The 110,083-nt window shown below is 66.5% G+C and carries 116 protein-coding genes and 8 pseudogenes (2 of these 124 only partly in view); 65 read left to right on the top strand and 59 right to left on the bottom strand.

What is annotated here, in order from left to right; all coding sequences use genetic code 11:
* The 4 genes in view from A5753_RS19915 to A5753_RS19905 are tightly spaced (at most 58 nt apart) and all read left to right on the top strand, a layout consistent with a single transcriptional unit that may run on beyond the window.
* Window positions 1–913, top strand: the 3' portion of a protein-coding gene (locus A5753_RS19915) for a zinc-dependent alcohol dehydrogenase (protein ID WP_067132102.1). 323 nt of this gene lie to the left of the window's left edge; 913 of the gene's 1,236 nt are visible here — the last part of the coding sequence; the start codon falls outside the window, past its left edge; its stop codon occupies window positions 911–913.
* Window positions 888–1,136 carry a DUF6480 family protein gene (locus tag A5753_RS24065; protein WP_082971401.1) on the top strand — a complete coding sequence of 83 codons (249 nt, stop codon included), beginning with the start codon at window positions 888–890 and terminating at the stop codon, window positions 1,134–1,136. The genes A5753_RS19915 and A5753_RS24065 overlap by 26 nt, the downstream gene beginning before the upstream one ends.
* 58 nt (window positions 1,137–1,194) lie before the next feature.
* On the top strand, window positions 1,195–1,410 hold the full coding sequence (locus A5753_RS19910; protein ID WP_067132099.1) for a DUF3072 domain-containing protein: 216 nt from the start codon (window positions 1,195–1,197) through the stop codon (window positions 1,408–1,410).
* Window positions 1,407–1,658: a hypothetical protein gene (locus tag A5753_RS19905; protein WP_082971400.1), complete on the top strand. Its 252-nt coding sequence runs from the start codon at window positions 1,407–1,409 to the stop codon at window positions 1,656–1,658. The genes A5753_RS19910 and A5753_RS19905 overlap by 4 nt, the downstream gene beginning before the upstream one ends.
* A gap of 33 nt (window positions 1,659–1,691) precedes the next feature.
* Here A5753_RS19905 and A5753_RS19900 read toward each other — a convergent pair whose 3' ends face one another.
* Window positions 1,692–2,534: an MOSC domain-containing protein gene (locus A5753_RS19900; RefSeq protein ID WP_067132096.1), complete on the bottom strand. Its 843-nt coding sequence runs from the start codon at window positions 2,532–2,534 to the stop codon at window positions 1,692–1,694.
* A gap of 70 nt (window positions 2,535–2,604) precedes the next feature.
* On the bottom strand, window positions 2,605–3,996 hold the full coding sequence (locus A5753_RS19895) for a PPE domain-containing protein (RefSeq protein ID WP_067132093.1): 1,392 nt from the start codon (window positions 3,994–3,996) through the stop codon (window positions 2,605–2,607).
* A 465-nt stretch (window positions 3,997–4,461) separates the two neighbouring features.
* Between A5753_RS19895 and A5753_RS19890 the strand changes: the two genes are divergently transcribed.
* Entirely contained in the window at window positions 4,462–5,652 is a 1,191-nt protein-coding gene (locus A5753_RS19890; RefSeq protein ID WP_067132090.1) for a glycosyltransferase, read from the top strand.
* A 69-nt stretch (window positions 5,653–5,721) separates the two neighbouring features.
* On the top strand, window positions 5,722–6,777 hold the full coding sequence (locus tag A5753_RS19885; RefSeq protein WP_067132087.1) for a bifunctional 2-polyprenyl-6-hydroxyphenol methylase/3-demethylubiquinol 3-O-methyltransferase UbiG: 1,056 nt from the start codon (window positions 5,722–5,724) through the stop codon (window positions 6,775–6,777).
* On the opposite strand, the gene A5753_RS19880 is transcribed toward A5753_RS19885, so the two are convergent.
* Together A5753_RS19880 and A5753_RS19875 are read right to left on the bottom strand one after the other, a co-directional pair.
* Window positions 6,774–8,264, bottom strand: a complete 1,491-nt coding sequence (locus A5753_RS19880; protein ID WP_067132084.1) for an FAD-dependent oxidoreductase — start codon at window positions 8,262–8,264, stop codon at window positions 6,774–6,776. The two genes, A5753_RS19885 and A5753_RS19880, sit on opposite strands and share 4 nt — an antisense overlap.
* Before the next feature lie 62 nt (window positions 8,265–8,326).
* The gene (locus A5753_RS19875; RefSeq protein ID WP_067132081.1) at window positions 8,327–9,151 is read right to left on the bottom strand and encodes a hypothetical protein; all 825 of its coding nucleotides are present in this window, start codon (window positions 9,149–9,151) and stop codon (window positions 8,327–8,329) included.
* 156 nt (window positions 9,152–9,307) lie between these two features.
* On the opposite strand from A5753_RS19875, the gene A5753_RS19870 reads away from it, so the two are divergent.
* From A5753_RS19870 to katG, 3 genes are all read left to right on the top strand, one after another.
* The gene (locus A5753_RS19870) at window positions 9,308–10,594 is read left to right on the top strand and encodes an Ig-like domain-containing protein (RefSeq protein ID WP_067132078.1); all 1,287 of its coding nucleotides are present in this window, start codon (window positions 9,308–9,310) and stop codon (window positions 10,592–10,594) included.
* 95 nt (window positions 10,595–10,689) lie between these two features.
* The gene (locus tag A5753_RS19865) at window positions 10,690–11,130 is read left to right on the top strand and encodes a Fur family transcriptional regulator (protein ID WP_156656170.1); all 441 of its coding nucleotides are present in this window, start codon (window positions 10,690–10,692) and stop codon (window positions 11,128–11,130) included.
* A gap of 49 nt (window positions 11,131–11,179) precedes the next feature.
* On the top strand, window positions 11,180–13,420 hold the full coding sequence (katG, locus tag A5753_RS19860; RefSeq protein ID WP_067132072.1) for a catalase/peroxidase HPI: 2,241 nt from the start codon (window positions 11,180–11,182) through the stop codon (window positions 13,418–13,420).
* Window positions 13,421–13,585: 165 nt separating this feature from the next.
* On the opposite strand, the gene A5753_RS19855 is transcribed toward katG, so the two are convergent.
* Entirely contained in the window at window positions 13,586–14,404 is an 819-nt protein-coding gene (locus tag A5753_RS19855; protein ID WP_067132528.1) for a DUF1906 domain-containing protein, read from the bottom strand.
* Between the two features lie 312 nt (window positions 14,405–14,716).
* On the opposite strand from A5753_RS19855, the gene A5753_RS19850 reads away from it, so the two are divergent.
* From A5753_RS19850 to A5753_RS19840, 3 genes are read left to right on the top strand one after another with little or no spacing between them, the layout of a single operon-like run.
* Window positions 14,717–15,967, top strand: a complete 1,251-nt coding sequence (locus A5753_RS19850; RefSeq protein ID WP_067132070.1) for a glycosyltransferase family 4 protein — start codon at window positions 14,717–14,719, stop codon at window positions 15,965–15,967.
* Entirely contained in the window at window positions 15,961–16,719 is a 759-nt protein-coding gene (locus tag A5753_RS19845; RefSeq protein WP_067132067.1) for a class I SAM-dependent methyltransferase, read from the top strand. Before A5753_RS19850 ends, A5753_RS19845 begins: the two co-directional genes overlap by 7 nt.
* Window positions 16,706–17,782: a prenyltransferase gene (locus A5753_RS19840; protein ID WP_067132064.1), complete on the top strand. Its 1,077-nt coding sequence runs from the start codon at window positions 16,706–16,708 to the stop codon at window positions 17,780–17,782. Before A5753_RS19845 ends, A5753_RS19840 begins: the two co-directional genes overlap by 14 nt.
* Before the next feature lie 4 nt (window positions 17,783–17,786).
* On the opposite strand, the gene A5753_RS19835 is transcribed toward A5753_RS19840, so the two are convergent.
* Window positions 17,787–18,449: a class I SAM-dependent methyltransferase gene (locus A5753_RS19835; protein WP_067132061.1), complete on the bottom strand. Its 663-nt coding sequence runs from the start codon at window positions 18,447–18,449 to the stop codon at window positions 17,787–17,789.
* A gap of 177 nt (window positions 18,450–18,626) precedes the next feature.
* Here A5753_RS19835 and A5753_RS19830 point away from each other — a divergent pair, with 177 nt between their 5' ends.
* Window positions 18,627–19,268, top strand: coding sequence for a cutinase family protein (locus A5753_RS19830; protein WP_231990123.1), 642 nt, complete (start codon window positions 18,627–18,629; stop codon window positions 19,266–19,268).
* A gap of 184 nt (window positions 19,269–19,452) precedes the next feature.
* On the top strand, window positions 19,453–20,094 hold the full coding sequence (locus A5753_RS19825) for a carboxymuconolactone decarboxylase family protein (RefSeq protein WP_067132058.1): 642 nt from the start codon (window positions 19,453–19,455) through the stop codon (window positions 20,092–20,094).
* 160 nt (window positions 20,095–20,254) lie between these two features.
* On the opposite strand, the gene A5753_RS24450 is transcribed toward A5753_RS19825, so the two are convergent.
* Window positions 20,255–20,461: a hypothetical protein gene (locus A5753_RS24450; protein WP_156656168.1), complete on the bottom strand. Its 207-nt coding sequence runs from the start codon at window positions 20,459–20,461 to the stop codon at window positions 20,255–20,257.
* 256 nt (window positions 20,462–20,717) lie between these two features.
* Here A5753_RS24450 and A5753_RS19820 point away from each other — a divergent pair, with 256 nt between their 5' ends.
* Entirely contained in the window at window positions 20,718–21,566 is an 849-nt protein-coding gene (locus A5753_RS19820) for a family 16 glycosylhydrolase (protein ID WP_067132055.1), read from the top strand.
* A 23-nt stretch (window positions 21,567–21,589) separates the two neighbouring features.
* On the opposite strand, the gene A5753_RS19815 is transcribed toward A5753_RS19820, so the two are convergent.
* Together A5753_RS19815 and A5753_RS19810 are read right to left on the bottom strand one after the other, a co-directional pair.
* Window positions 21,590–22,432, bottom strand: coding sequence for an SAM-dependent methyltransferase (locus tag A5753_RS19815; RefSeq protein ID WP_067132052.1), 843 nt, complete (start codon window positions 22,430–22,432; stop codon window positions 21,590–21,592).
* A gap of 29 nt (window positions 22,433–22,461) precedes the next feature.
* A complete protein-coding gene (locus tag A5753_RS19810; RefSeq protein WP_067132049.1) occupies window positions 22,462–23,136 on the bottom strand; it encodes a hypothetical protein in 675 nt (224 codons plus the stop codon).
* 175 nt (window positions 23,137–23,311) lie between these two features.
* Between A5753_RS19810 and A5753_RS19805 the strand changes: the two genes are divergently transcribed.
* Window positions 23,312–23,566 (top strand): hypothetical protein, encoded by a 255-nt coding sequence (locus A5753_RS19805; RefSeq protein ID WP_067132046.1) that lies wholly within the window; start codon window positions 23,312–23,314, stop codon window positions 23,564–23,566.
* A gap of 76 nt (window positions 23,567–23,642) precedes the next feature.
* Here A5753_RS19805 and A5753_RS19800 read toward each other — a convergent pair whose 3' ends face one another.
* The 6 genes and pseudogenes from A5753_RS19800 to A5753_RS19775 all read right to left on the bottom strand — a co-directional run bounded on the left by A5753_RS19800 (window position 23,643) and on the right by A5753_RS19775 (window position 28,580).
* Window positions 23,643–25,097 (bottom strand): aldehyde dehydrogenase, encoded by a 1,455-nt coding sequence (locus tag A5753_RS19800; protein ID WP_067132043.1) that lies wholly within the window; start codon window positions 25,095–25,097, stop codon window positions 23,643–23,645.
* A gap of 113 nt (window positions 25,098–25,210) precedes the next feature.
* Window positions 25,211–25,621: a VOC family protein gene (locus A5753_RS19795; RefSeq protein WP_067132040.1), complete on the bottom strand. Its 411-nt coding sequence runs from the start codon at window positions 25,619–25,621 to the stop codon at window positions 25,211–25,213.
* A 4-nt stretch (window positions 25,622–25,625) separates the two neighbouring features.
* A complete protein-coding gene (locus tag A5753_RS19790) occupies window positions 25,626–26,078 on the bottom strand; it encodes a helix-turn-helix transcriptional regulator (RefSeq protein WP_067132038.1) in 453 nt (150 codons plus the stop codon).
* Window positions 26,079–26,151: 73 nt separating this feature from the next.
* Window positions 26,152–26,376, bottom strand: a pseudogene (locus A5753_RS19785) (glycerol acyltransferase); the annotation flags it as partial.
* A 98-nt stretch (window positions 26,377–26,474) separates the two neighbouring features.
* Window positions 26,475–27,377, bottom strand: a complete 903-nt coding sequence (locus A5753_RS19780) for an NAD(P)-dependent oxidoreductase (RefSeq protein WP_067132032.1) — start codon at window positions 27,375–27,377, stop codon at window positions 26,475–26,477.
* 18 nt (window positions 27,378–27,395) lie between these two features.
* The gene (locus tag A5753_RS19775; RefSeq protein WP_067132029.1) at window positions 27,396–28,580 is read right to left on the bottom strand and encodes an acyl-CoA dehydrogenase family protein; all 1,185 of its coding nucleotides are present in this window, start codon (window positions 28,578–28,580) and stop codon (window positions 27,396–27,398) included.
* A 75-nt stretch (window positions 28,581–28,655) separates the two neighbouring features.
* Here A5753_RS19775 and A5753_RS19770 point away from each other — a divergent pair, with 75 nt between their 5' ends.
* Window positions 28,656–29,036 carry an NYN domain-containing protein gene (locus A5753_RS19770; protein ID WP_067132526.1) on the top strand — a complete coding sequence of 127 codons (381 nt, stop codon included), beginning with the start codon at window positions 28,656–28,658 and terminating at the stop codon, window positions 29,034–29,036.
* A gap of 77 nt (window positions 29,037–29,113) precedes the next feature.
* A pseudogene (locus A5753_RS19765) lies at window positions 29,114–29,760 on the top strand (NAD(P)H-dependent flavin oxidoreductase).
* A gap of 23 nt (window positions 29,761–29,783) precedes the next feature.
* On the opposite strand, the gene tpx reads toward A5753_RS19765, so the two are convergent.
* Complete coding sequence (gene tpx, locus A5753_RS19760) at window positions 29,784–30,278, bottom strand: thiol peroxidase (RefSeq protein ID WP_067132026.1); 495 nt, start codon at window positions 30,276–30,278, stop codon at window positions 29,784–29,786.
* 111 nt (window positions 30,279–30,389) lie between these two features.
* On the opposite strand from tpx, the gene A5753_RS19755 reads away from it, so the two are divergent.
* Both A5753_RS19755 and A5753_RS19750 read left to right on the top strand, forming a co-directional pair.
* The gene (locus A5753_RS19755; protein WP_067132525.1) at window positions 30,390–31,340 is read left to right on the top strand and encodes a GlxA family transcriptional regulator; all 951 of its coding nucleotides are present in this window, start codon (window positions 30,390–30,392) and stop codon (window positions 31,338–31,340) included.
* Window positions 31,341–31,358: 18 nt separating this feature from the next.
* Entirely contained in the window at window positions 31,359–32,099 is a 741-nt protein-coding gene (locus tag A5753_RS19750; protein WP_067132023.1) for a DJ-1/PfpI family protein, read from the top strand.
* 67 nt (window positions 32,100–32,166) lie between these two features.
* Here A5753_RS19750 and A5753_RS19745 read toward each other — a convergent pair whose 3' ends face one another.
* Entirely contained in the window at window positions 32,167–32,643 is a 477-nt protein-coding gene (locus tag A5753_RS19745; RefSeq protein WP_067132020.1) for a nuclear transport factor 2 family protein, read from the bottom strand.
* 57 nt (window positions 32,644–32,700) lie between these two features.
* On the opposite strand from A5753_RS19745, the gene A5753_RS19740 reads away from it, so the two are divergent.
* Window positions 32,701–33,471 carry an SDR family oxidoreductase gene (locus tag A5753_RS19740; protein ID WP_067132017.1) on the top strand — a complete coding sequence of 257 codons (771 nt, stop codon included), beginning with the start codon at window positions 32,701–32,703 and terminating at the stop codon, window positions 33,469–33,471.
* A 17-nt stretch (window positions 33,472–33,488) separates the two neighbouring features.
* Here the strand turns inward: A5753_RS19740 and A5753_RS19735 are convergent, their stop codons facing one another.
* Together A5753_RS19735 and A5753_RS19730 are read right to left on the bottom strand one after the other, a co-directional pair.
* On the bottom strand, window positions 33,489–34,160 hold the full coding sequence (locus tag A5753_RS19735) for a hypothetical protein (protein ID WP_067132014.1): 672 nt from the start codon (window positions 34,158–34,160) through the stop codon (window positions 33,489–33,491).
* Between the two features lie 126 nt (window positions 34,161–34,286).
* Window positions 34,287–35,439: pseudogene (locus A5753_RS19730) on the bottom strand (hypothetical protein).
* Window positions 35,440–35,647: 208 nt separating this feature from the next.
* Here A5753_RS19730 and A5753_RS19725 point away from each other — a divergent pair.
* Window positions 35,648–36,115 carry an SRPBCC family protein gene (locus tag A5753_RS19725; protein WP_067132011.1) on the top strand — a complete coding sequence of 156 codons (468 nt, stop codon included), beginning with the start codon at window positions 35,648–35,650 and terminating at the stop codon, window positions 36,113–36,115.
* 242 nt (window positions 36,116–36,357) lie between these two features.
* Here A5753_RS19725 and A5753_RS19720 read toward each other — a convergent pair whose 3' ends face one another.
* The 6 genes from A5753_RS19720 to A5753_RS19695 all read right to left on the bottom strand — a co-directional run bounded on the left by A5753_RS19720 (window position 36,358) and on the right by A5753_RS19695 (window position 42,838).
* Complete coding sequence (locus tag A5753_RS19720; RefSeq protein ID WP_156656167.1) at window positions 36,358–36,546, bottom strand: hypothetical protein; 189 nt, start codon at window positions 36,544–36,546, stop codon at window positions 36,358–36,360.
* A gap of 274 nt (window positions 36,547–36,820) precedes the next feature.
* The gene (locus A5753_RS19715) at window positions 36,821–37,111 is read right to left on the bottom strand and encodes a GlsB/YeaQ/YmgE family stress response membrane protein (RefSeq protein WP_067132006.1); all 291 of its coding nucleotides are present in this window, start codon (window positions 37,109–37,111) and stop codon (window positions 36,821–36,823) included.
* Window positions 37,112–37,217: 106 nt separating this feature from the next.
* The gene (locus A5753_RS19710) at window positions 37,218–38,381 is read right to left on the bottom strand and encodes an LLM class flavin-dependent oxidoreductase (RefSeq protein WP_067132003.1); all 1,164 of its coding nucleotides are present in this window, start codon (window positions 38,379–38,381) and stop codon (window positions 37,218–37,220) included.
* Window positions 38,382–38,547: 166 nt separating this feature from the next.
* Window positions 38,548–38,958, bottom strand: coding sequence for a hypothetical protein (locus A5753_RS24640; RefSeq protein ID WP_067132000.1), 411 nt, complete (start codon window positions 38,956–38,958; stop codon window positions 38,548–38,550).
* 631 nt (window positions 38,959–39,589) lie between these two features.
* The gene (gene aceA, locus A5753_RS19700) at window positions 39,590–41,878 is read right to left on the bottom strand and encodes an isocitrate lyase ICL2 (RefSeq protein ID WP_067131996.1); all 2,289 of its coding nucleotides are present in this window, start codon (window positions 41,876–41,878) and stop codon (window positions 39,590–39,592) included.
* A gap of 246 nt (window positions 41,879–42,124) precedes the next feature.
* The gene (locus A5753_RS19695; protein ID WP_067131993.1) at window positions 42,125–42,838 is read right to left on the bottom strand and encodes an MBL fold metallo-hydrolase; all 714 of its coding nucleotides are present in this window, start codon (window positions 42,836–42,838) and stop codon (window positions 42,125–42,127) included.
* A gap of 91 nt (window positions 42,839–42,929) precedes the next feature.
* On the opposite strand from A5753_RS19695, the gene A5753_RS19690 reads away from it, so the two are divergent.
* From A5753_RS19690 to A5753_RS19670, 5 genes are all read left to right on the top strand, one after another.
* Window positions 42,930–43,256, top strand: coding sequence for a helix-turn-helix transcriptional regulator (locus tag A5753_RS19690; protein WP_067131990.1), 327 nt, complete (start codon window positions 42,930–42,932; stop codon window positions 43,254–43,256).
* Window positions 43,253–43,669 (top strand): SRPBCC domain-containing protein, encoded by a 417-nt coding sequence (locus A5753_RS19685; RefSeq protein ID WP_067131986.1) that lies wholly within the window; start codon window positions 43,253–43,255, stop codon window positions 43,667–43,669. The genes A5753_RS19690 and A5753_RS19685 overlap by 4 nt, the downstream gene beginning before the upstream one ends.
* Window positions 43,670–43,719: 50 nt before the next feature.
* Window positions 43,720–44,166, top strand: coding sequence for an SRPBCC family protein (locus A5753_RS19680; RefSeq protein WP_067132523.1), 447 nt, complete (start codon window positions 43,720–43,722; stop codon window positions 44,164–44,166).
* Between the two features lie 66 nt (window positions 44,167–44,232).
* Window positions 44,233–44,838: a YbhB/YbcL family Raf kinase inhibitor-like protein gene (locus A5753_RS19675; RefSeq protein ID WP_067131982.1), complete on the top strand. Its 606-nt coding sequence runs from the start codon at window positions 44,233–44,235 to the stop codon at window positions 44,836–44,838.
* 17 nt (window positions 44,839–44,855) lie between these two features.
* A complete protein-coding gene (locus A5753_RS19670) occupies window positions 44,856–45,707 on the top strand; it encodes a lipase family protein (protein WP_067131979.1) in 852 nt (283 codons plus the stop codon).
* Between the two features lies 1 nt (window position 45,708).
* Here A5753_RS19670 and A5753_RS24945 read toward each other — a convergent pair.
* Window positions 45,709–46,076, bottom strand: a pseudogene (locus A5753_RS24945) (NAD(P)/FAD-dependent oxidoreductase); the annotation flags it as partial.
* Window positions 46,077–46,082: 6 nt separating this feature from the next.
* Between A5753_RS24945 and A5753_RS19665 the strand changes: the two are divergent.
* The 6 genes and pseudogenes from A5753_RS19665 to A5753_RS19640 all read left to right on the top strand — a co-directional run.
* Window positions 46,083–46,326: pseudogene (locus tag A5753_RS19665) on the top strand (nitronate monooxygenase); the annotation flags it as partial.
* Between the two features lie 267 nt (window positions 46,327–46,593).
* Window positions 46,594–47,076 (top strand): carboxymuconolactone decarboxylase family protein, encoded by a 483-nt coding sequence (locus A5753_RS19660; RefSeq protein WP_067131973.1) that lies wholly within the window; start codon window positions 46,594–46,596, stop codon window positions 47,074–47,076.
* A gap of 21 nt (window positions 47,077–47,097) precedes the next feature.
* Window positions 47,098–47,739: a nitroreductase family protein gene (locus A5753_RS19655; protein ID WP_067131970.1), complete on the top strand. Its 642-nt coding sequence runs from the start codon at window positions 47,098–47,100 to the stop codon at window positions 47,737–47,739.
* Window positions 47,739–48,233, top strand: coding sequence for an SRPBCC family protein (locus A5753_RS19650; RefSeq protein ID WP_067131967.1), 495 nt, complete (start codon window positions 47,739–47,741; stop codon window positions 48,231–48,233). The genes A5753_RS19655 and A5753_RS19650 overlap by 1 nt, the downstream gene beginning before the upstream one ends.
* 68 nt (window positions 48,234–48,301) lie before the next feature.
* Window positions 48,302–48,814, top strand: a pseudogene (locus tag A5753_RS24635) (hypothetical protein); the annotation flags it as partial.
* Window positions 48,815–48,975: 161 nt separating this feature from the next.
* Window positions 48,976–49,932: an FAD-dependent oxidoreductase gene (locus tag A5753_RS19640; protein ID WP_067131964.1), complete on the top strand. Its 957-nt coding sequence runs from the start codon at window positions 48,976–48,978 to the stop codon at window positions 49,930–49,932.
* Window positions 49,933–49,936: 4 nt separating this feature from the next.
* On the opposite strand, the gene A5753_RS19635 is transcribed toward A5753_RS19640, so the two are convergent.
* Together A5753_RS19635 and A5753_RS19630 are read right to left on the bottom strand one after the other, a co-directional pair.
* Window positions 49,937–50,314 carry a phage holin family protein gene (locus A5753_RS19635; RefSeq protein WP_067131961.1) on the bottom strand — a complete coding sequence of 126 codons (378 nt, stop codon included), beginning with the start codon at window positions 50,312–50,314 and terminating at the stop codon, window positions 49,937–49,939.
* A gap of 45 nt (window positions 50,315–50,359) precedes the next feature.
* A complete protein-coding gene (locus A5753_RS19630) occupies window positions 50,360–51,427 on the bottom strand; it encodes an amidohydrolase family protein (RefSeq protein WP_067131958.1) in 1,068 nt (355 codons plus the stop codon).
* Window positions 51,428–51,503: 76 nt separating this feature from the next.
* Here A5753_RS19630 and A5753_RS19625 point away from each other — a divergent pair, with 76 nt between their 5' ends.
* Window positions 51,504–52,766 carry an MFS transporter gene (locus A5753_RS19625; protein ID WP_197694750.1) on the top strand — a complete coding sequence of 421 codons (1,263 nt, stop codon included), beginning with the start codon at window positions 51,504–51,506 and terminating at the stop codon, window positions 52,764–52,766.
* 2 nt (window positions 52,767–52,768) lie between these two features.
* On the opposite strand, the gene A5753_RS19620 is transcribed toward A5753_RS19625, so the two are convergent.
* From A5753_RS19620 to A5753_RS19610, 4 genes and pseudogenes are all read right to left on the bottom strand, one after another.
* Entirely contained in the window at window positions 52,769–54,055 is a 1,287-nt protein-coding gene (locus A5753_RS19620) for a competence/damage-inducible protein A (protein ID WP_067131955.1), read from the bottom strand.
* 22 nt (window positions 54,056–54,077) lie between these two features.
* Window positions 54,078–54,164 carry a hypothetical protein gene (locus A5753_RS24940; RefSeq protein ID WP_231990120.1) on the bottom strand — a complete coding sequence of 29 codons (87 nt, stop codon included), beginning with the start codon at window positions 54,162–54,164 and terminating at the stop codon, window positions 54,078–54,080.
* Window positions 54,165–54,168: 4 nt separating this feature from the next.
* Window positions 54,169–54,474 (bottom strand): annotated as a pseudogene (locus A5753_RS24935) (hypothetical protein); the annotation flags it as partial.
* A gap of 116 nt (window positions 54,475–54,590) precedes the next feature.
* Complete coding sequence (locus A5753_RS19610) at window positions 54,591–54,896, bottom strand: MTH1187 family thiamine-binding protein (protein WP_067131949.1); 306 nt, start codon at window positions 54,894–54,896, stop codon at window positions 54,591–54,593.
* Between the two features lie 51 nt (window positions 54,897–54,947).
* Here A5753_RS19610 and dtd point away from each other — a divergent pair, with 51 nt between their 5' ends.
* Entirely contained in the window at window positions 54,948–55,379 is a 432-nt protein-coding gene (gene dtd / locus A5753_RS19605; RefSeq protein WP_067131946.1) for a D-aminoacyl-tRNA deacylase, read from the top strand.
* Window positions 55,380–55,442: 63 nt separating this feature from the next.
* Window positions 55,443–56,354, top strand: a complete 912-nt coding sequence (locus A5753_RS19600) for a class I SAM-dependent methyltransferase (protein ID WP_067131943.1) — start codon at window positions 55,443–55,445, stop codon at window positions 56,352–56,354.
* 4 nt (window positions 56,355–56,358) lie between these two features.
* Here A5753_RS19600 and A5753_RS19595 read toward each other — a convergent pair whose 3' ends face one another.
* Together A5753_RS19595 and A5753_RS19590 are read right to left on the bottom strand one after the other, a co-directional pair.
* Window positions 56,359–57,384: an alcohol dehydrogenase catalytic domain-containing protein gene (locus A5753_RS19595; protein WP_067131941.1), complete on the bottom strand. Its 1,026-nt coding sequence runs from the start codon at window positions 57,382–57,384 to the stop codon at window positions 56,359–56,361.
* A 10-nt stretch (window positions 57,385–57,394) separates the two neighbouring features.
* Entirely contained in the window at window positions 57,395–59,344 is a 1,950-nt protein-coding gene (locus tag A5753_RS19590) for an NAD(P)/FAD-dependent oxidoreductase (protein ID WP_067131938.1), read from the bottom strand.
* Between the two features lie 213 nt (window positions 59,345–59,557).
* On the opposite strand from A5753_RS19590, the gene A5753_RS19585 reads away from it, so the two are divergent.
* The gene (locus A5753_RS19585; RefSeq protein ID WP_067132514.1) at window positions 59,558–60,022 is read left to right on the top strand and encodes a hypothetical protein; all 465 of its coding nucleotides are present in this window, start codon (window positions 59,558–59,560) and stop codon (window positions 60,020–60,022) included.
* A gap of 112 nt (window positions 60,023–60,134) precedes the next feature.
* Window positions 60,135–61,265, top strand: a complete 1,131-nt coding sequence (locus A5753_RS19580; RefSeq protein ID WP_067131935.1) for a nitronate monooxygenase — start codon at window positions 60,135–60,137, stop codon at window positions 61,263–61,265.
* Window positions 61,266–61,281: 16 nt separating this feature from the next.
* Here A5753_RS19580 and A5753_RS19575 read toward each other — a convergent pair whose 3' ends face one another.
* From A5753_RS19575 to A5753_RS19565, 3 genes are all read right to left on the bottom strand, one after another.
* The gene (locus A5753_RS19575) at window positions 61,282–61,503 is read right to left on the bottom strand and encodes a hypothetical protein (RefSeq protein WP_067131932.1); all 222 of its coding nucleotides are present in this window, start codon (window positions 61,501–61,503) and stop codon (window positions 61,282–61,284) included.
* Between the two features lie 78 nt (window positions 61,504–61,581).
* A complete protein-coding gene (locus A5753_RS19570; protein WP_067131930.1) occupies window positions 61,582–61,872 on the bottom strand; it encodes a hypothetical protein in 291 nt (96 codons plus the stop codon).
* Window positions 61,873–61,884: 12 nt separating this feature from the next.
* Window positions 61,885–62,283: a hypothetical protein gene (locus A5753_RS19565; protein WP_067131927.1), complete on the bottom strand. Its 399-nt coding sequence runs from the start codon at window positions 62,281–62,283 to the stop codon at window positions 61,885–61,887.
* A 246-nt stretch (window positions 62,284–62,529) separates the two neighbouring features.
* On the opposite strand from A5753_RS19565, the gene A5753_RS19560 reads away from it, so the two are divergent.
* From A5753_RS19560 to A5753_RS19550, 3 genes are read left to right on the top strand one after another with little or no spacing between them, the layout of a single operon-like run.
* A complete protein-coding gene (locus A5753_RS19560) occupies window positions 62,530–63,828 on the top strand; it encodes a cytochrome P450 (RefSeq protein ID WP_067131922.1) in 1,299 nt (432 codons plus the stop codon).
* A gap of 12 nt (window positions 63,829–63,840) precedes the next feature.
* On the top strand, window positions 63,841–64,854 hold the full coding sequence (locus A5753_RS19555; protein ID WP_067131918.1) for an alcohol dehydrogenase: 1,014 nt from the start codon (window positions 63,841–63,843) through the stop codon (window positions 64,852–64,854).
* Between the two features lie 12 nt (window positions 64,855–64,866).
* The gene (locus tag A5753_RS19550; protein ID WP_067131915.1) at window positions 64,867–65,427 is read left to right on the top strand and encodes a YceI family protein; all 561 of its coding nucleotides are present in this window, start codon (window positions 64,867–64,869) and stop codon (window positions 65,425–65,427) included.
* 28 nt (window positions 65,428–65,455) lie between these two features.
* Here A5753_RS19550 and A5753_RS19545 read toward each other — a convergent pair whose 3' ends face one another.
* Window positions 65,456–66,598 (bottom strand): hypothetical protein, encoded by a 1,143-nt coding sequence (locus A5753_RS19545; RefSeq protein WP_067131912.1) that lies wholly within the window; start codon window positions 66,596–66,598, stop codon window positions 65,456–65,458.
* Window positions 66,599–67,294: 696 nt separating this feature from the next.
* On the opposite strand from A5753_RS19545, the gene ag85B reads away from it, so the two are divergent.
* The 8 genes from ag85B to A5753_RS19505 all read left to right on the top strand — a co-directional run bounded on the left by ag85B (window position 67,295) and on the right by A5753_RS19505 (window position 73,256).
* Entirely contained in the window at window positions 67,295–68,284 is a 990-nt protein-coding gene (ag85B, locus tag A5753_RS19540) for a diacylglycerol acyltransferase/mycolyltransferase Ag85B (RefSeq protein WP_067131909.1), read from the top strand.
* A 209-nt stretch (window positions 68,285–68,493) separates the two neighbouring features.
* Window positions 68,494–69,003 carry a chorismate mutase gene (locus tag A5753_RS19535; protein WP_231990119.1) on the top strand — a complete coding sequence of 170 codons (510 nt, stop codon included), beginning with the start codon at window positions 68,494–68,496 and terminating at the stop codon, window positions 69,001–69,003.
* 108 nt (window positions 69,004–69,111) lie between these two features.
* Window positions 69,112–69,549 (top strand): resuscitation-promoting factor RpfC, encoded by a 438-nt coding sequence (rpfC, locus tag A5753_RS19530; protein ID WP_067131903.1) that lies wholly within the window; start codon window positions 69,112–69,114, stop codon window positions 69,547–69,549.
* Window positions 69,550–69,584: 35 nt separating this feature from the next.
* Window positions 69,585–70,058, top strand: a complete 474-nt coding sequence (locus A5753_RS19525; protein ID WP_197694754.1) for an SRPBCC family protein — start codon at window positions 69,585–69,587, stop codon at window positions 70,056–70,058.
* 5 nt (window positions 70,059–70,063) lie between these two features.
* Window positions 70,064–70,897: an SDR family oxidoreductase gene (locus A5753_RS19520; RefSeq protein ID WP_067131897.1), complete on the top strand. Its 834-nt coding sequence runs from the start codon at window positions 70,064–70,066 to the stop codon at window positions 70,895–70,897.
* Window positions 70,898–70,909: 12 nt separating this feature from the next.
* Window positions 70,910–71,332, top strand: coding sequence for a lipoprotein LpqH (locus tag A5753_RS19515; protein WP_067131895.1), 423 nt, complete (start codon window positions 70,910–70,912; stop codon window positions 71,330–71,332).
* Between the two features lie 55 nt (window positions 71,333–71,387).
* Window positions 71,388–72,710, top strand: a complete 1,323-nt coding sequence (locus A5753_RS19510; protein WP_067131891.1) for a cytochrome P450 — start codon at window positions 71,388–71,390, stop codon at window positions 72,708–72,710.
* Window positions 72,711–72,812: 102 nt separating this feature from the next.
* Complete coding sequence (locus tag A5753_RS19505) at window positions 72,813–73,256, top strand: limonene-1,2-epoxide hydrolase family protein (protein ID WP_067131888.1); 444 nt, start codon at window positions 72,813–72,815, stop codon at window positions 73,254–73,256.
* A 14-nt stretch (window positions 73,257–73,270) separates the two neighbouring features.
* Here the strand turns inward: A5753_RS19505 and A5753_RS19500 are convergent, their stop codons facing one another.
* From A5753_RS19500 to bfr, 8 genes are all read right to left on the bottom strand, one after another.
* Window positions 73,271–73,705, bottom strand: coding sequence for an SRPBCC family protein (locus tag A5753_RS19500; protein WP_067131885.1), 435 nt, complete (start codon window positions 73,703–73,705; stop codon window positions 73,271–73,273).
* Entirely contained in the window at window positions 73,705–74,538 is an 834-nt protein-coding gene (locus A5753_RS19495; protein ID WP_067131882.1) for a lysophospholipid acyltransferase family protein, read from the bottom strand. Before A5753_RS19495 ends, A5753_RS19500 begins: the two co-directional genes overlap by 1 nt.
* Before the next feature lie 31 nt (window positions 74,539–74,569).
* Complete coding sequence (locus tag A5753_RS19490; RefSeq protein WP_067132511.1) at window positions 74,570–75,679, bottom strand: amidohydrolase family protein; 1,110 nt, start codon at window positions 75,677–75,679, stop codon at window positions 74,570–74,572.
* Window positions 75,680–75,687: 8 nt separating this feature from the next.
* Window positions 75,688–77,040 carry a glutamine synthetase family protein gene (locus tag A5753_RS19485; protein ID WP_067131879.1) on the bottom strand — a complete coding sequence of 451 codons (1,353 nt, stop codon included), beginning with the start codon at window positions 77,038–77,040 and terminating at the stop codon, window positions 75,688–75,690.
* Between the two features lie 59 nt (window positions 77,041–77,099).
* Window positions 77,100–77,984 carry a TIGR03854 family LLM class F420-dependent oxidoreductase gene (locus tag A5753_RS19480; protein WP_067131876.1) on the bottom strand — a complete coding sequence of 295 codons (885 nt, stop codon included), beginning with the start codon at window positions 77,982–77,984 and terminating at the stop codon, window positions 77,100–77,102.
* Between the two features lie 79 nt (window positions 77,985–78,063).
* The gene (locus A5753_RS19475; protein WP_067131873.1) at window positions 78,064–78,558 is read right to left on the bottom strand and encodes a carboxymuconolactone decarboxylase family protein; all 495 of its coding nucleotides are present in this window, start codon (window positions 78,556–78,558) and stop codon (window positions 78,064–78,066) included.
* A 65-nt stretch (window positions 78,559–78,623) separates the two neighbouring features.
* Complete coding sequence (locus A5753_RS19470; RefSeq protein WP_067131870.1) at window positions 78,624–80,696, bottom strand: MDR family MFS transporter; 2,073 nt, start codon at window positions 80,694–80,696, stop codon at window positions 78,624–78,626.
* Window positions 80,697–80,782: 86 nt separating this feature from the next.
* Entirely contained in the window at window positions 80,783–81,262 is a 480-nt protein-coding gene (gene bfr / locus A5753_RS19465) for a bacterioferritin (RefSeq protein ID WP_067131867.1), read from the bottom strand.
* Window positions 81,263–81,598: 336 nt separating this feature from the next.
* Here bfr and A5753_RS24040 point away from each other — a divergent pair, with 336 nt between their 5' ends.
* A complete protein-coding gene (locus A5753_RS24040) occupies window positions 81,599–81,784 on the top strand; it encodes a bacterioferritin-associated ferredoxin (protein WP_067358583.1) in 186 nt (61 codons plus the stop codon).
* An 8-nt stretch (window positions 81,785–81,792) separates the two neighbouring features.
* On the opposite strand, the gene A5753_RS19460 is transcribed toward A5753_RS24040, so the two are convergent.
* The 4 genes from A5753_RS19460 to A5753_RS19445 are packed head-to-tail and all read right to left on the bottom strand — an operon-like array spanning window position 81,793 to window position 84,677.
* On the bottom strand, window positions 81,793–82,542 hold the full coding sequence (locus A5753_RS19460; RefSeq protein WP_067131863.1) for an enoyl-CoA hydratase/isomerase family protein: 750 nt from the start codon (window positions 82,540–82,542) through the stop codon (window positions 81,793–81,795).
* A gap of 18 nt (window positions 82,543–82,560) precedes the next feature.
* Window positions 82,561–83,004: a PPOX class F420-dependent oxidoreductase gene (locus tag A5753_RS19455; protein WP_067131861.1), complete on the bottom strand. Its 444-nt coding sequence runs from the start codon at window positions 83,002–83,004 to the stop codon at window positions 82,561–82,563.
* Between the two features lie 9 nt (window positions 83,005–83,013).
* Window positions 83,014–83,715, bottom strand: coding sequence for an EthD domain-containing protein (locus tag A5753_RS19450; RefSeq protein WP_067131858.1), 702 nt, complete (start codon window positions 83,713–83,715; stop codon window positions 83,014–83,016).
* Window positions 83,716–83,741: 26 nt separating this feature from the next.
* On the bottom strand, window positions 83,742–84,677 hold the full coding sequence (locus A5753_RS19445) for a hydrogen peroxide-inducible genes activator (protein WP_067131855.1): 936 nt from the start codon (window positions 84,675–84,677) through the stop codon (window positions 83,742–83,744).
* 101 nt (window positions 84,678–84,778) lie between these two features.
* On the opposite strand from A5753_RS19445, the gene A5753_RS19440 reads away from it, so the two are divergent.
* Genes A5753_RS19440 through A5753_RS19430 form a run of 3 tightly spaced genes read left to right on the top strand, consistent with a single transcriptional unit; the run spans window position 84,779 to window position 87,280 of the window.
* The gene (locus A5753_RS19440) at window positions 84,779–85,366 is read left to right on the top strand and encodes a peroxiredoxin (protein ID WP_067131852.1); all 588 of its coding nucleotides are present in this window, start codon (window positions 84,779–84,781) and stop codon (window positions 85,364–85,366) included.
* A gap of 38 nt (window positions 85,367–85,404) precedes the next feature.
* Window positions 85,405–85,941 (top strand): alkyl hydroperoxide reductase, encoded by a 537-nt coding sequence (locus tag A5753_RS19435; protein WP_067131849.1) that lies wholly within the window; start codon window positions 85,405–85,407, stop codon window positions 85,939–85,941.
* 10 nt (window positions 85,942–85,951) lie between these two features.
* Window positions 85,952–87,280: an alpha-amylase family protein gene (locus A5753_RS19430; protein ID WP_067131846.1), complete on the top strand. Its 1,329-nt coding sequence runs from the start codon at window positions 85,952–85,954 to the stop codon at window positions 87,278–87,280.
* Window positions 87,281–87,326: 46 nt separating this feature from the next.
* Here the strand turns inward: A5753_RS19430 and A5753_RS19425 are convergent, their stop codons facing one another.
* Window positions 87,327–87,764, bottom strand: a complete 438-nt coding sequence (locus tag A5753_RS19425) for a DUF1810 domain-containing protein (protein WP_067131843.1) — start codon at window positions 87,762–87,764, stop codon at window positions 87,327–87,329.
* Window positions 87,765–87,782: 18 nt separating this feature from the next.
* On the opposite strand from A5753_RS19425, the gene A5753_RS19420 reads away from it, so the two are divergent.
* From A5753_RS19420 to A5753_RS24030, 8 genes and pseudogenes are all read left to right on the top strand, one after another.
* On the top strand, window positions 87,783–89,024 hold the full coding sequence (locus A5753_RS19420; RefSeq protein WP_067131840.1) for an alpha-hydroxy acid oxidase: 1,242 nt from the start codon (window positions 87,783–87,785) through the stop codon (window positions 89,022–89,024).
* A gap of 90 nt (window positions 89,025–89,114) precedes the next feature.
* Window positions 89,115–91,436: an endopeptidase La gene (gene lon, locus A5753_RS19415; protein ID WP_197694749.1), complete on the top strand. Its 2,322-nt coding sequence runs from the start codon at window positions 89,115–89,117 to the stop codon at window positions 91,434–91,436.
* Window positions 91,437–91,652: 216 nt separating this feature from the next.
* The gene (locus A5753_RS24440) at window positions 91,653–92,093 is read left to right on the top strand and encodes a hypothetical protein (protein ID WP_067132509.1); all 441 of its coding nucleotides are present in this window, start codon (window positions 91,653–91,655) and stop codon (window positions 92,091–92,093) included.
* A 70-nt stretch (window positions 92,094–92,163) separates the two neighbouring features.
* Window positions 92,164–92,553 carry a nitroreductase family deazaflavin-dependent oxidoreductase gene (locus A5753_RS19405; protein WP_067131833.1) on the top strand — a complete coding sequence of 130 codons (390 nt, stop codon included), beginning with the start codon at window positions 92,164–92,166 and terminating at the stop codon, window positions 92,551–92,553.
* A 9-nt stretch (window positions 92,554–92,562) separates the two neighbouring features.
* The gene (locus tag A5753_RS19400; protein ID WP_067131830.1) at window positions 92,563–92,895 is read left to right on the top strand and encodes a TfoX/Sxy family protein; all 333 of its coding nucleotides are present in this window, start codon (window positions 92,563–92,565) and stop codon (window positions 92,893–92,895) included.
* Between the two features lie 41 nt (window positions 92,896–92,936).
* Window positions 92,937–93,563, top strand: a complete 627-nt coding sequence (locus tag A5753_RS19395; protein WP_067131827.1) for an endonuclease — start codon at window positions 92,937–92,939, stop codon at window positions 93,561–93,563.
* 7 nt (window positions 93,564–93,570) lie between these two features.
* Window positions 93,571–94,296, top strand: a complete 726-nt coding sequence (locus A5753_RS19390) for a DUF72 domain-containing protein (RefSeq protein WP_067131826.1) — start codon at window positions 93,571–93,573, stop codon at window positions 94,294–94,296.
* Window positions 94,297–94,300: 4 nt separating this feature from the next.
* A pseudogene (locus A5753_RS24030) lies at window positions 94,301–94,623 on the top strand (oxidoreductase C-terminal domain-containing protein); the annotation flags it as partial.
* Here the strand turns inward: A5753_RS24030 and A5753_RS19385 are convergent.
* From A5753_RS19385 to A5753_RS19375, 3 genes are all read right to left on the bottom strand, one after another.
* Window positions 94,616–96,733 (bottom strand): NAD-dependent epimerase/dehydratase family protein, encoded by a 2,118-nt coding sequence (locus A5753_RS19385; protein WP_067131824.1) that lies wholly within the window; start codon window positions 96,731–96,733, stop codon window positions 94,616–94,618. The pseudogene A5753_RS24030 and the gene A5753_RS19385 sit on opposite strands and share 8 nt — an antisense overlap.
* Before the next feature lie 113 nt (window positions 96,734–96,846).
* Complete coding sequence (locus tag A5753_RS19380; protein ID WP_067131821.1) at window positions 96,847–98,331, bottom strand: acetyl-CoA acetyltransferase; 1,485 nt, start codon at window positions 98,329–98,331, stop codon at window positions 96,847–96,849.
* A gap of 54 nt (window positions 98,332–98,385) precedes the next feature.
* Complete coding sequence (locus tag A5753_RS19375) at window positions 98,386–100,788, bottom strand: CoA transferase (RefSeq protein WP_369829341.1); 2,403 nt, start codon at window positions 100,786–100,788, stop codon at window positions 98,386–98,388.
* A gap of 219 nt (window positions 100,789–101,007) precedes the next feature.
* On the opposite strand from A5753_RS19375, the gene A5753_RS19370 reads away from it, so the two are divergent.
* From A5753_RS19370 to A5753_RS19355, 4 genes are all read left to right on the top strand, one after another.
* Window positions 101,008–101,925, top strand: coding sequence for an undecaprenyl-diphosphate phosphatase (locus A5753_RS19370; protein WP_067131815.1), 918 nt, complete (start codon window positions 101,008–101,010; stop codon window positions 101,923–101,925).
* A 129-nt stretch (window positions 101,926–102,054) separates the two neighbouring features.
* Entirely contained in the window at window positions 102,055–102,903 is an 849-nt protein-coding gene (locus A5753_RS19365) for an SDR family oxidoreductase (RefSeq protein ID WP_067131812.1), read from the top strand.
* A 44-nt stretch (window positions 102,904–102,947) separates the two neighbouring features.
* The gene (locus A5753_RS19360) at window positions 102,948–105,350 is read left to right on the top strand and encodes a phosphoketolase (RefSeq protein WP_067131809.1); all 2,403 of its coding nucleotides are present in this window, start codon (window positions 102,948–102,950) and stop codon (window positions 105,348–105,350) included.
* Window positions 105,351–105,380: 30 nt separating this feature from the next.
* Window positions 105,381–106,142 (top strand): CPBP family intramembrane glutamic endopeptidase, encoded by a 762-nt coding sequence (locus A5753_RS19355; RefSeq protein WP_067131805.1) that lies wholly within the window; start codon window positions 105,381–105,383, stop codon window positions 106,140–106,142.
* A gap of 6 nt (window positions 106,143–106,148) precedes the next feature.
* Here A5753_RS19355 and A5753_RS19350 read toward each other — a convergent pair whose 3' ends face one another.
* The 5 genes from A5753_RS19350 to A5753_RS19330 all read right to left on the bottom strand — a co-directional run.
* The gene (locus A5753_RS19350; RefSeq protein WP_067131802.1) at window positions 106,149–107,180 is read right to left on the bottom strand and encodes a zinc-binding alcohol dehydrogenase family protein; all 1,032 of its coding nucleotides are present in this window, start codon (window positions 107,178–107,180) and stop codon (window positions 106,149–106,151) included.
* 47 nt (window positions 107,181–107,227) lie between these two features.
* Complete coding sequence (locus tag A5753_RS19345; RefSeq protein WP_067131799.1) at window positions 107,228–107,527, bottom strand: GlsB/YeaQ/YmgE family stress response membrane protein; 300 nt, start codon at window positions 107,525–107,527, stop codon at window positions 107,228–107,230.
* A gap of 137 nt (window positions 107,528–107,664) precedes the next feature.
* The gene (locus tag A5753_RS19340) at window positions 107,665–108,819 is read right to left on the bottom strand and encodes an alanine and proline-rich secreted protein Apa (RefSeq protein ID WP_067131796.1); all 1,155 of its coding nucleotides are present in this window, start codon (window positions 108,817–108,819) and stop codon (window positions 107,665–107,667) included.
* 120 nt (window positions 108,820–108,939) lie between these two features.
* Window positions 108,940–110,043 carry a sulfate/molybdate ABC transporter ATP-binding protein gene (locus A5753_RS19335; protein ID WP_067131793.1) on the bottom strand — a complete coding sequence of 368 codons (1,104 nt, stop codon included), beginning with the start codon at window positions 110,041–110,043 and terminating at the stop codon, window positions 108,940–108,942.
* Window positions 110,044–110,045: 2 nt separating this feature from the next.
* Window positions 110,046–110,083, bottom strand: partial view of an ABC transporter permease gene (locus A5753_RS19330; RefSeq protein ID WP_067131790.1) — the end only. Its footprint extends 757 nt past the window's final position; the window shows 38 of its 795 coding nt (coding positions 758–795); its start codon lies beyond the right edge, outside the window; the stop codon is at window positions 110,046–110,048.

Here is a 110,083-nt window from a genome sequence, read left to right as displayed (position 1 = left end):
TCCCAACGCCGAATTGCAACAGCCGTTGTTGGGATATCCGTCTGGTGGAATTTACGGTTATACACATCCGTTCGGTGGCTACGCCGGTTCGCACGCCCAATACGTTCGGGTGCCCTTCGCCGACACGAATTGCTTTGTGATTCCGGGCGATATCACCGATGAGCAGGCGCTGTTCTTATCCGACGCGGTGCCCACCGGCTTCATGGGCGCCGATTTCTGTGACATCGCCGGCGGCGATACCGTCGCGGTCTGGGGGGCCGGCGGCGTCGGCTTGATGGCCGCCCGTAGCGCCCTACTGCTGGGCGCCGAACGGGCCATTGTCGTCGACCGCATACCGGAACGGTTGGCGTTGGCGCGCAACGAGTTCGGACTGGAAACGATCGACTACAAGGCGGTCGACAGCGTGCATGAGTCGCTCAGGGAGATGACCGGCGGCCGAGGGCCCGATGCCTGCATCGACGCGGTCGGCATGGAGGGCCACGGCACCGGAGTGCAACAACTCTACGACCGGGCCAAGCAACTGCTGCGAATGGAGACCGATCGCGCTACCGCGCTACGACAGGCGATTCTGGCTTGCCGCAAGGGTGGGGTGGTGTCGGTGCTCGGGGTGTACGGCTTGACCGACAAATTCCCGACTGGCGTACTGACCAATAAGGGTTTGACCCTGAAAACGGCTCAGCAACACGGACAACGCTACATAACCCGGCTTTTCGACTACGTCCAGCAGGGCGATCTCGATCCCGCCAAGTTGATCACCCACGATGTGCCCCTCGAGGACGGAGTGCGGGCCTACGACCTATTCAAGAACAAGAAGGACGACTGCATCCGGGTGGCGATGCGACCCAATGCTTCCGCCCTCGTCCGCGAGGAAAAGGCCGGTGTCAACCATGACCGCGCAACCTCCCAATCCTGATCCGACGCAAACACCAGGCCTGGAACCGGGCGGAGGTGTCGCACCGGGCACCACTCCCCCTGCCGCGCCCCAAACCTCCGGTGTGTCCGAGCCACAACAGCAGAACAACCGGCGGTTCACTCCCGGTTCCGCCCTTACCGTCCTCGCGGTGTGCGTTTTCACCGTCGCATTCATCGCGGTGGCGGTGCTACTGGTGATGAAGATTGCCGGGGTGGGCGGCTGACATGCCGAAACCACCACTTCCTGATTACGTCGGCTCCGTAGCGGGCATAGCCACATGCATGGCCGATGATGCCGCGCAGGCGCCGCAAGAGAATCCGGAAAAGGACCAGTCGCAATGGGTGACGGGCGACGAGCCTATGACCGGCCCGCAGCGCAGCTACCTGAACACGCTGGCGCAAGAAGCGGGCCAGGAAATCCCGGAGCATCTCACGAAAGCCCAGGCCTCCAGGCTGATTGACGAGTTGCAACAACGGACCGGGCGGGGCGCCTCGTGATGATCGGTACCGAGGACGTGCGGGAGTTGCTGGCCAGCCCAGATGCGGACGCGGCGCTGGTGGTGATGGAGGGGCGCGCGGCGGTCGTCACGCCGGCCGATCTGCACTCGGACGAATACCGAGGCGCCCTGCAGGTCGCGACGCGCCAGGAATTGGTGCAGCGGGTCGGACATGCGGAGTTATCCGACCGCGAGTTGGCCGAGCAAGCAGAAGAGCTCGACACGGCGGTCCGCAACATGGGTGGGTGACACGCTGCTGCGATGCGTTTGCGCGGGAAGCGGTCAGGGCCGGATGGTGACTTGGTCACCGACGTTGATGACGCCCGTGTCGACCACCGCGAGGTAAGCGCCCGCGCAGGGCTGTGCGCCGTGACCGCCTGTGTTCAAACGGTTTTCGGCCGCCGGTATGCGAAGCGCCTGCGGAGCCCGCGGCAACGGCCCGTGCTCGAGAGTGGGAACCACGCAGCGCGACGTCGCCGTGAGGACGCGCAGCCGCGCCGCACCGATGACGAGTTCGCCGCCCACCCAATCGTTTTCGGCATACGGCGGATAGTTCGGCGGTGTTCTGATCACCAGATTCGGTCGATACCGCAGTGCCTCCACCCCGATGTGCTCCAGGGTGGCCGTCGTGATTGCATGCAATGGAGCTTCGTCGGTGAACGACTCGCCCGGCGTGGCCGCGGCAATGCGCAGGATGCGACCGTCCACGTCAGCGTCGAGACCGAATTCCAGCAGTTTTTCCGGATCGGGACGGACCAGTGTTGCGCCCTCTGGGCGTTGAGTGACCAACCGAACCCGCCGGCCGGTCAGCCGCGAGATCAGCTCGTCGACGCCGGGATCATCGGCGGCCACATCGGTTCCGTCGGGCATGCTGATGCGCACACCCTGGGCGTCGGCATGGGCGGTACAGGTCAAGAGATTGCGCCATAGCCGGGGATTTTTGGCGCTGGCCACGTGCCCGGTTTCACCGTCGAGGAGCGCGAGCCGCCGGTCGCCCTCGGCGCCGCGCTCGTCGACCAGCAGGCGATCGAGGGTTTCGCCGAGCATCGACTTCACCGGGTAGCGAAGCAACGCCTGCACCCGCATGGGCACGGCGTCCGAGGCCGGGGCGGTCGAGTTGTCCATGCGGCGCCTTCACTGAAGTGGTCCTCCCTAGTGTGCCCGACTGACGCACGCGCGTCGTCGGGTCACCGGATCAGCTTGGCAGCAGGCGCTTTTTCTGCTCCTCGAATTCCTGCTGCGTCAAGATCCCCGCGTCGCGCAGCGACGCGAGCTCGCGCAGCTCGGCGGCGATGCTCGTGATCGGCCCACCCGCGGCAACCTGCGGCGGTGTCGCCGGCTCTTTCGTCGGCTCCTTGGGTGCCTCGCGTGTCGCCTTCTCGATCTCACCGGCCCGGGCCCGCTCGCGCCCCAAGGCGCCACCGGTGCCGGCCATCGCGCGCCCCGCCATGCTCGCCACGGCCATTTCGCCGAACAAACTCCCGGAGCCACTGGGGGCGGCGGCCGCCGCGGCCGCGGCGACTTCGGCGCCCGCCCCGGCGCTGGTGGCCGGCAGCACCAAGGCGGCCGGGCGGATCGCCGGCGCGGCCGCAGTCCACCCCGGCGGCACTGATAAGCCGCCCACGGTGTTCGCCTGACCCAGCCCCGCCGACATCAGCGATCCGAATCCGCCCGCCGGGTTCGTGATCACCGGGAATGGCGAGGGCGGCACCGCGCCAGTGCCCGGCCACGACTGCACACCCGCCCAACCGCTGACGATGTCGTCGGTGTGGAAACCGGTCAGCGCGCCCGCGATATCGAAGGGAAGGGCGATCGCGGCAGAAGGCGAATCGACGCCGAGGCCGGCGACGCTGGCGGGCGCGTCGAGGAAGATCGCGATGAGGTCGCTCTCCAGGCCCAGTAGGTCCGTCACCGACGTCGGATCGGCGGCGGCGGCCGGGTTCACCGCCGCGTTGGTCAACAAGTTCGGCACCGCCGACAACGGTTGCTGGGCCACGGTGTTGCGCGTGCTTCCGGCGGCTGTAGCGGTGGCCTTGGCCACCGATTCGGATTGACCGGCGTCGGAGGTGGTGGTCTGGTCAGGCTGGGTGAACGGCGTCACCCGGGTGGCCGAGGCCGTCGCGCCGGCGTAGCCGATCATGGCCGCGGTGTCCCGCGCCCACATCTCGGCATACTCGGCCTCGGTGGTGGCGATCGCCGGCGTGTTCTGCCCGAGGATGTTGGTTGCGACGAGCGTCGCCAGCAGGGTGCGGTTGGCCGTGACCACCGGCGGCGGCACCGTCTCGGCGAACGCAGTCTCGTACGCGAAGGCGGCGGCCCTGGCCTTGCTGGCGGTTTCTTCAGCCTGGGCGCCGGTCGTCCTCATCCACTCCAAGTAAGGGGCAATCGCTGCGACCATGGACGCCGACGACGGCCCAACCCACGGACCGGAAGTCAAGGCCGTGATCTCACCCTGATACGAGTTCGCCGTCGATTGCAACGCGGCGGCCAATTCGTCCCAGGCCATCGCGGCGGCCAGCATCGGTCCCGACCCCGGACCGGCGTACATCCGCGCGGAGTTGATCTCCGGCGGCAGTGCGAAGTCCATGTCGTTCTCCTCCGATCGCGTTCAGGGCCGCGAGGGCATCGACGGCCCCGATGCGCGTCGTATGGGGATAACCAACCAAGCAGCAAACAAATCGCATTCCCTCCGGTGCCGCCAGTGCCGCGGAAGTAGACAGCCGAATAGGGTCGTCCCCAGTGCTAGCGGACCGGTCTTCACGTTTGCAGGTGCTCCCACGTCAACCAATACAGCGAAATTATTGCCGAGGGTTAACGATAGGTTACCTGCACATGACGACGGAAACCCGCAAGGGTTAGGCGCGTATTGCGCAAATCACCCTCAGCCCGCTCTCAACGCGACCCAGAACGCGTTGCCCACCTCCCCGGTCCGGTTTTTACTCGCCCTAGCACCGGCAAAGGCCCAGTTCAGCGCAGCGACACTAACATCCAGCGGGTCATGCGGCGCGGGTTCTGCTTGGATTTGTGGGATCCCTGCGAATGAGGTCTGCTGATGAAAATCGTGCTGGTCGCCTACGGCGGCCGCGGTGACGTCGAACCCTGCGCCGCGGTCGGCCGCGCGCTGATGAACCGAGGGCACGAGGTGCGCCTGGCGGTCCCGCCCAACATGACCGCCTTCGTCGAGTCGACGGGGCTCACTGCCGTTGGGTACGGGCCCGATACGCAACGTGGGATGACCGCGGCCCAGGAATTGCTCGGCTCGCTCCAATACGGCGGCAGCGGGTTGTCGCAAGTTGTCGAGCGCGTGACGCGGATCTGGATGGACAAGAGCGCGACGTTGACGTCGTTGGCAACGGATGCCGATCTGTTGGTGGCGCACATGAACGACCAGGCGCTGGCCAACAATGTCGCCGAACATCACGCAATCCCACTCGCCGCTTTGCATGTTTTCCCGGCGCGGATCATGCCGTCGAGCGCCCTCTATTCGAGCATCACGAAGGATGCAGAAGCCGTCCAACGTCGTGCGCTTGGCTTGCCCGACACCGAATCGGCGGCGGCACCAGCGAGTGATGATGTGTTGGAAATCCAGACTTACGACGAGCTCTGCCTGCCCGGGCCTGCCGCCGAATGGCTGGAACCCGGTGGCCGGCGACCCTTTGTCGGTTCGTTGACACTGGAGCTGCCGATGGACAGCGACGACGAGGTGCTGTCCTGGATAGCGGACGGGACGCCGCCTGTCTACTTCGGGTTCGGCAGCACGCCCGTCAGCTCTCCCGCCGAGACGGTCGCAGTCATCAGCGCGGCCTGCGGGCAGTTGGGCGAGCGGGCGTTGATTTGCAGCGGCGCCAACGACTTCGCCGACGTCCCGCTGTTCGACCACGTCAAGGTCGTTGAGGCGATGAATTATGCGGCCATCTTCCCGGCCTGCCGGGCCGTGGTCCATCACGGTGGCTCGGGCACCACGGCCGCGGGCATGCGCGCCGGCGTCCCGGCGCTCATTCTGTGGACCGTTTGGGACCAGCCAATGTGGGCGGCTGCCGTCGAACAAATGAAAGTCGGTGCCGGACGCGCCTTTTCCGCCAGCACGTTGGACTCGCTGGTCGCCGATCTGCGCACGGTCCTCACTCCGCAATACGCCACTCGCGCTAAAGAGGTCGCCGCGCAGATGAGCAAACCCGCCGAAAGTGTTGCCCGCGCCGCTGATCTCCTCGAAGAGGCTGCTCACACGGCACGCTCGGTTTGATGAGGCGAGGCGAACCGCCCGTCCGTCGTAACGGTGGTGCAAATTCCGCCGGTCGTGTAGAAGGTTCTGGTGCAGGATCCGCCGAAGAAGTCGTTCGATCCGTCGATGCTGCGCGAAGCGATGATCAGGCGGCTGTATCGCCGCTTGTCGGCCGAGGGCCAGATCAGGGTGCCGGCAGTGCCGGCCCTGATCGACGAGTACGTCCTGTTGTGCGGCAACGTCTGCGCCACCCTGGGCGTCTGGTACACCCCCGAACAGTCCGCACACCTGCGGGCCGCGCTGGAAGTGGAGTTGGCGAAGGCCTTCAGGGCTTCCCATCGTTCCGATGTCCTGATCTCGTATCAGGCTCCCTTCGGGGAGGGCGTGAATTTCCGCGTCCAGGCCGACTGGCGCACTGTCGAAGCCGACTACCAGCAGTGGATGGCCATCCGGCCGCCGCCGCTGTTCGGCACCGAGCCGGACGCGCGCGTGCTGGCCCTGGCCGCCGAGGCGGACGACCCTTCGACCTATCGGGTGCTGGACGTCGGCGCGGGAACCGGGCGTAACGCGCTGGCCCTGGCGCGGCGCGGACATCCGGTCGATGCGGTTGAGCTGACCGCGAAGTTCGCCGAGGTGATGGTTTCCGACGCCGCCGAGGAATCGTTGCGCGTGAACGTCATTCAGAGTGACGTCTTCACCGCGATGGAGGGCGTTCGGGAGGAGTACCAGCTGATGGTGCTCTCGGAGGTGGTGTCGGACTTCCGCACGACCCGCGAGTTGCGCGGCATGTTCGACCTCGCCACCGATTGCCTGGCGCCCGGTGGGCGTTTGGTGTTCAACACCTTCCTGGCCCGCGACGGCTACGTTCCCGACGACGTCGCTGTGCAGCTGAGCCAGCAGTGCAACAGCATGATCTTCACCCGCGACGAGGTAACTGCCGCCGCGGCCGGCCTGCCGCTCGCACCTATCGCTGACGACCCCGCCTACGAGTACGAGAAGGCACGGATACCGTCGGACGCCTGGCCGCCGACGGGCTGGTTCGAAGGTTGGGCCGGCGGGCTCGACGTGTTCGATGTCGAGCGCGACGATTCGCCAATAGAATTGCGCTGGCTCGTGTTTCAGAAACGGGCTGACCCGCAGATCTAGGCGGTCAGATCGCGTGTTGCCGGCCCCTCCAGCAGGGTGCCGTCGGGCGCGAACCGCGACCCGTGCAACGGGCACTCCCACGCGTTATCGGCGTCGTTCCAGTTCACGATTCCGCCCAGGTGCGGGCAGACGGGTGAGACGCGGTGCTCCGTCCCGTCGACGCGGCAGCGGGCCTCCAGACGCCACGGCGGGCCGCTCACCACTCCGCCTTCGCCGTCGACGGGGCTGCGGCGGTGTATGCGTATCGCCGGGGTGATCCAGCCCTTCGTCAGGTTGAAGCCGACCTCGAGGTTGGCCTGCAGGGCCGTCGTCAGGCCCGTCAGCTCATGCGGACTCCAGCTCGCGAACGCGCGGGCCCAGTCCATCCGCCCACCCAGGATGCGACTCGACAGCGCCAACGCCGCGGCGGGTCCGTTGGTCATCCCCCACTTGTTGAAACCCGTTGCGACAAAGATACTTTCGGTGTTCGGCAGGATGGGCCCCACATAGGGCAGATGGTCGATGGGCGTGTAGTCCTGCGCCGACCAGAAATGGGTCTGCACGGCACCCGGGTAGTGCTTGCGGGTCCACGTCGACAACTCGTTGAGCGCCTCGGACGGACTCTTCTCCCGGCCCACGGTGTGGCCGGCCCCGCCCACGATCAACCGCTCCCCGTCCGCGACCGGCGCGTAGCGCACCGAACGCGTCGGCGAGTCGGTGGAGATCATCATCGGCCGGGTGATGTTGCCCGGAACCTTGAATGCCAAGCAGTAGGACCGGCTCGGCTTCACCCGGGCGAAATAACCGCCACGATCCAGGATCGGGATGCCCGTCGCGAGCACCAGCTGGGCGGCCTGAAGTTCGACGTCCTGCTGGGCGGCATCGTTGACGTGCACGCGCACCTTCTTGCCGCGCCAGGAGACCCGCCGCGCCCGCGTGTGCTCGACCAGCCGCCCACCGCGACCGAGCAGCTCGACGGCCAACGAGTCGAGGAATGACATCGGATCGAACTGCGCCTGGTCGGCCAGCCGCACTCCGCCGTGATAGGCGAACGGCACATCTGCATCGTCGTCCCACACCGCCGGCAGGCCGACCGCCTGACACGCCGCGAGTTCGGCTCGCGCCCTCGGGACGCCCCGCACCGACTGGGCGTACGTGTAGGCATCTTCACGCTGCACGGCCACGCCGTTCGCCGCGCAGTGGTCCAGCACCCACTCCTGGCCTTCGCGATTGCCGTCCACGTACGCGCGCGCGAGGTCGCGGCCGTGTCGTGGTAGCACCTTGGAGAGCTGACTGCCCTGCAGCAGGCTGATCTTGGCGGTGGTGTTGCCGGTAGCGCACGACCCCACCGTGCGCGCCTCCAGCACCAGCACGTCCTTGCCCGCCCGGGCCAGCAGGACCGCCGTCATCAGGCCGGTGATGCCGGCGCCGACGACGATGACATCGGCGGACTCCGACCCTTGGTCAAGCTGGCTTGAGGCCCAAGGCTGTTCGGTTCGTTCGGTCATCCATAAAGAAGTCACGGCTTTGCTGATACCCCGGCCCGGCGCGGGGAAACGCTCGGCCGAATTCACGCCCGCTTCAACCGGTTCTTTGCCTCCGTTACAGCTTTGGCGGCGGCTCGGCCGGCTTGCTGGGCCTTGGCGTAGTCCTTTTCGGCACCCTGGAGCTCCTGCTCGCCCGCCCGCAGCGCCTTCGCCGCGGCGTCACGGCGCTGTTGGGCGGCATCCCGTTGCGCTCGTAGCTCGGCCACCAGGTCGTCGGCCTCGGCCTTGGCGCGCTCCGCGGCGGCAAGGGCCGTGCTCAGTTTCTCGCGCCGCCTCTGCTCCGCCCTGTCGCCCGCGGACTGTTTCGCGGGCCGCTTCCGCACCGGCGGGGTGCGGCGCCGCTTCGCCGGTTCGCCGGATGTGTCCACCGATTCCGGCGCCGCGTCGCCGAAAGCGCCGAAGCCCGACCACTGCTCGGGCCGGGTCAGCCTGCCGAGCCGTTCGCTGATCTTCGGGTCGGCGATGGCGGCTTGCAGCGTGCTGGTCAGGTCTTCGCGCACGGTCGCCGACGGTTGCGTCAGGTCGGCCGCCTGTAGCGCCTTACGGGTGAGTTCGTCGATGAGTTTGCGTTGCTCGGCCGACAAATCCCGGATGGTGCCGCCGTCCATCGCCGCGTGCGCGGCGCGCAATCGCTTACCGAGGTCTGCCAGCCGCTGCCGGGTGTCGGCGTGCCGAAGTGCCAGCCGGTTGATGACCCATGCCGCCGTCGTCGGCTTGTTGGTGGCGCAGATTCGTTTGGCGGCTGCGTCATCGCCGCGCTCCTTGGCCGCGGCGGCCAAGCGGGCACGTTCCGCGGTGAACTCCTTCGGCGGCACCTCATAGAGGCTGTCGAGTTCCTCATCGGCCATGTAGCCATGATCTCTCGCCGATTTCGGTAGGCCACGCCGAACCTCCCGTCGGTTTAGAACCCGCACGTCGCGGGATACCTCATCTACGACATTCGACTTCGCCGGGCAGAGAGTTTTGCCGCTGCGAGTGACAGGAAGCAGGGATTCGGCAGCTTGATGATGTCCAAGAACAGCGATCAGCTCATCGGCCGGATCCTCCGGATCAGCCGCCCTCGGCAGCTCCTGCTCGCGTTGTGCGTGATCGTCGCCGCGGCCGGCCTGATATACGTGGTGTCGACCTCGCATTGCCCAGGCGGCGGCTGTAGTCAGCACCGCACGCCCGCGAAAGCCGCTGAGCCGGCCCGGATAACGATCACCCCTGGACCCGACGCGCGTGACGTCGACCCCGTGGCCCCGGTCTCGGTCAAAGCCGAGAACGGGACGCTGACGGGCGTCGACATGGTCAACGAGAGCGGCAAACCGATCGAGGGGGTCATGACCCCCGACAACACGGTGTGGAAGCCCACCGTCCCGCTGGGTTACGGGCGCACCTACACCCTGACGGTCACCAGCAGCGGTGTCAGTGGCGTTGCGGCGAAGCAGGTTTCGTCGTTCTCCACGCTGAAGCCGTCCAACCAGACCAAGGTGTCGTTCACCACCACGTCGGAAGCCGCGTTGCGTGACGGCGGCACCTACGGTGTCGGAACGGTGATCGTGGCGCACTTCGACGAGAAGATCGCCGACCGTGCCACCGCCGAGCGGCAGCTGTCGGTGACCACCGACCCGAAGGTCGAGGGTTCCTGGTATTGGGTCGACGATCAGAACGCGCACTGGCGGCCCGAGCGCTACTACGCGCCGGGTACAAACGTCACCGCCGAGGCGAAGATCTACGGAATAGCCTTGGGCGACGGCTTATTCGGACAAGACGACACCAAGGTGTCGTTCCGTGTCGGCGACGCACACGTATCGATCGCCGACGACGCCACCCACCAGGTCAGCGTCTTCGATAACGGAGCCCTGGTGCGCACGATGCCGACGAGCATGGGGATGGGTGGCACCGAAAAGGTCGGCGGGAGAACCATCTCGCTGTGGACCCCGCCGGGGGTCTACACCGTCCTGGACAAGGGCAACCCCGTCATCATGGACTCCTCGACCTTCGGGCTGCCCAAGAACTCCAGGCTCGGATATCGCGAGACCATCAATTGGGCCACCAAGATCAGCAGCGACGGCATATATCTGCACGAGCTCGACGCAACGGTATGGGCCCAGGGGCACCGCGACACGTCGCACGGCTGCCTGAACCTCAACGCCGACAACGCGAAATGGTTCTTTGATTTTTCGGTACCCGGGGATGTTGTCGAGGTCCGCAACAGCGGCGGGCCTCCCCTGACGTTGGCGCAGAACGGCGACTGGACGATCCGCTGGGACGAGTGGCGCAAAGGCAGCGCCCTGAAGCCCACCTGAGGTTCGGGTGACTCAGCTCATTCGTCACGCACAGTTGTGCCCCACTTCACCATAAAGTCTTGACTCGATCCAGATAAGTGCGGCATATTGGTGGCGTGCCATCGAAGGCCGATTACGCGGATAGATTGCGCATGGCCGACCTGCGGGTGACCCGGCCCCGGGTTGCCGTCCTGGAAGTCGTCGACGCCAACCCGCACGCCGACACCGAGACGATCTTTTCGGCGGTCAGAGTGGGCCTGCCCGATGTCTCGCGCCAAGCCGTCTATGACGTGCTCAACGCGCTGACCACGGTGGGCCTGGTTCGGCGCATCCAGCCCCTGGGCATGGTGGCGCGCTATGAATCGCGTGTCGGCGACAACCATCACCACGTCGTGTGCCGATCCTGCGGGATCATCGCTGACATCGACTGTGCCGTCGGTGACGCTCCCTGCCTCACACCCTCGGACGACGACAACGTTCTCGATGGCTTCGTACTCGACGAGGCCGAAGTCATCTACTGGGGCCTGTGCGCCGAATGCTCGACGGCAGGCTCTTAGATCACAGCCGTGATCGCAGCCCGATTCACCCACCCTCGAAAGGAATGCTGTGTCATCTGATACATCCGCTAGCCGTCCACCCCAACCCGGCGCCGGGACGGCCAGCCAAAGCGAAAGCGAAAACCCAGCAATCCCTTCACCGCAGCCGAAGTCGAATGCTCCACGGACGAACCAGGATTGGTGGCCAAACCAGGTCGACGTGTCGCGCCTGCACCCGCATGCCCCCCAGTCCAACCCGCTCGGCGAGGACTTCGACTACGCCGAGGAGTTCGCCAAACTCGATGTGGACGCGCTCAAGGCCGACATGGTCACCCTGCTGACGACCTCGCAGGACTGGTGGCCCGCCGACTACGGCCACTACGGGGGCTTGTTCATCCGGATGAGCTGGCACGCCGCCGGCACCTACCGCATCTATGATGGCCGCGGTGGCGGCGGCCAGGGCATGCAGCGCTTCGCCCCGCTCAACAGCTGGCCCGACAACGCGAGCCTGGACAAGGCGCGCAGGCTGCTGTGGCCGCTGAAGAAGAAGTACGGCAACAAGATCTCCTGGGCGGACCTGCTGCTCTTCGCCGGAAACACGGCCCTGGAATCAATGGGATTCAAGACGTTCGGCTTCGCCTTCGGCCGCGAAGACGTCTGGGAGCCCGAGGAGATCCTCTTCGGCGAAGAGGAAGAGTGGTTGGGCACCGACAAGCGCTACTCGGGCGAACGCGATCTCGCGCAGCCCTACGGCGCCACCACTATGGGTCTGATCTATGTGAATCCCGAAGGCCCCGAAGGTAAGCCGGATCCGATCGCCGCAGCGATCGACATCCGCGAGACGTTCGGCCGGATGGCGATGAATGACGAAGAGACCGCCGCGCTGATTGTCGGCGGCCACAGCTTCGGCAAGACCCACGGTGCCGGCGACGCCGATCTGGTCGGCCCCGAGCCGGAGGCCGCCCCGATCGAACAGCAGGGGCTGGGTTGGAAGAGCTCCTTTGGAAGCGGCAAAGGCAAGGACGCCATCACCAGCGGCCTGGAGGTCGTCTGGACGCCGACGCCTACCAAGTGGGACAACTCCTTCTTAGAAACGCTGTACGGCTACGAGTGGGAGCTGACCAAGAGCCCCGCCGGCGCCTGGCAGTTCACCGCCAAGGACGGCGCCGGTGCGGGCACCATCCCCGATCCGTTCGGCGGGCCGGGGCGGGCCCCGACGATGCTGGTCACCGACATCTCGCTGCGGGAAAGCCCGATCTACCGCGACATCACGCGGCGCTGGCTGGATCACCCCGAGGAGCTGGCCGACGCCTTCGCCAAGGCGTGGTACAAGCTGCTGCACCGCGACATGGGACCGGTCACCCGCTTCCTGGGGCCCTGGATCCCCGAGCCGCAGCTGTGGCAGGACCCGGTCCCGGCCGTCGACCACAAGCTCATCGACGACAAGGATGTGGAGGCTCTGAAGAGCAAGGTGCTCGCGTCCGGCCTCTCCATCCCCCAGCTGGTCAAGACCGCCTGGTCGGCCGCGGTCAGCTATCGCAACACCGACAAGCGCGGCGGTCCCAACGGCGGGCGGCTTCGCCTCGAGCCGCAGCGGAGCTGGGAGGTCAACGAGCCCTCCGAGCTGGACAAGGTGCTGCCCGTATTGGAGCGGATCCAGCAGGACTTCAACGACTCGGCCTCCGACGGCAAGAAGATCTCGATCGCGGACCTGATCGTGCTGGCCGGTTCCGCGGCGGTCGAGAAGGCGGCCAAGGACGCGGGCTACGAGATCTCGGTGCACTTCGCCCCCGGGCGAACCGACGCGTCTCAGGAGACCACCGACGTGGAAGCCGCCGCGGTGCTCGAACCGCGGGCCGACGGGTTCCGCAACTACGCGCGGCCGGGTGAAAAGGCCCCGCTCGAGCAGCTCCTGCTGGACCGGGCATACCTGCTGGGCGTGACGGGTCCCGAGCTCACGGTGCTCGTCGGTGGACTGCGTGCCCTGGGCGCCAACCACGGCGGAAGCAAACACGGCGTGTTCACCGACCGGCCGGGCGCGTTGACCAACGACTTCTTCGTCAACCTGCTCGACATGAACACCGAGTGGAAGGCGTCGGAGACTGCGGAGAACGTCTACGAAGGGCACGACCGGGCCTCCGGGGCGCTCAAATGGACCGCGACCCCGAATGACCTTGTCTTCGGCTCGAACTCGGTGCTACGCGCATTGGCCGAGGTCTACGCCCAAGACGACGCGCACGGAAAGTTCGTCGAGGACTTCGTCGCGGCGTGGGTGAAGGTCATGAACAACGACCGGTTCGACCTCAAATAACGGTCATCGAGTAGAACGCACCCCGCGAGCCATCCGCTCGCGGGGTGCCGTTCTTCACGCCGCTGCGCCCGTCGTCTCCTGACACATAAACCACGCACACGACACGCCGCGATCGGGCGCACTGGTTTTTATGTCTCGGCGAAGTGGAGGGGCGTCACCTCTGGGTCAGCGGGCGAGGTCCCACTGGCCGAAGTCCGCGGCGAGGACATCGTCGACATCGACATTGATGCCGCCCAGCAGCGGGCCAGGATTCCCCGGGCTGTTGACGACCGTTTGGTAGAGCACCGCCGCGGGTTCGCGATCGCCGTGCGACCAGGACCTCGTCTGCCACGCCCATTGGTGTCCGGCGCTCGTGGACGGGCCGATGACGCCGTCTCGGATCGCCCACCCGCACACCTGGGCATCCCCGTAAATGCCGGTGCGGCCCACGCCCAACACCGAGTTGATTCCCCGAAACCATTGCACCGCAAGCGTATTCCACGTGTTGGCGTCGATGGCGTCGTCGACGCTGAAAAAGATGGGGGCCGAGTTCGGGCCTCCCGCCGCGGAGTGCAACTGCATGGCGCTATGAGCGTCGGCCACGCCGCCGTCATACCCGCGCGTGAGATCCGACGGGTCCGGCCAGCCGGGCTTGCCGTACTGGAAGTTGCTGACGATATGCAGCCCCGCCGCGCGCAGCGCGTCGGCATACTCCTTTGTCAGCGGTTTGGCCTCGAAGTTGGCGCCCGGCCGCGACAGCGATACGTAATTCACCACGCCGTCATAGCCCGCCGACTTGATTTCCTCGGGGGCGATCCTGCGCTCGGCGAAATCGATCAGCTTCATGCCGGCGGCTGACGCCTTGGGGCCGCTAGGGCCCGGGACCAGCGCGCCCAGGCTCAGCAGGGCCGGCGTCAAGGCATAGGTGCCGGCGTATCTGAGGACGTCGCGCCGCGAAGGCGATCGTTGATCGCCGCGTCCAACCCGTCCGGCCGAATCCCGCACCGCGCGATGGTAACAAAAGCCCACGGCGTCTTCCGGCCGATCTTCGCCGGTCAACTCTCTGGCGCCACGCGTTCGGAAGCGACCGGCCGAACACCTAGCGGCCACTGACCAGTGGCATGATCTTTGCGTGTCGGACATCCCGGGGGTCGCCTACGCGCGGGACGGCGGATTTCGGGCTCGTTGCGCTCGATTAGGTGGTCGAACTATAGTCTGGACACATGTCCAATTTGCTGTCACGGAGTTCGGGAGCCCGTTGACCGCGATGTATTCGGCGCCATTCCGCGGTCATTTTCCAGCAAAGAAGAGTTGAGTATGCGAATTGCCCTGCTGTCCTACCGTAGTAAGACCCATTGCGGCGGACAGGGCGTCTACGTGCGCCATCTCAGCCACGGCCTGGTGGAACTCGGTCACGAAGTCGAGGTGTTTTCCGGACAGCCGTATCCCGATCTGCTCGATCCGCGGGTCCGGCTCACCGAGGTGCCCAGCCTTGACTTGTATCGGGAACCGGACCCTTTCCGGGTGCCGCGGCCCAGCGAGATTCGAGACTCCATCGACCTCCTGGAGTTGCTCACCACCTGGACCGCGGGCTTTCCCGAACCGCGGACGTTCACCATGCGGGCGGCGCGGTTACTTGCCCAGCGCACAACGGATTTCGACGTCGTTCACGACAACCAGAGCCTGGGCGCCGGACTGCTCAGCATCGCCGAGGCGGGACTTCCCGTCGTCGCCACCGTGCACCACCCGATCACCCGCGATCGAGTGCTGGACCTGGCCGCCGCGCGATGGTGGCGAAAGCCGTTGGTGCGCCGCTGGTATGGGTTCTTGGACATGCAGCAACAGGTCGCCCGGCACGTCCCCGATTTGTTGACGGTCTCCTCGTCATCGGCGTCGGACATCATCGCCGACTTCGGCGTCGCACCGGAGCAACTTCATGTCGTGCCGCTGGGGGTCAACACCGAGCTGTTCAAACCGGGATCCGGCCCCCGCGAGCCCGGACGAATCATCGCGATCGCCAGCGCCGATACCCCGCTGAAAGGCGTCCGCACCCTGCTGCAGGCGGTCGCCCGCCTGCGCACCGTCCGGGATCTCGAGCTGCGGTTGGTCGCCAAGGTGGAGCCGAATGGCCCGACCCACAAACTCATCGCCGAACTCGGGATCTCCGACATCGTGCACATCACCAGCGGGCTGTCCGATGCCGAGCTGGCCGCCTTGTTCGCGTCCGCGGAGGTCGCCTGCATTCCCTCGCTTTACGAAGGGTTTTCGCTGCCCGCGGTGGAAGCCATGGCCAGCGGCACCCCGATCGTCGCCAGCCGGGTCGGAGCGCTGCCGGAAGTCCTCGGAACGGACGGTGCCTGCGCCGAGCTGGTACCGCCCGCCGACGTGGATGCGCTGACCAGCGCGCTCGGTGAACTGCTCGATTCTCCGGAAAAGCGCCGCAGCCTCGGCAAGGCGGGCCGCACTCGTGCCGTCAACGTCTTCAGCTGGGAAGCCGTGGCCGCTCAGACCGTGCGGGTCTACGAGCGGGCCATCGCACGCAGCGCGCAGAGCGGAGCGTCATGCTGACAGTCGATTTCGACCGGCTTGGGATCGGGCCATCGACCAAGGTCATCGACGTCGGATGCGGAGCCGGCCGGCATGCCTTCGAAGCGTATCGGCGTGGCGCCGACGTCGTCGCATTCGACCACGACGAGGCCGAATTGCGTTCGGTGGACACCATACTGCGGGCGATGGCCGAAACCGGCGAGGCGCCAGCCGCGGCGTCGGCGAAGGTGGTCGTCGGTGACGCGCTGAAGTTGCCCTACGCCGACGAGACGTTTGACTGCGTCATCGCGTCGGAGATCCTGGAGCACATACCCCGGGACGACGCGGCGATCGCCGAGCTGATCAGGGTGCTCAAAGTCGGTGGCACGCTGGCTGTCAGCGTGCCGCGATGGCTGCCCGAGCAGGTGTGCTGGATGCTGTCCGACGAGTATCACAGCAACGAGGGCGGCCACGTGCGCATCTACCGGGCCAGTGAATTGCGCGGCAAGATCTCCGGCGGCGGAATGGAATTGACGCACACTCACCACGCCCATGCGCTGCACTCCCCCTTCTGGTGGCTCAAATGCGCTGTCGGTGTGCAGAACACCGACCACCGTGCGGTCACGACCTACCACAAGCTGCTGGTCTGGGACCTGATGCAGCGGCCGAAGATCACCCAGCTGGCGGAGGCTCTGCTCAATCCGCTGGTGGGCAAGAGCGTAGCTATGTACTTCGTCAAACCGCAGGAGGCGAAAAGCCAGGCGACTGAAGGGTATTCAGTTGCATCGGTTTAAGCCGCCCGCAATTCCGGGGGTTTTGACCCCCGAGCAATGCCGACAGACCGCGCTCTCGATCGCCGCCGCACAGGAACCATCGGGTGCCATCCCCTGGTTCGAGGGCGGGCACACGGATCCGTGGGATCACATCGAGTGCGCGATGGCACTCACTACCGCGGGGCTGCTGGAGCCGGCGCGGGCGGCCTTCGATTGGAGTCGCCACACGCAGCGTCCTGACGGCTCCTGGCCCATCCAGTTTCGCGCGGGCATCATCGAAGACGCCAACAGCGACAGCAACTTCTGCGCGTACATCGGCGCCGGTGTCTGGCACCACGTGCTGGTTACCCGTGATGAGTCGTTCGGGGCCGAGATGTGGCCGGTCGTGCGCAAAGCGATCGACTTCGTTATTGACATGCAAGTCGGCTATGGCGAGATCGGTTGGGCGCGAAGCGAAGCCGGCCTGTTGCCGGAAGCGCTGCTGACGGGGTGCTCGAGCATTTTTCACAGCATCCGGTGCGCGCTTGCCCTGGCCGCCCTGGTCGGGGACCCGCAGCCAGAGTGGGAACTGGCGCTGGGCCGGCTGGGTCACGCCATCGCCGCGCATCCCGACGCGTTCACCGAAAAGGACCGCTACTCGATGGACTGGTACTACCCGATCCTCGGTAGCGTCTTGCGGGGTCCGGCGGCGGCCGCGCGCATCAAGCTGCGCTGGGACGCGTTCGTGGTCGAGGGCCTGGGCATCCGGTGTGTCGGCGATCGTCCGTGGGTGACCGGCGCCGAAACCTGCGAGCTGGTGATGGCGCTGGACGCGATCGGGCACCACGCGGATGCGCACCGGCAGTTCGCCGCGATGCAGCACCTTCGCGAAGACGATGGATCGTATTGGACGGGACTGGTTTTCGCGGACGGCAAGCGCTGGCCCGAGGAGCGCACCACCTGGACGGGCGCGGCGATGATCCTGGCGGCGGACGCCCTGACGAACACGACTGGCGGCGCGGGAATCTTCCGCGGCGACGAACTGCCGTTGGGCCTGCAGACCGACTTCGATTGCGAATGCGTCGGCACCGGCCCGGGCTGGTGACCCGCTAGACCTGTTCCCCCGGCCCGCCGCCGACACGTTCGAGGAGCCGCAGCGATCCGGTCGCTGACACCTCCCGGAATTGTCCGGAATCGAGTGCGCGACAGTAGATGTAATACGGTGGCCGCCCGCCGTCCTTCGGGTCGGGAAACACGTCGTGAATGACCAGTGCCCCACCGGTGTCGACCCACTTCGCCCAGCCGTCGAAGTCCTGGTTCGCGGCCGCCTCGCTGTGGCCGCCATCAATGAACAAGAACTGCAGCGGTGCTCGCCACGCTCGCGCCACCAGGGGTGACTTGCCGACGATGGCGACGACATGGTCGTCCAACCGGGCGGTATCGAGCGCCCGACGAAAGATCGGCAGTGTGTCGAACAAACCCGTGACGTCATCCACCATCGACGCGTCGTGATATTCCCACCCGACCTGGTGCTCCTCGGAACCGTGATGGTGGTCGACCGTGTAGAGCACGCTGCCGGTTTGTTGCGCCGCCGCGCCCAGCAAAAGGGTGGATTTGCCGCAGTAGGTGCCGATCTCGACGCCGATTCCACCGCCGAGGTACCGCAGTGCGGCGTCGTACAGCGCCCGCCCCTCGTCGGCCGGCATGAAACCTTGCACCTGTTCGGCCAGCGCGAACAAACGCTCGGGCGCATTCGCGTCGACGTGGCTCATCAGCTGAACCTATCGTCTCGCTCGACGCCGCCGGCACCGTGGTCGTTGTTCGCGCTGAACGATCACGCGCGGTCTGTATGCCCGGCTGCCCAGCGCGCGGGGCGGGTTCGCTCTACCATCATCTGCGTGCCCGCCTTGCTTATCCGCAACTTTGCTGGTGTTGGCCTCGCCGCGGTCATGGCCGCGGCAGCCCTGATGCTGCCCGCCGCGGTGCTTCCCCCCGGGATACCTTGGCCGGTCCCGTCGGCCGCGGCCGCGAACTGCCCGCCCGTGCAGGTCGTGTTCGCCCGGGGCCGTAACGAAGCACCCGGCCCCGGTGTGCTGGGCAACGCGTTCATCAGCGATGTGCGCAGCAAGGTGAATAGGACCGTCGGTGTGTACGCCGTGCAGTATCCAGCCGATACCGAGGTCGCCCAGGGCGCCAACAACATGAGCCACCACGTCCAGGACATGATCAACAACTGCCCCGACACCCGGCTGGTGCTGGGCGGTTACTCGCTGGGCGCGGCGGTCACCGATGTCGTGCTCGCGGCGCCCGTCGGCGCGTTCGGGTTCGACAGCCCGCTGCCGCCCGGCGCCGATCAGCACATCGCCGCCGTCGCGCTGTTCGGCAACGGAAGCCAATGGGTGGGTCCGATCACCAACTTCAATCCGATCTACAACGACCGGACCATCGAGTTGTGCCACGGCGCGGATCCCGTCTGCAACCCGGCCGACCCGAACACCTGGAAGGAAAACTGGCCACAACACCTCGCGGGCGCCTACATCGACGCCGGCATGGCTAACCAGGCCGCGGACTTCGTCGCCGGCAAGCTCTGACCGACTCGTCGGCGGCGCTTCGCTGCAGCCAACAGGTCAAGGCTGCACGGCTAGCGGGTTCGCCGCGTCGGCCAGTGGGCGGCAGCGCCTTCCCGCGGGATACGGCGGTGCCCAGCGCAGAACCTACGATCGAATGCGATCTGCGTAAATGCCAGGTCCGTGCCGCTAGCCGAGGGGAGGCGCAATGCCGCGTCTGAAGCCGATTCCGCGGGATGAAGTCAGCGACGAATTCACGCTGAAGATGTACGACTCGATGTTCGGCGACCGCGATCCGGTGGCGGAGCCGGGCGCTGTCGGTGGCACTCCCGGCAACTGGTGGACGGTGATGGCGCAGTCCCCCGCCGCCCTGCGCCATGCCGTGCGCGGCTTCCGCCTCTACCGCGAAGAGGTCTCGATCCGGGCCGATCACCGAGAATTGGGCCAGATCCGGGCAGGCTGGGTGGTCGGCAGCCAGTTCGTCTTCTCGCAACACTGCAAGGCGTGCCGATCGGCGGGATTGTCCGAGGAGAAAATCGCGGCCATACCGTCCTGGGAGACCGCCGACTGTTTCGATCACGCCGAGCGGTTGTTGCTGGCGTACGCGGATTGCCTTGCGGGCCAACATGGTCGGGTGCCCGAGCAGTTGTTCACTCAGTTACGGGAAGTCTTCACCGACACCGAGATCTTGGAATTCACTTACACCACCACCATGTACGTAATGCACGCCATCATGTCCCGGGCATTGCGGCTGGAATTCGACGACGTCGACGACCCGATCGTGGAGGTTGACGACCCGCACGGCGACGGTGTCCTAGACATCGGTGCCGCGACGTCGGGGCGCGACTGACATGAGCGAGACGGCGGCCGCTGCGAGAAGCTACAGCTAAACCCCAGGGAGTCTGAATAATTTGACTGGAGAACTGTCCGGCCGATGTTGTCGATTGTTCGCGGGTGGTCTTTCAGCGACGACGGATGTGATTGGGTTCGCTACAAATTTGGCGTGGTATTCAGGCCGATGTATTGCCGCTCGAGCACAGCTTGAAGTTGCGCACCATCGGAACGACTGCGTTACCAGAGCCAGCGGCGCGTTGACGGGCGCGAAATGAAGGATGACGGCGCATTGCGTCATTACGTTCGCGCTCCCGACGCTGAGCCGCGATCCATGCCGGATGGGACTGAAGGAAAATAACCGTGCCTTCTGATTTATTCGCCACGATCGTCAACTCCTCTCAGACCACCCGCAAAAAGCCCAAAACAGTGGTTATTGGATCGTGATTCCAGAATGCCCGCCGTATCCTGAGACCAAACCACCTGCCAAGATGAGAATTCGCCGTGAATTTGCGGCCTCATCCATTGCCACTGCCGTGCTGTCGTCCATGCTGGCCCGACCGCGATCCGAACGATAGCGGCAGCCACCGACAAATTGCCGCTTCAACCTTCTGCACGGTCGGCTGCTAGGGTTCCTTGCTTATGCCGGAGATCGATCGTCGCCGCATGATATTGACAACCGGGATCGGCGTGCTGGCGGCCGCGCTGCCGGCCCAGAAAGCGTGGGCCCACCCGTCCCGACACGATGTGCCCGCCGGGCGGTTACCGCCGCCCGCCGCGCCCAGCGGTCAGTCCGGATCCTACATTTTTGCCGATGAATTCGACGGTCCGGCCGGCTCGGCGCCCGACGCGTCGAAGTGGGCGGTGGCCAAAGCCCGCGAGACGATCAAGGACCCCACCTATTGGGAGCTGCCCGAGCACATCGGGCAATACCGCGACGATCGCCGCAATGTGTTTGTCGACGGCAATTCCAACCTGGTCCTGCGCGCCGCCAAGGATGGTTCCACCTATTTCAGCGGCAAGGTGCAGAGTCTGTGGCGCGGCGGCGTGGGCCACACGTGGGAAACCCGGATAAAGCTGAACTGTCTCACCGCCGGCGCGTGGCCGGCCTACTGGCTGGGCAATGACGATCAAGGCGAGATCGACGTCATGGAGTGGTACGGCAACGGTAGTTGGCCCTCGGCCACCACAGTGCACGCCAAAGCCAACGGCGGTGAGTGGAAGACCCACAACATCGCGGTGGACAGTGGCTGGCACACCTGGCGCTGCCAATGGGATCAGGCCGGCATCCGCTTCTGGAAAGACTATGTCGACGGCGCGGCACCCTACTTCGACGTGCCGGCGAACTCGCTGCCGGATTGGCCGTTCAACGGAGCGGGCTACACGGTGTACCCGGTGTTCAACCTGGCGGTAGCCGGTTCCGGCGGCGGCGATCCCGGGCCGGGCAGCTACCCCGCCGACATGCTCGTGGACTGGATACGCGTCTGGTAGGTGCCCTGCAGGGGCCCGAGCGTCTAGTGGGTCAGCAGGGCGACGGCAGACGCGGGTGTGCCACCCGGACGGCGCAGATCCGATCGCCGCCAGGTGAGCGGGCGCATCCAGATGGGCAGGCGGTGCAGCCGGTTGGCGGCCACCAGCAGTGATTCCGCTTCGGCCGCACGCCACCCCAGGTCTTCGAAGAAGGCCAGCCCGTTCTCCGGTGCGAATTTGAACGGCGCGTTTTCCGAGATTCCGGCGACCTGCTTGTTGATCCGCTTCTTCAGGCCGGGAAAGGCGAAATCCAGCATCCACCAAGCGACCTCGGGTCGCTTGATCGCACCCGAAAGCGCCGCGATGTCGGAGGACTCCAGGTACATCGAGAGCCCCTCGGTCAGCACGAAGGCCTTCGTCGCGCCCTGCAGCGCCTCGTTGAAAAAGGCGTCTCGGGCCTGCGGGTCGGCGAGGTCAACCGCTATGCGAGTCACCCGGCAACGCGGGGTCTGATCAACGAGTACGTGGGTCTTTTCCGCGAGCAACTCCGGTAGGTCGGCCTCGACCCAGGTGAGATCGGACGGAAGGTCTAGGCGGTAGGGCCGGGCATCCAGGCCTGCGGCCAGATTCAGGACGCGGTCACAGCCGTGCGCGAGTGCGTCGGCGATGGCATCGTCGATGAGCTTGGTGCGTGCGACCAGCCAATAACCACTGCGATTCGTCCATGGAACTCCTGCGACGATCGCGCGGCCGTGCGCACCGGCCAGCCGTTCGGCGAGGGGATCGTGGAACAGCGCATCGGGACGGGCCGATTCGGTGGCCCTGTGCAACGCCGTCCACCGGGCCGTGTCGGAAACATGGGTGATCGTGTGCCCGGGATCTGACATACGTGCGTTATAGCAGTATCGCTGCCGTCCTACTGCCCGGCCCTGCCTCCGGCGAACCAGGCTGCGGTCACGGCGCGGACCGCAGGCGGTGGAAAAACGGCGTCGGGAGCGCCGAGGCGACCGACTTTGACCGTCCACACCGGCGATGAGCGGTCGATGCAGGTTCCCGCGCCCTGGCTGGGCAGCCACAGCACGGCTGGGTCGCTCCCGCCGCCGCCGCATCCGTAGACGCCGACGTAGCCGTCGGCGCGTCCGCCCCACGCGCCGCCATTGCGCAGCAGGCAGTGTGTTCCGTCGTCGAGGGCGAGCGCGAACGGGTCCGGGTTGGCAGTTGGGTGTACGGGCGAAAGCTGGCCGTCGAACATCACCCGGTGCATCTGCAGGTCCCACGGATTGTCCATGCACAGAAGAGATCCCGGCGTGGAGGGCCAGCAGGTGCCGGCTCCGGCCGCGCTCGGCGAACAGTAGTAGACGTTGTCGGCAACCGCCGACGGCGACGGTTCCGAGCAGTTGCTGGCCTGCCCGACGTTGCCTGGTCCGGATGCGACCTTGTAGCCGTTCATTGCTTCGCCGCCGGGCCCGACGGCCATCACGGTGATCACCTCGGTGGACGACAGATCGGCGCCCGCGGGGCCGGCCGACGAGGTTGCGATCAGCCCAGTCAGCAGGGCGATCCAGACCAGGGCCATGCGGGGCATGTTCATCGAGGCAACCCTTCTCCAGGCTCCCTGTGCAGCGTAGAGCGCACGCGAGGCCTGCGGCGCGGAATCGGCGGTGCGGTCAGCGGCATCCGATTGGGATCGGTAGCCACCGGGCGGGTCTGTACTTACCGCAACGACGCCACCACCAAGGTGGCGCCCCAGGAAAGGAAGACAGCAAGTGAATATCGTGCCGACCAGCATCCAAGAACACATCAACCGTGTCGATCGCCAACGGAGCCTGTACATCGGCATCAGCACCGGCCTGCTGGCGGTCTGGAGCTTTTACCGGGTGATCTGGATGCTTTATATCGGAATGACTTTCGGCTGGTTTTTCGGCGCGATGGCCTTCCAGTTAGTGCTGTGGGCTGTGATCGGAACCGCCGCCGCCGTGGCCTCCATCGGGTTCCTCACGCGCTATCACAAGGGATCTTGACTAGTCCGACGGCCGTCGGAGAAGTCCCGGACCCTGGTCGGTCCGGGACTTCTCCGTTGTGCGAGCGACAACAGGTCTAGAGCTGGGCCCAGACCGACTTCGTTTTCAGGTAGATCTCGAGGCCCTCTTTGCCGAACTCGTGACCCCAGCCTGACTGCTTGTACCCGCCGAATGGCACATCGTGGTCGAAGACCAGCTGGCAGTTGACCTGGACGCTGCCGGCCTGCAGTCGCCTCATGATCCGGTGGGCCCGGCCGAGGTTCTCCGTCCAGGCGGTCGCGGCCAGCCCGTAGGTCGTGTCGTTGGCAAGCGCCACGGCCTCGTCCTCGTCGTCGAACGGCAGGATGGTGACCACCGGACCGAAGATCTCCTGCTGGTACAGCCGCATGCTGGTGTCGACGTTGGTGAGGACCGTCGGGTGGACGAAGTAGCCTTTGCGGTCCAGTCGGTGGCCGCCGGTGACCACTTCGACGCCGTCCTTCTTGCCCTCGTCGATGAAGCCCATGACCCGGTTCAGCTGCTTTTGGCTGATCAGTGGGCCGCTGACGCAGCCCTCCTCGCTAGGGGCGCCCAACTTGAACGAATTCGCCATCATCGCAATGCCCTCCACGACCCGGTCGTATACACCGCGCTGGGCGAAGATGCGCGACCCGCACACGCAGCCCTGGCCGGAGTGCACGAAGATGCCCAGCGACGCCATCATGATGGCGTTGTCCAGGTTTGCGTCGTCGAAGATCAGCACCGGGGATTTCCCGCCGAGTTCGAGCGTGACCTTCTTCAGGTTGTCAGCCGAGGCCCGCACGATCTCCTTGCCGACCTCGGTTGAGCCGGTGAAGGCGACCTTTTGGACGTCGGGATGCGCGGTGATGGCGGCGCCCGCGGTGTGGCCGTAGCCGGTCAGCAGATTGACCACGCCCTCGGGCACGCCGGCCTCGTGGACGAGTCGGTCCAACAGCAGCGCCGACAGCGGCGTCTCCTCCGCCGGCTTGACGAGCAGGCTGCCACCCGCGGCCAGGGCCGGGGCAAGCTTCGCGCTGGCGTTGAAGATCGGACCGTTCCACGGGAAGATCAGCCCCACCACGCTGTACGGCTCTTTGAGCGTGTAGGCGTGCATGTTGACGTAGTTGTCGGTCGCAATGCCGTCGGTCTTCACGTCGTATGCGACACCGTTGATCTTCGAACACCAGCCGGCGTAGTAACGGAAGAACTCCGAACAGGTCGACATCTGCAACTGGGCCTGCATCAGCGGCATGCCGGTGTTGAGCGAGTCGAGCTGGGCGAACTCCTCGGCGTGCTCGTCGATCAGCTCGCCGATCCGCCATAGGATCTTGGCCCGCTCGCGACCCGGCAGGTCCGACCAGACCCCCGACTCGAAGGTCGCCTTCGCTTTCGCCGCGGCGTCGTTGACCGCCTCTTGGCCGCAGTCGGTGAATTCGGTGATCGTCTCCTCGGTCGCGGGATCGATGACCGAGATGACGTCACCCGTTCCGGGGCGCTTGCGAATGTCGTCCAATACCGCCTGCACCGTCATCTGATCCCCTTCGTATTGCCGGTCGTGGCGCCCCGGCGCCCAAATGCGCTCAGTGCTGAGCACTTGCTTAGCATTGTGCACACCGCTGGTCAAGCATCCGCACGGGGATCCGCTCAGCGCAATTGTTGGATGCGAATGAGGTTTCCCGCGGGATCGCGGACGGCGCAGTCACGAAGCCCGTACGGCTGGTCGGTGGGCTCCTGGATGATGTCGATGTCGCCGGCCTGCAGCCGTTCGAAGGTGCCGTCGAGGTCCTTGGTGGCCAGCAGCAGTGTGGCGTAGCTGCCCTTCGCCATCATCTCGGCGATGGTGCGGCGCTCGTCGTCGGTGATACCCGGGTTGGCGGCGGGTGGGTTCAAGACGATGGACGTGTCAGGTTGGTTCGGCGGACCGACCGTGATCCAGCGCATCGTGCCCTTGCCGACGTCGAGGCGAACCTCGAAGCCGAGCACGTCGCGATAGAAGGCGAGCGACGCTTCGGGGTCCTCGTGGGGAAGGAAGCTCGAGTGAATGGTGATGTTCATGCGGTCAGGCTAGGTGCGGTCCGACGGCGGATGCTTCTCGATTCCTGATCGGTCTCGTCACCTGTCTGGCCACGCATGGCGGCATGCCCGCCAGCGCGCCGGCAGCTTGGCGCCGGTACGTGCTGGGCAGCACACCGACCAGTTCGGTGAATCGGGTGCTGAAGGTGCCCAAGGACGAGCAGCCGACCGCGAAGCACACCTCGGTGACGCTCAGATCGCCGCGGCGCAGCAGCGCCATCGCTCGCTCGATGCGTCGAGTCATCAGATAGGAGTACGGCGATTCGCCGTAGGCGCGCCGGAATTCGCGGCTGAGGTGGCCGGCGGACATGTGCACCCCGCGCGCGAGCGCTTCGACGTCCAACGGCTGCCGGTAGTCCCGGTCGATGCGGTCCCGAACGCGGCGCAACAGGACCAGGGTACGCAGGCGCTGCGCCGCGGCGTCCGGTGTGCTGGTCATCCGTGTGATGCTGCCACGCCGACCGGCCGACCGGTTGAGGGCGCACCGCTCCCGGGCTGTTTCGCCCTCAGGCCAGCGTGGCGCCGAACGCCGCCATCAGATCGGCGGGCAATCCGCGCAGCCGAGCGAAATTTCGGTCGGCCAGTGGCCGTACCCGCGTTCCGATGCCGCGCCGTACCGCGTCCGCAATCAGAAAGACCTCGGAGCCGAGCTGAGTGTGGTTGCCCACCAACAGGAATCGGCCGTCGGGCGGCAGATTCTCCAGGCCGTCGACGTAGGGACGGGACAGGTTCACCACGAGCGCCGACGTGCTGTAGGCGCCGCGGTGGAGGCCGCGGCCCGCCTTATCCGGGGCCGAGGCTGATGGGCTCGCCGATAACGTTGTGCCGCAACCGATTAGACGCCGACCAGCTCCGGATGGTACTTGGCCGCCATCCGACGGATTCCGTCGCGCCAGTCGACCGAGGTGCCACCGATGAGCTCGTGCATCCGGTCGATGGTGGTGGGGTTGCCGCGTAACGCTTGCTCGCTCGGCTCGAAGACCGGCTCGGCGCCGACGAGCGACCCGAGGTAGTCGCACCACTCCTGCAAGCTGACGGTCTGGTCTCCGCACCAGTTGATCGTGGTCGCCGGGACCGACGCGACCTCGAGCAGCTTCGGGATGGTGGCGATGATGTCGTCCTCGTGAATCGGGTCGTAGCGCGCGGGTTCACCGGGTGGGACGGGAATCGGGATGCCGCCCAGCATCATCTCCATGTGGTAGAACGGCCAACCGCCGTTGTCGCCGTAGGGAACATTGAGCCGCGCGATCGTGGTGGGGAGGCCGAGAATGCGAGCCGCCGACCGGGCCACCACTTCCCCGGCGATCTTGGAAATGGAATAGGTGGGAAAGAGTGACTTGTGGTTGTCGCCCAGGGCGGACCGCTCGCTGCGCGGCTCGTCGTCCGGCGGGTCGTACACGGCCGCCGACGAGCAATGCAGGAAGGCCTTCGCGGTGCGACAGTGGGCCATCAGCAGGCCGACCGACTCCGCGTTGGCCGCAAGGTCTTTGTCCCAGCTTCCGCTCTTGGCCACCGCCAGGTTGAGGACATAGTCGAAATCGGTTGGCAGACCGGTGAAGTCGCCGGCCGCGAGATTCACCTTCTCGCAACGGATCCCGGCCTTCTCGAGGCCTACGCGCGCGGCGGCGTCGGTGAAACGGGCGATCCCCCAGACCTCGTTGTCGCCGGCAAGCGCCCGGGCGATGGGGGTGGCGATTTGACCGGTCGGGCCGGTGATCAGGATTTTTGCGCCGCGCATGCGCGCAATGGTAACGGGTTACAGCCCGGGCTGGTCGTCGATGATGCCCAGCCAGATCTGGGCGGCGTCGATGGCGACCTTCTCGCTGATGAAGGCGTGCTGCGTTCCGGTGTAGATGTCGCGGAAGGCGCGCTCCAACCGGCTGCCCTCGCGGATCGAGCTGGTCCCGGCGACCAGATGCGCCCACTCGGCGCAGCCGCGGGCAGTGTCGGTGGCATAGACGGCGGCCACCCGCATGTCGGCGCGCAGCGCCGGTGTCAGGTCCTCCCCCGACTCGACCGCCGCCTCGGCGGTGGTGAATGCGTCGAGCACCAAGAGGCGAGCCGCACGCCACGCCGCGCGGTGATGCGCCAGACCCTTCTGGAAGGTCGGGCGGCTGGCCAGCGACGCCATGTCGCTCATGCGAAACTTCGACGCGGCCAGCTCTTGGACATCGTCGAGCATGCTCTTGGCCACGCCCAGCGCCCACGACGCGTGCCCGGCGGCGGTCACGGGCATCAGTCCCATCCGGGTGGCCGGCGACGTTCCGCGGTAGGGCTGACGCACGAACAGTTCGAACGTGCGGCTCTCGGGAACGAAAACCTCCTGCGCGCTGTAGTCGTAGGAACCGGTTCCCTTCAGCCCTTGCACGAACCAGCCATCGTTGAAACTGATCTCCGCCCGCGGAATCACGGCGACCCGCATTTCGGGGAAACCCTCACTGATCCAGCGCATCTGACCGTCGTGCATCGGCAGGAAACCGGCCGCAACGTATTCCGAGTGACCGATGCCCGAACCGAAGTTCCACGCGCCGGTCACCAGGTAGCCGCCGTCGACGGCGGCGCCTTGTCCGTTGGGGAAGAACTGGCCGCCCATGGTGACCCGGTTGTCGTGCGCGGTGAACACCTCGGCGAAGCCGTCATCGGGCAGGTATGCGGCCGCGGCGAACGACGATGGCAGATTGGCGATCCCCACCCAACCGAATGACCCATCCTGCCAAGCCATTTCGATCCAGGTCTCGATCATCTCGGTGAACGACGGCTCGATGCCACCGGCCGGTACCGGGTTGAACGCCGACATCAGCCCGCCGGCCCACATCGCATCGACGATCGCCGGGGTGAGGGTGCGCATCCGCTCGGATTCGGCGGCTTCGGCGCGCACCAGCTCCCGCATACCGCGGGCCAGCGCGACAACCCGGTCTTCGGTGTCGGCGATCGAGGTCATGAGGGTGACCGTATCAACCACCGATGGCTTTAAGAATGGAATCACCCGTCGCGCCACGTCGTTTACGGTGTGGTGGTGCGGTGGATTGTCGACGGCATGAATGTGATCGGAAGTCGTCCCGATGGCTGGTGGAAAGACCGCAACGGTGCCATGGTCACATTGGTGGAAAGACTGGATCGATGGGCGTCGGGCCAAGGGGAAACGGTGACAGTGGTTTTTGAACGACCGCCGTCGAGCGCCATCACATCATCGGTGGTCGAGGTCGCGCACGCACCCAGGGCGGCCGCGAACTCGGCCGACGACGAGATCGTCCGGCTGGTCGCGGCCGATGCTGCGCCGCACGACATTGCCGTCGTGACATCGGACCGAGCGTTGACCGAGCGGGTGCGAAGTCTCGGTGCGTCCGTCCGCCGGTCGGAAAGCTTCCGCGACTTGATCGATCCGCGGCGCAGATGACCCCTGGCAATTCCAGCGGCGCACCCAACCGGGTCTGCGCGCTTGCACACGTCGACATTCCGATCATCCAGGCGCCGATGACGTACATTGCCGGGGCCCAGCTGGCCGCGGCCGTGTCGAACGCCGGTGCGCTGGGCATCATCGAGACCACCTCGGACCAGGGCCGAGCCGACCTGCGACGGGTGCGCGAGCTGACCGGCGGGGCGGTCGGCGCGAACATCGCGTTGCTGTTCAACCGTGACCTAGCGATGCTGCAATTGCTTGTCGCCATGTCGACCTCCCGATCGTGGCCGCCGGTGGGATCTGCGACGCGCGGTCCATGGCGGCGGCTTTTGTTCTCGGCGCCGAAGCGGTGCAGATGGGCACCCGGCTGCTGGCGTCGGCGGACTCGCCGGTGCACGGCAACCTCAAGCAGGCGGTGGTCGACGCCGACGAGACCGGCACGGTGATGCTCCCCCTCGACGGCACCCGGATGATGCGCGTCATCCGCACGGCCGCCGCCGAGCGGCTCGACACCGCGACGTCTGCCGCAGAGGGCGCCGCGGCACTACAACGCGTGCAGCGGCTCTACTTCGACGGCGACCTGGACGCCAGCGTCGCCAACACCGGTCAGGTGGCCGGGCGCATTCAGGACCTGCCGCCGGCCGCCGACATCATCAAGGAGATGGGGCGAGGCTGCCGCGAGGTGCTGGCAGCCACATCTGAGCGAGTGGGCGAGCCCTAGCTCAAGATGCCGGCTGGCGAAGATCAGCCCGCCGCCGCGAGAGCGGCGTCGTAGTCGGGCTCCTGCGCGATCTCGGGCACCAGTTCGGTGTAGGCGACATTGCCGTCGGCGCCGACCACCACGATGGCCCGGGCGAGTAAGCCCGCCATCGGACCGTCCGTGATGGTGACCCCATAGTCCTCACCGAAGCTGTCGCGGAACGCCGAACCGGTCTTGACGTTCTCGATGCCCTCGGCGCCACAGAAGCGCGCCTGCGCGAACGGCAGGTCCTTCGAGACGTTCACCACGGTCGCCCCGCCGCCCGCGGCGCGCTCGTTGAAGGTGCGCACGCTGGTGGCGCACACCGGTGTATCGATGGACGGAAAGATGTTGAGCACCACAGGCTTACCGCCGAATTGCTCGCTGCTCACCGGCGCCAGATCGCCGCCGACCAGACTGAAGGCCGGGGCTTTGGATCCGACGGCAGGCAGCTCGCCGACAGTGTTGATCGGGTTTCCACGCAACGTTATCTGTGCCATGCGCAACAGTCTGCCAAGGCGCCCGCAGCCGCCACGGGGCAGGTCCCCATGTCCTGATTGGTGGGTTACATGGCGTAGACGACACACCCCTGCGTGCCCAACACTGAATCCATGGCTCGCAAGGTGGTGATCGTCGGGTTTCCCGGCGTGCAGGCGCTCGATGTGGTGGGCCCGTATGACGTGTTCAGCGGCGCGTCGCTGTTGACCGGCGGCGGCTACGAGGTCGTGATGGCTTCGGTCGCTGGGCAGTCGGTGCAGACGGCCACTGGCCTGGCCTTCGTGGCCTCGCCATTACCGGAGCCGGACGACCGGATCGACACGGTCGTGCTGCCCGGTGGCGCCGGTGTCGACGCCGCACGTGCCGACGCCGAGCTGGTCGCCTGGATCAAGACCGTCGCCGCACACGCCCGGCGCATCGTGACGGTATGCACCGGTGCGTTTCTCGCGGCCGAGGCGGGTCTGCTGGACGGGCACCGCGTGACCACCCATTGGGCCTTCGCCGACCGGTTAGCCGACGAATTCCCCGCCATCGACGTCGATGCCGACCCGATCTTCGTGCGGAGCTCGGAGACGGTATGGACCGCCGCGGGCGTAACCGCGGGCATCGACCTCACGCTCGCGCTGGTCGAGGACGACCACGGCACCGAGCTCGCGCAGACGGTCGCGCGCTGGCTCGTGCTGTACCTGCGCCGGCCGGGCGGGCAGACACAGTTCGCGGCGCCAGTCTGGATGCCGCGGGCCAGAAGGGACTCGATCCGCGAGGTGCAGGAGACGATCGAGGCCGAGCCGGGCCGCCCGCACAGCGTCGAGGATCTGGCTCGCCGGGCCGCGATGAGCCCGCGCCACTTCACCCGGGTGTTCACCGCCGAGATCGGTGAGGCGCCCGGCCAATACGTCGAACGCATCCGCACCGAAGCCGCGCGCCGGCAGTTAGAGGAGACCGACGACACGGTCGTCGCGATCGCCGCCCGGTGTGGCTTCGGCACGGCGGAAACCATGCGACGGAATTTCCTTCGCCGCGTGGGCATTTCGCCCGACCAATACCGCAAGGCCTTCGCCTGAGACCGAAAGGACGACACCATGACCCAAATCGCCATCGTGGCCTATCCGGGATTCACCGCGCTGGACATGATCGGCCCGTACGAGGTGCTGCGCAACCTGCCCAGCGCCGAGGTGCGTTTCGTGTGGCACGAAGCCGGGCCGATCACCGCCGACTCCGGTGTGCTGGTCATCGGCGCCACCCACTCGCTCGCCGAAACCCCCTCCCCCGACGTGATACTCGTCCCCGGCGGCCCGTCGACGCCGGTCCACGCCCGTGACGAGGCGCTGCTCGACTGGTTGCGCCGGGCGCACCCGAGTGCGAGCTGGACGACGTCGGTGTGCTCGGGGTCGGTGATTCTGGCGGCCGCCGGCCTGCTCGAGGGCCGGCGCGCGACATCGCACTGGCTGACCGTTCCGGCTCTGAAGGCATTCGGCGCGATTCCCGTGGCCGACGAACGAATCGTGCATCAGGACGACATCGTCACCTGCGCGGGCGTGTCCGCCGGGCTCGACCTCGCGCTGTGGCTGGCCGGACGGATCGGCGGCGAATCCCGCGCGAAGGCGATTCAACTCGCGCTCGAATACGACCCACAGCCGCCGTTCGACTCGGGTCATATGTCGAAGGCGTCCGCGACCACAAAGGCCGCCGCGACGGCGCTGCTCTCCCGCGACAGCGTGAAACCCGCCAACGTGAAGGCCACGACCTTGCTCGCCTGGGAGCAGGCGCTGGGCAAGGTCCGGTCGCGGCGGCGCAGGCGGCCGCTGGAGAGGATGAGGTGAATCGGGAAAGCATTAGCGTCGGTGATAGCGCTTCGCGCGCAAGCACTCTCGCGCCCGACACCAGGCGTCAAGCGCCTGGTTGCAGGATCTCGGTCGTGGCCAGCCGGCCGCCGGCCTGCATCCAGGCCGAAACGACTCCGGGAGCGTCACGGTCGGGGTTGTAGATGTCTTCCTCGCTGGAGAACAGCCCGTTGCCCGCGTAAACCAGCCGGGTCCAGTTCGGGAACCAGAACGGTTCACCTTTCGGGTCGGTCGGGTGGTCCAGCAGGTTCTTGATCATGACGACGACGGCGTCGTTGTCGTCGTCATGGGCGACCCAGTCGTTGGGAAAACGCATGTGCGGGAACGGCGCCATCACCGCGACGATCCAGTCGCGGACCGCTTCGCGCCCGCGAAAGACACCGTAGTGATGCTCGGTGTAGACGACGTCCTCGGTGAACAGATCCGCAAACGGTCGCCAGTCGCCCGAGGCGCTGCACCCTTCGACGACTTTGGTGTAGTTGTCGAAGGCGTTATCGATTTCTGCCCTGCTGAATTTGCCCATAGCGGACACACTAGAACGGGTTTCGGTTTGGGTCGCTCGGATGAATGGGGATCTCGGATGAACGTCTTGGACTTGTTCGACCTGAGTGGCAAGAGGGCGTTGGTCACCGGGGCGTCCAGCGGTATCGGCCGGAAAGTGGCCCAGGCCTACGCACAAGCCGGCGCCGATGTGGCCATCGCGGCCCGGAACGTCGAGGCGCTGCAAGGCGTGGCGGACGAGCTGGCCGCGGACGGCGGCGGCAAGGTGGTGCCGATCCAGTGCGACGTGACCCGACCCGAGCAGGTGAACAGCATGGTGAATCGGGTGGTCGCGGAGCTGGGCGGCATCGACATCGCGGTCTGCAACGCCGGCATCATCACGGTCGTTCCGATGCTGGAGATGTCGCCCGAAGAATTTCAGCGCATCCAGGACACCAACGTGACCGGTGTGTTCCTGACCGCGCAATCGGCGGCCCGGGCGATGGTGGCTCAGGGGCGCGGTGGCGTCATCATCAACACCGCCTCGATGTCGGGCAGCATCATCAACGTCCCGCAGCAGGTCGGCCACTACTGCGCGTCGAAGGCGGCCGTCATCCACCTGACCAAGGCGATGGCAGTCGAGTTGGCGCCGCACAACATTCGGGTCAACAGCGTCAGCCCCGGCTACATCTTGACCGAGCTCGTCGAGCCGTTGACGGAGTATCACCACCAATGGGAGCCGAAGATACCGCTCGGCCGCATCGGCCGCCCCGAAGAGCTCACCGGCCTCTACGTCTATCTGGCCAGCGAGGCTTCCAGCTATATGACCGGTTCGGACGTCGTCATCGACGGCGGATACACCTGCCCCTAGCTCACGCGCTCAGTCGGCTATCGCTCCAGCTCGCCGGAGATCCCGCGCTCGAGGTTCGTCTGTGTCGTCGACGGCAGCACCAGCAGACCGTCGAGTTCGTTGCGGGCCACATCGTATGCGCGCTGGCGTTCATGCGCTGCCGCCGCGGGGTCGGCGGCGACTCTGAACAGGCTCTGCGCCCGCGCAATTCGCTGCTGATCCGCGCGGGAAAAATCGTTGCGGCGTCTGCGGATCGCTTCGGCCTCGGCGGCGTTGAACGCCGTGACGTAATCCTCGACGGCGGCCATGTATTGCGCGGCACCTTCGCGGTCGTCGAGCAGATCCTCGGCCTTCGTGGGGCGCAGGAAGTCGGCCCGCAGCTTGGCTTTGTGGAACGCGATGGTGTTCGCGTCGCGCATGTCAGTCATCAAGGGAAAGTCCAGCAGCTTGGCGACGTCGAGTTCGTATTCGAGCCAGCGCGCATCGGTGCGGGCGTGCTCGTCGAGCACGCGGCGGACCGAGCGCCACTGGGCCGCCTGATTCACACCGGCACCGTCGTGGGCCGTTGGGTCGGGTGGTCGCGTTCGGTTGATGTCCTGCGTTTGCCGATCGGGGTGCCGTCGGCCGAACGCGCGCACGGCGGCGACGATCGCGCCGGTCAGGGGCAGGAGCACGATCAACAGCTCCGCCAACCGGAATAGCAAGCCCACATGGCCAGGATGCCACCTGGAATGGCCGGCATTCGGTCGGGCGCACCCCGAGCGCATCGCGCAACGATGCCTGCCGCCAGGCCAGTTCACGCGGATCGCTGCCAAGCTGAAAGCCGAGCCGGTTCATCATTCGGCTCGCCGATCAGCGGACGCCCAGGGTGCGCCGAGATATTCCGCCCGGCAGGCCGGTCGGGCCAGCTTGCCGCTGGTGGTCCGTGGGATGGCACCGGCCGCCAGCAGGCGCACGTCTGAGACGGTCAGACCGTGCCGCCGCGCGACCGCTGCGCGGATTGACTCGACCGCCGGCTGCGGATCCTGACGGCTGGTGCCCGCGGCGCGTTCGGCGACGACGACGAGCTGGGCGGCATCCGGAGCATCGCCATCCGGCACGGCAAACGCCGTCACGTATCCGCGCCGCACCATTTCGGACGCCTCGGCGGCGGTGGCCTCGATGTGTTGGGGGTAGTGGTTGCGGCCGTCGATCGTCACCAGGTCCGCGATCCGGCCGGTCACGTACAGCTCACCGTCGAGATACACGCCCAAGTCGCCGGTGCGCAACCAGGTGCGGCCCAGAGAGGCACCCTCGGCGTGGCTGCCCTCGGTGAGCCGCGATCGCAGCGGGGCGCCGAACGCCCGCCGCGTATCGTCCGGCAGGCCCCAGTAACCGCGTCCGAGGTTGTTGCCCTGCAACCAGATTTCGCCGACCGCGCCGTCCGGCAACTCGGATCCGCCGGCGGCGTCGACGATGACGGCCCATTCGCTGCGCGCGACTTGTCCGCACGACACCTGCGCGACGGCGTTGGGGGAATCCGCGTCGACGCGCACCGCGTTCCCGCGGCCGGCGCAGGTGCGGGTGGCCGTCCAGGAACGTCTCCACCGCCTCTCGCGCGGGAGTCGTCGTGAGTATGGCCGTGGGTTCGGAATCGCGCAGCGCGGTATCAAGCCGTTCGGCGTGCCCGGGCAGCTCCGGGGCAAATAGCGGGACTGCGATGGTGACCGCAACGCGCTCGCCGCGACCGGCGGCTTGCTGGACGCGCGCCCCAATGGCTTCCAGCCGGACACCAAACCGGCTCCACGTCACCTCCTGGGCATCCCCATCGGCCGAACGGCGGTAATCGAGGTAGCGATACGCCACGGTGTCACCGACGTTCGCGATGTTGCGGTCGATGAGTGATATCAGGTTGACGCCGGGCGGCAGCACGACGCGGCCCCCAGCGTCCAGGCAGTCCTCGATCCGGAGTAGGCCATCTGGGCCGTCCTGCCGGGAATCGCGATCCATTTCTGCAGTCTAGGCAGCCGATCCGATGGCCCCGCTGCCGTGAATCGGCAATCATCAAGAGCGGCGGGCGCATTCGCCGATTCCGGCAGGCTTTCGATCATCGGCGCGGCGGCGACGCTCAACCCGATCCGGCCGACACCCGGCGCGGGCGGTAGCCTACCGGCGAGCGGCGTCCACGGCCGCGCGTTCGCTACCACCAGGAGTTGTCATGCCGGGCCGCAACTATTCGTTCGTAGTCACCCGCACCAGCAGTGCGCCCGCCGCGACGCTGTTCCGGTTGGTGGCCGACGGAGCCAATTGGTCGCGGTGGGCCAAGCCGATCGTGGTGCACTCGAGTTGGGCCCGCGAGGGCGACCCCGCTCCGGGCGGGATCGGGGCCATCCGCAAGGTGGGCATGTGGCCGGTCTACGTGCAGGAGGAGACGGTCGAGTACGAGCAGGATCGTCGCCACGCCTACAAGCTGGTGGGGCCGCCCAGCCCGGCCAAGGATTACTCCGGCGAAGTGGTCCTGACGCCTAACGCGGCGGGCGGAACCGACATCCGCTGGACGGGGTCGTTCACCGAAGGTGTTCGCGGGACGGGCCCGCTGATGCGCGCCGCCATGGGCGGAGCCGTCCGATTCTTCGCAAGCCGCCTGGTGAAGGCGGCCGAGCGCGAATCCGCCGGCGGCCGCTAGCTTTCCGGCAAAGCGCATGACGGCCGCGCAAAGCGGCCGCCACGCTTCGATTCACGATTCACGATTGTTGAACTCGTTCTCGTAGGTTTGTTGCTGCTGCATGTTCTGGTTGAACTGCCGTTTTGTTCTTGGGCTTGCTGCGCGGCGCCGTGCAACCTGAGGCGCGGCTGTCGCCTCGATGTAAAGCCGGACGGCGGCCGCGGACACGCGGAGCCCCAGCCGTGCCTATCGACGCCGGCGATTCAGGCTGGTACCTGGAGGAGAAATTCCCAACCGGAGTGCGCCGCCAGATGTTCACTCGGCGAGGCATTCGCAATGTCTGTGGACGGCAGCGGATTGGGCCGCTGCCGCTCCTGAGCTCGGGCCGCGCGGCGAAGAGCCGCCAGGCGGATGGCCGCGACCGTCTGCAGGTCCTTGTCGGTGTCGCGCATCGCGTGTTGCCTGAGCATGAGGCCGGTCCCTCCAGAGAGCATTGGTCGCCCCGTTTTCCCGCGTGTACCCGCCTGGAGTGGTCCTTAAGCGCTAAACGCGCCGGAATCATCGATCAGACGCGGCGACACCAGGCGTGGCGGCATCACCACGCCTGGTGTCACGGGGTCGACCTTGCCTAGGTCCACCGATACGCCACCGCGCCCGCTGCTGTTGCTTGCGCGCCACGGGGTTGAGCATCGGTGTCTGCAGCACCGATCGCCTTGGCCTCAGTCGTTACCGGCGAAGCAACCCCGCGCGGCGGGTACGGCGGCCCCGCACCGTTTCCCAGATCGCGATGAGGACGATGGCAGCCCCGATTCCAATCAGAAATGGAACCCAGGCGATTCCGCCATTGGCGTTGTGGTAGCCGAACTGGCTAGCCGCCCATGAGCCGATCAAGCCGCCGAGGGCACCGAGCGCAATGGTCATGATCATGCCGATGTCTTGTTTGCCCGGCATGAGGAGACGCGCAATCAAGCCGATGAGCGCACCCACAACGATGGCGAGGATTATTGACCCGATCATCGCTTCAACTCCTGTCGTAACGGCGCCCCGAGTGGGCCCCATCTTCGACTACGGGTTCCCCTGAATTGGCGACTTGTAACGCATACGTGCAACGGGTGAGACTTGGCTACTGGGCCGTTTTTTCGCTCTCGTATTTCTCGGTCATGTGCGCCACGGCGTCTAACTGCGACTGCGCCAACGCCTCCCGAGCCTGACCGGCACGCGCGGCAGCATCCAGCGTGGGCTGCGCCTGCCCCTGAAAATGTGGCATGACTTCGGCGGCGAACAATTCCGCGGACCGTCGAGTTGCGGCGGGGTTAGCCCACTCGTGCCCCATCTGCAGCATGCAGCCAAAACCACCAGACTGATCCCACAACCGCTGCACCTGTTCGCGCGCCCTATCGGGCGTGCCGATGACGCCCGCGCCGTTCTCGTTGATGACGTCGATCATTTCGTCGAGTTGCTCTCCCGGCATCGTCATCTGCGGGAAGGCGGCCACCTTCTGGAAGTACCGGAACCATGGCTCGATGCCGAACTTGACTTCTTCCCGAGCCTGCTTCTCGGTCTCGGCGAGGTGGAACAAACCGACCAGGCTCCAGTCTTTGCGGTCGACCCGCGTGCCGAAGGTCGCGGCGCGCTCCTCGACGATGTCCCAGTGATAGGACAGCGCGTTGAAGCCCTCGACGGTCAGAGTCGCCCCGATGGACAGCAGCCCGATGCCGTGCTTGCCGGCCAGCCGAGCGCCCGTCGGCGAGGCGACGGCGGCGACCGCCAACGGGATGCCGCCGTCCGAGTAGGGCGCGAGTTGCAGCTTGGCATCGAAGAGTTGGTGGGTGGCGGTTTTCGCGCTGACGGTCTCGCCCGCCAGCAATCGCACGACGATGTCGAGGTTGGTTTCCAGCAGCTCTCGGGTGTCGGTCGGGGTGAGTCCGATCATGGACGAGTCACTGGGCAGCGAGCCTGGTCCCACACCGCCGATGATGCGGCCGTGCGTCAGGTGATCCAGCAGCATCAGCCGGTCGGCGACCCAGAGCGGATTGTGATACGACAGCGAGATGACCCCGGTGCCGAAGCGGATGCGCTTTGCGCGTTCGGCGGCGGCGGCTATGAAAATCTCTGGGGAACTGATGATTTCGCTGCCGGCCGAGTGGTGTTCGCCCAACCAGACTTCGTCGAAGCCGAGCGCGTCGAGGTGCTCGACGAACTGTAGATCTCGTTGCAATGCCAGCGTCGGGTTCGTGCCCGAGCGGTGGAACGGGGCGATGAAATATCCGAATCTGAGCTTCGACATTGAAGTCCCCTTGCGTCCGAGTTGCGGAGAACCATAACTCGGATGACAGGTTCGGCCCTAGGCCCAGACAAGGGTTAAGCCGATGGGGCCAGGTAATCCCGGCCCCACCGGCTAGGGAACAAGTCCTTGTGGTTGCCTCTTCAGGTTGGTAAACGCTATTCGGCGATCAGTAGCCGCCGCAGACGTTGCCGATGCATCCGCCCCCGCCGCCCGGTCCACCGCCGCCGCCACCGACGCCGGGAATGCTGCCTCCCCCTCCGCCAGGGCCGCCGCCACCGGTCGGGCCACCGGGAATGCCGCCGCCGCCGCCACCGGGGCCGCCGCCACCGGTCGGGCCACCGGGAATGCTGCCGCCGCCGCCGTTGGGTCCGCCACCGCCGTTCGCACCGCCGGGTTGACCGCCACCACCGCCACCGCCGGGTGCAGTGGAGGGCGCGATGCTGGACGAGGGGGTGGTCGTCGGGGTGGTGGTGGTGCTGCTTGGACCACCTTTATTGCCACCGCCGCAGGCGACCGACATCACGAGCATCGCCGCACCGCCGAACAGTGCGACCGTCGTCCTCGGTCCTGATCTCATCGGATCCCCCAATCTCCACATGCGCCACTTCGCGGCGCCCACTTTTTCTTACCCTGCGGTGCGATTGCGCAAACAGATTGTGGCGCCGAGATTGCGCCAGATAAAGGTGGCCCATCGCGCGGATGCGATGGGCCATCGTGAACGGTGCTCGGCTAGCAGTTCGCTCCGGGAATGCAGCCGGTGAGCGTGGCGACGTGCACGCCGGGCGTGGGTGTGCCGGTCGGCATCGTCGCGACGCCGGACGATGGGTGCATCGCCGGCGTCGATGCGCTGCTTGTCGGGCTAACGCCCGTGCCGCCGAATCCGACCGTCAAACCAACCGCTGCCGCCCCGCCGAACGCGGCTAATGTGTTCCTAATTGTGGTTCCCATCAGGCGCTCCTCTCTGTTCGGGGCGTTTGTTAAATCTAAATACAGATTTGTTACAAGCTAAATCCTACACTTATGCAACTGTGCGTCAGGTAAATTTTTCGCAACGGCGCATGGGGGCGACCGAAGCGGGGCGAGCAGCCGCGTGGTGGGCGTGGCCGGGGTGGGAGCAAGGCGAGGTACCGGTGCACGGCGGCGCCGGTCGATAGGCCGATCAGCGGCCGCCGCATCGGTCGACGGCGCCGCCGCGGCCGAGCCGCTGGCTAATCTTCTTTGGTGATCAGCTTGCGCAGCGCGACCCGGTCGGATTGCAACAATTCGGCGATGCGGGGCCGGTTCACCTCGGCGACGATGATCTCGCCGACCTCCTGATAGACCTCGCTGAAGATGCCGTGCGATTTCATCTTCGCGGTCTGATATTGGTTGTCCTCGGTCGGCGTCACATAGATCACCGCGTCGGCCTTGAAGCGGTGAACCAGCCAAAGGTGGATCAACGTCATCAACCGCTTCTGCCGTAGCTTCTCGGCGAAGGTGTTCTGGTCGCGCACCTGGAGGATGCTGCGGCCGTGCCGGTCCTTGATCGGGTCGACGATGACGTTCGCCAGCTGCTCGTCGTCGTTGCCATAGATGCCGAGTTCGAGCACGTCCGAGCCGGCCCGGCGGGGTCGCAGTTGCACGCGGAGTTTCTCGTCGAGGTTGTAGTTCTCGCTCCACATCGCCAGCCACTCCTCGAGCAGCTTTTTAGGCACCTCGGTCTGCACCAGGTGCTGGTGCTGGGTCGAGCCCTCGCCCATCGCCTTGGTGGTCGCGGTGCGGCCCGAGGAGGCCGTCAGCGCCGCATCGCTGCGCGGCCCGCCGACGAGGGTTTGTGGTGTGCGGTAAGGCGATTCGACCAGGCGCATCTTTCGCTGCAGGCGGGCCAGCGCGAGCATGCCGTCCTGTTGCAGCGAGGTGGCGAACTCCTCGGCGGCGACGCCGTCGATCTGGTGTCCGCCGTAGGTGATGAAGTTGAAGACGAAGCCCATCTTGCCCAGTTCCTCGGGGAACTGTTTCATCTGCTCGTCGGTCATGCCGGTGGTGTCCCAGTTGAACGAGGGCGACAGGTTGTAGGCCAGCATCTGTTCGGGGAATTCCGCGTGGATGGCGTCGGCGAACTGCTTGGCGTCGGCCAGGTCGGCCGTCTTGGTCTCCATCCAGAGGATGTCGGCGAACGGCGCGGCCGCCAACGATTTGGCGATCGCGTACGGGATGCCGCCGCGGATCTGGTAGTAGCCCTCGGGGGTTTTCGACAGCTCGCAGTCCCAACCCGGGTCCACACCCAACTCCTTCGCCTTGGCCTTGGCGGAGTACAGGGACGCACGTGCCGCGAAGGCGCGCCACTCGTCAGCGCTCATGTCGGCCGGCTCGCCCTCGCTTGCGTCGAATTCGAGCACATCGGCCACGGCCTCGCCGTAAGTCATCAACCCGGCATCGTCCTCCCAGGCCGCGACGAACCGCGACTCGACCTGGTCGAACAGGTCGTCGATCGACTGTTGCCCGTTTTCACGCCAGGTGTTGACCGCCTCAGAGATCACGGCTTCGATGCCTTGCCGCTCGAGCCAGGCCCCGGCCTCGGCGTACTCCCCTTCGGGCAGCGCATAGAGGAGGTGACCATTGAGGCCTTCGACACCCAGCTCGTAGAAGCGGCGCACCATCGCCAGGAAGCACGACTTGTACGAAGGGATGTTGAGGTTGGTGGCGCCGAGCAGGAAAGGCTGGTCGCGCTCATCGGCCCGGCTGTCGAGCAGGTTGGCCGCCTCGGCATCGGTCCGGGCGACGATGATGCCCGGCACTTTCATGATGTCGAGCTGGAAGCGCGCGGCGTTGAGCCGTTTGATCTGTTCGTCCGACGGCACCAGCACCTTGCCCCCCTGGTGACCACATTTCTTGGTGCCGGGGCGCTGGTCCTCGATGTGGTAGCCCGGCACGCCGACCTCGACGAACCGGCGGATCAGGTTGCGCACGTGCGGGTCGCCGCCGTGGCCGGTGTCCGCGTCGGCGATGATAAACGGCCGGTAGTCGTACTCCGTGGCGGTCGCCCGCTGCTGCTCGCTCATGTTCATTCGCTGGTACTGCTGGTTGCGGTCGGCGGTCAGCAGCGCGCGCACCAGCACCGCGGCGTCGTCGGGCACCTGACTCAGCGGGTAGCTGGCGAGGTCGGGTCCGGGGTCCTCGGTGGTGGAACCTTTGGCCGACGTCGCCCAGCCGCCGAGGTAGATCCCCTCGATACCCATGCGCTTCATCGCGACGGCCTGGCCGGGCGAGTACGGGCCGAACGTGGTGATGCTCTTCTTCTCGGCGAACAGTTCGCGCAGCCGCTCGTAGAACGCGGCCGCCGCGTTGCGGGCGACTGTGTAGTCGGTGGGGATGGTGCCGCGTTGTTCTGCTACCTGGCGGGCTGTGAAGAGCCGAGTGATGCGGGAAAAGCGCGGGTCGTCGAAGTATTGCTGCGTGGCAGCGACCTCTTCGTCAAACGACGGCCGGACTTGCGTGTCCTTGTCAATGATCGCCATGTCTCACGCTCCTCTTCGCACACGATTCCACTGAACGTGAGTCTATCCCTGACAAGGGCGGTTCAATCAGGGGTCGAAGGACTTGAGCCAAAGCCGTTGGCGCACCCGGTACTTGCGAGAGCTTTTCGGTGGCCGCCCGATGATCGACGTGGAGCGTTCGGTGCTTCACGATGCTCGGTTGCCTCGGCCGGGGGTCGCATGCGGTGCCGATGCCTTGGGAGACAATACTTTTCGATGCGGCATCGATCACGGGGTGGTCGCACGACGGGCCAGCCAGTCCCGCTGGCGACGGACGAACCTCGCGTCGACGGCCTTGCCATGGCCGGGGACGTAGATCGCGTTGGGGCCGCCGACCGCCAGCAGCCGGTCCAAAGTCGCGGGCCAGGCAGCTACATCGGAGTCGGCGTCGATCGCCGGATCGGCGGACTCCTCCACCAAGTCACCGGTGAACACCACGGCTCGCTCACCCTTGTCCGTCCCGGGTACGACCACCACCAGGTCGGACGCGGTGTGACCACGTCCGAGGTGGGCGATCTGCACCGCCTGGCCCCCCAGGTCGACGACGGCGCCGTAACCGCCGCTACTTGGGGGCCGCAGGGCGGCGATCGCCGCGTCCACTTCGGTGGGGTCGGCGCCATGACGCAACGCGTCCGCGCGGACATGATCGGTGGCGCAGGACAGGTGTTCGGCCACCTCGGGCGCGCAGTGCACTTGCGCCCCGGCGAAAAAGGACGAACCCAGCACGTGGTCGAAGTGCTTGTGTGTCAACACAATATGGCTCACCGGGCGCCTGGCGAGCAGCCGGACGTCGGCGTCGATCGCGGCGGCCTCGCGCAGTGTGGTCCCGGAGTCGACGAGCAATGCGCCGGTTTCGCCGCGCACCAGCCCGACCGTCACATCGCAGAACGGGAGCCGGCAGCGGTGCACGTTGCCGGTCAGCCGTTCCCAGGCGAGCTGCACACCAGAAAGGTAGCCGCCCGGGCTTCCGGTCAGCGCGCTTCCTCGGCGACAATACGTCGGAAATAGTTGACGTGTCGGGAATATCCGACATATGTTGCTGAATGTGGCCAGCGTCGATCGCATCTTTCTCGCCCTGGCCAACCCGGTGCGGCGCGAACTGCTGGAGATCCTGTTCGAGCAACCGCTGTCGGCGGGGGAACTCAGCGAACGGTTCGAGCTCAGCCGGCCCGCGGTCGCCGAGCACCTCAAGGTGTTGCGAGACGCGGGTCTGGTGGCTGACCAGCCGCACGGACGTCAGCGCATCTACCGCCTGACCGCGGAGCCATTGGCGGAGCTCGGCGAGTGGCTGCATCCCTTCGAGAGATTCTGGCGCGCCCGGTTGGCCGTGCTCGCCGAGGTAGCGCGGGAGCTGAAATGACCAAAACGTCACGGTTCGCGACGATCCGGGTGGACCAATTCGTGGCGGCGCCACCGGCTACGGTGTGGCGATTCCTGACCGAACCCGCGCTGCTGAAGTTGTGGTGGGCCGACGGCCAGGTGGCCGCGGTGGCGGGCCACCAGTTCATGCTCGACATGCCGGGCTACGGCAAGCAGCCGTGCACGGTGCTCGAGGTCGACCCGCCGCACCTGTTCGCCTACACCTTCACCGCCGCCTGGACGCTGACCTGGCGGCTGGAAGCCGAAGGGGGCGGCACCCGAGTGTTATTGGAACACAGTGGCTTTGACCTCGACGACAATCGCATGGCGAAGGCGTTCGAGCGCATGGGGCCGGGTTGGCGCGACGTCGTCCTCCCACGGCTCGCCGCGCTCGGTGCTCGACCGGCTCCCTGATGCGCCGTGCGACGGGTTTCGGGCCGCACCGCACCGGCTATCTTGCCAGGATGGCTATCACCGATTCCCGCGAAGTCGTCATCGAGGCGACGCCCGACGAAATCCTGGATGTGCTGTTCGACATCGAGTCGTTGCCCGAGTGGTCGTCGGCGCACAAGGAGGTCGAAGTGCTCGAGCGCGACGATCAGAACCATCCGACCCGGTCCAGACAGGTCGTCAAACTCGTCGGTGTCAGCGACGAACAAGAGCTGGCATATACCGTCTACGACGACGGCGTCGGGTGGACCCTGGTCAGCACCAAACAGCAACGCGCCCAAGAGGGTCGGTACAGGTTGACCCCCGACGGGGAATCCACGAAGGTCCACTTTGAGCTGACCGTCGATTTGGTGGTGCCGGTTCCCGGATTCCTGGTCAAGAAGGGTGCCAAGAGCCTGATGGACACCGCTACCGAGGGCCTGCGCAAGCGGGTGCTCGAAGTCGAGAAGCGCCGCAAGTAGCGGCACCCGAATCACGGTGAAATCGGGACCTTCCCGACTGCGGGCGCGCGAGTCAAACTGTTTGTTATGACATCAAGCTGGGCGGACACATTTCACCGGAGCGCAGGGGTAGTAGGTGCGGTGGTGCTGCCAGTGGTGCTGGTCGGCTGTGGCGGCAACAGTGATAGCCACCCGACCTCGTCGGCACCGAAGGTCACGACCCTCGGGCGGACGGCGCCCAACGCGCCCGCGGACGGACCGTTGACGATCAGCAGCCCTGCTTTCGCCGACGGTGCGCCGATTCCGGTGCAGTACACCTGTAAAGGCGACAACATCGCACCGCCGTTGGCGTGGTCGGCACCGTTGGGAGGCGCACTCATTGTCGACGACCCCGATGCCGTCAACGGACTGTACGTGCACTGGGTGGTCACCGGAATCGCCCCTGGCTCCGGCAGCACCGGCGATGGCCAGACTCCGGCCGGGGCGAACGTCCTGCCGAATACGGCCGGTCAGCCCGGGTACAAGGGTCCGTGTCCCCCGGCGGGTACCGGCCCTCATCATTACCGGTTCACCCTCTACCAGCTGCCCAACGACTATCAGCTGCCAGGCGGCTTGGCCGGTGTTCAGGCGGCGCAGACGATCGCCGGCGCGGCGACCGCGCAAGCGCAGCTCACCGGAATCTTCGGTGGCTGAACCGAAGCGGTCCCGCCATGCCGACGCAACCAACCTTAAATGTCACGCAGGCAATACAATTCGCCCAGCTCGTCAACGAGACCTATGCGACGCCGCCCGGTGATCTGACCAATAAGGCGGGTCAGGCGCTGAGCGCCGGCGGCGTCGACTACACCGTGGTCACCACGATCTACGCCAACGATCTGGCGACCGACATGGATCCGAGTCGAGCCGACGACGAAGTATCCATCGGGCTGATCTGCCGGGTGAACAAAACGGGCGACGTCGCGATCGCGATCCGCGGGACGGAAGGATGGCTGGAATGGATTCACGACGCCGACTTCCTCCAGGTGCCGTGCCCGTTCCTGGCCGGCGCCGGCCACACCGAAGACGGTTTCACCGCGATGTACGGGTCACTGAGAACCGGAGCCACGCCAGGTGCGCCAACGGTGGTCAACGCGCTCGCGAAACTTCCGTTCCCGCAACCCGGCTCCGTGACGATCTGTGGGCACAGCCTGGGCGGGGCCCTCGCGACACTGCTCGCCCTTGATCTGGCCGCCAATACGACGTTTCGCAACCCGGCCGTTTACACCTACGGCAGTCCACGCATCGGCGACTCGCTGTTTGCGGCCACCTTCGACCAGGTGGTCAAAAATTCGTGGCGCGTCGCAAACCGCTTGGACATCGTCCCGGCGCTGCCCCCGCCCCTCGACTACGAGCATGTGCTCAATCCGGTCGAGCTCATCCCGGTGCGCCTGGTTCCGTGGCCCCCGAAGACATTGGTCAAATACACGGTGGCATGCGAGCATTCGCTCGCGACCTACCTGTACTTGCTGTCCCTGCAATCCGGTGGCCCCGCGCTCCCCCTCGAAGCCGCCTGCCAACCCTGATTCAGCCGATGTCGCCGAGCGCCGAGTAGGCGGCGTTGTAGCCGGGCGTGAAGGTGATGCCCGGTCCGCCATGGCATCCGGCGCTGGCGAGATAAAGGCCGTCGATCCCGGTGGGCAGATCGAGGAAGCCTTTCGGGCCGGGCCCGGTTGGGGCCCATCAGGTCGGGGTGCAGCGGCCCGTGACAGAAGTCGCCCGAGGGTGCGCCGAACATCGTGTTCATGTGGCAAGGCGCGAAGGTGATGTGACGTATCACGATGGCCTTGAAGTTTGGCGCCGGTCGAGTGATGTTATCGATAACCCGTTGCGCCATCTCATTTTTGAGATGCCCGCGCTGGTCGACGACTGACCTCGACCGGGAAGGCGTAGACGAATGAGTCATCGTCGCGCACGGCGGTGAGGCCGGCGGGCATGGAATGAGCGTGCGGTCGATTTTCACCCTGGTGCCCGAGGTCGTCGATTTCGTGGCCGAACGTTCGCCCGACACGTTGGTGGTGGCCGCCTGGCGGCGTCGGCGACGGTCGTGGTTTGGCGGCTGCGCTGGCGCTGGGTGCCGACGGCGCGGTCGTGGGAACCAGGTTCTGGGCGACGCCGGAAGCGCTGGTGTCACCACGGGCGCGATGTCCGTCCCGCCGCAGACATCATTGCCGGCATGGTCGGCGAAGCGGTCCACATCTTGAATCGGGCGGTCGAGTAACGGGATGATCGGCTGCCCAACGGCCGGCTTTCCGGTTGATCGCGGATCTTCAGCGCCTCGAAGATGTAGCTGCCCGGCGCCCGGTCACCTCGTGTTACGCCACCTTCTTTGTCGGGCCGATGCCTGGCCTCCGGGACCAGGATCTGGTTTGCTCAGCTCAGTACTTCTCTTCACCGGGCAGGAGTTCGCTGATGGCCCGTATCGATGTGCCGGATGGCCCCGGCGGCGAACCCGCCATGATCTGGACCCTACGGCCGCAACTCGGTGACATGGTCGAACGCATGATCCGCGGCGCGTATGAGCAGAGCATCCTGCCAGCCGACGAGCGTGAGCTGGCCAGGATGCGCATCGCGCAGATCAACGATTGCGTAGCGTGCTCGGATTTCCGCGCCCAATCGGTGCTGAATGCCGGCGTCGCACCCGAGCTCTACGACAAAGTCGCCGCGTATGCCACCTACTCCGGATACACACCGCGACAACGACTTTGCATCGAGTACGCCGAACGCTTCGCCACCGACCACGCCTCCCTGAATGACGAGTTCTTTCGACGGCTTCGGCTCGAGTTCTCCGATGAGGAGATCTTGGATCTCACGCTGTGCGTCGCGGTCTTCCTTGGCCTGGGACGCTCGTTGAGCGTGCTGGGCGTCGACCAGTCGTGCGCCATCGACCTCTGATCACGCATCCGGAAGGAACAAATGGACATCGCCACCGTCGACGAACTTTTGAGCACGACGCGGTCGGTTCGCAAACGCCTCGATCTGACCCGCCCGGTGGGTCAAGAGGTGATCCTGGAGTGCATCCAGCTTGCGATGCAAGCGCCCACGGCCAGCAACACCCAGGACTGGCGTTGGCTGGTCATCACCGATGCGGACAAGCGAGCCGCGATCGCCGAGATCTACCGCAGCATCGGCGCGCAATACCTGGCGTACGCGGCCGACAACGCGACCGACGCGCAGACGAAGCGGGTGTACGAGAGCGCGATGAGCCTGACCGAAACGCTGGCCGACGTGCCGGTGCACGTCATTCCCTGCCTCAATCAACGCATCGACACCGCGGAACCCGGCATCGCCGCGGCGGCCTGGGCGTCGATCATCCCGGCCGGCTGGAGCTTTCTGTTGGCGCTGCGCTCTCGCGGCCTGGGATCGGTGTGGACCACGATGCATCTGTTCAAAGAGCAAGAGGTCGCCGAACTGCTCGGCATTCCGCCAACCGTCACACAGGCCGCGCTGTTCCCCGTCGCCTACACGGTCGGCACCGACTTCCGGCCGGCCAAGCGCCCGCCCGCGGAGACCATCACGTTCTGGAACAGTTGGACACCGGCTGATGGAGAAGGTTGATGCAGTCCTACACCGTGCGATTCCATGTCGACGCGCCGCCGAGCCGGGTCTGGCGAGTGTTGCATCCACCGGTATCGCCGAACGCGCCTCGGCCGCGGGTGCTCAAGTGGCCGACCGGCAGCATGAAAATCCTCAACGAGGGCAACGAGGCCGGCGAGGGTCTGGTCCGCACCTGCGTCTTCCCAGTCCCCAAGTATCTGCTGACCCGCGGCAGGGCGCGCTCGTGGGAGACGGTGACCGAGGCCCAGCTGAACAGGCTGTCGCGGTACACCGCGGTCGGTGCCCCGCTGTGGTCACGCGCCGAGGGCTATCACCAGCTGGAAGAGCAGCCCGACGGCACTACGGTGCTGACGTTCCACGAGACCTATCACGCCTACAACCCGGTACTGCGCTTCTTCCTGGAACGCCCCGTCCATGCCAAGATCTCCCGCGACAACCTCGAGACCTACGAGCACGCGCTCAGTTATGCGGGCCGGGTGCGGCGCCTCCCCTAGGCGTTCTTTGCGGCTCGGCGATGTCGCAACGATGAATTAGGTGCTTGACCCCGGTACCCTCGATCTCTATGGGTGGAGTACCTACTGCGGCAAGGTTGCTTGCCGCGAGCCTGATGGCCGCGGGCTGGGCCGCGTCCACTGTGGTTGCCAGCGCCGATCCGGACGACACACAGGGACCGGCACCGGGGCCGGCCTCGGGGTCACCGGCACCGGCCGCTTCGCCGTCACCGGGGGCGCCGCCCGCGCCGGCAGGGCCGAAAACATCCATCGACAAGGACGGTATCTACGCGGTGGGTAGCGAAATCGCGCCGGGAATCTACAGCTCCGGCGGCCCCGCCGGCGATGGCACCTGCTACTGGAAGCGAACCAATCCGGACGGCGGGATCATCGACAACGCCATGTCCAAGAAGCCGCAGGTGGTCCAGATCGATCCGGGCGACAAGGCGTTCAAGACTTCCGGTTGCCAGCCCTGGCAACTGACGCCGGGCGCTGCTTTGCCCGCGACGGCGCCGCCCGCGGGTGTGCAGGGCACGCTCGGCATCCTCAACAGCCTGCTGGGTGGGGGCGCTCAGCGGGCGCCGTCGGCCTCTCCGGCTCCGCAGGCACCGGCCGCGTCTCCGGCCCCGCAGGCGCCGGCCGCTCCGGCGACCCCGGCGGCCCCGCAAGCCGCCCATTCCTGACCCGTCTCAGTAACCGTCGACGCCACCGCGCCGCGGCGGGCCTGTTTCGCTACCGTGGCGCCGTGGGACAAAGGCAGCGGGTTGTCGTCGTCGGCGCCGGCGTCAGCGGATTGACGTCGGCCATCTGTCTGGCCGAGGCCGGCCGGCCGGTGCGGGTATGGGCGGCCACCACGCTGAAGCAGACGACTTCGGCTGTGGCGGGCGCCGTCTGGGCGCCCCCACGACCCGCCGAGCGCGCCGCCGAGACGCTGGGGTGGACCGAGCACTCTCTGCGGGTGTTCACCGATCTCGCCGGGGATCCCGAATCCGGTGTGCAGCTGGCACCCGCGCTGGCCGTCGGTGAGCTGAGTGAGGCAATGTCCTCGGCGGCAACGATGATCCCCGATTTGCGGCCGGCCGATCCGGCCGACATTCCCGCGGGCTTCGATACCGGATTTCGCGCGACCGTGCCGATGATCGACATGCCGCACTACCTCGACTATCTGACTCGGCGGCTCGCGGCGGCCGGCTGCGAGGTCGAGGAGCATCCCGTGCAATCGTTGTCCGAGGCCGCCGACGTTGCTGAAATCGTCGTCAACTGCGCCGGCCTCGCGGCCGGCGCGCTGACCGGTGACGACAGCGTGCGGCCGCTGTTCGGCCAGCATGTGGTGCTCACCAATCCCGGTCTGCGCCAACTGTTTCTGGAACTCAACAGGGGTCCCGAATGGACCTGCTACTTCCCCCATCCCCAACGGGTGGTCTGCGGCGGCATCAGCATTCCCGGCCGCTGGGACACCACGGCCGACCCCGACGTGACCCAACGGATTCTGCAGGGCTGCCGCCGCGTCGAGCCGCGACTCAACGACGCCGAGGTGATCGAGGTCATCACCGGGCTGCGCCCCGACCGTCCGGCGGTGCGGGTGGCAGCCGAGCCGCTGGGGCGGGCGCGGTGCATTCACAATTACGGCCACGGCGGCAACGGCGTCACGTTGTCGTGGGGTTGCGCGCGCGACGTGGTGCGCCTGGTCGACGGGGGCTAGCGCCTCAGCCGCCGGTGCGCCGAATCACCAAGGACAGCAACCAACTAACGATCGACAGCACGATCGCGGCCCAGATCGCGGTCCACCAAAAGTGATCGATGTGCAGCCCCCAGTGCGTGGTGTGTTCGGTGATCCATAGCATCAGCGCATTGATGACGACGTGGAACAGGCCAAGCGTCAGAATGTAGAGCGGGATAGACAAGATCTGGACGATCGGCTTGATGAACGCGTTCACCAGACCGAAGATCACCGCGACGACGAAGATGATGCCAACCCGCTCCAGCTTGGTGTCGCCGCCCACGAAGCTCAGGCCGCGCACGAAAAGGGTGACGATCCACAACGCGAGTCCGGTCAATGCGGCACGCAACAGAAAAGGGCCCATGCCGTCAGATCCTGCCAGCAGGTCGCCCAAAGGGTAAGCGGCAGCTCAGTTCAGGTTGTAGAAGCGCTGCGCGTTCAAGCCACCGATCTTTTCCCGGGAGGCCTCGCTGATGTCGCTTCGCGTTCGCAGGTGCTTGGTGCTTTCCGGCCACTCACCGTCCCAATGTGGGTAGTCGCTGGCGAACATGATGAACTCGTCACCCAGCACGTCGATCACCCCGGGCAGGATCGGTTCCTCCGGCTCGCACGTCACCCAGATGTTGCCCGCGGCCAGATAGTCGTGCGGATCGCGACGCCACCCACGCTCCACCCAGTCGCCGCGCTTCTCGTAGTGCTCGTGCAGCCGATCCATGAAAAACGGCACCCAGCCCGCGCCCGCCTCGAGGAACGCGACCCGCAACTGTGGGTGACGCTCGAAGACGCCGCCGGAAACCATCGCGGTCATCGCCGTCATCTGGTCGAACGGGAAGCTGATGCAGTGCACCTGTATGTAGTTCGTGAAGCGGTCCACCCCGATCTTGGGCAGATGGATGCCGGGAGCGCCGTGCACGCCCAATGGCATGCCGAGTTCGACGGCGGCGGCATAAAAGGGGTCGAGGTCGGGATGGTCGAGGTTGCGGCTCTTGAGCGCCGGCGGCACCAAAGTCGCAATCAGGCCAAGCTCTTTGGCTTCGGCCATCACGTCGATAGCCGCCTGACCGTGCTCGATCGGTGTCACGGCGACGCCGCGTAACCGCCCGCCCGCCGAGGCGCAATAGTCCGCGATCCACTGGTTGTACAGGCGCGAGAATCCCGCGGCGAATTCCGGATCCTCAAGGCTCGGCGCGCAGAGCCCCATGCTCGGATAGAGCACCATCGTGTCGATGTGATCGCGATCCGCGTCGCCTAAAACGCCCTCTGGTGAACGGCAATTGATGTCCGGAGCCTTGCTGATCCCGTGCTCGGGCGGGCAACCCGCGCCCGGGCCCGTGTCCTCGGGGTAGTTGCGGCCTTCGAGGGTCAACCCCGGCCGCCCGTCCGTGCTGAATTTGACGTGTTGCGGCCATCGCTTGATCGCTTCGATTGCCAGCGAGGAATTCTCGGCGACATGCCCGTCCGCGTCGATGATCCGCATGTATCCGGAACTTACTCCCGGAGTCCGCGTGGTGGAACAGGTCGCGCTATCGCGCCGGGTAAGCCACGATGCTGACGTGACCACACAGCGGTTGACCGCCGATCAGCGGAACTCCTTCATCGCGGCGCTACTGGGCTGGACGATGGATGCCTTCGACTACTTCATCGTGGTCCTGGTCTACGCCGACATCGCCAAGACGTTCCACCACAGCAAGGCCGAAGTCGCGTTCGTCACCACGGCCACCCTGATCATGCGACCGGTCGGCGCGCTGCTATTCGGGCTGTGGGCGGACCGCGTCGGCAGGCGGCTGCCGCTGATCGTCGACGTCATGTTCTATTCCGTGGTGGGTTTCCTGTGTGCCTTCGCGCCCAACTTCACCGTCCTGGTCATCCTGCGGCTGCTGTACGGCATCGGGATGGGCGGCGAGTGGGGGCTCGGCGCCGCGCTCGCCATGGAAAAAGTTCCGGTGCAGCGACGCGGCTTCTTCTCCGGACTGCTGCAGGAGGGGTACGCCTTCGGCTACCTGCTGGCGAGCGTCGCCTCGCTGGTGGTCATCGACTGGCTGGGGTTGTCCTGGCGGTGGCTGTTCGGCCTGAGCATAATGCCCGCGCTGATCAGCCTGGTCATCCGCTACCGCGTGGAGGAGTCCGAGGTGTGGGAAGCCGCGCAGGACCAGATGAAGCTCACCAGCACCCGAATCCGTGACGTGCTACGCAACGGCGCGATCATCCGGCGGTTCATCTACCTGGCGTTGCTGATGACTGCCTTCAACTGGATGAGCCATGGCACGCAGGACGTCTACCCCACCTTCCTGGGCGCGCACGCCAACCAAGGCGCCAATCTGTCCAGCACGACGGTCAAGTGGATCGTGGTGGTGTACAACGTCGGTGCCATCATCGGGGGCCTCGTCTTCGGCACGCTGTCGCAGCGGTTCAGCCGCCGCCACACCGTCGTCTTCTGTGCGATCCTGGCGCTGCCGATCGTGCCGCTGTTCGCGTACTCGCAGAGCGCGGCGATGTTGTGCCTGGGCTCGTTTTTGATGCAGCTGTTCGTGCAGGGCGCGTGGGGCGTGATTCCCGCCCACCTCACCGAGATGTCCCCGGACGCCATCCGCGGCCTCTACCCCGGGGTGACCTACCAACTCGGAAACTTGCTGGCGGCATTCAATTTGCCGATCCAGGAACGCCTCGCCGAATCGCACGGCTACCCTTTCGCGCTGGCGGCGACGATCGTACCGGTGCTCATCACGGTCGCGGTGCTGACGCTGATCGGTAAGGACGCCACCGGGGTCCACTTCGGCACAACCGAAAGCGCCTTCGTGGCACGCGAAGTGACGTGATGTTATTCGGTGTTGCCCAGTAGGCGCCGCAACAGGTGCATGGCCACCGTGGTCGAGCGCTCACGGACATCTGAGCGGTTGCCGGGGAGCCGCAGCGTGCGGGTATCGGAGCGGCCGTCGGTTGTCACGCTGAAACAGACTGTGCCGACCGGCTTTTCCTCCGTCCCCCCGCCCGGTCCGGCGATTCCGGTGATCGCAACCGCGGTGTCGGCCCCGAAGCGCTGCAGCGCGCCCGCGGCCATCGCCTCGGCCACCGGCTCGGATACCGCGCCGTGCGCTTCGATCAGCGCCGGGTCGACGCCGAGCAGCTCCGCCTTGGCCTCGTTCGAATACGACACGACACCGCCGGCCACATAGTCCGACGAGCCCGGCCGATCGGTCAACCGCGCCGCCAGCAGACCCGCGGTGCAGGACTCCGCCGTCGCAATACGGTGGCCGGCCAGAAGCTGCGCGACCAGATCGTCGACGCGCGAGCCGTCCTCGGAATACAGCTGATGCCCGTGCCTGTCCCGCAGCAGTTTGACCAGCCGCGCATACGCATCGGCAGCCTCGGGTTCGTAACGGGTGACCATCTCGATCTCCCCACGCCGCAGGCACGTGGTGATCTCGAGTTGCCCGAAGCCGGGCACGGCCTGTTCCGCCTCGCGCAGCGTTTCGGCCAGACCCGACTCCGGTAGCCCGAACATCCGCAGCATCTCCTGCCGGTAAACGGTCCGGCCGGCGATCGCGTCCTGCGCCGCGCGTGTCTCGATGGCCGTATGCCACATGGGCTGCAACTCGCGCGGCGGACCCGGCAACACGATCACCGTCGGATTGCCGGGCACAACGACGCCGGGAGCGGTCCCGACCGGGTCGAGCACCTGCGCTCCGGCCGGCACCATGGCCTGCTTGCGATTAGCGGCCCGCAGCGACTCGAAAGTGCCTGGGTCCAAAGCGGATTGGAATGCGGGGTTACGCGCCATCAGCTTCTTGAGGATGTTAGCGATCTTCTCCTCAACCTCGGCGTCCAACACCAATTCGCGTTCGCAGAACCGGGCCACCACCTCGACGGTCATATCGTCGGCCGTCGGCCCCAGGCCGCCGCTGGTGACGATCAGGTCCACACCCTGGTCGGCAAGGAACCGAAGCTGCGCTTCGATGTCGGCGGGCCGGTCGCCACAGATGGTGATGTGGGCCAGCTCGACGCCCAGCTCTAGAAGGCGATCGGCGATCCAGGGGCCATTTGCATCCTGGACCCGTCCGGTGAGGACCTCGGTTCCGGTGACAACGATGCCTGCGCGTGCGCTCACCGTCCCGAGCCTACTGGCAGTGTCACCCCCGCCGGGCCGCCTCTCTTGCCAGTTGAAGCCGCGATTTCACACCCAAATTGGTGTAAACGTGGGTCAGGTGTGTTTGCACGGTACGGGGCGAGATGAACGTTTTCGTCGCGCAACTGCACCTCCCCGCTGTGCAGCCCAATACGCAGCCGGATCGGGGCCAGTGGTGCGCGCTGCAACGCCAAGGCGCAGGCGACCGCTTCGCTGGCTCGGGCGAAGGCGACCACAAAACTGTCGCCTTCCACTTGTTCGACGGGTCGTGCGCCCTGATGGACTGCGACGACGTCCGCCAGGATGCGATCCAGCCGACTGACCGCAACCGTCATTTCGTCGGGTTGGTTCTCCCACAGCCGCGTGGAGCCTAGTGGCTGCGTGTCCGCGCGTTCGCTCAATGCTAATCAGCATCCGGCCGGTAGGAGCCGCAAAACATCAGCAAATACGCGTAGATCTACGTGGTCGCGGTCCACAGAGCTGCGGCCGCACAGGCGTTTCGATCGGCGCTGCGGGACTAACTCTGGGCGAGGTAACGCTCGACCGAGGCGACCTTTTGTGTCATCGCGTCGCTGGCCCCGGTGCGCCAGTCGGCCTTGATCACCGTACTGACTCGCGGCGCGCGGGCGGCCACGGCCTCGACCGCGCGCTGCACCACGGCCATGACCTCCACCCAGGTGTCGCCTTCGATCACGGTGAACATCGCATCCGTCTTGTTGGGCAGTCCGGAAGCGCGAACCACTCGAACCGCTTCGGCGACAATCTCGCCGACGCCCTCGCCCACCCCCATCGGGGTGACGGAAAACGCGACGAGCACGGACACCCAACGAGCGTACCCAACCTCGACGAGGCCAATCTGGCACCATCGAGGCCCATGCGGGTATTGGTGCAACGGGTCTCTTCGGCAACGGTGTCGGTCGAGGGCGCAGTGGTCGGGGCCATCCGTCCCGATGGCCAGGGCCTTGTGGCGTTGGTCGGCGTCACCCACACCGACGATCGCGAAAAGGCCCGACGGATCGCTGAGAAGCTCTGGCAGCTAAGGATTCTCGCCGACGAGCGCTCCGCGTCCGATGTCAAAGCTCCGGTATTGGTCGTCAGTCAGTTCACGTTGTACGCCGACACCGCCAAGGGCCGCCGGCCGTCCTGGAATGCGGCCGCGCGAGGCGCGGTCGCCGAGCCTCTGGTGGCCGAGTTCGCCGAGGCGCTGCGGCAACTCGGCGCCGAAGTGCAGACCGGTGTGTTCGGTGCGAACATGCAGGTCGAATTGGTGAACGACGGTCCGGTTACGGTGCTTCTGGAGCTCTGAGGCCGGCTCGGCGGGTACCGTGTAAACGTCGGCTTGCGCTCCGAGTCGACGGGAGGGGCAACCATGAACACGACACCCGAATTCGGGTCGCTCCGTTCCGACGACGACAACTGGGACATCGTCAGCAGCGTCGGATATACCGCGCTGCTGGTGGCGGGATGGCGTGCGCTGCATGCGGTGAGCCCGCAGCCGCTGGTGCGCGACGAATACGCGAAAGTCTTCATCGACGCATCGCGTGATCCGTATTTGGCCGGGGTACTTGCCAATCCGGGCACCTCCGACGACGAGATGGCATTTCCCCGCCTGTACGGCGTTCAGACCCGGTTCTTCGACGACTTCTTCGACACCGCCGGTGCGTCTGGCATCCGGCAGGCGGTGATCGTCGCCGCCGGGCTGGACTCGCGGGCGTATCGGCTCTCATGGCCAGATGGCACAAGGGTCTTCGAGGTGGATTTGCCGAAGGTCCTCGAATTCAAGGCCCAGGTCCTCGCCGAACACGGCGCTACCCCCCGGGCCCGCCGGATCGAGGTCGCCGCCGACTTGCGCACCGACTGGTCGCGGCCGCTGGAAGCGGCCGGGTTTGACGTGGAGAGTCCGAGCGCCTGGTCGGTGGAGGGGTTACTGCCCTACCTGACCGACGAGGCGCAACACGCGCTCTTCACCCGGATCAGCGGGCTCAGCGCACCGGGCAGCCGGATCGCCATCGGTGCGCTGGGATCGCGACTCGACCACGACCAACTCCACGCTCTGGAGACGAATCACCCAGGGGTCAATATGTCGGGCAACGTGGACTTTTCGGCGCTGACCTATGAACCCCAGTCGGACCCCGCGGAGTGGCTCACGGCCCATGCGTGGGCCGTCGAACCCGTGCGCAACACCCTCGATCTGCAAGCCGGGTATGGCATGACCCCGCCGGATGTCGATGTGAAGATCGACAGTTTCATGCGGTCGCAATACATCACGGCGACCAGATGACGGACTAGGGCTTCAGCAGAATCTTCACGTCGTCGCCGGATCGCGACTCCGCGGTGGCGTAGCCCTTGGCCGCTTCGTCCAAAGGCAGTGCGGTGGTGAAGATGCCGTCGACATCGAGGCGGCCCGACTGCAGGAGCGGAATCAATTCCGGCCAGGTGCGTTGCACCGGCGCAGTGGTGAATCGCATGGTCGTGCTGCGGATCAGGCAGCCCAATGCGTTGAGCGGGAACGGGTTCATGTCGTGTACACCGACGACCGAGACGGTGCCGCCGGGACGCACCGCGTTGAGCGCCTCGGTCAGGGAGGCGTCGGTGGCGACGGCGTCGATCACCGCGTCCGCGCCCCGTCCATCGGTGGCGGCGAGAATGGCCTCGAGCGCCGGAGCCTTCAGGGGTGTCGCACCCCATTGGGCGGCACGCTCTAGCCGGCCGTCCACCCGGTCGACGGCGAAAACCGTTGCCGCACCTTGGAACAGCGCACTGCGCACGCAGCACAGGCCAACCGCGCCCAAGCCGATCACCGCCACCGTGCCGCCGAATGGAATGTCAGCCCGATGTGCCGCGGCCCAGCCAGTGGCCAGGTTGTCGGTGAGCAGCAGCGCCTGCTCGGTGCTGATGCCCTCGGGCATCTTGCGCAGCTGGAAATCCGCGGCGGGCACCGCGAGCAGGTCGGCCTGCGCACCGCCGAGCACGCCGCCGCCGAAGATCTGAAAGCCGGAGTGGCACATCACCGGATCGCGCGTCGCGCATCCGGCGCACACGCCGCAGCCGGTGACCGACGACACCATGACCTGGTCGCCGACCTTGACGTCGCGCACCTCGGGTCCCGCTTCGAGCACGGTGCCGACGGCCTCATGGCCTAGCGCAATCGGGTCGGGCATCGGGAAGTCGGCCTCGTAGAAGTGCAAGTCGGATCCGCAGATCCCGGCAGCCGTCACCTCGACGATCGCCCCGTCGGGCCCGGGCAGGGCGGGATCGGGGCGGGTGTCGACCCGGATGCTGCGCGGCCCATCGACGACTACAGTGCGCATATTGGCGTGCTCACTTCCTCTGTTGCGCTGAATCTTTCGTTCGCACTACGAACTGAGACCAGTCGGGCTCGCGCACCGCGGACCAGTATTCGTTGAGACGCCATGGGCTCACGGTGTGGATCTCCCCTTCAGCATTTTTGAAATACGAATGCTTGACGGCCGGATGGGACCACACCATTTTCTTTATCTGAGTCTGTGTCCGCCGGTGCCAATCGGTGGCGGCTTCCGATTTCGGTTCGATGGAATGCATGTCGGTCTCGGCCAGGCGGGCCAGGCACTGGTCGACGTAGCGCATCTGCAGCTCGGACTGGAAGATGAGGCTGCCGCCGTGGGCCAGGTGTGTTCCCGGTCCGTAGACAATGAAGAAGTTCGGGAATTCCGGGACGGTGATCCCGAGGTAGGCATACGGCCTGCTCCCCCACATCTCATGCAGGTCGGTGCCGTTTCGTCCGGTGACTTTTAGCGGCCACAGCATATCGGTGTGCCGAAATCCGGTGGCGTACACGATGACATCGACGTGATGAGTCACGCCGTCCACGGTGACGATGCCCTGCGGCGTGATCCTCTGGATGGCCGTGCGCACCAAGTCGACGTTATCGCGCTGCAGCGTTCGCAGCCAGTTGCCGTTGTCCTGCAGCGTCCGTTTGCCACAGGCGGGATAGTCGGGCATCACCTTGGCCAACAGGTCGGCATCGTCGCTGACCTGGCTGCTGATCCATTGCGAGAACATCATGTGCGCGGCGGCATTGATGTCGCTGACGGCGTGATCCTGATCCGCGTAGCTGGGGTCGCCTTCGGCGGCATCCAGACCTTTGTCCGAGCCGGGCCACAGCACCAGGAAGCGGTACCACCGACCATAGAACGGAAGATGGCGCATCGCCCAGCGCACGCCGTCGGCGACCTCGTCGTGATACGTCGGGTTGGGGAACATCCACTGCGCGGTCCGTTGAAACACGGTGAGGTGTTCCACCTTATCGGCGATCGCCGGACCGATTTGGAAACCGCTGGCACCCGCGCCGACAAGCGCGACTCGCTTGCCTTTCAGGTCTACCGAGTGATCCCAGGCCGCCGAGTGAAATGACGGTCCCTGAAAGGTATCCGCTCCGTCGAAACCGGGAATGTTGGGACGGTTCAGTTGGCCCACCGCGGTGATCAGCGCACGTGCCTGCACGATACCCGTCTGGCCGTCCGCGCTGCGGAGCGAAATTCGCCAGGTACCGTCGTCGTCGTTCCATTCGGCCTCGAGAACCTCGGTGCGCCAACGCACGTGCTCAGCCAGGCCGTGTTTGTCGATGACCTTGGTGAAGTAGTCCTGCAGCTCGTATTGCTCGGCGAAGAAGTGTGTCCAGTCATTGTTGGGTTCGAAGCTGTAACAATAGAAATGGTTGGCCACATCCACCCGTGCGCCGGGATAAGTGTTCTCCCACCATGTTCCGCCGGGGCCCGCGTTCTTCTCCACGATGACGAACGGGATGTTGGCCTGCTTGAGGCGGACGCCGGCCAGGATGCCGGATTCGCCACACCCGACCACCAGGACCGGAAGCTCAGCGGCGCGCTCGGGCGGCAACGCGGCGGGGCGCCGCAGGTCGACGCCGTCGAGGTCGAGTTCTTCGATAATCAGCGACAGATAGTCGTCCGGAACGTGTTCGCACGCCGCCCAATCCATCATCTCCCTGATGAGTTCGGGGCTCAGTGGCTGCGGTTCGGGGCAACCGCGGTCGCGATACTCGGCGATCACCGGCAGCGCTTCGCTGCGGGCCCGCGCCTTGTCCTCCTCCGACATGAACCCCTGGACCTCGTTGAGGAAGATGCCCATCTGCTTGAAGTCGCGGATGAACCGGGGGTCGCCGGTGATGTGGACGAGCGAGAGCAACAGCGTGGGAATGCTGACATCCTCTAGAGCGGCCGCGATCTCTGGTGTGGACGTGCTGAAGGGATCGCCCGCGTAGCGGCTGCGCATCAAGCCGATCCTCTCGTTGGTGCCAAGCCAATTACGCTACGCGCAGTTTCGTAATTGGCAGCACTACGCTACCCGGTCGCTCGGCGCCGGATCAAGGACCCGTCCGAGCTTCACCAGCCGCCGGCCGCCTCTTGCGCTGCCGAGAACAATGGGTCCAAGTGGGGACCGCGCTGCGGCGCGGTCCCCGGGATGGATCAGAGGTGGGTGAGTGCCATGGCCTCGTTGCTCATGGCCTGCGGCGGGTTCCTGTTCGCCGTCTTGTGGATGGACTTGATCTTCGACGTCCAAGTTCTCCACCACCGGAACGCCGCGGCCGAACTGCCCGAGGCCGTGCTGGCTTCCATCGCGGCGTACTACCACCGCGCGACCACTACGTCCCGGCCCATGAACCGTTTGATCGCGCTCGTGATGCTCACCCTGCTAGGAGCGCTCGTGGTGCAGGCCGCCCGCGGACACGATCCGGGCTGGCTCTTGGTGGCCTCTGCCCCGCTTGCCGGCATCCCGACCATGTTGGCGTTGACGCACACGGTCCCCGATGCGGTGCGTCTCGGTCATCGCGCGGACAGCCCGTCCGAGCAGACCCGTCTGGCTCGATCGGTCTGCCGGGATCATCTACTGTGCGCCGCCTGCCTGCTCGTCTTCCTCATCCTGTGGGTGGCGAACAGCGCCGCGATCTGACGCCAGTGACGGGTCGTAGTCGTAAGACCCTGGTCAGGACCCGCTGGCCACGTCAGTGCGCTACGTACTAAACTAGAACACGTTCCAATTCGGCGAGCTCCCAGGAGTTGTAATGCACACCCCTATCTGCGACGAACTCGGCATCGAGTTCCCGATTTTCGCCTTCACCCACTGCCGCGACGTGGTCGTGGCGGTCAGCAAGGCCGGGGGGTTCGGCGTGCTCGGAGCGGTCGGCTTCACGCCCGAGCAGCTGGAGATCGAGCTGAAGTGGATCGACGAGAACATCGGCGACCACCCCTATGGCGTCGACATCGTGATCCCGAATAAATACGAAGGCATGGACTCGCACCTGTCCGCGGAGGAGCTGGCCGAGACGCTGCGCAAGATGGTGCCGCAGGAGCACCTCGACTTCGGAAAGAAGATTCTTGCCGACCATGGCGTGCCGGTCGAAGACAGCGACGGCGACACCCTGCAGCTGCTCGGGTGGACCGAGGCCACGGCCACGCCCCAGGTCGAGGTCGCGCTCAAGCACCCCAAGGTCAAGATGATTGCCAACGCGCTCGGTACCCCGCCCGCGGAAATGATCAAGCACATTCACGCGGCCGGACTCAAAGTGGCCGCGCTGTGCGGTTCGCCTTCGCAGGCTCGCAAGCATGCCGACGCGGGTGTCGACATCATCATCGCCCAGGGCGGCGAGGCCGGTGGGCACTGCGGCGAGGTCGGCTCGATCGTGCTGTGGCCCCAGGTCGTCAAGGAGGTCGCCCCGGTTCCGGTGCTGGCCGCAGGCGGCATCGGCAGCGGTGAGCAGATCGCGGCGGCACTGGCGCTCGGCGCGCAAGGCGCCTGGACCGGATCGCAGTGGTTGATGGTCGAGGAGTCCTCGAACACCCCGGTTCAGCAGGAGGCGTACGTCAAGGCCGGCAGCCGCGACACCGTCCGTAGCCGCTCGTTCACGGGCAAGCCGGCCCGCATGCTTCGCAACGACTGGACCGAGGCATGGGAGGCGCCAGACAACCCGAAGCCACTCGGAATGCCGTTGCAGTACATGGTGTCCGGTATGGCCGTGCGCGCCACCAACCGGTACCCCAACGAGTCCGTCGACGTGGCGTTCAACCCGGTTGGTCAGGTGGTCGGGCAGTTCACCAAGGTGGAGAAGACCTCAACTGTCATCGAGCGCTGGGTACAGGAGTACCTGGAAGCCACCAACCGGCTCGACGAGCTGAACGAGGCCGCCTCCGTTTAACGCGAAGGGGTCGCGCCTAGACGTCGTCGACTTCGTCGTGGCCGGTGAACGCTTCCTTTGTCCGGTCCAGCGCGTACGTTCCGATGTCGATCGAGTTCCGGACGATGCCGCTGGCGCCGCCGGCGACGTCACCGCGGAGGATGTCGCTGGCATGTTCGACGATGTCGGATGCTTTCTCGACGGCGTTGGTCGCGATGTCCCTCGCCGCGTCGACTGCATCTTTGGGATTGAAGGCCATCTCGAGTCTCCTTTTGTCACAGAACGGTTGGTACGACTCTAGACGGGGCCAGGCGCCATTTCTCGTCGGCGATGCGTCTCAGTAATGCACCAGCGTGCGCCAGTAATCTTCGGGAATCTCGGCCCCGGAGCGCATTATTCGGGCCAGCCCGACGGCCATCGCGATGCCCAGCAGCCCCAGCCAAAGCCCGGCCACTGCGATGACGATCCACAGTACGGCGGTGACTGCGGGCCAAGGGGAGAAGACGGCCAGCATGGGGGCGAAGAAAAACCCGGTGCCGATGTACCACGCGGACCCGGCGCGATCTGAGGCCAGCACGAAACGCAGCCAGCGGGGCACGACCAGTTCGCCGGGCTCGCGACGGTTCATGGCTGCACCGAATTATCCGCTGGGCGGGAAAAATCCTGCCCCGGTGAACCAGCCGGGCTGCCACCCCTGAGCTCCCAGGCACAGCATGGGAAGTCCGTCCGGCGTCTGCGCCGCGGCTTGCGAGCCGGGGCATTTCGCGCCGGTCTGCTGGACTCCGTAGAGCGGGTACGAGATCACCCAGTACCCTGTGGTCGCCGCCGGGAACTGATTAGGTGGCGGGAAATGACAGGCCTCGGCCTGGCCGCTGGTTCCACGCCCAAAGATGAAGCGCTCGTAGTTGTCGCATGGCGCACCCAGCGAAGCCTGATAGTTCATCCCCGGTACGTCGCCGTCATAGCCTGCGGCCGCGCACGGTGCCAAGCCGATGGTGATGCCCGCTATGGAAGCGGCGCTGAGCAGTTGCCGAATCATGTTCCACCCCGCCTGTCGTCGCCGGTGACCTGCACCAAAGCATATCGGTACGACCGTCGGCCACAAGACCGATTCGGCAGGCGACCGCGATCGCCGGCGTGGACCCACCATTCGTGGCCAACCGCCGGTGAAGAACACGTTCCAATTCGGACGTGGCGATCTTGCCTCAATGCTTCCCAACCAAGCTGCGGCAGTGGTTTCCTTGCACAAGGACGACTAGACCACTTCGTCATCGAGGAGCGGGCAATGCCAACCGTCGAGCCAACCGCCAAGCCGGTCCCCAAGCTGCCTCCCGGCTTCGACTTCACCGACCCGGACATCCACGCCGAGCGACTGCCGGTGGAAGAACTGGCCGAACTGCGCAGGACCGCGCCGATCTGGTGGAACGAACAGCCGAACGGGGTGGGCGGGTTCGATGACGGCGGCTTCTGGGTGGTGTCCAAGCACAAGGACGTCAAAGAGATTTCACGGCGCAGTGACGTCTTCTCCAGCCTGGAGAACACCGCCCTGCCCCGCTACAAAGAGGGCACGGTGCAAGAGCAGCGCGATACCGGCAAGTTCGTGCTGCTCAATATGGACGCCCCGCAGCACACCCATCTGCGCAAGATCATCTCCCGCGGTTTCACCCCTCGCGCCGTGGAACGGTTACGCGACGACCTGAACGAGCGTGCCAAGCGGATCGTCGAAAAAGCGGCCGCCGCGGGTGCGGGCGACTTCGTCGAGCAGGTTTCCTGCGAGCTGCCGTTGCAGGCCATCGCCGGTTTACTGGGAGTGCCGCAGGAAGACCGCATGAAGCTCTTCCACTGGTCGAATGAAATGGTGGGCGACCAGGATCCCGAGTTCGCGCGCAATGATGCGTTGGGCGCCTCGGTCGAATTGATCACCTACGCCATGCAGATGGCCGCCGACCGGGCGAAGAATCCCGGCGAAGACATCGTCACCAAGTTGGTTGAGGCCGACGTCGACGGGCACAAGCTCTCCGACGACGAGTTCGGTTTCTTCGTCATCCTGTTGGCCGTGGCCGGCAACGAGACCACGCGCAACTCCATCACGCAGGGCATGATGGCCTTCACCGACTTCCCCGATCAGTGGGAGCTGTACAAACATCAGCGTCCCGTCACGACGGCCGACGAGATCGTGCGGTGGGCCACCCCGGTCACTTCCTTCCAGCGGACCGCCCTGGCGGACTACGAGCTGTCCGGCGTTCAGATCAAAAAGGGTCAGCGCGTTGTAATGGTCTACCGCTCAGCCAATTTCGATGAGGAAGTGTTCGACGACCCGTTCAGCTTCAACATCCTGCGTGATCCCAACCCCCACGTGGGATTCGGCGGCACCGGCGCGCACTACTGCATCGGGGCCAACCTGGCGCGGATGACCATCGACCTGATGTTCAATGCGATCGCTGATGCCATGCCCGATCTGGAATCGGTCGGCAAGCCCGAACGCCTTCGATCGGGCTGGCTCAACGGAATCAAGCACTGGCAGGTCGACTACCACACCAACGGGGCCGACAAGTGCCCTGTCGCGCATCAGGCCCAGGGGTGACAAGCTAGGGGCATGCCCACTCATCGAGCCGTTCATGTCCCGTCCGCAGGTGCAGCTTTGGAGCTCGTCGACGCCGAAACCACACCACCTGGGCGCGACGAGGTACGCCTGACGGTCGCAGCGTGCGGCATCTGCGGCACCGACGCGCACTTCGTCAACGGCGGATTCCCCGGGCTATCGTGGCCGCTGACTCCCGGACATGAAATCGCCGGCAGAATCGCCGAAATTGGCGACGGTGTACAGGGTTTCGCGGTCGGTGACCGCGTCGCCGTCGGCTGGTTCGGCGGATGCTGCTACCGCTGCAACCAATGCCGTAAGGGCTGGTTCATCCACTGCGAGAACGGCAAGGTGCCGAGTTGGCAGTATCCCGGCGGCTACGCGGAGTCGGCGACGGTGCCGGTGAGCGCGCTGGCCCGGATCCCGGACGAGCTTTCCGACGCCGAAGCCGCCCCGATGGGTTGTGCGGGCGTGACTACCTATAACGCCTTGAGGCACACCAAGGCCCTGCCCGGCGATCGCGTGGCGATTCTCGGTGTCGGTGGACTCGGCCACCTCGGAGTGCAGTTCGCGCGTGCCATGGGCTTCGAGACGATCGCGATCAATCGCGGTACGGGCAAGGCTGACGATGCCCGGAAACTGGGCGCCCATCACTACATCGACTCCACCGCCAACGACCCCGCCGAGGCGCTGAAGGATCTCGGCGGCGCGACGGTTGTTCTGGCCACCGCGGGCAATTCGAAAGCGATGGCCGCCACGGTCGGCGGCATACTCCCCCAGGGTGAACTGGTCACCATCGGGGTCACGCCCGAGCCGCTGCCGATCAGCCCGGTGCAGCTGATCACGCCGGGGGTCAGCATCGTCGGCCATCCCTCCGGGACGGCGAAGGAAGTCGAAGACACAATGCAATTCGCGGTCCTGTCCGGCGTGCGGGCGTGGATCGAGGAACTGCCGTTGGCGCAAGCCGCGGAGGGCTATGCGGCCCTGGAAGAGGGTCGGGCGCACTATCGCACCGTGTTGACCATGTGACACAGTCGGTCCGTGACTTCCGGCAACGACTGCGTGTGGACGATCAGTCCGGCTGACGGTGAATTGCTGCTGCACACTGGTGTCGCCGGCAGGGCGGCGCGCATGGGCCATCGCCTCACCATGGCGATGACAAACTGGCGCGCCACCGTACGCTGGGTCGACTCTCGACCCGGCAGCGCCGAGCTTGCGGTCGAAACCGACTCACTCGAAGTGCTGCGGGGAGACGGCGGTGTCAAGGGCCTGTCTGGGGCCGAGCGGGCGCTGGTGCGGTCCAACGCCCTGAAATCGTTGTCGGCCAGTCGATTTCCGCAGATTCGCTACGTCGCAGAATGCATCGAGAAGACCGAAGGCGGCTACCGTCTGACCGGCGCGCTGCAAATCCGGGGAGCGTCGCGCGACCACGTAATCGAACTGCGCACAGAAGATCTCGGGGACTCGTGGCGAATGTCGGTAGAATCCACCATCCGCCATTCCGATTACGGTATCAAGCCCTACTCGCTGCTGATGGGTTCGGTTCAGGTTGCAGACGAGGTGTCGTTGACCTTCTCCGCGGTTCGCGCCCAAGACAATTGAGCAGCACCGCCCGGTCGGTGGCAGACGATCAGGGCTGCGGGTCGGTCGCGGCCCGCGGGGCCGAATCAACAGCCGCATCGCCGGTGTCGCCGGGTATGTGCTCCAGTACCCGGGTCAAGTAGGGTTGCCTGCTCCCGCCATCCGACTGCGGTCCGCCATCGGCCCCGGGTTGCTCGTCCGGAGCCGGCTCCGAAACCGGTTCTCCGGCAGGCGGCTTGGTCGGCGGAGCCACCTTGGTCTGGGGGGCCGCCGGAAGCGGTGCGACGGCGGGGGCCGCCTCGACGATATGTGGCGGGGGCGAATGCGTAACCTGCCTAGGTGGCGCGGCCGCGCTGGCCGGGCCGACGTGGATCCCCACCGCCAGCGATACGGAGCCGACGAAGGTGATTGCACCGGCCGCCAGCGCGGTCACGGCTCCGGCGTAGGACAACTGCCGTCTCTGAGCGGGCGCTGCAGCGAGTTCGCCGAGGTGCTCCACCAGCTGCTCGTCGGTGAACTCGGTGCTACGGGCCGCGGACAGCGCCGCGCCGCGCGCGATGGTCACCTGGGCCATCGATTGCACGAAAACTGGTACCGGCAAAGTCCTTTCGAGTTGCCAGGACAACCCGTCGACGTCGTCGTCGGCGCCGACCACTACAACGCCCCCCGGCTGCCATCCCTTGCGTTCGAACATGCCGGTCAACCAGCGGGACAGACCGTCGAAGCCGCCGCGCACGTGCTTGGTCGCAATCTGGGCTTCCCCGTCGTTCGTGTCGACCATGACGACGGTCGCCCAGTCACGGTCGAGAACGCAGACCGCCGTCTGCTCATAGCCGATGACGGGCCCGATGGCCTGAGCCAACGTCTCGATGGCCTCCACGAACCGGATCGGCACGACGTTGTCGAATCCCGCGTCAGTCAACGCCTCCAACACGAGCGCCGCCTGAGCGGATGCATCGTCGTTCCAAGTCACTCCGATGACGCGCAGGCGGTGATCGCTCGCGGCCGCCGAGGCGTCGACCCGCAGTACCTCTTCCACTACCTGTTCCGCGATACCGGCGGCGCGCATGCCATGAGCTGCGCGCAGCGCCAGCTCCTGATGATCCAGGATGGTGCCGTCCGCGCCATGTCCTTCAGCGAGGACCCAGCCAACGGTGGATGGCGTCACTGACAGGCCAAGAACCGTGTCCAAATTTATGCCCCAATCGGTCCCGCGTCTCCGACGCCCTCAGCCACACCGACGCGCACCATGAAGCCGCAGGTGCGGTGATTCGAGAGGGCCGGAACAGACCCGGGATAGCGTGGTCTTCATCGGCTTGCTCCGGAAGAGCCTACGCGGTCGGCGCAAGTCCGGCTGCCCCGGTCAGGCATCGCTCAGGAATCGCCAAGACGAACAGGGTGGCGCCGCTCAATCTGCGCCGGTCGCCACTGCCGCGCGGTCGGGCAGTCCTGCCAGGCGCTGATTCGGGCGGTGGTCCCTGGCCCGCGGAGGCCAAAAAAGACTTATCGGCCGAGAAAGAATCGCCGGTGTCGCGGTGCGCTGTCGGCCTGTCAAAGGGTCAAGCGCGCGCCGCGTAGCAATCCGGCGGTAACGCCGGGCGCAGTCCGGAAGCGGGACCATTCAGACTATTGGATCACCTGGTGAATCCCAGGGGTACCGAGCTCATCGGGCCTGACAGCCTGGCGTTTTCTCATCCGACGGGTTGGGTTGTCGCCGCGTGGGTATCCGCGGCCCTGTCGCCGCCCGGCCGTGCCAGGTGGCGAAATTATGAAGTGAATAGCGATGCCAAAACGAGACGCGTTCGCGTCCTAATCGACATTTGCCGGACTCACACGGTAAATTCCTGTGAGACCACGATCACACTGACCACATCGACAAGGGGCAGGTATGACAGTTCTGAGCGAGAAGATCCGGGCCTGGAGGCGCCGGCTTTTGGTCGGCACAGCGGCGGCAGCCACCCTGCCGGGCCTGATCGGTCTTGCCGGCGGTGCACCGACAGCGAATGCGTTTTCGCGGCCGGGGCTGCCCGTCGAATACCTGCAGGTGCCGTCCGCCGGCATGGGCCGCAACATCAAGGTCCAGTTCCAGAGCGGCGGCAACGGTTCTCCCGCGGTGTACCTGCTGGACGGTCTGCGGGCCCAAGACGACTACAACGGCTGGGACATCAACACCCCGGCGTTCGAGTGGTACTACCAGTCGGGCCTGTCGATCGTCATGCCCGTCGGTGGCCAATCCAGCTTCTACAGCGACTGGTACAACCAGGCCTGCGGTAAGGCCGGCTGCCAGACGTACAAGTGGGAAACCTTCCTGACCAGCGAACTGCCGCAGTACCTGCAGTCCAACAAGAGCGTCAAGCCCAATGGCAGCGCCGCGGTCGGCATCTCCATGGCCGGTTCATCGGCGATGATTTTGGCCGCCTACCACCCGGCGCAGTTCATCTACGCCGGCTCGTTGTCGGCCCTGATGGACCCGTCCCAGGGCATGGGACCGAGCCTGATCGGTTTGGCGATGGGCGACGCGGGTGGTTACAAGGCCAACGACATGTGGGGGCCGTCGAGCGACCCGGCGTGGCAGCGGAACGACCCAACCATCCAGATCCCGAAGCTGGTTGGCAACAACACCCGGCTCTGGGTCTACTGCGGTAACGGCACGCCGTCCGAGCTCGGAGGGGCCAACATGCCGGCCGAGTTCCTGGAGAACTTCGTGCGCAGCAGCAACCTGAAGTTCCAGGACGCTTACAACGCTGCCGGCGGCCACAACGCGGTGTGGAACTTCAACGCCAACGGGACGCACAGCTGGGAGTACTGGGGAGCGCAGGTGCACGCGATGAAGCCCGACCTGCAGGGAAGCCTGGGTGCTTCTGGCGGCGGCGGATAATCGCCTGGCATTCTCGGTCACTACTGCGTCTGACGACTCCGTCAGGCGCAGTAGTGCGTTAGGGGTCGATCGCCTTCGGCGGAGCCGTCGGAGCGTCTTGGCCGACGCGGGGCCACGGACGCGCCAGAATCGTCGTCATGCACCGCAGGGTCCCCTCGCCCCGTCTGCCGTTGGTCTCGCGCTGTGGTGTCGTGCTCGGCGGCCTGGCGATGCTCGTGGCGCCGGCCCGGGCTGACTCCACGAGCCCGTTAACCGCTCTGGTCGACGCTGCCGCCCAACGGTTGCAGGTTGCCGAGGCGGTCGCTGCCTACAAATGGAACGAGCATGGCGCCGTCGCGGACCCCGCCCGCGTCCAGCAGGAGTTGACGAAGTTGGGCGACGAGGCCGTCGCCGAACAGGTCGACCGCGACTACGTCATCCGGGTCTTCGGTGACCAGATCAACGCCACCGAGGCCATCGAATACAGTCGGTTCGCGAGTTGGAAGCTGAATCCGGGAGGCGCTCCGGCTGATTCGCCGGACCTGTCGGTGTCGCGATCCACGATCGACGCCCTCAACCAGGTGATGCTGACTCAGATACTTGCCAATTGGGCCCTGCTGCTCTCGCCGGACTGTGTCGCGCAACTCGACGCGGCGAGGGGCAGCGTCGGACAGGGTCGTCGGCTCGATGACCTCTATCGGCGGGCCCTGTCATCAGCGACGCAGTCTTATTGCCAGTAATAGTTTAATTTTTCCTCACCAATTTCTAACGGTCCCATTCTGCCCGTCGATAAGGCGATTTACGCAGATAGAAGGCATATCTCGCGCCATTTTCGAATAGGTAACGCTTTGGCCACACGTGCCGAAATCCTGGGCATGAGAAATCTCGGCAAGCCGCTCGTCAAGGCCATAATGGTCGGCGGGTTCGTTGCAGCGTCGATGACCTCGTCCACGGGTGTGGCGAACGCGGCCCCGACCCCAAACTGGGACGCGATCGCGCAGTGCGAATCCGGTGGCAACTGGCACGCCAACACCGGCAATGGCGAATACGGTGGACTGCAATTCAAACCGGGCACCTGGGCCCAATACGGAGGCGTCGGCAATCCTGCGGCCGCATCCAGGGAACAGCAAATCGCTGTGGCCAACCGGGTTTTCGCCGAGGAGGGCGTGGAGCCCTGGCCGAAGTGCGGCGCCAACTCGGGCCTGCCCATCGGTTGGTATTCCCACCCGGCCCAGGGCATCAAGCAGATCATCAACGGACTGATTCAGGCGGCCGTCCCGCGCTGATGAAACACGACTGCGGTCTATGACCCAGCGCGAGGCTGTGTTTGGATCAGGCCATGGAAGGTTCGGCGACTGTTCACATGGCGGCGCCTGCGGCCAAGATCTGGGATCTCATCGCAGATGTCCGCAACACGGGGAAATTCTCCCCGGAAGTATTCGAAGCCGAGTGGCTTGGTGATTCGGCCGGCCCAGCCCTCGGTGCGAAATTCCGCGGTCACGTCAAGCGCAACGAGTTGGGGCCGGTGTACTGGACGACATGCAAGGTCACCGCTTGTGAACCCGGGCGCGAATTCGGCTTCGCGGTGCTCCTCGGTGACCGGGCGGTCAACAACTGGCATTACCGGTTGGCGCCCAGCGGTAGCGGGACCGACGTCACCGAGTCGTTTCGGCTCAACCCGGCACCATGGCTGGGCGTGTACTGGTTGTTCGGCGGCTTTCTGCGCAAGCGCCGCAACATCCGCGACATGACCAAGACGCTCAACCGCATCAAAGACGTGGTCGAGGCGGCTTGACGCCCGTGAAATCGGTCTTCATCACCGGCGCGGGCAGTGGCATGGGTCGCGAGGGCGCAAAGCTGTTCCACGCGAAGGGATGGCGTGTCGGCGCCGTTGACCGTAACGATGCCGGTCTGGCAACGCTGAACGAAGAACTCGGTGGCGATCGACTGTGGACCCGCGCCGTGGATGTGACGGACAAGGCGGCCCTCGACGGCGCCCTGGCCGATTTCTGCGCCGGCAACGACGGTGGCGGACTCGACATGATGTGGAACAACGCCGGGATCGGCGAGTCCGGCTGGTTCGAAGACGTGCCGTATGACGCCGCGATGCGCGTCGTCGACATCAACTTCAAAGCGGTACTGACCGGCGCATACGCCTCACTGCCGTACCTGAAGAAGACGCCCGGCAGTCTGATGTTCTCAACGTCATCGTCCTCGGGGACCTATGGCATGCCCCGCCTGGCCGTCTACTCGTCCACCAAGCACGCGGTCAAGGGCCTGACCGAGGCGCTCAGTGTGGAGTGGCAGCGACACGGGGTGCGGGTCGCCGACGTGCTCCCCGGTCTGATCGATACCGCCATCCTCACGACGACGACCAACCACTCCGATGACGGTGGCGCGCCCATGACGGCTGAGCAACTGCGGGCCACCGCACCCAAGAAGGGCATGTTCCGGTTGATGCCGGCATCCAGCGTGGCCGAGGCGGCATGGCGGGCCTATCACAACCACAGGCGGTTGCATTGGTATGTACCGAAGAGCATTCGCTTGATTGACTTGTTCAAGGGTCTGAGTCCAGAATTCGTGCGGCGCAGCATCGTCAAGTCCCTACCGGCGCTGGTGCCGAAGCGGCAGTAAGGAGGTCGGCTGATGCACAATCGTTGGCTCACAGTCGCTTTGGCTTTGGCGGCTGTCGTCGTCAGCGCCGCGGGATGTGGCTCGTCGCAGACGACGCCTCGCCGAGCCGCTCGTCTGACCATCGACGGCGCGACCCACACGACGCGCCCCCCCGCATGCCGGCAAGACCAGATGTACCGGACCATCGACATTCCCGACCACGACGGCGGTGTGGAAGCGGTGGTGCTGCTCAGCGGTTACCGGGCGATGCCGCAGTGGGTGAAGATTCGCAACGTCGACGGCTTCACCGGCAGCTTCTGGCAAGGGGGCGTGGGAGACGCGCACGTTGATCTCGCCAACGACGCATACACCATCACGGGCAGCGCCTATGGCATCAACAGCAGCCACCCCAACAAAGTGGTGACCACCGACTTCAAAATCGTCGCGCAGTGCTGACTCTCGAGGTGGCCGGGGCCTAGGCTCGAAACCATACCTGAACGAGGGAGGGCCAGTGAAGGAGCGAGTGCACTGGTTCGCGATGCACGGCTTCATCCGCGCTGCCGCATCGCTTGTGGCCCGGAGGGGCGACGTCCAGGCCAGACTGATCGCCGATCCGGCCGTCGCTGCCGACCCGGTGCGGTACTACGACGAAGTCCGAGCACAGGGCAAGCTGGTGCAGGGCCGCGTCGCCTATCTGACGGCCGATCACGCACTCGCCCATGAGCTGCTGCGGTCCGAAGATTTCCGGGTGCTGGTCTTCGGATCGAATCTGCCTGCGCCGTTGCGATGGCTGGAGCGGCGCACCCGCGACGATTTCCTGCATCCGCTGCGTGCACCGTCGCTTCTGGCCGTCGAGCCGCCCGACCACACCCGCTACCGCAAGACCGTGTCGGCCGTGTTCACTCCGAGGGCGGTTGCCGCGCTGCGAGATCGCGTGGAGCGGACTGCCGCCGAGCTGTTGGATCGACTGGCCGGCGAGTCGGGCGTGGTCGACATCGTCGGGCGGTACTGTTCGCAACTTCCGGTCTCGATCATCAGCGAGATCCTCGGTGTGCCCGAGTCGGAACGGCCGCGCGTCCTGGAATTCGGTGAACTGGCCGCGCCGAGCCTTGACATCGGATTGCCCTGGCGGCAGTACCGCAGCGTGCAGGAAGGGATCGCCGGCTTCAGCTCCTGGCTCGACGGGCATCTGCGGCAGTTGCGACTGGACCCCAGCGACAATTTGATGAGCCAACTGATTCAGACCGCCGAAAGCGGCTCTGCTGAAACGTATCTCAACGACAAAGAGCTGCAGGCGATCGCCGGACTGGTGCTGGCCGCCGGTTTCGAGACCACGGTGAACCTGCTCGGCAACGGGATTCGCATGCTGTTGGACGCGCCCCAGCACCTCGACACCCTGAGACGGCGTCCCGAGCTGTGGCCCAACGCCGTCGAGGAGATCCTGCGGCTGGAATCACCCGTACAGCTGACAGCACGGATCGCGCTCAACGACGTCGAGATTGCCGGTCGGAGGTTGCAACGGGGCGACCTGGTGCTGGTCTATCTGGCCGCCGCCAACCGCGACCCGGCCGTGTTCGCGGACCCGCATCGCTTCGACATCGAAAGGGAAAACGCCGGAAGGCATCTCGCCTTCTCCGGTGGCCGGCACTTCTGCCTGGGTGCGGCCCTTGCCCGTGCGGAGGGGGAAGTCGGGTTGCGGACCTTTTTCGACCGCTTCCCCGAGGTGCGCGCGGCGGGCGCAGGGAGCAGGCGCGAAACCCGGGTGCTGCGGGGCTGGTCGTCATTGCCGGTGAACCTGGGGCCGGCCCGTTCGATGGCCGCGGTGGACGGTTGACGCGGCATGTCGCGTGAAGCTCGGCCTATGCGTGCGGGTGAGAGCCGACTGTTGACACCGGCGCGGTGACAGAGTTTATTTGCCGCTATGACAGAGGTATCTATGATCGCGGTCGAGGATGTCGTCCGTGGGCTGTGGCAGGCCCTTTCGCACAGAGATTGGGAGGCGATCAAGACCTTCCTGTCCGACGACTGCCTCTATATCGACATGCCCGTCCCCGCCTTGGCGGCCCGTGGTCCGGACGACATCGTCAAACGCCTCAAGATGGGGCTCGAGCAGTTGGCCGGCTACGAGAACCACACCGGCGTGCTGGTGTCCAACGGCTCCGACGTGCTCTATGAGCACTCCGAGACATGGACATTCGCCACGGGTGAACAAGGTGTGCTGCGATTCGTGACGGTCCACAAAGTCGTCGATGGCAAAGTGACTGTCTGGAAAGACTATTGGGACTTCAACAGCTTAGTTGCCTTCGCTCCCCCGAATCACTTCGAGGGCTTGGCTTCTGGCGATGTGAGCTGGGTCTTCGACGCTTCGGCGCTGGTCTGACGACGCCGTTCAGGCTACGACTCGGCCATCTTCCGGAGGCGTTTCAACGTATCCGTGAGAGTGCGTCCCACCTGGCGCACCGCGATCCGGTCGGCGACGTAGCCGAGTATCCCGCCGGGAGCCTGATAGGACAGCCGGAACGTCACCTTTGTGCAGCCGTCGCCTCTGTCGCGCAACCGCATCCGCCCGCGCAGCGTCACCCCGGTGATACCCACCCAGGCGAGGTCGCGGCCGTCGTCGAACTCGACCACCTCGATCAGCCCGCCAACGGGTACGGAACCGATCTTCCAGTGGACGGTGTAGCGCGCACCGACGCCCGGTGGCTTGTCGTTCGACGACTCCCACCGTTCGAGGTTCGTCATGAACGACGGGTAACAGTCGGGGTCGCTGATGATTTTCCACACCGCGGAACGGTCGGCGTTGATGACGCAACGGCGTTCGACGCGCATCAGCCGATCACCGGGAATCGTCGTTCGGCGGCCAGCCGGTCGACGCCGCCCTGCAGGGAGGCCATCACCTTGTCGTGCACCGCTTGATCGTCGCCGTCGACCTCGATCGGGTCTTGCACTTCGATCACGATCTTGGTGGGCAACGGAATGTGACCCGCCAGGTCGCTGATGTTGAGGCCCCACGGCAGTGCGAGCGAGATCGGGATGCTCTTGAGCCGGAGCAACTTGTCGGCCATCAACAGCTTGGCCAGCCATTGCCCGCGATTGAGGAAAAGCGCGCTCTCCTGGCCACCGATGCTGGCGACCGGGACGATCGGCACCCCGGCCTCGCGGGCCAGCTTGACGTAACCCATGCGTCCACCGAAGTCGACCTTGTGGCGTTCCCACGAGGGCCGGAACACCTCGTAGTCACCCCCGGGATAGACCAGCAGTGCTGCGCCGGAATCCAATGCGAGGCGGGCATTTTCGGGATTGGCGGCGACGGTGCCGAATTTGCGCAGTGAGCCGAGCGGCGGCGCGGAGACGACGAGGTCATGGGCCAACTGGTAGAAGGGCCGCTCGACGCCGAAATACGAGCAGAAGGCGAGCGTGAACACGAAGGTGTCGGGTGGCACATTGCCGCCGCTGTGGTTGCCTACCAGCAGCACCGGTCCCTCGGCGGGAATGCGGCCCAGGCCCCGAACGTCCGCCCTGAAATACAGCGACGCCAGCAACCAGGTTCCCGGCAGCTGGTCGCGGATGTAGTCGGGGTCGCGCTGGTCGAGGTCAGCTTTGGGCACCCACGACACCACCTTGTCGCGGGCCCAGCCGAAGACGCCCTTCGCGGTCGCCATGACCGGAGGTGTACCCCGGCGCGACCGGGGGTCAAACGCGGTAGATACGCGCGGCGTTCTCCCGGGCGATGAGATCGACCACCCGGATGGCGTCCGCCTCGCTCCAATCACCACGGTCCACAAATTCCCGTAACACCCGGTCGATACCCCTGCGCCACAAGACGGCACCGAGGAAATGCAGTTCCGCCGGGCCGAAGCCGTCCGACGAGTAGAGAATCTTGGAAAAGGGCGCCATCTCGAGCAGACGCGCGAGGAAGGCCGGCGACCGCGCGCCGAGGTGGTTCACGCTCAACCCACCGTCGAGATAGACGTTGTGGAACGCCTGCGCCAGGTAGCCGGCCTCACGCTCGTAGGGATAACAATGCAGCAGCACAATCGGGACTTCTGCCGCCTGTCGCAGAAAGTCGACCAACAGAAGCGGATTCGCCTTGCGCAGCTCGCAATCGCGGTCGCCGAACCCGACGTGGAATTGCAGCGGCTTGCCCAGCCTAAGCGCCTGGTGCAATCCGAACCGCAGCAAGACCCGATCCTGCAACCGGGTACCGCCGCGCTCGCGCCATCGGCTGGCCGCCTCGGCGACCTCCGTCGTCGACGGTTCACTGAGATCTCCGGCGAATCCGCCACGGTAGGCCAGGATCGACTTGGTGCCGACCGCGCCGGCGGCACGCCGACGCAGAATTTTTTCGAAAGTAGCCGCGTAATCACCCGGCGCTTCCGCCGCCAGCTCGGCTACCTCCTCGAGACGAACGACCTCGTGTGCGTGGTTGCCGGACAGCCCAGCCACGTCGGAAACTCCGGCGACTCCAGCGCTTCCGATCCCGGTGTCCACCAGCCAGTCGCTCACACCGGCGACCGGCAAGAACAGGCGGACCAACTCCTCCTCGCTGAATTGGCTGCGACGCTCCCAATACGTCTGCGGATCGCTGTGTTTGGGCAGCCCCAGGACCGGAGCGCAATGAGCTCGCACCGCAAACCCGAGTTGTGAGTCGAAACCCGAATACCTGATGGGCTCGGTGTCGGCCTCGTTGAGCGCGTTCTCGAATCGCGACCGGTCTCCCGGCGTCAGCCAGCAGCCATGGACATGCTGATCGATCAGCGCCACTTCGCCGATGTGCCGGGTCAACGCGTTGTCGGAGGCCACAGGCGCCGTCACAGACTCCAGGCCATGCGGAACTTGTCCGCCAGCTGCTCGGCCGCCAAGTCACCGTAGCGGTGCTGCTCCATGCGGCGAACCGCGACGACCATGTCGACCACGGGATCGCCCAGGATGCGACGCATCGCCTCCGAACCGTCGAGTGCCGCAATCGCTTCGGCCTGCGAATCGGTCAGGCGCACGATACCGTCACGCTCACGGTCGGAATCGGACAGAACGGCCGGGTCGATGGTGATCTCGGGTGGCAGCGCCAACTGACACTTGATCCCGTCCAGCGCAAGGCCGAGGATGGCGGCCGACGCCAGGTACGGGTTCGCGGATGGGTCGACGATTTTCACCTCGACATTGCCCCCGCGCGGACTTCCCGGTCCGCCGGTGACGAATCGCACTGCAGCCTCTCGATTTTCGGTGCCCCAGCACGCGTAGGCACCGGCCCAATTGCCCGGCCGCATCCGCAAGCCGGAGACGATCGACCCGCACAGCACGCCCTGGGCCTCCGGCAGGCCGCGGACGACCCCCGCGATCGCGCTCTCCCCCGTCGTCGTCATGCCCCGGGATTCGGTGCCGTCGGAGAACAACGGACCTTCGGACATCGACAGCGAAAAATGTTGGTGTGCACCGGATCCGACGCCGTCAGCGAAGGGTGCGGGAGACAGACTGATGCGCAGCCCGTGGCGGCGGGCCGCGCGGCCGATGATGAGCCGCATCAGTATCAGCTGATCGGCGGCGGCGACCGGAGGCTGTGGCGACAGCGAGATCTCGAACTGGTTGGCGCCGTACTCGGGGTGAAACTGTTCGATCGAAATGCCGGCCCCCGTGGCCGACCCGATCACGTCCCGCACGAACGCCTCGTGCTCCAGCACGCCGGCCAGGCCGTACTGCGCCCACAACGTCGACGGCAGCCGGTCGCCGCCCGGGCCGACCAAGAGGAATTCGATCTCGTGGCCGATCGCGGCCTCGACGCCGGCCTGGGTGAGCGCGGCCTCGATCCGCCGCAACGTTCCCCGGCCACAGGCGGGGACCGGTGTGCCGTCCTGTTCGAAAAAAGCGGCGGGCGCCCAGGCCAGGCCGTCACCGACGATGCGCAACGCGGACAAGTCGATTCGAAGACGCTGATCCCCCACCACACCCACCGCGGCGGTGAAGGCGATGCCGGTTTGATCGATGGCGAACGCGTGCCACGACGGGCTGGCCCCCAACCCAGGATCCGCGAATGTGTTCGTTCGCCGGATCGGAACGGTCTTGGCCAGGGTGAGTCCGGCGGGATTCACCACGGTGCCGATGACCGTGTCGACGCCCTCGGCCTCCAGCTGGGCAATGGCCGCGGCGGCCAGCGGTGCGCCGGTCATGCAGCCATTCTCCCAACCTCGAACCGCTCCGGTATGGCAAACGGCTTCAGCGGTGTCGCTCAGTTCTGCCGGGCGACGAGTTCGGCGACGAACCGATCGAGAAAGCCATCCATTGGCGCTTTGCGCACCGGCCGGATGACGAATTTCGTCAATCCCGCCTCGATGTAGGCGTCGAGTTGCCGGTGCAGCTGATCCCATCCGGCGGCGATCAGTTCGGCGGGGTCACGGTCCGGGCGGCGCCGGCGTATCGCGGCGGCCAATTCCGCGGGCAATTCCCCCTCGTCCACGACGGCCAGTGAGATGCCGAAGTGGTCGGGCTCGATGCTGCGCCCGGCTAGCGTGGCCGCGCGCTCGATCGCCTCGCGCCCGGCCCGCGCCTCCGCCGGGGTGAGGAAGCTGCCCAGCCAGCCGTCCCCCAGCGCGCCGATGCGTCGAAACGCAGCCGGCGCCGAACCGCCGACCCAGATGTCCAGCGGCGGTGTCGGTCTCGGGGCGATCGCCACATCGGTGACGCTGAAATACCGGCCGCTGAACGTCGCCGACTCCTCGACCAGCGCTACCCGCAGCAGCCGAAGCGATTCGTCGAATACCGCCGCGCGCTCACCGCCGGGGACGACGAAGACCTCGCGTTCAGCCGGTATGGCCGAGCGGAGGCCGAAGACGGGGAGCACCCGTTTTGGCGCGACCGCCGCCAGGGACGCCAACTGTTTTGCCACCAGCACCGGATGGCGCCCGGGCAGCACGGCCACCGAGGTGCCCACCTTCAACCGGGTCGTCCGCGCGAGCGCATACGCCATGCCGACCACCGGATCGACGGCCGGGGAATACACCAGTTCGGAAAACCACAGCGAGTCCACCCCGCCCGCTTCGAGGTAATCGACGATGGCGGCCAGCTGATCCGGGGCGGTGTCCGCGCCGAGCCCGACGCCAAACCGAATCTTCACCGCTTCACCCTCCGTGCCCGTCGTTGCGTAGACATCGCAACACGGCCGTGGCGGCGTTTGTGCCCGCGAATGTGAATGACTATGCGCGGCTGGGCAAGGTCAGCATGCAGGCCTGGCCGATATCCAGCGTCCGCAGCATTCGCCCCATACCGAGCCACAGCGCACAAGACAGCGCGAGGTCAGCGAGCAGCTCCTCGGAGAAGTGCTCGCTGCACCGGCTCCAAAAGTCTTCGTCATAGTGCAACTTGGTGTGCTCGGTGGCGAAGCGGTGTGCGAACTCCGCGGCCAGGCGCTCCTGTTCGCTGTATCCGGGCCAGGTGCGCCACTCCGTCGCGTGGTAGTACAACTGCTCGTCAACACCGGCGGCCGGGCCGTCGGCGTCGCGGGTGTTGAGGCAGACGACGCATTCGTTGTGATGGGCGATCACCGCGCGCGCCAGTTCGCGGGTCCGGATCGGCAGCCGGTTCTTGGTGTAGACCGCTTGGCTGAACTTGGCGATCGCGCCGCCGAGATCAGGGGACTTCGTGGCCCAGCTGTAGACGTCGTCGTCCGCGAATGTTCCGATTCGGCTCATGGCGTGATGGTACGCCCGCGTCAGGACCCGGGGCGGAGATGTCGGCGAATGGGTATCGGCACCGGTCAGCGAGCGGCCGCCGGAATGGCCATGGTTGGTTGCTCATCGTGCCAATCACGTTGCGCCAGAACACGATGCGCAACGCGTTCCAGCGCTGCCTCCACGGCGCGGCGGTCTGGGCGGCCCGCGAAATCCGGTGACCGGGACAGCTTGTCGACCAACCAGGCCAACAGCAGCGAGTGCACGTAGGCGACTTGTTGTCCGCCGGCCGGCGTGAGCCACAGCTGCTCACCGTCGCGCTGCGCGTAACCCGCGGACACCAAGCGGGCGAAGGTCGGTTCGAGAACCTCGAACGGTACCCGTAGGTAGTCGGCCATATCGGTGACCCGGGCGGTCCCGTACATCTGTGTGTAGCGATTGATCCGCAGGACTCCCCAGAGCCCGGCGACGTCGAGTCGGCAGTCGGGTCGCATCGCGATGCTGCGCAATCGCATGCCGGGAACGCCGCGCATCATCCGCGCGATCGCGTTCTCCAGCATCTGGTCCGGTGTCTCGCTGGTCGGCATCCCGAACGCGTCGCCGAGATCGACTGTGCTGTCGTGGAATTCGCGAAGAGGAACCTGCTTCAGGAACAGCGCCAGCACGAATCCCACGAGCGCGACGGGAACCGCCCAAAGAAACACGTGGGTGAGCGACTCGGCGTAGGCGGCGACGATCGGGGCGGCCGCCTGGCGGGGCAAGCGGTGCAACGCCTCCGGCGATGCCGCGGCCGCGGTCGGCGCACGGCTCGCGACCATCGCCGGGCCGATCCGGCTGTGCAGAAAGTTGGTGAACAGCGAACCGAAGATGGCCGCTCCGAACGAGCTACCGATTGTGCGAAAGAAGGTGACACCGGAGGTCGCGACGCCGAGATCGTCGAAGCTCGAGGTGTTCTGCACGATCAGGACCAGGGTCTGCATGCACATCCCGATCCCGGCGCCGAGGATGACGAGGAACAACGATTGGACCAAAGCGGATGTCGAGGGGTCCATGCGCGACATCAGAAAGAACGCCACCGCCATGACGGCGGTGCCGGCGACGGGGAAGACTTTGTATCTGCCCGTGCGGCCGACGATGACACCACTGCCCATCGAGGTGGTCAGCATCCCGATCACCATGGGCAACGTGCGCAGTCCCGACGTAGTGGCCGAGACACCGTCGACGAACTGCATGTACGTCGGCAGGAACGTCAGGGCGCCCAGCATCGCGAAACCGACCACGAAAGACAACACACAGCAGACGGTGAACACCGAACTCCCGAACAACCGGATCGGCAGGATCGGCTCGGCGGCGCGGCTCTCGACCCAGGCGAAGACGCACAACGCGATCACCGAGCCGACGAACAGGCCGATGATCGTGGGCGATCCCCACGGATAGGTGGTCCCGCCCCAACTGGTAGCCAGCGTCAGGCCGGTCGCGCCCAGGCCGACGAACACGATTCCGGCGTAATCGATGACCGGTTTGGTGCGGTTGGTCAGCGCCGGGATGGCGGCGGCAGCCACGAAGAAGACCACGACCGAGATCGGCACATTGATCCAGAACGCCCACCGCCAGGTGAAGTGGTCGGTGAAGTAGCCGCCGAGCAGCGGACCGATCACGGTGGTGACGCCGAACACCGCTCCCATCGCCCCCTGGTAGCGGCCGCGGTCCCGCAGCGGGATCACCTCGCCGATCAGGGCCATGGCGGTCACCATCAGCCCGCCGCCGCCGACGCCCTGTAGCGCGCGCGACGCGACCAGCATGCCCATCGAGCTCGAGAGCCCGCACAGCACGGATCCGGCGACGAAGAACACGACGGCCGCCTGGAACACCCGCTTGCGGCCGAACAGGTCACCGAACTTGCCGACGAGGGCGGTGATGATGGTCGAGGCGAGGAGGTAGCTGGTGACGACCCACGATTGATGGCCTGCGCCACCGAGATTGGCGACGATGGTCGGCAACGCGGTTGCCACGATCGTCTGGTCCAGTGCGGCCATCAGCATGCCGAGCAAGATCGCCACGAAGATGAAATTGCGTCGCTGCGGGTCGACCGCGACATTGGCGGGTTGCGAACCCGAAGTGTGGCCGGCCGGAGCCGCTGCTGGTGTCGCCCTCGTCATGCCTGCCTTCCCACGGCGATTGATGGTAATGAGTGCCCACGGTCAACCGCTGGCAACCACAACCCCCGTGGGTCGGCGCCCGAGCGTCAGCTGGGTGGCCGCGACACGCACTGCGCCGAGTACAGCTCGACGCCGAGCTTGTCCATCAACTCGAGCTGTGTCTCGAGGTAGTCGATGTGCTTTTCCTCGTCGGCCACGATGTTCTCGAAGAGGTTCGCGGTGGTGGAGTCCTGCTTGTCCCGGCACAGGATGATCGCCGGCTTGAGTCGCTCCATCACCTCGTATTCGATCGCCAGGTCGGCCTCGAACTGCTCGCGCAGCGTCTGGCCGATGCGCAGCGAGAACAGGCGCTGGTAGTTCGGTAACCCGTCGAGCAACAGGATGCGGTCGGTGATCGCCTCGGCATGGCGCATCTCGTCGAACGATTCGGCCCGGGTGTGCTCAGCTAACTCGGTGAACCCCCAGTTGTCCTGCATCTTGGAGTGCAGGAAGTATTGGTTGATCGCGGTGAGCTCGCTGGTCAACTGCTCGTTGAGCAGACGCAAAACATCCGGATCCCCTTGCATTGTCACTCCTATGGTGTGAGCGGCTGTCATGTGTGGCCGCGGCAGGTGCGCTGGGCTGAAGCGCACGAATCGTGGGCGCTAGCAGCACTTTGCCACGGCCGGTTGGAATGTTCCAGCAAGGTTTGGCTGCACTCAGTGCGGTCCCGATCGAAGTAAGCCGCTCCTTGGTTAGGTTAGACTGCACTAACGAACTTAGGTTAGACTCCACTAATAAGCGCCACGCGTATTCGGCCTCGCCGCCATGGTGTCCGATGTCTCGGAACGCCGGTGTCGGGGACGAATCGCAGACGCTCGACCGAACGATGAAGGGGACGCGGACGTGCAGGAGGTGCGCTGATGTATGTGTGCCTCTGTGTTGGGGCAACCAACCAGACCGTGTGTGACGTCGTCGCACAGGGTGCATCGACCTCCAAAGAGATCGCCGCCGCATGCGGGGCCGGCGGCGATTGCGGCCGCTGCAGGCGCACCCTGCGGGCCATCCTCGCGGACTCGGCCAAATTGCGGACGGCTCAATCGGTTTAGCTACCGCGTCAGCGTTTGTTGAAGTCGGCCAGGGCCGCCGCGTTGGCTTGCGCACCCATGAGTTCGGCGAAGTGCGCGTTTTCCCGGGCGGTGGCCGCCACGATCTCTGGGCGTTCCGGTTCCATCATCGTGTGCTTGACCGCCATCAGGCTCGAAATCGGGCGAGAGGCAAGGATTTCGGCGTGCTGACGGGCCTGCGTTAACAGCTCGTCGGGTTCGCAGACGCGCCAGACGAGGCCCATTCGCAACGCCTCGTCGGCGCCGACCCATTCCGACGACATCAACAGCCAGGCCGCGTTCTGCCGGCCCACCAGCTGGGGCAACAGATAAGACGACGCCGCCTCCGGCGCCACGCCCAGGCTGGTGAACGGGCACTTCAGGCGCGCGGTCGACGACATGAACGCCAGATCGGCGTAGCCGAGGATGGTGGCGCCGATCCCGACGCCCACGCCGTTCACCGCGCAGATCAGTGGCTTGGGAAACGCGCTGAGCGCATTGATCATTCCGATAAAGCCATGCTTGCCCGGGGTGAAGCCGGGATCGGCGATCCGAGCCTGCATCTCGGCCAGGTCGGTGCCGGCGCTGAAGCCACGACCGGCGCCGGTGAGCAGCACAACGGCGACTTCGGGGTCCTCGGCGGCGGCGAGCAGCGCCTCGGCGGTGGCGTCATAGAGGGCTTCGTTGAACGCGTTGAGCGCCTCGGGCCGGTTCAGCGTGAGGGTGCGCACCCGCTTGTCGTCATCGATCTGCAGCGTCACGCCAGCAGCCTAACGAGGCTAGCCGTTGCTGTAGACGCGGGTTGGGGCGATCAGCACCACGGCGCGCCGCTCGGAAGCCATCACCCGGTCGTACTCGGCCCAGTTGTCGTGGGTACCGCCCGCGGCGGTGAACACCTCACGGAGCAGCAACCGCAGCCGATCCGCGTCCGTCAGCCAGGGCTGCTCGTCGTCGGGGCCGACCAGTTCGGCGCGGCCCTCGACGGTCGCCCACTGCCATCCGTTGCGGAAAGTCACCGCCAGCCGCGGCCGGGCACGCAGGTTCGCCAGCTTGACCTTCCCGTAGGTGGTGAAGCCGAGCACTTGTTCGCCATTCGAAGGGTGCGCCAGCAGGCCCACGTTGACCAGCGAAGCCTGCACCGTCCCATCGGCGCGAACGGTCGAGATCACCGCTAGACCGCTTTCTGCCTTGGCCAGCGCGACTGCCTCGTCGAGTGTTGTCATGAGCGGTCCTCAATCCCGGAACGGCGTCTCGAATACGTAGCGGCTGGTCGGCACGGTATCGATGTTCTCGTTGGCACCGAATGCGGTTGTGCTGGCGACCATTCGGCCCAATCGGTCCTGTAGGTCGTCGTCATCGACGGCTCCGAAGAACGCCTTGAGGTCGGTGATGGCCTCCGGTGGGAACAACTCCTCGACGATGCCCGCGATTCCCGGTGCATCCGGGGTCAGCGCCCGCACCACCCAATTCTGGGTGTAACCGAACGTCGACTGCGTTTCGATGGCGACCGACGTGTGGTCACGCTGCCAACGGTTCAGCCAGGTCGCCTGATCCATGCCATCGGGCCGGCGCAGCAGCGCGATGTTGGCCAAACCTGGTGTGCGAGTACCGTACTCGACGGCCGGCGCGTTCAGTGGGACCGACTCGGTCACCAGGTAAGCGGCGAGTTGCTCGCATTCCTGGGCGAGGAATTTGAGTGCCGCAGTCGTCTGTTCGCCGTAGCACTGCTGGGCCCACATGCTCACCACCGCGGCCACCGGCGGGTCCAAGGTCGTCAGTGTCATCAGCGAGTGACGCACGGCGCTGTCGCGAACGTTCATCTGCAGCCCGGCGGCGCCCAGTTGTAGCAGGGCGTCGGCGACGTGACCCCGTTGCCGAGCGCACCACGCGTCATCCGGCTCGGGGCGCCTCAGCACTGCGATGACCTTCTCCATACGCAGAACCTACAGTCGGCGCCCGCCTACTTCACCAGCCGTACTTGGTGCTGGCTGCTGATCAATTCGCCGATCAGCACGGCCAGCCGGCGGTAGGACTCGTCGCGCCCGCTCGACGAGCGGAAAACCAGGCCGATCCGCCGGCCCGGGCGGGGCGCGGCGAACTGCGCGAGGCCCAGGCGGCTTCGGGACGCCTCGACCGGAACCGCGCTCTGCGGGATCAGCGTCACGCCCAGGCCGCCGGTCACGCATTGCACGGCGGTCGCCAGCGACGCCGCCCGGGTGTTGGCCAGCTCTGCTCGCACACCCGCCTTATGGCAGACGTCGAGCGCTTGGTCGCGCAGGCAGTGCCCCTCATCCAGCAACAGCAGCGGCAGGTCTGCCAGGGCGGTCGCCGGCACCCGGCGCTTGCCCGCCAGCGGATGGCCCGGAGGTAGGGCGAGTACGAAATCCTCGTCATAGATCGGGATCGCGGTCAGACCACCGCCCGCGGCGGGCAGGGCGATCAGGGCCGCATCCAACGCGCCTTCCCGCAACACCGCCAACAGCCGTTCGGTCTGGTCTTCGGTCACGCGCAGCGTCAGCTCGGGCAGTTGCTCGGCGACGCCGGCCAGCACCGTCGGCAGCACATAGGGCGCCACCGTGGGGATCAGGCCCAGTCGCAGGCCGGCCCGTAGCGGATCCGACGAACCGGCGGCCGCGGCGCTGAACGCGTCCGCCGCTTCGACGACGGCCTGGGCGCGCGACAGCAGCTTCCTGCCTTCCGTTGTCAAGAAGACACGCCGGGTAGAGCGCTCAACCAGCTGGGTGCCCAACCCGGCTTCCAGCGCCGCCAGCGCCTGCGACAGGGTGGACTGACTCAATCCGAGAGTCGTTGCCGCACTGCTGAATTGTTGCTTTTCGGCGACCGCGACGAACGCGCGCAGGCCGGCGATCGTGGGTTGATAACTCTTATCGGTCATGATTATAAGTGTAGTGGGAAATATCACCTTTACTTCAACTAAGGTACGCGGCAGCATGGTCAAGGAAAGCTAATCTTGAATAAATCCAAACAAGGAGCGATATGCCTCTGCTGACCATCGGCGACCAGTTCCCCGCCTACGAGCTCACTGCGTTGATCGCGGGCGATCTGTCCAAGGTCGACGCCAAGCAGCCTGGGGACTACTTCACCACGATCACCAGCGACGACCACGCGGGCAAGTGGCGCGTGGTGTTCTTCTGGCCGAAGGACTTCACCTTCGTGTGCCCCACCGAGATCGCCGCGTTCGGCAAGCTCAACGACGAATTCGAAGACCGCGACGCCCAGGTGCTCGGCGTGTCGATCGACAGTGAGTTCGTGCACTTCAACTGGCGTGCACAGCACGAGGATCTGAAGAAGCTGCCCTTCCCGATGCTCTCGGACATCAAGCGGGAGCTCAGTCTGGGCACCGGTGTGCTCAACGCCGACGGCGTGGCCGACCGGGCGACCTTTCTCGTCGACCCGAACAACGAGATCCAGTTCGTGTCGGTCACCGCGGGCTCCGTGGGCCGCAACGTCGAGGAAGTGCTGCGGGTCCTGGACGCACTGCAGTCCGACGAGCTGTGCGCCTGCAACTGGCGCAAGGGTGACCCGACGCTGGACGCCACCGAGCTGCTCAAGCAGTCGGCCTGATTCTCACCTGATCGCATAAGGTCGGTTTAGGAGGCGAGATGAGCGTAGAAAACCTCAAAGAAGCGCTGCCGGAGTACGCCAAGGATCTCAAGCTCAACCTGGGTTCGATCACCCGCACGACCGAGCTCAACGAGGAGCAGCTGTGGGGCACGCTGCTGGCCAGCGCCGCGGCGACCCGGAACACGCAGGTGCTCACCGAGATTGGGGCCGAGGCGGCCGACATCCTGTCCGCCGAGGCGTACAACGCGGCGCTGGGAGCCGCATCGATCATGGGGATGAACAACGTGTTCTACCGTGGCCGGGGCTTCCTGGACGGCAAGTACGATGACCTGCGCGCGGGGTTGCGGATGAACATCATCGCCAACCCCGGCGTAGAGAAGGCGAACTTCGAGCTGTGGTCCTTCGCGGTGTCGTCGATCAACGGATGCCCGGACTGCGTGGCCGCTCACGAGCACACGCTGCGCGAAGCCGGTATCAGCCGGGAAACCATTCAGGAGGCGTTGAAGGCCGCGGCGATCATTTCCGGTGTGGCACAAGCGATCATCGCCGCCCAGACGCTGGCAGCCGTCGGCTGATCGCGTCGCCGTGACCAGTGCCGTGACCGAACCCGCCTGGGTCCAGCACGTGATCTGGTGGCAGGTCTACCCCCTGGGCTTCGTGGGAGCATTCCCCTCGCCTCAGTCACACGAGCCGCCGCAACCGGAGGAACACCGGTTGCGGCGGCTCGTTGACTGGTTGGACCATGCCATCGAACTCGGGGCATCGGGCATTGCGCTGGGACCCGTCTTCGCCTCGCGCACACACGGTTACGACACCACCGACCACTACCGGATCGATCCTCGACTGGGTGATGACGCCGACTTCGACCACCTGGTCGCCGAGGCGCATCGCCGCGGGCTGCGGGTCCTTCTCGACGGGGTGTTCAATCACGTCGGGCAGGATTTCGCCCGCTATCGGGAGGCGGCCGATGACGACGGGGCCGCACGCTGGTTTCGCGGACGCCCCGGTCGCTTCCACACCTTCGAAGGCCACTCCGGGCTGATCACCCTCAACCACGACAACCCCGAAGTCGCCGACTACACCGTCGACGTCATGGCGCACTGGTTGGGCCGCGGCGCCGACGGTTGGCGTCTCGATGCCGCTTACGCCGTGCCGCACCACTTCTGGGCGTCGACCCTGCCGAGGGTGCGCGAGCGCTACCCGGACGCCTGGTTCGTCGGTGAACTCATCCACGGCGACTACGCCGCCGACGTCCGGGCCGCCGCGTTCGACTCGGCCACGCAATACGAGCTGTGGAAAGCGATCTGGAGCAGCCTGAATGACGGCAACTTCTTCGAACTCGATTGGGCGCTGCAGCGGCACAACGACTTCTTGACCGCCTTCTCGCCGCTGACGTTCATCGGAAACCACGACGTCACCCGCATCGCCAGCCGGCTGGACACGCCTGAACACGTGGCCCACGCGCTGGTGCTGTTGCTGACGATCGGCGGGGTGCCCAGCGTGTACGCCGGCGACGAACTCGGGTTCCAGGGAGTGAAGGAAGAACGGTACGGTGGCGACGACGCGGTACGGCCCGAGTTCGCCTCTCCCCCACTGCAACTGGATGATCTCGGCGTCGAGACCTGGCGGTTGCACCAGTATCTGGTCGGGCTGCGGCGCCGCTACCCCTGGCTGCATGCGGCATCCACCACCGCGCGGCTGCTCAAAAACCGGCAGTACGTGTACGAGACGCGCAACGGCGATGATGCGCTGCTGGTCGTGCTCAATATCGACGACGAGCCGCTGCGCGCCTCACTGCCGGAGCTGGGCACGCCGCGCGCGCAGGTGATCGGCGGGTCGGCGGCCCCGCCGCACGAGATCGTCGACACCGTCGCGGTCGAGGCGCACGGCTGGCGGATCCTTAGCCCGGCCTAGGGACGATCGCGAGCGCGGCGTAGCCGGGCGAAGCGGGTCGCCCCCATCAGGAATTCCTCAGCCGTTCTAGCGTCAGCCGGTCTGGCTGGCCGTCGTAGTACTTGTCGAGCACCTCGATGAAGTCCTGGTTGTCCTCGGTGGCGTGGGCGAACAACGTCATCGACGAGCGCAGTTTGAGGTCATCCGGCGAGCCGAAAATCTGACCGATCGATCGCCCGTGCACCGCGGTGACCAGCCGGGAGCACTCGCGCAACCGTGGCCCAAGCAGCTCATGGCTCAGGTAGGCGCCGGCTTCGTCGAGCGAGGCGATGCCGAACCGGGCCGCCATGGCGCTGCCGCCCAGCCCGCGCAGCTGCGGAAAGACGAACCACATCCAATGACTGCGTTTTCGCCCGGCGCGCAGCTCGTCGATGACATCGCCGTACACCGGCTCCTGCGCGTCCACAAAACGATTGAGATCGAACGGGTCGCCTGCCGATTCCATATGACTACGGTTGCACACATGGCAGTCCGACGACGAGTGCCCAAAGTGCGCGACCTGGCACCGCTGATGCAATTCAAGCGGCCTCAGTTCAACGCGACCCGGCGCCGCCTCGACGCCGCCTACACCATCGAGGATCTGCGAGCCATCGCCAAACGCCGCACCCCCAAGGCGGCGTTCGACTACACCGACGGCGCCGCCGAAGACGAGCTGTCCATCGAACGTGCGCGACAAGCGTTCCGCGACATCGAATTTCATCCGACCATCCTGCGCGACGTCTCCCAAGTCACCGCGGGCTGGGACGTGCTGGGCCAGCCGGTGGTGTTGCCGTTCGCGATCGCGCCCACCGGTTTCACCCGATTGATGCACACCGAGGGCGAGATCGCCGGCGCGCAAGCGGCGGCCCGTGCGGGGATCCCGTTCTCGCTGTCCACGCTGGGCACCTGTGCGATCGAAGATCTCCTCACCGCCGTCCCGCAAGGCCGGAAGTGGTTCCAGCTCTACATGTGGCGCGATCGCGAACGCTCAATGGCGCTGGTGCAGCGCGCCGCCGCCGCGGGATTCGACACCCTGCTGGCGACCGTCGACGTTCCCGTCTCCGGTGTTCGGCTGCGGGATAACCGCAACGGCATGACGATCCCTCCCACGCTGACACTGCGCACCGTGCTCGACGCGGTGCCGCACCCGAAATGGTGGTTCGATCTGCTGACCACCGAGCCGCTGGCCTTCGCCTCGCTGGATCGCTGGCCGGGCACCGTCTCCGAGTACCTGAGCACCATGTTCGACCCCAGTCTCACCTTCGATGACCTGGACTGGATCAAGGCGCAATGGCCCGGCAAGCTGGTCGTGAAAGGCATTCAGACGCTCGAGGACGCGCGCGCCGCCGTCGACCGCGGCGTCGATGGCTTCGTGCTGTCCAATCATGGTGGGCGCCAACTGGACCGGGCCCCCGTGCCCTTTCACCTGCTGCCCGTCGTCGCGCGCGAGCTTGGGCAACACACCGAGATTCTGGTGGACACCGGCATCATGTCGGGCGCCGACATCGTCGCCGCGATCGCGCTGGGGGCCCGCTGCACGCTGATTGGGCGGGCCTACCTGTATGGCCTGATGGCCGGCGGCGAGGCGGGCGTGAGCCGCGCGATCGAGATCCTTGCCAGCGGGATTCTGCGGACGATGGCCCTTCTCGGCGTCACTTGTCTGGAGGAGCTGTCGCCGCACCACGTCACGCAGCTCAAGAGGCTGGTTCCCATTGCGCCTGCGTGAGCGGCCTCACGCTCCCGGCGAAACCTGATTTGGGAACAAACCGGCGCTGGGTCGGGTTAAGCGCATCAGACTCAACTTTTGGAGGATTTGATGGCTGAAGCCAAGTCGATGCCGGTGCTGTTTGTCACTGACACCATCGTGTTGCCCGGAATGGTGGTGCCGATCGCGCTGGACGAGGCCGCCCGGGCCGCGATCGACGCCGCGCAGGCGAGCGACTCCGGGCAGCTGCTGATCGCCCCCCGGCTAGAGGACCGGTATCCGTCGCACGGCGTGATCGCCAAGATTTTGCAGGTCGGCCGCATCGCCGGCGGCGGCATCGCCGCGGTAGTGCGCGGTGAGCGCAGGGCCCAGATAGGGGCGGGAGCGTCCGGACCAGGTGCGGCGCTGTGGGTCGAGGTGACCGAGGTTCCCGAGACCGAGGCGACGGACGAGATCAAGGCGATGACGGCGGAGTACAAGCAGCTGCTGCTGGCCATGCTGCAACGGCGCGAGGCCTGGGAAATCATCGACTACGTCAACAGGTTGACCGACCCGTCGGCGTTGGCCGACACCTCCGGCTATGCGTCCTACCTGACCAATGCGCAGAAGCGGCAGCTGCTGGAGACCGTCGATGTCGCCGAGCGGTTGCGTGTCCTGATCGATTGGACCAGTTCGCATCTGGCCGAAGTCGAGGTCAACGACAAGATCGCCGAGGACGTGCGCGAGGGCATGGAGAAGACGCAGAAGGAGTTCCTGCTGCGTCAGCAGCTGGCGGCCATCCGCAAGGAACTGGGCGAGGGCGAACCCGACGGGTCCGATGATTACCAGGCCCGCGTCGAGGCGGCCGAGCTGCCCGAGAAGGTGCGCGAGGCCGCGCTGCGCGAGGTCGGCAAGCTGGAGCGCTCCAGCGACCAGAGCCCGGAAAGCGGCTGGATTCGCACGTGGCTGGACACCGTGCTGGACCTGCCCTGGAATGTCCGCACCGAGGACTCGACCGACCTCAAGGCCGCACGTGGAGTTCTGGACGCCGACCACCACGGGCTGGACGACGTCAAGGACCGCATCGTCGAGTACCTGGCCGTGCGGGCCCGCCGCGCCGAGCGCGGGCTGCAGGTCGTCGGCGGGCGCGGCTCGGGCGCGGTGATGGTGCTGGCCGGTCCCCCCGGGGTCGGCAAGACGTCGCTGGGCGAGAGCGTGGCCCGGGCGTTGGGCCGCAAGTTCGTCCGCGTCGCCCTGGGCGGCGTGCGCGACGAGGCCGAGATCCGCGGGCACCGCCGCACCTATGTGGGCGCATTGCCGGGCCGGATCGTGCGCGCGATCGGCGAGGCGGGATCGATGAATCCCGTTGTGCTGCTGGACGAAATCGACAAGGTCGGCTCCGACTATCGCGGCGACCCGAGTGCGGCGCTGCTCGAGGTGCTCGACCCCGCGCAGAATCACACCTTCCGCGACCACTACCTCGATCTGGACCTGGACCTGTCCGACGTGGTGTTCCTGGCCACCGCCAACGTCATCGAGAACATTCCGTCGGCGCTGCTGGACCGCATGGAGTTGGTTCAGATCGACGGTTACACGGAAGACGACAAGGTAGCCATCGCCCGCGATTACCTGCTGCCCCGGCAGCGTGAGCGCGCGGCGCTGACAGAAGACGAGGTCGCGGTGACCGAGGCTGCGCTGCGCAAGATCGCCGCCGACTACACCCGCGAGCCGGGGGTGCGGCAGTTCGAGCGGCTGCTGGCCAAGGCGTTGCGCAAGGTGACCACCAAGCTGGCCGAGGATCCGGCTTCGCTGATCATCGACGAGCCGGATCTGCTGGATTACCTGGGCCGCCCGCGGTTCATGCCGGAGTCGGCCGAGCGCACGGCCGTGCCCGGCGTGGCCACCGGCCTGGCCGTGACAGGCCTGGGCGGAGACGTGCTCTACATCGAGGCCGGCGCCACCGACGGCGAGGCCGGTTTGCAGCTGACCGGGCAGCTGGGTGACGTCATGAAGGAGTCGGCGCAGATCGCGCTGTCCTACGTGCGTTCCCACGCCGCCGAACTGGGCGTCGACCCCAGGGCGCTGGACCGGCGCATCCACGTGCACGTGCCCGCGGGCGCGGTGCCCAAGGACGGCCCGTCGGCCGGGGTCACCATGGTGACCGCGCTGGTGTCGATGGCCACCGGACGGCAGGTCCGCTCCGATGTCGGCATGACCGGCGAGGTCACGCTGAACGGCCGGGTGCTGCCCATCGGCGGCGTCAAGCAGAAGCTGCTGGCGGCCCAACGCGCCGGACTATCAACCGTTTTCATCCCGGCGCGCAACGAGCCCGACCTGGACGACGTTCCGGCCGAGGTGCTCGAGGCGCTGGATGTGCGGCCCATGACCGACGTCGCCGAGATCGTGGCGCGGGCGCTGCAACCGGCGGCCGACGCCGCCACGGTGGCCGCCTGAGGAATTGCTAAACGTCTGTCGAATAGGCCTTCGAAGCGGGCGCCCGGCGTTGCCAAGAGGTTTTGGCTTCCTCGGGCCGAGGGTAATCACAAGCGCAGAGGCAAAACCAGCCGAGGGGGTTGACCTCCACCCAACGTCAAAGGACGCGGGTGACGAACAACAAATCATGCCGTGAAGCCGCCGAAGGGCGGTGAGCGGCCGGACAAGGAGTTCATCGTGAGGTTGAACAGAATAGCTGTTAGCGCCGCTATTGCGGGCGCGTTGACGTCGGGCGCGCTCGGCTTTGGTGCCGGGTTCGCGCAGGCCGACCCCAACGGCCCCAACATGCCGGGGCCGGGACCGAACGTCCCGGGGCCAAACGTGCCGGGTCCGAACGTTCCCGACCGGAATGGACCTGGGCAGGGGCCGTGGGTGCCGCAGCCGATCTGTAACGGCGGTCCGGGTGTCAACTGCAACGGTCCGGGCACACCGCTTCCGCCCGGGCAGCAGGGCTTCCCGCCGCCGGGGCACTACAACGACCCGGGCGGCTATGGGTATCCAGCCCGCTGGGCACCGATGGGCCAGCCGGGTGACTACCCAGTCGTGTTCAACCCGGCTGTAAACCAGTGGGGCGTTTTCTTGCCCGACGGTACCTTCGTTCCGGCGCCGCCGGTCTAATCAGCGCGTTCGAGAACAGCCGCCACCAGCATGGTGGCGGCTGTTCTCGGCTACGGCAGAATCGCAGATTATGAGTGACTTTGCGAAGCTCAAACGACAAGTGGTTCACCGCGTTCAACGGCTGTTGGTCAATCCGGTGGGCCGGCAACTGCCGATGACGATGCTCGAGACCACCGGACGCAAGAGCGGGCAGCCGCGTCGTACCGCGGTAGGCGGTCGCGTCGTGGACAACCAGTTCTGGATGGTCTCCGAACACGGCGAGCACTCGGACTATGTCCGCAACATCAAGGCCGATCCCGCTGTTCGGGTGCGGGTCGGCGGACGGTGGCGCAACGGCACCGCGCACCTGCTGCCTGACGATGACGCCGTGCAGCGGCTGGGCAACCTACCGCGAATGAACAGCGCGATGGTGCGGCTGATGGGCAGTGACCTGCTGACCATCCGCGTCGATCTGGACTGAGCTCGCCGCATGGCCTACGACGAGGATCTGGCCAACCGGATTCGCGAACTCCTCGGCCCCGAGCCCGGCGTCGAGGAGAAACGCATGTTCGGCGGTCTGGCGTTTCTGATCAACGGCAACATGTCGGTGGCCGCCAGCGGCCAGGGCGGGCTCTTGGTGCGAGTGCCGCCGGAGGACACCGACAAGCTCGCCGATCGTGTCCATGTGAGCCCGATGGTGATGGCCGGCCGCGAAGCCCGCGGGTGGCTGCGCGTTGACGCCGCCGGTGTGCAAACCACACGCCAGCTTCGCAGTTGGGTAAACCGCGGAGTCGGCTACGCGCGCAGCCTGCCGCCCAAGTAGCGTTCGGTTTGCTCATCCGGAGCGCGGGTACGCGAGTGCCTATGGACAAGCGGGTGCGGCGACTCCTCGACGTTGCGGGCACGACGTACGCGTCGCAGGCGCGGATCACCATGAGGGACAAGCCGATGCCGCTGTTTCAGCTCCTCGTTCTGTGCATGCTGGCCAGCAAGCCGATCGACGCGGGCATCGCCATGGCCGCCGCGCGGGAACTGTTCAGGGCCGGTCTGCGGACACCCGGCGCCGTGCAGGCCGCCGACCGGCGGACCATGATCGAGGCGTTCGGGCGCGCGCATTACGTGCGCTACGACGAGAGCTCTGCGACCCGGCTCGCCGAAATCGCCGAGCGTGTTCGTGACGTCTACTCCGGTGATCTACGCCGGCTGGCCGACCGCAGCCGGTCCGACCCCGCGGCGGCCAAACGAATGCTCAAGGAATTCAAGGGAATCGGCGACACCGGCGCGGACATATACCTGCGCGAAGTTCAGGACGTCTGGACCTGGGTGCGCCCATATTTCGACGCCCGCGCCACCGGCACCGCCAAGCAATTGGGTTTGCCTGCCACACCTGAGCAGCTCGGTTCGCTTGCGCCGCAAGCCAATGCGCCGCTGGCCGCCGCGCTGGTCAGGGTGTCGCTCGACGACGATGTGCGTCGGCGGGTGACCGGCTGAGCGAATCGTGACCATACGCATCGGTACCTCGGGGTGGTCGTATAACCACTGGGTGGACGTGCTGTATCCGACCGGAACGCCGTCGGGCCGCCGGCTCGCCCGCTACATCGAAGTGTTCGACACCGTCGAGCTGAACGCGAGTTTTTACCGGTGGCCCCAGGATTCGACCTTCACGGGCTGGCGCCAGCAGCTGCCGGAGGGCTTCACCATGTCGGTCAAGGCCCACCGCGGATTGACACACTACCGCCGGCTGGCCTCGCCAGAGCCGTGGGTCGAACGGTTCGAACGTTGTTGGCGTCTGCTGGGTGATCGGCACGGCGTGCTGCTCGTGCAATTGCACCCCGAACAGCAGCGCGACGACGCCCGCCTGGATGCGTTCTTGGCGCTGATGCCCGAATCGATCCGCGTCGCCGTCGAATTGCGTCACCCATCGTGGAACGACCCCGCCGTGTTCGAGTTACTGGAACGCCACCGCGCCGCCTATGTGGTGATGAGCGGTCTCGGGCTCGAGTGTATCCCCCGGGCGACCACCGACCTGGTGTACATCCGGATGCACGGGCCGGATCCGAAAGCCAACTACTCCGGCTCGTATTCCGACCGCGACTTACGGCGCTGGGCCGATCGCATCGCCGAGTGGGACGGCGACGGCACCGACGTGTGGATGTATTTCAACAACGACCTGGGTGGGCACGCGGTTCGCAATGCGCTGGCCTTGCGCGAGCTGTTGAGTTGAGCGCGCGATCGCGGTGGCCGGGATGCTCGGCACCCCAGGCGAATACGCGCAGTTGCCGTATTTCTTCACCGACCAATACGCCCTCGGCATGGAATATGTCGGGCACACACCGGAATTCGAGCGGGTCGTGTTCCGGGTGACGTCGTCCGGGCGTGAGTTCGTCGCGTTCTGGCTCGACGGCGACGACCGGCTGCTGGCCGGAATGAACGTTAATGTGAGGGATGTGCTCGACGACGTCAAAGCCCTGGTCCGGTCCCGGGCCCCGGTCCAGGTCGACAAGTTGTGGATCCGCAGTCGTCGGTGGCCGATCTGCCGAGCGTCAGCTGACAGTTTGCTCGGCGTCGGATTGGTCGACGCTGTGTCGCATTGGAGCCCACGTCCCGTCGATGACGTCGGGTGGGCATTGCACCTGCAATCGTTCCCGTTCGGTGCGGCGGCGTTTGATCCGCAGCCGCGCATCGCCGGGCAGCGTGACCAGTTCGTTGCAGGTCAGGTAGTACATGTCCTCGACGTCGTCGATCAGATCCGCCTCGACTAGCAGGAAACCCAAGGCGCGCAACGTCATCCGGAGCTCGTGCGTGAACCGCATAGTGGCGTCGTGGGCAAGCTCCCGAGTGCTGACCGCCAACCGTTCATCCTGTGCCCGAACCAGGGCGGGCCGCGCGGCGGCGGCAGCCGCGGCGATCAGCAACATCGTCGGGTCGTCTGCAAATGTCGCGCTGGCCAGTTCGGCCTCCCCCGGGCCGCGGTGCCCGATCCGCGCGACGGCGGCATCCACGGCGGCCGCGGTGGTCGGCGACAACGCGCGAATGCTCGCCAGGTTGCCCTCCTCCGCCAGCGCACACAACGGCGGGTCGGCGCGGAGCGCGGCCGCCAGCTCGGCGATCTCCGTGGCGACGAGGTCGCTTTCGGTGATCATGCCCACCCCGGGCACACCGCGACGCGTCTGGCTACGCACCGGCGCCGCGGCGCTGACGCCGGCACCGATCAACCACAGCGCGTTGAGGATCCAGCCCTGATGAATGCGGTCGCGCAGTAGCCGCAGGCGAACTTCCAGCGCCGCCTCAGGAAGCAGCGCCAGCTGGGCGGCATCGAGGTGTTCGGCGGTCGCGGCGGCGCTGTAGGCCCGGGTGTCGGCCCGCAGATGGCGCAGCGCAGCCACCGACCGTCCCGCGGCAAGCGCCTTGGCGACCGAGCCGAGCGCCCCGCCCGCCAGGGCGGGCTCACCGAACGGCAGCGGATCCCCGACGTGGGGCTGGCCGACCAGGGCGTCGCGCACGATGGCCTGCTGGTCCCAACCGGGCAGCTGGGCGGCGGCGACCATGTTGACCGACACCCCAACGTAGGGTCGATGGCCGAACACCGCGATGGCCCTGCTGCCCCATTCCTCGTCGACCGCGCCGCCGAGCGCGAGCACCTGACCCAGCACCCGGTTCGCGGCGCGCAGCCCACTCAGCTGCACGTCCAGGGTGATCGGCGTGAGCGGTCCGGGGAGCGCCTCGTTAAGGGCGGAGCCGCTGAAGACCGGAAACCGCGGATCGATGTGGTCGTCGAATTCGCCCTCGACGCCTTCGGGTGCCGCGCTGTGTGCATCGTCAGCCGGCCGCCGGGGCTGTGCCAGCACCTCGACCGGGAGGGCCAGCCGCCCGCCGTGGTTAATGGCGCCCGCGGTGTCGAGTCGGCGGCCGACGAGTCCGCGGGCGGTGTCGGCGACCGCGTCCAGTGCGTGCCAGCCGAACTCGAATGACCAATCCTCTTGTGCCGCTGAGACATTCATTTCTGGCATCGGTTGTGCCCAGCCGCGCACCCCGTGCAGCCGGGACCGCGGGTCGGTCGCCCGCAGCACCCGCCACGCGGTGATCAGATTGACGGTGTCCGGGCTGGCGAGGTCCACGACACCGGTGCGGTCGGTGTTCAATGCCAGCACCAGAAAGCGCATGAGGTCGTCGAGATGCAGGACATGCATGGGCTGAGCCGAGACCTTGGCGCGCATCAGCGTGGCCACGGTACGGCACACCATCCAGTCCAGCTGGCGACCGACCGGTGGTGCGATCCGGACGACAACGGTCGGGCCCCAGCTCGAGGCCACCAGGTCCTCGGCCGGCCGATACAGGTCGAGCCGGCCCGCGGCCTGCGACACGAAAAGCAACCGGGAACCGGCGCGGGCGGCCGCGTCGGTCACCCGCGCCAGGCCGTCCACGTGCGCGCTGCCGGGGACGGAGGGATCGATGGGCGCCAGATGGATCACCGCGTCGGCTTCGTCGGTCAGCTCCCGAACGACTGGGTCGCGCAGCGACGCGCAAACAAATTCGACGTTGCGGTCCAGGCACGGATGAGGAAGCTCAGCAATGCCGGTGACCGTGTGTCCTGCAGCGATCAGCTGTCCAGCGACCAGCCGCCCGAGTGCGCCGGTGGCGTCGGTAACCAGGATGTGCACCTGGGCTCACCTCCCCCAACCCTCAATACTCAACAATAGGCAAGCAGGCATGGGCTACGCGACCGTTAGTCCGGTAACGGTTCGGCCACCTCGCGTGATGAGGCCGGCCGAGGTTATTGCAGCGTCGCGCTGCCGTCCGCGGCGACGGCAACCTTGGCGCCACCGATGTCTTCGCGCACCGATTCCTGCGCCGCGGTGCGATCTGTGATTACGGCCAGTGCGCGCGACCCATCGGGCGTACGTACGGCCAGGAATGCCTTCTCGGGCTGGCCGTCACGGTCGAACGGCGTCGTCCAGGCCTCGACGGTGCCGACGCCTTCCCACTCGACCACCGCGTCCGTTGTCGGTTCCCGATCGACGGCCGGTTGCGTGTCTTCCCAACGGAATTCGGCGGGCGGCTCGGTGCCGTAGACCCCGAAGCTGTGTTTGGTCAGGTAGCCGCCGTTGGCGGTGATCAGGCCCCGCCGGCCCGGATTGGCCACCAGCAACTCTGCCATGGTGGCGATGGAGTGCATCACGTAGTTGCTCCACGGTCCGCCCGCGAACGTCAGCCCGCCGGTGACCGTCAGCGGACGGGCGGGATCGTCGACGCTCAACCCGAGCTCGGACGCCGCCACCTGAACCGCGGAGGGAAAGCAGGAGTACAGGTCGACGTGGTCGATGTCGTCGATTCCCAAGCCGGCAAGTGCCAGCGCCCGCGCACCGGCGATCCGGATCGCCGTCGAGCGGTGCAGCTCGTGGCGCTCGGCGATGGACGGGGTGTCGTGGGCGTCGGTGCCCGCGTGCGGGAATACCCATCGCTCGGCGGGGATCTTCAGCCTCCTCGCCTCCCCGACCGAGGCCAGCACCAGCGCCGCGCCCTGGTCGACCATGTTGTTGGAGTTCATCAGCTTGGGATAGGGCCAACTGATCATCCGGTTCTGTGGGCCCGCCTGGCTGATGTCGTCGGCGCTCGACGGCTTGCGGATCCAGGCGTTCGGATTGTCCACCGCGACGGCGCTGAACCGTGCCCACAGCGCTCCGATGCGCTCGACGTGGTCGTCGATCGCCTCGGCGCTCGCGATCCGAAGCGCCTCCTCGAACATCGGGTAGACGTAGGCGGGCCGATCGAGGGAGATCCTGATCTCGGCGTCACCGGCCATGGGGACGTCGTCACCGCTGACCTCGGCCATCGGGACCGATTGGTCCTGTTCGGTCCACACCAGCTTGGCGCCCTTGGCTCGCAGACCGCGCCTGGTGCGCCAGGTTTCGGCGCCGGCCAGCAGCACCACCTTGGCGCGGCCCCGCTGAATGTCCAGGCAAGCCTGGTTGACCAGTGACTGCGGCACGTTGCCGCCGACCGGGCTGTACAGGGTGGTGAAGTCGGAGGCACCGATTCGCTGGCCGAGTAACAGGCCCGGGTCGCGGTACTGGGCCGACAGGATGTTCACGATCCGGATGGAATCCACTGCCTCGATCACCGCGGCGCCGGCCGCTTTCCGCGCCGCATCCACCATCAGGTCCATCGGCTCGACCGAGCGGGTTGCCGGGTCGATCTCGTCGCGATGGTTGACCTGGCCGTAGCCGATCAACACCGGAGTCCTGGGGTCGACGCTCATGGGAACGAATTTAGCGTGGCTATGGATCTGGCCGCCTTGGCGGTCCTGGAAGCGCTAAGCGGTGTCGGCCGGGATGGACAGGACGCCGTCGTCGATCAGCCGCTGGATATCCGAGAGGTTCATGCCCAGCAGGCTTCGGCAGATCTCGACGGTGTCCTGGCCGGGCAGCGGCGCCGGAGCCTGCCGGGCCGCCGGGATGTGCCGAAACGGCGCCGGGCCCGTCTCGGCCGGCAACGGGCTTTCGATCAGCGGATGCGTCATTGGGCTGTAGACGTTTCGCGCGATCAGCTGGGGGTCCTCGAGTACGTCCGGCGGGCGATTCATCGGCCCGGCCGGGACGCCGGCCGACTGCAGCAGCTCGGCCGCCCGCAGCGGCGTCCGCGTGCGGGTCCAGCCGGAGACCAGCTCCACCAGCTCGGCGCGATGGGCCAGCCGCGCTTCGCCGGTCGCGAAGCGCGGATCGTCGGCCCACCCTGTGTGGTCGAAAACCGATGCGGCCCTGCGCCATTCATCGTCGGACCGGATCGAGATGACGCACCATTCGTCGTCACCCGCGCAGGGGTAGACCGCATGCAGGCTGGTGTCCTCGCGGATCTGAGCGACGCCCGCGGCCAGCGCGGCCTCGGTGACATAGAGCGTGTCGAGTTGGTTGACCACGACTTCGGCCTGTGAGACGTGGACATGGGTCCCTCGGCCGGCCCGGTCGCGGTGGATCAGCGCCGCCAGCGCCCCGATGGCCGTCACCCGCCCCACCACGTGGTCGGGAAAGACGGTCGTCGCGTCGTAGAACGCGTGCCTGTCCGGGCCGGCTTCGTCCTCCGCGCCGTCGGACGTCCAGAGCCGGGTGACCCCGGTGGTGGCGCGGACCAGCGGTCCATAACCCAACCGGGCGCTCCACGGCCCGGTGTCGCCGAACGCGCTGCTTTCGGCAAGCACAATCCGCGGGTTGACGGCGCGCAGCTCATCGTAGGAAAAACCCAGTGCCGTAAGGGTTCCGGGCTTGAAGTTGGCGAACACCGCGTCGGCCTCGGCCACCAGGCGCCCAAAGATCTTCTTGCCCTCGGTGCTGCGCAGGTCCAGTCCCAATCCCCGGTTATTGCGGTGCGTCCAGGCGAACGACTCGCTCATGGCATCGCCGATCCGGGCCTGCCTCAATCCGTCCGGATAATCGACGCTTTCGACTTTGATGACATCGGCGCCCAGGTCGCCGAACAAGCGGCTCAACTCGCCTCCGGCGACGATGATGCCCAGATCGAGAATCCGCAGTCCGGCAAAGGGATAGTCGCCGAGCCGGCCCGATGACGACGGCACCACCGACGGGGTGCCGCGCCAATACGGTTCATCGGATCCGGCGGCCGGCACCGGCGTCCGAAAACCCGCTCGCCGGCCGTCGACGACGAAATATCCGGTCGGCACGCTGGTGCGCACGCCGGGGACGAGTTCGGTGTCGGTGATGGCACCGACCGCCCGGAAGTGTTCGGAGCCCGGGATTCGCGCGGGCGTCAGCACCGCGGCGATCGGCACTCCGTTCGCCTGGCCGGCTGCCACCAGATCCTTCATGGTCTGTCCGGTGAACAACTCCTCGATCAGCCGGCTGATCTGCGGCCAGGCCGCGAACCGCGCGCCGATCGCGTCGTATTTCGGGTCCTGGAACTCCGCCGGCTCCCCCAGCCAGCGCCGCAGGCCACGCCACTGGCGCGGCGCCATCACACACAGCCGGACGTAACCGTCCTGGCAGGGGTAGATCGGGTAGGCGTCCTGATTCTTCGGCCGGCCCCGCCACCGCCCGCTGCGGCGGACACCGGCGGCGGCCTGTCCGTGTGCGCCGAACGCGGGGTCGAGCGCCATGACGACGGCGTCGAACCAGGAGAAGTCGATGTAATCGCCTGTGCCGCAGCGTAATCGGTTGTAGTACGCCGCGAGCGCCGCCCACGCCGCCTGGACGGCGGCGGTCGCCGACGCGATACCGTCCGGCGGCAACACCGGGGTGCCGGTGGTGGGGCCGGACCGCGACAGCGCGCCGCACATCGCGTACAGGACGGGATCGGTGGCACGCCATGACGACCGCGGACCAGTCGCGCCGAAGTCGGTGATCGACAGCACCACCAGATGCGGGTAGCGGGCCGCCAGCTCCTCCCCCGATGTCCCGAACATGGCCCCGCGCTCGTCGGCGCCGGTGTCCACGACGATGTCGGCCTCGGCGGCCAGATCCAGAAAGCGGGCGCAGTCCTCGTCATCGAACGGATCGAGCACCGCGCTGCGCTTGTTGGCGTTGTGCATGGCGAACGGAATGCCGGCTCCACGCAGCGTGGGCAGCACATCCCGGCTCAGGCAACCGCCCGGCGGCTCCACCTTGAGGACGTCGCCGCCCAGGTCGGCGAACAGCCGGGTGACCGCGTCCGCGACACCGCTCGACAGGTCGAGAACGCGCACGGCATCGAGCAACCCGTCGGCCATCTGCACACCGTACCTGCCTGGTCAGGCCGCTGCGCGGCGGCCTTTTGCTTCGTCGAGCGATCTCGGTGACGGCCAAAGTGCCAGCTGGGCAAGCCTATTCGGGGCATGCGTCATCGGCGGTCGCGCAACGCTCAGTCGAAGGTCCGCGCCGGCGCGGCGTCGGCTATCGTCACAGGCCGATCCGCCCGGCCCCACCCGTCGTCTCATGGAGGCTTCCCTATGACCGCGCACCTGAGCTACGTCGAGGCCGTCGTGGTCGGCGCGTTCCAAGGCGTGACCGAGCTGTTCCCGGTCTCCAGCCTGGGACACGCGGTGCTGGTGCCGGCACTGGTCGGCGGGCGATGGGCCCAGGACCTCAGCGTGTCCGCCCCCAAATCGCCCTACCTCGCGTTCATTGTGGGTCTGCATGTGGCCACCGCCGCCGCGCTGCTGGTGTTCTTCTGGCGCGACTGGATGCGCATCCTTACCGGGTTCTGCACGTCGCTGCGGCACCGGCGGATCCAGACGCCTGACGAACGGCTGGCGTGGTTGATCGTGGCCGGCACCATCCCGGTGGGTCTGGCGGGGCTGGCGCTAGAACAGCTGTTCCGCACCACGCTGGGCAAGCCCGTCCCCGCCGCGGCGTTCCTGTTACTCAACGGCATCGCGCTTTACCTCGGCGAAGTGCTTCGCAGGCGCATCGCGCCCACTCCGGATCGAGCCGCGGTGGCCGGCGGGGAACTCGAACACGGCGACGAGGCCTCCGACCGTCGGCTCGCGCAGCTTCCCCTGCCCCGGGGCGTGGTCATCGGTGCGGCGCAAATCCTCGCGCTGCTGCCCGGCATCAGCCGCTCGGGGATCACCATCGTGGCCGGCCTGTGGCGGGGCTTGTCACACGAAGACGCCGCCCGGTTCTCCTTCTTGCTTGCGACACCGATCATTTTGGCCGCGGGCGTGTACAAGATCCCGGAGCTCTTCGGGCCGCTCGGTGCGGGAATCGGTGGCCAGGTGCTGGCCGGCAGCGTCGCCTCGTTCGTCTGTGCCTACCTCGCCGTGCGCTTCCTGACGCGCTATTTCGAGACCCGCACATTGACGCCGTTCGCGATCTACTGCGCCGTAGCGGGCGGGGCGAGCCTGGTCTGGTTCGCCCTGAGCTGAGTCACCGGGCGGGTCGGGCAACAACCCGCGGTCGGTGCAGCCAGCGGGGGTTGTTGCGCCGGGCGACTTCGAGTGCTGTGCTTGGCCAGTCACCTAAGTTGACACCCGTCAAAAATCTGGAGGACCGGCATGGCAGACACGGCTTCGATTGGCCTGAGGGTTCGCGGCAAGGTCGTCGTGATCACCGGGGGCGCCCGGGGAATCGGGCTGGCCACCGCGACCGCGCTGCACAAACTGGGTGCCAAGGTCGCCATCGGCGATGTCGACGAGATGCGGGTGAAGGAGTCCGGCGCCGACCTGGGCCTCGAGGTCTACGGGAAGCTCGACGTCACCGATCCGCATTCGTTCTCCGATTTCCTGGACGAGGTCGAACGCCAGCTCGGCCCGATCGACGTGTTGGTCAACAACGCCGGCATCATGCCGGTCGGCAGGATCGTCGATGAGCCGGACGCGGTTACCCGGCGGATCCTGGACATCAACGTCTACGGCGTGATCCTGGGCAGCAAGCTGGCCGCCCAACGCATGGTCCCGCGCGGCAATGGGCACGTCATCAATGTCGCCTCGCTCGCCGGTGAGCTCTACATCGTCGGCCTGGCCACCTATTGCGCCAGCAAGCATGCGGTGGTCGCGTTCACCGACTCCGCCCGGCTCGAGTACCGGTCGGCGGGGGTCAGGTTCTCCACGGTGTTGCCGACGTTCGTCAACACCGAGCTGGTCGCCGGGACTCCGGGCATGAAGGGGTTCCGCAACGCCGAGCCCACCGAGATCGCCGACGCGATCGTCAATCTGGTGGCGCACCCCAAGCCCAGGGTGCGGGTCACCAAAGCGGCGGGCGCAATGGTGGTGTCCCAGAAGTTCTGGCCGCGCCGAATCGCCGAGGCGCTCAACCGGATGCTCGGCGGCGACCACGTCTTCACCGACGACGTCGACGTCGCCAAGCGCCAGGCGTACGAGGCCCGCGCCCGCGGCGAGGATTGATTGCGCACGAGCATTCTTCACCGAAGGCGCGGACAATCGGCCGAGTGAGCCTAGAAACCCGAACCCCCGCGCCCTCGCAATCTCCGCTCTCCGACGCCGAACTCGCTCTCCTCGACAAGTACTGGCGCGCCGCCAATTATTTGTCCGTCGGCCAGATCTACCTGCTGGACAACCCGCTGCTCCACGAGCCGTTGTCGACCGAGCACGTCAAACCGCGATTGCTGGGGCACTGGGGCACCACGCCCGGGCTCAACCTCATCTATGCGCACCTCAACCGGATCATCCGCAACCGCGACGCCGACGTCATCTACGTGACCGGGCCGGGTCACGGCGGGCCCGGGCTGGTCGCCAACGCCTACCTGGAAGGCACCTACAGCGAGGTGTACACCGGCATCGAGGAGGACGCCGAGGGGCTGCGCAAGCTGTTCCGGCAGTTCTCCTTCCCCGGCGGCATCCCCAGCCACGTGGCGGCCCAGACGCCGGGTTCCATCCACGAGGGCGGTGAGCTGGGCTACGCGCTGGTCCACGCCTACGGCGCCGCTCTGGACAACCCGTATTTGGTGGTGGCCTGCGTCGTCGGTGACGGCGAGGCCGAAACCGGGCCGCTTGCCGCCAGCTGGCATTCCAACAAGTTCCTCAACCCGGTGACCGACGGCGCGGTGCTGCCCATCCTGGCGCTCAACGGCTACAAGATCGCCAACCCGACGGTGCTGGCCCGCATCCCGCACGACGAGCTGGAATCGCTGCTGCGCGGCTACGGCTACCGGCCGATCACGGTCGCCGGCGACGACCCGGCCGACGTACATCAGCAACTGGCCGCCGCCCTCGACGACGCCTTCGACGACATCGCGGCGATCCAGGCCGCGGCCCGCGGCGGCGGTCAGGCCGAGCGACCGGTGTGGCCGATGATCGTGCTGCGCACGCCCAAAGGCTGGACCGGGCCGAAGGTGGTCGACGGCAAGAAGGTTGAAGGCACCTGGCGTTCTCATCAGGTGCCGCTGTCCGAGACGCACGACAATCCCGAGCACCGCTCCCAGCTCGAGGAGTGGCTGCGCAGTTACTCCCCCGATCAGCTTTTCGACGAAAACGGCAGGCTGCGTGACGAATTGCGGGCGCTGGCGCCCACCGGTGATCGCCGGATGAGCGCCAACCCGCACGCCAACGGCGGGTTATTGCTGCACGATCTGGACCTGCCGGACTTTCGCGACTACGCCGTGGCCGTCGAGCGGCCGGCGGCCACCACGCACGAGGCCACCCGGGTACTCGGTGCGTTCCTGCGCGACGTGATCGCCCGCAACCGCGACCGGTTCCGGCTGATGGGGCCCGACGAGACGGCCTCCAATCGGCTCGACGCCGTCTACGGGTCGACGGACAAGGTGTGGCTGTCGGAGGTCGAGCCCGACGACGAGCACCTCGCGCCCGACGGCCGCGTGATGGAGGTGCTCTCCGAGCACCTGTGCCAGGGCTGGCTGGAGGGCTACCTGCTGACCGGGCGGCATGGGTTGTTCAACTGCTACGAAGCGTTCGTGCACATCGTCGACTCGATGCTGAACCAGCACGCGAAATGGCTTGCCACCAGCCGGGAGTTGCCGTGGCGCAGGCCGATCGCGTCGCTCAACTACCTGCTCAGTTCGCACGTGTGGCGCCAGGACCACAACGGCGCATCCCACCAAGACCCGGGCTTCATCGACCTGGTCGCCAACAAGCGACCGGAGCTGACTCGCGTCTACCTACCGCCCGACGGCAACACGCTGCTCTCGGTGGCCGATCACTGTCTGCGCAGCCGCGACTACATCAACGTCATCGTCGCCGGCAAGCAGCCCGCGCTGGCCTACCTCGACATGAACGAAGCGATCGCGCACTGCACGCGCGGCCTGGGCATCTGGCCCTGGGCGAGCACGGCCACCGACGAACCCGACGTGGTGCTGGCCTGCGCCGGCGACATCCCCACCCTCGAGACGCTGGCCGCCGCCGACATCCTGCGCTCCGAGCTGCCCGAGCTCGGCGTCCGCGTGATCAACGTCGTCGATCTGATGCGGCTACAGCCGGATTCAGAGCACCCGCACGGCCTGCCCGACCGCGAGTTCGACGCGCTGTTCACCCGCGACAGGCCGGTCATTTTCGCCTATCACGGCTATCCCTGGTTGATCCATCGGCTCACCTACAGTCGCACCAACCATGCCCACCTGCACGTGCGCGGCTTCAAGGAACGCGGCACCACAACCACGCCCTTCGACATGGTGATGCTCAATGATCTGGACCGTTTCCACCTAGTCATGGACGTCATCGATCGAGTGGACGGGCTGGCCAGTCGCGCCGCCATGTTGCGTCAGCGCATGGTCGACGCCCGCCTCGCGGCGCGGACATACACGCGCGAGCACGGCGAGGACGACCCGCGGATCGCCGGCTGGACCTGGACGGCTGAGCGAGCAGAACGAACGCAGTGAGTGATGGTCGGGCGCCGGTAAACTGGTCGGATGCTTGACGCCACCGGGACAGCCGACATTCAACCCGCGGTGTCCCAGCAGTCGGCGCTGCACCGCTTCCGGATCCACCTCGACATCGCCGTCGTCGTGGTCGTGCTGGTGCTGACCAACCTGATCGCGCACTTCACCACGCCGTGGGCGAGCATCGCGACCGTCCCGGCCGCGGCTGTTGGGCTGGTCATCTTGATGCGCTGGCGGGGCTTGGGCTGGGCGGACCTCGGCCTGGGTCGCGAGCACTGGAGGCCGGGCGTCGGTTACGCGCTGGCCGCCGTGGCGCTCGTGGCATCGGTGATCGCGCTGGGCGTGCTGCTGCCGGCGACCCGGCCCATGTTCATGAACAACCGCTACGCCACGATCTCCGGAGCGATGGTCGCCTCGATGGTCGTCATCCCGCTGCAGACCGTCATTCCCGAGGAGCTGGCCTTTCGCGGTGTCCTGCACGGCGCACTGAATCGGGCCTGGGGCTTTCGCGGCGTCGCGCTGGCGGGTTCCCTGTTGTTCGGGTTGTGGCACGTCGCGACGTCGTTCGGGCTGACCAGCAGCAACGTGGGTTTCAGCCGGCTGTTCGGCGGCGGGCTGGTGGGCATGCTGATCGGCGTGACCGGGGCGGTCCTCGCGACCGGGGCCGCCGGCTTCGTCTTCAGCTGGCTGCGCCGGCGCAGCGGCAGCCTGATCGCGCCCATCGCGTTGCACTGGTCGTTGAACGGGCTCGGCGCGCTGGCGGCCGCGTTGGTTTGGCACCTGTCCACCTGACGCGAATCAGACGAGCAGCACCGCCGCACCGGCGATCCGGCCGGCGCTGAGATCCGCCAGCGCCCGATCCGCCTGTCCAAGCGGATATTCCGGTGTCGTCACCTCAATGTGGTGACTGCCCGCGAAGTCGAGGAAGGCCCGCGCGTCGGCCCGGGTGTTGGACGTGACCGACCGGACTTGGCGTTCCTGGAAAAGGTGACGCTGGTAGTTCAGGGTCGGGATGTCGGACAGGTGGATGCCTGCGATCGCCAGGGTGCCGCCGCGGTCCAGCGCCTCCAGCGCGGGCAGCACCAGATCACCCACCGGAGCGAACAGGATCGCGGCATCCAGCGGCACCGGGGGCGGATCGGCTGCGCCTTGGGCCGATGCCGCACCGAGCTTCAGCGCCAGTTCTTGCGCCCGGGATCCGCGGGTCATCACGTGCACCTCGGCGCCTTGCGCCAGCGCCACCTGGGCGGTGATGTGCGCGCTGCCGCCGAAGCCGTACAGGCCCAGGCGCCCACCGGGCGGCAGCTCGGCGCGCAGCAGCGAACGGTAGCCGATGATGCCCGCACACAACAACGGGGCCAGCTCGCTATCGCTGTAGCCGCTCGGCAGCGGATGCGCGAAAGCTGCCGGGACGGTGGTGAATTCGGCGTAGCCGCCGTCGGCGTCCCAACCGGTGTAGCGGGAGTGAGGGCAGAGGTTCTCGTCACCGCGGCGACAGTATTTGCATACGCCGCAGGTGTGGCGCAGCCAGGCGATGCCCACCCGGTCGCCAATCCGGAATTCGCCATCACCGGCCGCAGAACCCATCTCGATGACTTCACCGACCACTTCATGGCCCGGAGTGACCCGATCGCGGTGGACGGGGAGGTCACCTTCGGTGACGTGCAGGTCGGTGCGGCAGACCCCGCACGCGCGCACGGCCACCAGCAGTTCGGAGGGGCCTGGCCGCGGTATCTCGGCGGCGACTTGCTCCAGCGGGCCGGTGCTCATCGGCCCGGGGCGACGCACGCGCCAGGCGCGCATTGCCGTGGTGGTCGCCGGCGGGGGCATCAATCCATCATGCCGCTAACCACCACGGCCGCAACGGGTTAAGCCGATTACGTCCTGCGCACCATCCCGACAATCCAGAGCAGCAGCAGGGCGCCGAGCAGCGCCGTGAAGAACGTGAAGATGATGCCGCCACCAGCGGTGTTGACGAAGAAGCTGAGGATGAAGCCACCGATCAGGGCGCCCACGATACCGATGATTATGTCCATCACGATGCCGGCGCCGCTGCCCCGGATGATTCTGCTGGCGAGGGCTCCGGCGAGACCGCCGATGATGATGTAACCGATCCAGCCGACGCTGGTCAAAGTGCTTGAGCGGGCAAGAAATTCTGTAGCTGCCATGACGGTCATGAAAGTCTCCTTGCAATCACGGGCAAAGCCCAGCTATTTGCTGGGCCGTCATTTCGGTATACCCAGTTTGGGTTACGAAACGGGTGCCGAATTGGAGACGGTTAACCAGTCGGTTTCGCGACGATCGAGCGGCGCAGTCAGGCCGAGAGGGTCTGCTGAGGAGTCGGTGTGGGGGGCGGGCTGACTTCGGAGGCCGGCGCGCCGCCCGGAACCGGCGCAGGTACCCCCGGAGCCCCGGGCGCTGGTGCCGGTGCTCCCGGAGCCCCGGGCGCTGGCGCAGGTGCCCCCGGAGCCGCGGGCGCTGGTGCCGGTGCTCCCGGAGCCGCGGGCGCTGGTGCCGGCGGGGGCGCTCCTGGCGCCGCCGGTGTTCCCGGGGCCGGTGCTCCTGGCGCGGCGGCGGCGCCTCCTGGGGCCGCAGGGGGTGCCGACGCCTGAATCGACTCGGTGAGCGCCTTGGCCGCCCCCCTGTCCACCGGGTCGTTCGAGGTTCCGAGCCACACCACGAACCAGCGTTGGGCGGTCCCGCCGTTAGCTGAACCGATCACGCCCGTCCAGATCTGGCCGTTCGGCTTGGACGCGTCGCTGAACTTGACTTCGTAGTACGACGCGCTGCCGGTGCTCCCGTTGCTTCCGTTGAGGGGGGTGGTGTCCTGGTTGATCCGGGTGCCCGGGTAGGGCATGAAGAATTCGCCCATGTCCGACCCCAGCCGCACCGCGGCCTTGGCATTGTTGGCTTCCGCACTGGCGTAAAGCTTTTGGTCCAAGCGGCCCATCACGATCCGAGTGTCGTTCGCGACCGGTGGTGGCTGGTCGGGGGCCGGCGGCGGACCGGTGACCTTGCTAAGCAGCGCTGAGCCGTAGTCGAGGTGCGACGCGTCCGACTCCACCCAGCCGGCCGGCAGGACGTAGCTGAATCCGCCGACCGCGTTGGTGATCCGCCCGGCGTTCGGATCAGCAGGCGGTGGCGGCGGCGCATTCGGGTCGACGGGTGGGGGCGGCGCCCCGTTGGGGTTCAGCGGCGGCGGTGGAGCAGCGTTGGGATCACCCGGTGCCGGTTGCGCATTCGGCACCTGGCCGGCCGGTGGCGCCGGCGCGGCCGGCGGAGCGTTGGTAGCCGGCGCCCCCGGCGGGGCCACGGCCGTGCTCGGCGGCACCGGCGTGGGCACCTCGGGATCGGCTTTGGAAGCTGCCGGCAACGCGATGGCGAGTGCGCTGGCACCGGTCACCGTGGTGATCGCCAGCGTCGTCCACAGTCCTTTGCGACGGGTCGAGGTCGGGTCCACCTGTTCCATGGCGACGAACCTACCGTGTTACCGCTGTGACGCAAGGGTGATTGCGGACTAATGCTGCGTGGATTTACCGATGTTGCCAATGTGCAATCCGTCTTTGGCTCGCCGCCATGCACGGCCGCGTCAGCGGGCGGCGGGATGCAGCGACACCTCATGCGCCTTGACCGAGAACCACACTCGATCCCCCGGCACCAATTGCAGCTCCGAGGCGGCGTCGACGGTGATCTCGGCGGCGAGGCCCGGGGCGCCGTCGGGTTGCTGCGCGCCCCGCACCCACACCGCCGGTCCGCGGACATCCAGCTCCGCCACGGTGACCTCAAAAGTGTTGCGGGGACTACCGTGCGGGCGTTCCCGATAGACGGCCACCGCCGTCGGCGGGAACACAGCGATCGCACGCTGCTTCGGCGACAGCGTTGCGGCGCTCGCCGCAGCCGCCGCATACCAGCGGTGGCCGGCGTCCGCGCGCAGCGAGCCGTCACTGGTGACGGTTCCATTCACCAGGTTGATGCCCGCGATGCGGGCCGCGAAATGGCTACGCGGTGTGCTGAGCACCTCGGGCACCGGGCCGATTTCGGCGATCTTGCCGGACTCCAGCACCAGAACGCGATCGGCCAGGGTGAACACGTCCAGCAGGTCGTGGGTGACCAGGACCGCGGCGCAACCAATGCGAGTGATGACGTTGCGCAACACCGCCCGGAGCGCCGCGGCCGCGGCGACGTCGAGGCCCGCCAGCGGCTCGTCGAGCAGCAGCACGTCGGGTTCGGCCGCCAGCGCCCGGGCGATCGCGACTCGCTGGGCCTGTCCGCCGGACAGCTGTCGCGGTTTCCGCTCGGCCAACCGCTGGGCATCCACCTCACGCAGCCAGCGCAGCGCCGTCGCCGTCTGGGCGGCACGCGCCGGGCGTAATGCCGCACGACGGCTGTGCGGTCCGAATGCGACGTTGGCGGCAACGCTCAGGTGCGGGAACAGCAACGCGTCTTGCAGCAGCAGCCCGACTCGGCGGTCGTGGGTCGCCACGTTGACGCCGGCCGCAGTGTCAGTCAGGTCGCGGTTGCCCAGCCGCACCACGCCGTCATCGGGACGAAGCAGCCCCGCGATGACATGCAGCAAGGTCGATTTGCCCGCGCCATTGGGTCCGAGCACGGCGAGCACCTCGCCCGCGGCCACGGAGAATTCCACGTCCACGTGGCGGTCCGCGACGACGGCGCGCAGCTGCAATTCGCTCATGGTTATCCGGTGTCGGATCTGGTCAGCCGGCGACTGCCCA

Origin of the sequence: Mycobacterium sp. 852002-51971_SCH5477799-a (assembly GCF_001667145.1) — a bacterium.
Lineage (GTDB): Bacteria > Actinomycetota > Actinomycetes > Mycobacteriales > Mycobacteriaceae > Mycobacterium.
Note: the sequence above shows the minus strand (reverse complement) of the source record. Positions and strands in the feature narration are given on the sequence as shown.

Bases quoted from the DNA above. Each gene is read 5' to 3' on its own strand.
- A5753_RS24065 (WP_082971401.1), top strand. From the start codon at position 888: ATGACCGCGCAACCTCCCAATCCTGATCCGACGCAAACACCAGGCCTG.
- A5753_RS19910 (WP_067132099.1), top strand. From the start codon at position 1,195: ATGGCCGATGATGCCGCGCAGGCGCCGCAAGAGAATCCGGAAAAGGAC.
- A5753_RS19900 (WP_067132096.1), bottom strand. From the start codon at position 2,534: ATGGACAACTCGACCGCCCCGGCCTCGGACGCCGTGCCCATGCGGGTG.
- A5753_RS19895 (WP_067132093.1), bottom strand. From the start codon at position 3,996: ATGGACTTCGCACTGCCGCCGGAGATCAACTCCGCGCGGATGTACGCC.
- A5753_RS19890 (WP_067132090.1), top strand. From the start codon at position 4,462: ATGAAAATCGTGCTGGTCGCCTACGGCGGCCGCGGTGACGTCGAACCC.
- A5753_RS19880 (WP_067132084.1), bottom strand. From the start codon at position 8,264: ATGACCGAACGAACCGAACAGCCTTGGGCCTCAAGCCAGCTTGACCAA.
- A5753_RS19875 (WP_067132081.1), bottom strand. From the start codon at position 9,151: ATGGCCGATGAGGAACTCGACAGCCTCTATGAGGTGCCGCCGAAGGAG.
- A5753_RS19870 (WP_067132078.1), top strand. From the start codon at position 9,308: ATGATGTCCAAGAACAGCGATCAGCTCATCGGCCGGATCCTCCGGATC.
- A5753_RS19850 (WP_067132070.1), top strand. From the start codon at position 14,717: ATGCGAATTGCCCTGCTGTCCTACCGTAGTAAGACCCATTGCGGCGGA.
- A5753_RS19845 (WP_067132067.1), top strand. From the start codon at position 15,961: ATGCTGACAGTCGATTTCGACCGGCTTGGGATCGGGCCATCGACCAAG.
- A5753_RS19835 (WP_067132061.1), bottom strand. From the start codon at position 18,449: ATGAGCCACGTCGACGCGAATGCGCCCGAGCGTTTGTTCGCGCTGGCC.
- A5753_RS19830 (WP_231990123.1), top strand. From the start codon at position 18,627: ATGGCCGCGGCAGCCCTGATGCTGCCCGCCGCGGTGCTTCCCCCCGGG.
- A5753_RS19825 (WP_067132058.1), top strand. From the start codon at position 19,453: ATGCCGCGTCTGAAGCCGATTCCGCGGGATGAAGTCAGCGACGAATTC.
- A5753_RS19820 (WP_067132055.1), top strand. From the start codon at position 20,718: ATGCCGGAGATCGATCGTCGCCGCATGATATTGACAACCGGGATCGGC.
- A5753_RS19815 (WP_067132052.1), bottom strand. From the start codon at position 22,432: ATGTCAGATCCCGGGCACACGATCACCCATGTTTCCGACACGGCCCGG.
- A5753_RS19810 (WP_067132049.1), bottom strand. From the start codon at position 23,136: ATGAACATGCCCCGCATGGCCCTGGTCTGGATCGCCCTGCTGACTGGG.
- A5753_RS19800 (WP_067132043.1), bottom strand. From the start codon at position 25,097: ATGACGGTGCAGGCGGTATTGGACGACATTCGCAAGCGCCCCGGAACG.
- A5753_RS19795 (WP_067132040.1), bottom strand. From the start codon at position 25,621: ATGAACATCACCATTCACTCGAGCTTCCTTCCCCACGAGGACCCCGAA.
- A5753_RS19790 (WP_067132038.1), bottom strand. From the start codon at position 26,078: ATGACCAGCACACCGGACGCCGCGGCGCAGCGCCTGCGTACCCTGGTC.
- A5753_RS19780 (WP_067132032.1), bottom strand. From the start codon at position 27,377: ATGCGCGGCGCAAAAATCCTGATCACCGGCCCGACCGGTCAAATCGCC.
- A5753_RS19775 (WP_067132029.1), bottom strand. From the start codon at position 28,580: ATGACCTCGATCGCCGACACCGAAGACCGGGTTGTCGCGCTGGCCCGC.
- tpx (WP_067132026.1), bottom strand. From the start codon at position 30,278: ATGGCACAGATAACGTTGCGTGGAAACCCGATCAACACTGTCGGCGAG.
- A5753_RS19755 (WP_067132525.1), top strand. From the start codon at position 30,390: ATGGCTCGCAAGGTGGTGATCGTCGGGTTTCCCGGCGTGCAGGCGCTC.
- A5753_RS19750 (WP_067132023.1), top strand. From the start codon at position 31,359: ATGACCCAAATCGCCATCGTGGCCTATCCGGGATTCACCGCGCTGGAC.
- A5753_RS19745 (WP_067132020.1), bottom strand. From the start codon at position 32,643: ATGGGCAAATTCAGCAGGGCAGAAATCGATAACGCCTTCGACAACTAC.
- A5753_RS19740 (WP_067132017.1), top strand. From the start codon at position 32,701: ATGAACGTCTTGGACTTGTTCGACCTGAGTGGCAAGAGGGCGTTGGTC.
- A5753_RS19725 (WP_067132011.1), top strand. From the start codon at position 35,648: ATGCCGGGCCGCAACTATTCGTTCGTAGTCACCCGCACCAGCAGTGCG.
- A5753_RS19720 (WP_156656167.1), bottom strand. From the start codon at position 36,546: ATGCGCGACACCGACAAGGACCTGCAGACGGTCGCGGCCATCCGCCTG.
- A5753_RS19715 (WP_067132006.1), bottom strand. From the start codon at position 37,111: ATGATCGGGTCAATAATCCTCGCCATCGTTGTGGGTGCGCTCATCGGC.
- A5753_RS19710 (WP_067132003.1), bottom strand. From the start codon at position 38,381: ATGTCGAAGCTCAGATTCGGATATTTCATCGCCCCGTTCCACCGCTCG.
- A5753_RS24640 (WP_067132000.1), bottom strand. From the start codon at position 38,958: ATGAGATCAGGACCGAGGACGACGGTCGCACTGTTCGGCGGTGCGGCG.
- aceA (WP_067131996.1), bottom strand. From the start codon at position 41,878: ATGGCGATCATTGACAAGGACACGCAAGTCCGGCCGTCGTTTGACGAA.
- A5753_RS19690 (WP_067131990.1), top strand. From the start codon at position 42,930: ATGTTGCTGAATGTGGCCAGCGTCGATCGCATCTTTCTCGCCCTGGCC.
- A5753_RS19685 (WP_067131986.1), top strand. From the start codon at position 43,253: ATGACCAAAACGTCACGGTTCGCGACGATCCGGGTGGACCAATTCGTG.
- A5753_RS19680 (WP_067132523.1), top strand. From the start codon at position 43,720: ATGGCTATCACCGATTCCCGCGAAGTCGTCATCGAGGCGACGCCCGAC.
- A5753_RS19675 (WP_067131982.1), top strand. From the start codon at position 44,233: ATGACATCAAGCTGGGCGGACACATTTCACCGGAGCGCAGGGGTAGTA.
- A5753_RS19670 (WP_067131979.1), top strand. From the start codon at position 44,856: ATGCCGACGCAACCAACCTTAAATGTCACGCAGGCAATACAATTCGCC.
- A5753_RS19660 (WP_067131973.1), top strand. From the start codon at position 46,594: ATGGCCCGTATCGATGTGCCGGATGGCCCCGGCGGCGAACCCGCCATG.
- A5753_RS19655 (WP_067131970.1), top strand. From the start codon at position 47,098: ATGGACATCGCCACCGTCGACGAACTTTTGAGCACGACGCGGTCGGTT.
- A5753_RS19650 (WP_067131967.1), top strand. From the start codon at position 47,739: ATGCAGTCCTACACCGTGCGATTCCATGTCGACGCGCCGCCGAGCCGG.
- A5753_RS19635 (WP_067131961.1), bottom strand. From the start codon at position 50,314: ATGGGCCCTTTTCTGTTGCGTGCCGCATTGACCGGACTCGCGTTGTGG.
- A5753_RS19630 (WP_067131958.1), bottom strand. From the start codon at position 51,427: ATGCGGATCATCGACGCGGACGGGCATGTCGCCGAGAATTCCTCGCTG.
- dtd (WP_067131946.1), top strand. From the start codon at position 54,948: ATGCGGGTATTGGTGCAACGGGTCTCTTCGGCAACGGTGTCGGTCGAG.
- A5753_RS19600 (WP_067131943.1), top strand. From the start codon at position 55,443: ATGAACACGACACCCGAATTCGGGTCGCTCCGTTCCGACGACGACAAC.
- A5753_RS19595 (WP_067131941.1), bottom strand. From the start codon at position 57,384: ATGCGCACTGTAGTCGTCGATGGGCCGCGCAGCATCCGGGTCGACACC.
- A5753_RS19590 (WP_067131938.1), bottom strand. From the start codon at position 59,344: ATGCGCAGCCGCTACGCGGGCGATCCCTTCAGCACGTCCACACCAGAG.
- A5753_RS19585 (WP_067132514.1), top strand. From the start codon at position 59,558: ATGGCCTCGTTGCTCATGGCCTGCGGCGGGTTCCTGTTCGCCGTCTTG.
- A5753_RS19580 (WP_067131935.1), top strand. From the start codon at position 60,135: ATGCACACCCCTATCTGCGACGAACTCGGCATCGAGTTCCCGATTTTC.
- A5753_RS19575 (WP_067131932.1), bottom strand. From the start codon at position 61,503: ATGGCCTTCAATCCCAAAGATGCAGTCGACGCGGCGAGGGACATCGCG.
- A5753_RS19570 (WP_067131930.1), bottom strand. From the start codon at position 61,872: ATGAACCGTCGCGAGCCCGGCGAACTGGTCGTGCCCCGCTGGCTGCGT.
- A5753_RS19565 (WP_067131927.1), bottom strand. From the start codon at position 62,283: ATGATTCGGCAACTGCTCAGCGCCGCTTCCATAGCGGGCATCACCATC.
- A5753_RS19560 (WP_067131922.1), top strand. From the start codon at position 62,530: ATGCCAACCGTCGAGCCAACCGCCAAGCCGGTCCCCAAGCTGCCTCCC.
- A5753_RS19555 (WP_067131918.1), top strand. From the start codon at position 63,841: ATGCCCACTCATCGAGCCGTTCATGTCCCGTCCGCAGGTGCAGCTTTG.
- ag85B (WP_067131909.1), top strand. From the start codon at position 67,295: ATGACAGTTCTGAGCGAGAAGATCCGGGCCTGGAGGCGCCGGCTTTTG.
- A5753_RS19535 (WP_231990119.1), top strand. From the start codon at position 68,494: ATGCTCGTGGCGCCGGCCCGGGCTGACTCCACGAGCCCGTTAACCGCT.
- A5753_RS19515 (WP_067131895.1), top strand. From the start codon at position 70,910: ATGCACAATCGTTGGCTCACAGTCGCTTTGGCTTTGGCGGCTGTCGTC.
- A5753_RS19505 (WP_067131888.1), top strand. From the start codon at position 72,813: ATGATCGCGGTCGAGGATGTCGTCCGTGGGCTGTGGCAGGCCCTTTCG.
- A5753_RS19500 (WP_067131885.1), bottom strand. From the start codon at position 73,705: ATGCGCGTCGAACGCCGTTGCGTCATCAACGCCGACCGTTCCGCGGTG.
- A5753_RS19495 (WP_067131882.1), bottom strand. From the start codon at position 74,538: ATGGCGACCGCGAAGGGCGTCTTCGGCTGGGCCCGCGACAAGGTGGTG.
- A5753_RS19485 (WP_067131879.1), bottom strand. From the start codon at position 77,040: ATGACCGGCGCACCGCTGGCCGCCGCGGCCATTGCCCAGCTGGAGGCC.
- A5753_RS19475 (WP_067131873.1), bottom strand. From the start codon at position 78,558: ATGAGCCGAATCGGAACATTCGCGGACGACGACGTCTACAGCTGGGCC.
- A5753_RS19470 (WP_067131870.1), bottom strand. From the start codon at position 80,696: ATGACGAGGGCGACACCAGCAGCGGCTCCGGCCGGCCACACTTCGGGT.
- bfr (WP_067131867.1), bottom strand. From the start codon at position 81,262: ATGCAAGGGGATCCGGATGTTTTGCGTCTGCTCAACGAGCAGTTGACC.
- A5753_RS24040 (WP_067358583.1), top strand. From the start codon at position 81,599: ATGTATGTGTGCCTCTGTGTTGGGGCAACCAACCAGACCGTGTGTGAC.
- A5753_RS19455 (WP_067131861.1), bottom strand. From the start codon at position 83,004: ATGACAACACTCGACGAGGCAGTCGCGCTGGCCAAGGCAGAAAGCGGT.
- A5753_RS19450 (WP_067131858.1), bottom strand. From the start codon at position 83,715: ATGGAGAAGGTCATCGCAGTGCTGAGGCGCCCCGAGCCGGATGACGCG.
- A5753_RS19445 (WP_067131855.1), bottom strand. From the start codon at position 84,677: ATGACCGATAAGAGTTATCAACCCACGATCGCCGGCCTGCGCGCGTTC.
- A5753_RS19440 (WP_067131852.1), top strand. From the start codon at position 84,779: ATGCCTCTGCTGACCATCGGCGACCAGTTCCCCGCCTACGAGCTCACT.
- A5753_RS19435 (WP_067131849.1), top strand. From the start codon at position 85,405: ATGAGCGTAGAAAACCTCAAAGAAGCGCTGCCGGAGTACGCCAAGGAT.
- A5753_RS19425 (WP_067131843.1), bottom strand. From the start codon at position 87,764: ATGGAATCGGCAGGCGACCCGTTCGATCTCAATCGTTTTGTGGACGCG.
- A5753_RS19420 (WP_067131840.1), top strand. From the start codon at position 87,783: ATGGCAGTCCGACGACGAGTGCCCAAAGTGCGCGACCTGGCACCGCTG.
- lon (WP_197694749.1), top strand. From the start codon at position 89,115: ATGGCTGAAGCCAAGTCGATGCCGGTGCTGTTTGTCACTGACACCATC.
- A5753_RS19405 (WP_067131833.1), top strand. From the start codon at position 92,164: ATGAGTGACTTTGCGAAGCTCAAACGACAAGTGGTTCACCGCGTTCAA.
- A5753_RS19400 (WP_067131830.1), top strand. From the start codon at position 92,563: ATGGCCTACGACGAGGATCTGGCCAACCGGATTCGCGAACTCCTCGGC.
- A5753_RS19395 (WP_067131827.1), top strand. From the start codon at position 92,937: ATGGACAAGCGGGTGCGGCGACTCCTCGACGTTGCGGGCACGACGTAC.
- A5753_RS19380 (WP_067131821.1), bottom strand. From the start codon at position 98,331: ATGAGCGTCGACCCCAGGACTCCGGTGTTGATCGGCTACGGCCAGGTC.
- A5753_RS19375 (WP_369829341.1), bottom strand. From the start codon at position 100,788: ATGGCCGACGGGTTGCTCGATGCCGTGCGCGTTCTCGACCTGTCGAGC.
- A5753_RS19370 (WP_067131815.1), top strand. From the start codon at position 101,008: ATGACCGCGCACCTGAGCTACGTCGAGGCCGTCGTGGTCGGCGCGTTC.
- A5753_RS19365 (WP_067131812.1), top strand. From the start codon at position 102,055: ATGGCAGACACGGCTTCGATTGGCCTGAGGGTTCGCGGCAAGGTCGTC.
- A5753_RS19355 (WP_067131805.1), top strand. From the start codon at position 105,381: ATGCTTGACGCCACCGGGACAGCCGACATTCAACCCGCGGTGTCCCAG.
- A5753_RS19350 (WP_067131802.1), bottom strand. From the start codon at position 107,180: ATGCCCCCGCCGGCGACCACCACGGCAATGCGCGCCTGGCGCGTGCGT.
- A5753_RS19345 (WP_067131799.1), bottom strand. From the start codon at position 107,527: ATGACCGTCATGGCAGCTACAGAATTTCTTGCCCGCTCAAGCACTTTG.
- A5753_RS19340 (WP_067131796.1), bottom strand. From the start codon at position 108,819: ATGGAACAGGTGGACCCGACCTCGACCCGTCGCAAAGGACTGTGGACG.
- A5753_RS19335 (WP_067131793.1), bottom strand. From the start codon at position 110,043: ATGAGCGAATTGCAGCTGCGCGCCGTCGTCGCGGACCGCCACGTGGAC.